110 protein-coding genes, 2 tRNA genes and 1 pseudogene (2 of these 113 only partly in view) are annotated in these 112,010 nt (G+C 59.6%); 73 read left to right on the plus strand and 40 right to left on the minus strand.

Going from position 1 to position 112,010, the window contains the following annotated elements:
- Positions 1-769, minus strand: partial view of an RNA polymerase-associated protein RapA gene (rapA, locus tag AAEZ09_RS05260; protein ID WP_350598461.1) — the 5' end (the start) only. The gene continues 2,078 nt to the left of window position 1, outside the view; 769 of the gene's 2,847 nt are visible here — the first part of the coding sequence; it begins with the start codon at positions 767-769; its stop codon lies beyond the left edge, outside the window.
- Between the two features lie 265 nt (positions 770-1,034).
- Here rapA and AAEZ09_RS05265 point away from each other — a divergent pair, with 265 nt between their 5' ends.
- The 3 genes from AAEZ09_RS05265 to ccoM all read left to right on the plus strand — a co-directional run bounded on the left by AAEZ09_RS05265 (position 1,035) and on the right by ccoM (position 1,897).
- The gene (locus tag AAEZ09_RS05265; RefSeq protein WP_045061051.1) at positions 1,035-1,376 is read left to right on the plus strand and encodes a hypothetical protein; all 342 of its coding nucleotides are present in this window, start codon (positions 1,035-1,037) and stop codon (positions 1,374-1,376) included.
- A 96-nt stretch (positions 1,377-1,472) separates the two neighbouring features.
- The gene (locus AAEZ09_RS05270) at positions 1,473-1,634 is read left to right on the plus strand and encodes a hypothetical protein (RefSeq protein ID WP_007959203.1); all 162 of its coding nucleotides are present in this window, start codon (positions 1,473-1,475) and stop codon (positions 1,632-1,634) included.
- Between the two features lie 146 nt (positions 1,635-1,780).
- The gene (ccoM, locus tag AAEZ09_RS05275; RefSeq protein WP_045061049.1) at positions 1,781-1,897 is read left to right on the plus strand and encodes a cytochrome c oxidase subunit CcoM; all 117 of its coding nucleotides are present in this window, start codon (positions 1,781-1,783) and stop codon (positions 1,895-1,897) included.
- Between the two features lie 161 nt (positions 1,898-2,058).
- Here ccoM and AAEZ09_RS05280 read toward each other — a convergent pair whose 3' ends face one another.
- Positions 2,059-3,534: an inorganic phosphate transporter gene (locus AAEZ09_RS05280; RefSeq protein WP_205893099.1), complete on the minus strand. Its 1,476-nt coding sequence runs from the start codon at positions 3,532-3,534 to the stop codon at positions 2,059-2,061.
- 365 nt (positions 3,535-3,899) lie between these two features.
- Positions 3,900-4,100: a hypothetical protein gene (locus tag AAEZ09_RS05285; protein ID WP_007903846.1), complete on the minus strand. Its 201-nt coding sequence runs from the start codon at positions 4,098-4,100 to the stop codon at positions 3,900-3,902.
- Between the two features lie 654 nt (positions 4,101-4,754).
- Between AAEZ09_RS05285 and pcaR the strand changes: the two genes are divergently transcribed.
- From pcaR to pcaC, 11 genes are all read left to right on the plus strand, one after another.
- Positions 4,755-5,597: a pca regulon transcriptional regulator PcaR gene (gene pcaR / locus AAEZ09_RS05290; RefSeq protein WP_045061047.1), complete on the plus strand. Its 843-nt coding sequence runs from the start codon at positions 4,755-4,757 to the stop codon at positions 5,595-5,597.
- Between the two features lie 141 nt (positions 5,598-5,738).
- A complete protein-coding gene (gene pcaK, locus AAEZ09_RS05295; RefSeq protein ID WP_205893097.1) occupies positions 5,739-7,085 on the plus strand; it encodes a 4-hydroxybenzoate transporter PcaK in 1,347 nt (448 codons plus the stop codon).
- Positions 7,086-7,346: 261 nt separating this feature from the next.
- The gene (locus tag AAEZ09_RS05300) at positions 7,347-8,204 is read left to right on the plus strand and encodes a CoA transferase subunit A (RefSeq protein WP_350598464.1); all 858 of its coding nucleotides are present in this window, start codon (positions 7,347-7,349) and stop codon (positions 8,202-8,204) included.
- Positions 8,204-8,983: a CoA-transferase subunit beta gene (locus AAEZ09_RS05305; protein ID WP_045061044.1), complete on the plus strand. Its 780-nt coding sequence runs from the start codon at positions 8,204-8,206 to the stop codon at positions 8,981-8,983. Before AAEZ09_RS05300 ends, AAEZ09_RS05305 begins: the two co-directional genes overlap by 1 nt.
- Positions 8,980-10,188 carry a 3-oxoadipyl-CoA thiolase gene (gene pcaF, locus AAEZ09_RS05310; RefSeq protein WP_177328580.1) on the plus strand — a complete coding sequence of 403 codons (1,209 nt, stop codon included), beginning with the start codon at positions 8,980-8,982 and terminating at the stop codon, positions 10,186-10,188. The genes AAEZ09_RS05305 and pcaF overlap by 4 nt, the downstream gene beginning before the upstream one ends.
- A gap of 20 nt (positions 10,189-10,208) precedes the next feature.
- Complete coding sequence (gene pcaH, locus AAEZ09_RS05315) at positions 10,209-10,913, plus strand: protocatechuate 3,4-dioxygenase subunit beta (protein ID WP_350598466.1); 705 nt, start codon at positions 10,209-10,211, stop codon at positions 10,911-10,913.
- A 1-nt stretch (position 10,914) separates the two neighbouring features.
- Entirely contained in the window at positions 10,915-11,481 is a 567-nt protein-coding gene (gene pcaG, locus AAEZ09_RS05320; RefSeq protein ID WP_122837760.1) for a protocatechuate 3,4-dioxygenase subunit alpha, read from the plus strand.
- Between the two features lie 124 nt (positions 11,482-11,605).
- Positions 11,606-12,910, plus strand: a complete 1,305-nt coding sequence (locus tag AAEZ09_RS05325; protein ID WP_045061040.1) for an MFS family transporter — start codon at positions 11,606-11,608, stop codon at positions 12,908-12,910.
- Between the two features lie 45 nt (positions 12,911-12,955).
- On the plus strand, positions 12,956-14,320 hold the full coding sequence (locus AAEZ09_RS05330; RefSeq protein ID WP_350598468.1) for a 3-carboxy-cis,cis-muconate cycloisomerase: 1,365 nt from the start codon (positions 12,956-12,958) through the stop codon (positions 14,318-14,320).
- An 11-nt stretch (positions 14,321-14,331) separates the two neighbouring features.
- Positions 14,332-15,123, plus strand: coding sequence for a 3-oxoadipate enol-lactonase (gene pcaD / locus AAEZ09_RS05335; protein WP_205893093.1), 792 nt, complete (start codon positions 14,332-14,334; stop codon positions 15,121-15,123).
- A gap of 11 nt (positions 15,124-15,134) precedes the next feature.
- Positions 15,135-15,527, plus strand: coding sequence for a 4-carboxymuconolactone decarboxylase (pcaC, locus tag AAEZ09_RS05340; protein WP_045061037.1), 393 nt, complete (start codon positions 15,135-15,137; stop codon positions 15,525-15,527).
- 133 nt (positions 15,528-15,660) lie between these two features.
- Here pcaC and AAEZ09_RS05345 read toward each other — a convergent pair whose 3' ends face one another.
- From AAEZ09_RS05345 to AAEZ09_RS05360, 4 genes are all read right to left on the minus strand, one after another.
- Positions 15,661-16,920 (minus strand): OprD family porin, encoded by a 1,260-nt coding sequence (locus tag AAEZ09_RS05345; protein WP_350598470.1) that lies wholly within the window; start codon positions 16,918-16,920, stop codon positions 15,661-15,663.
- A 373-nt stretch (positions 16,921-17,293) separates the two neighbouring features.
- Positions 17,294-18,754 (minus strand): efflux RND transporter outer membrane subunit EmhC, encoded by a 1,461-nt coding sequence (gene emhC / locus AAEZ09_RS05350; RefSeq protein WP_045061035.1) that lies wholly within the window; start codon positions 18,752-18,754, stop codon positions 17,294-17,296.
- On the minus strand, positions 18,751-21,915 hold the full coding sequence (gene emhB / locus AAEZ09_RS05355; protein WP_350598472.1) for an efflux RND transporter permease subunit EmhB: 3,165 nt from the start codon (positions 21,913-21,915) through the stop codon (positions 18,751-18,753). Before emhB ends, emhC begins: the two co-directional genes overlap by 4 nt.
- Before the next feature lie 3 nt (positions 21,916-21,918).
- On the minus strand, positions 21,919-23,076 hold the full coding sequence (locus tag AAEZ09_RS05360) for an efflux RND transporter periplasmic adaptor subunit (RefSeq protein ID WP_045061033.1): 1,158 nt from the start codon (positions 23,074-23,076) through the stop codon (positions 21,919-21,921).
- Between the two features lie 264 nt (positions 23,077-23,340).
- Between AAEZ09_RS05360 and emhR the strand changes: the two genes are divergently transcribed.
- Positions 23,341-23,973 carry an efflux system transcriptional repressor EmhR gene (gene emhR, locus AAEZ09_RS05365; RefSeq protein ID WP_045061103.1) on the plus strand — a complete coding sequence of 211 codons (633 nt, stop codon included), beginning with the start codon at positions 23,341-23,343 and terminating at the stop codon, positions 23,971-23,973.
- A gap of 248 nt (positions 23,974-24,221) precedes the next feature.
- On the opposite strand, the gene AAEZ09_RS05370 is transcribed toward emhR, so the two are convergent.
- Genes AAEZ09_RS05370 through AAEZ09_RS05380 form a run of 3 tightly spaced genes read right to left on the minus strand, consistent with a single transcriptional unit; the run spans position 24,222 to position 26,796 of the window.
- Positions 24,222-25,271, minus strand: a complete 1,050-nt coding sequence (locus tag AAEZ09_RS05370) for an alkene reductase (protein ID WP_205893087.1) — start codon at positions 25,269-25,271, stop codon at positions 24,222-24,224.
- Positions 25,272-25,293: 22 nt separating this feature from the next.
- A complete protein-coding gene (locus AAEZ09_RS05375) occupies positions 25,294-26,460 on the minus strand; it encodes an MFS transporter (RefSeq protein WP_045061032.1) in 1,167 nt (388 codons plus the stop codon).
- A gap of 33 nt (positions 26,461-26,493) precedes the next feature.
- Entirely contained in the window at positions 26,494-26,796 is a 303-nt protein-coding gene (locus AAEZ09_RS05380; RefSeq protein ID WP_350598475.1) for an ArsR/SmtB family transcription factor, read from the minus strand.
- 170 nt (positions 26,797-26,966) lie between these two features.
- On the opposite strand from AAEZ09_RS05380, the gene AAEZ09_RS05385 reads away from it, so the two are divergent.
- Positions 26,967-27,545 carry an acyl carrier protein phosphodiesterase gene (locus AAEZ09_RS05385; protein ID WP_350598477.1) on the plus strand — a complete coding sequence of 193 codons (579 nt, stop codon included), beginning with the start codon at positions 26,967-26,969 and terminating at the stop codon, positions 27,543-27,545.
- A gap of 133 nt (positions 27,546-27,678) precedes the next feature.
- Here the strand turns inward: AAEZ09_RS05385 and AAEZ09_RS05390 are convergent, their stop codons facing one another.
- A complete protein-coding gene (locus tag AAEZ09_RS05390) occupies positions 27,679-28,470 on the minus strand; it encodes a lysophospholipid acyltransferase family protein (RefSeq protein WP_045061029.1) in 792 nt (263 codons plus the stop codon).
- Positions 28,470-29,225, minus strand: a complete 756-nt coding sequence (olsB, locus tag AAEZ09_RS05395) for an L-ornithine N(alpha)-acyltransferase (protein ID WP_045061028.1) — start codon at positions 29,223-29,225, stop codon at positions 28,470-28,472. The genes AAEZ09_RS05390 and olsB overlap by 1 nt, the downstream gene beginning before the upstream one ends.
- Positions 29,226-29,379: 154 nt before the next feature.
- Here olsB and AAEZ09_RS05400 point away from each other — a divergent pair, with 154 nt between their 5' ends.
- The 5 genes from AAEZ09_RS05400 to AAEZ09_RS05420 all read left to right on the plus strand — a co-directional run bounded on the left by AAEZ09_RS05400 (position 29,380) and on the right by AAEZ09_RS05420 (position 33,895).
- Positions 29,380-30,252 (plus strand): acyl-CoA dehydrogenase middle domain-containing protein, encoded by an 873-nt coding sequence (locus tag AAEZ09_RS05400; protein ID WP_350598479.1) that lies wholly within the window; start codon positions 29,380-29,382, stop codon positions 30,250-30,252.
- Between the two features lie 263 nt (positions 30,253-30,515).
- Complete coding sequence (locus tag AAEZ09_RS05405; protein WP_350598481.1) at positions 30,516-31,610, plus strand: serine hydrolase domain-containing protein; 1,095 nt, start codon at positions 30,516-30,518, stop codon at positions 31,608-31,610.
- Positions 31,607-31,936, plus strand: a complete 330-nt coding sequence (locus AAEZ09_RS05410; protein WP_350598483.1) for an amidase — start codon at positions 31,607-31,609, stop codon at positions 31,934-31,936. Before AAEZ09_RS05405 ends, AAEZ09_RS05410 begins: the two co-directional genes overlap by 4 nt.
- Positions 31,937-32,141: 205 nt before the next feature.
- A complete protein-coding gene (locus AAEZ09_RS05415) occupies positions 32,142-32,732 on the plus strand; it encodes a YceI family protein (RefSeq protein WP_350598484.1) in 591 nt (196 codons plus the stop codon).
- A 5-nt stretch (positions 32,733-32,737) separates the two neighbouring features.
- A complete protein-coding gene (locus tag AAEZ09_RS05420; protein ID WP_350598485.1) occupies positions 32,738-33,895 on the plus strand; it encodes a phospholipase D-like domain-containing protein in 1,158 nt (385 codons plus the stop codon).
- Positions 33,896-34,018: 123 nt separating this feature from the next.
- Here the strand turns inward: AAEZ09_RS05420 and bglX are convergent, their stop codons facing one another.
- Positions 34,019-36,310 carry a beta-glucosidase BglX gene (gene bglX / locus AAEZ09_RS05425; protein ID WP_350598487.1) on the minus strand — a complete coding sequence of 764 codons (2,292 nt, stop codon included), beginning with the start codon at positions 36,308-36,310 and terminating at the stop codon, positions 34,019-34,021.
- Between the two features lie 237 nt (positions 36,311-36,547).
- Between bglX and AAEZ09_RS05430 the strand changes: the two genes are divergently transcribed.
- The 4 genes from AAEZ09_RS05430 to AAEZ09_RS05445 all read left to right on the plus strand — a co-directional run bounded on the left by AAEZ09_RS05430 (position 36,548) and on the right by AAEZ09_RS05445 (position 39,895).
- Positions 36,548-37,156: a LemA family protein gene (locus AAEZ09_RS05430; RefSeq protein WP_045061101.1), complete on the plus strand. Its 609-nt coding sequence runs from the start codon at positions 36,548-36,550 to the stop codon at positions 37,154-37,156.
- Between the two features lie 31 nt (positions 37,157-37,187).
- A complete protein-coding gene (locus AAEZ09_RS05435; protein ID WP_122837778.1) occupies positions 37,188-37,937 on the plus strand; it encodes a TPM domain-containing protein in 750 nt (249 codons plus the stop codon).
- 28 nt (positions 37,938-37,965) lie between these two features.
- Entirely contained in the window at positions 37,966-38,583 is a 618-nt protein-coding gene (locus tag AAEZ09_RS05440) for a TPM domain-containing protein (protein WP_350598488.1), read from the plus strand.
- A gap of 97 nt (positions 38,584-38,680) precedes the next feature.
- Complete coding sequence (locus AAEZ09_RS05445; RefSeq protein ID WP_350598489.1) at positions 38,681-39,895, plus strand: class I SAM-dependent methyltransferase; 1,215 nt, start codon at positions 38,681-38,683, stop codon at positions 39,893-39,895.
- A 97-nt stretch (positions 39,896-39,992) separates the two neighbouring features.
- Here AAEZ09_RS05445 and AAEZ09_RS05450 read toward each other — a convergent pair whose 3' ends face one another.
- On the minus strand, positions 39,993-40,883 hold the full coding sequence (locus tag AAEZ09_RS05450) for a DMT family transporter (protein WP_045060260.1): 891 nt from the start codon (positions 40,881-40,883) through the stop codon (positions 39,993-39,995).
- A 352-nt stretch (positions 40,884-41,235) separates the two neighbouring features.
- On the opposite strand from AAEZ09_RS05450, the gene AAEZ09_RS05455 reads away from it, so the two are divergent.
- From AAEZ09_RS05455 to AAEZ09_RS05465, 3 genes are all read left to right on the plus strand, one after another.
- A complete protein-coding gene (locus tag AAEZ09_RS05455; protein ID WP_045060259.1) occupies positions 41,236-41,817 on the plus strand; it encodes a DJ-1/PfpI family protein in 582 nt (193 codons plus the stop codon).
- 14 nt (positions 41,818-41,831) lie between these two features.
- On the plus strand, positions 41,832-42,137 hold the full coding sequence (locus AAEZ09_RS05460) for a ribbon-helix-helix domain-containing protein (RefSeq protein WP_045060258.1): 306 nt from the start codon (positions 41,832-41,834) through the stop codon (positions 42,135-42,137).
- A gap of 98 nt (positions 42,138-42,235) precedes the next feature.
- Positions 42,236-42,580 carry a YegP family protein gene (locus AAEZ09_RS05465; protein WP_045060257.1) on the plus strand — a complete coding sequence of 115 codons (345 nt, stop codon included), beginning with the start codon at positions 42,236-42,238 and terminating at the stop codon, positions 42,578-42,580.
- A gap of 75 nt (positions 42,581-42,655) precedes the next feature.
- Here the strand turns inward: AAEZ09_RS05465 and AAEZ09_RS05470 are convergent, their stop codons facing one another.
- Entirely contained in the window at positions 42,656-43,675 is a 1,020-nt protein-coding gene (locus AAEZ09_RS05470) for a DUF4917 family protein (RefSeq protein ID WP_350598492.1), read from the minus strand.
- A gap of 156 nt (positions 43,676-43,831) precedes the next feature.
- Between AAEZ09_RS05470 and yiaY the strand changes: the two genes are divergently transcribed.
- From yiaY to AAEZ09_RS05490, 4 genes are all read left to right on the plus strand, one after another.
- Positions 43,832-44,980 (plus strand): L-threonine dehydrogenase, encoded by a 1,149-nt coding sequence (gene yiaY / locus AAEZ09_RS05475; RefSeq protein ID WP_045060255.1) that lies wholly within the window; start codon positions 43,832-43,834, stop codon positions 44,978-44,980.
- 227 nt (positions 44,981-45,207) lie between these two features.
- Positions 45,208-45,846 carry a LysE family translocator gene (locus AAEZ09_RS05480; protein ID WP_205891844.1) on the plus strand — a complete coding sequence of 213 codons (639 nt, stop codon included), beginning with the start codon at positions 45,208-45,210 and terminating at the stop codon, positions 45,844-45,846.
- A gap of 19 nt (positions 45,847-45,865) precedes the next feature.
- Entirely contained in the window at positions 45,866-47,215 is a 1,350-nt protein-coding gene (locus tag AAEZ09_RS05485) for a sensor domain-containing protein (protein ID WP_205891845.1), read from the plus strand.
- A gap of 167 nt (positions 47,216-47,382) precedes the next feature.
- Complete coding sequence (locus tag AAEZ09_RS05490) at positions 47,383-47,886, plus strand: DUF4142 domain-containing protein (RefSeq protein WP_122837792.1); 504 nt, start codon at positions 47,383-47,385, stop codon at positions 47,884-47,886.
- Between the two features lie 48 nt (positions 47,887-47,934).
- Here the strand turns inward: AAEZ09_RS05490 and AAEZ09_RS05495 are convergent, their stop codons facing one another.
- Positions 47,935-48,345, minus strand: a complete 411-nt coding sequence (locus AAEZ09_RS05495) for a low affinity iron permease family protein (protein WP_350598495.1) — start codon at positions 48,343-48,345, stop codon at positions 47,935-47,937.
- A 178-nt stretch (positions 48,346-48,523) separates the two neighbouring features.
- Between AAEZ09_RS05495 and AAEZ09_RS05500 the strand changes: the two genes are divergently transcribed.
- A complete protein-coding gene (locus tag AAEZ09_RS05500) occupies positions 48,524-48,670 on the plus strand; it encodes a hypothetical protein (RefSeq protein WP_163019358.1) in 147 nt (48 codons plus the stop codon).
- Between the two features lie 75 nt (positions 48,671-48,745).
- Positions 48,746-49,516 carry a trans-aconitate 2-methyltransferase gene (gene tam, locus AAEZ09_RS05505; protein WP_045060250.1) on the plus strand — a complete coding sequence of 257 codons (771 nt, stop codon included), beginning with the start codon at positions 48,746-48,748 and terminating at the stop codon, positions 49,514-49,516.
- A gap of 199 nt (positions 49,517-49,715) precedes the next feature.
- Here the strand turns inward: tam and AAEZ09_RS05510 are convergent, their stop codons facing one another.
- Positions 49,716-50,444, minus strand: coding sequence for a class I SAM-dependent methyltransferase (locus AAEZ09_RS05510; protein WP_045060249.1), 729 nt, complete (start codon positions 50,442-50,444; stop codon positions 49,716-49,718).
- 283 nt (positions 50,445-50,727) lie between these two features.
- On the opposite strand from AAEZ09_RS05510, the gene AAEZ09_RS05515 reads away from it, so the two are divergent.
- The 3 genes from AAEZ09_RS05515 to AAEZ09_RS05525 are packed head-to-tail and all read left to right on the plus strand — an operon-like array spanning position 50,728 to position 54,881.
- A complete protein-coding gene (locus AAEZ09_RS05515; RefSeq protein ID WP_205891848.1) occupies positions 50,728-51,582 on the plus strand; it encodes an SH3 domain-containing protein in 855 nt (284 codons plus the stop codon).
- 8 nt (positions 51,583-51,590) lie between these two features.
- Positions 51,591-53,654, plus strand: coding sequence for a hypothetical protein (locus AAEZ09_RS05520; RefSeq protein WP_350598497.1), 2,064 nt, complete (start codon positions 51,591-51,593; stop codon positions 53,652-53,654).
- Positions 53,655-53,675: 21 nt separating this feature from the next.
- On the plus strand, positions 53,676-54,881 hold the full coding sequence (locus AAEZ09_RS05525; RefSeq protein WP_236695846.1) for a hypothetical protein: 1,206 nt from the start codon (positions 53,676-53,678) through the stop codon (positions 54,879-54,881).
- A 153-nt stretch (positions 54,882-55,034) separates the two neighbouring features.
- Here the strand turns inward: AAEZ09_RS05525 and AAEZ09_RS05530 are convergent.
- From AAEZ09_RS05530 to AAEZ09_RS05555, 6 genes and pseudogenes are all read right to left on the minus strand, one after another.
- Positions 55,035-55,108: transfer RNA gene (locus tag AAEZ09_RS05530), tRNA-Gly, on the minus strand.
- A 165-nt stretch (positions 55,109-55,273) separates the two neighbouring features.
- A complete protein-coding gene (locus tag AAEZ09_RS05535; protein ID WP_045058799.1) occupies positions 55,274-56,158 on the minus strand; it encodes an alpha/beta fold hydrolase in 885 nt (294 codons plus the stop codon).
- A 314-nt stretch (positions 56,159-56,472) separates the two neighbouring features.
- Complete coding sequence (locus AAEZ09_RS05540) at positions 56,473-57,165, minus strand: pseudouridine synthase (protein WP_350598499.1); 693 nt, start codon at positions 57,163-57,165, stop codon at positions 56,473-56,475.
- A 32-nt stretch (positions 57,166-57,197) separates the two neighbouring features.
- The gene (locus AAEZ09_RS05545) at positions 57,198-57,416 is read right to left on the minus strand and encodes a cysteine-rich CWC family protein (RefSeq protein WP_045058797.1); all 219 of its coding nucleotides are present in this window, start codon (positions 57,414-57,416) and stop codon (positions 57,198-57,200) included.
- The gene (locus tag AAEZ09_RS05550; RefSeq protein WP_350598501.1) at positions 57,409-58,908 is read right to left on the minus strand and encodes a sensor domain-containing diguanylate cyclase; all 1,500 of its coding nucleotides are present in this window, start codon (positions 58,906-58,908) and stop codon (positions 57,409-57,411) included. Before AAEZ09_RS05550 ends, AAEZ09_RS05545 begins: the two co-directional genes overlap by 8 nt.
- A gap of 172 nt (positions 58,909-59,080) precedes the next feature.
- Positions 59,081-59,382 (minus strand): annotated as a pseudogene (locus tag AAEZ09_RS05555) (allophanate hydrolase-related protein); the annotation flags it as partial.
- Positions 59,383-59,533: 151 nt separating this feature from the next.
- Here AAEZ09_RS05555 and AAEZ09_RS05560 point away from each other — a divergent pair.
- The gene (locus tag AAEZ09_RS05560; RefSeq protein ID WP_205891851.1) at positions 59,534-59,977 is read left to right on the plus strand and encodes a hypothetical protein; all 444 of its coding nucleotides are present in this window, start codon (positions 59,534-59,536) and stop codon (positions 59,975-59,977) included.
- Positions 59,978-60,196: 219 nt separating this feature from the next.
- On the opposite strand, the gene dspII is transcribed toward AAEZ09_RS05560, so the two are convergent.
- Positions 60,197-61,309 carry an enoyl-CoA hydratase/isomerase DspII gene (dspII, locus tag AAEZ09_RS05565; RefSeq protein WP_350598503.1) on the minus strand — a complete coding sequence of 371 codons (1,113 nt, stop codon included), beginning with the start codon at positions 61,307-61,309 and terminating at the stop codon, positions 60,197-60,199.
- 132 nt (positions 61,310-61,441) lie between these two features.
- Here dspII and ung point away from each other — a divergent pair, with 132 nt between their 5' ends.
- Positions 61,442-62,134: a uracil-DNA glycosylase gene (ung, locus tag AAEZ09_RS05570; protein WP_045058786.1), complete on the plus strand. Its 693-nt coding sequence runs from the start codon at positions 61,442-61,444 to the stop codon at positions 62,132-62,134.
- Here ung and AAEZ09_RS05575 read toward each other — a convergent pair.
- The 4 genes from AAEZ09_RS05575 to AAEZ09_RS05590 are packed head-to-tail and all read right to left on the minus strand — an operon-like array spanning position 62,131 to position 66,166.
- Entirely contained in the window at positions 62,131-63,165 is a 1,035-nt protein-coding gene (locus tag AAEZ09_RS05575; RefSeq protein WP_350598505.1) for an AbrB family transcriptional regulator, read from the minus strand. The genes ung and AAEZ09_RS05575 overlap by 4 nt on opposite strands.
- Positions 63,158-64,672, minus strand: coding sequence for a tripartite tricarboxylate transporter permease (locus AAEZ09_RS05580; RefSeq protein WP_350598507.1), 1,515 nt, complete (start codon positions 64,670-64,672; stop codon positions 63,158-63,160). Before AAEZ09_RS05580 ends, AAEZ09_RS05575 begins: the two co-directional genes overlap by 8 nt.
- A gap of 1 nt (position 64,673) precedes the next feature.
- On the minus strand, positions 64,674-65,132 hold the full coding sequence (locus tag AAEZ09_RS05585; protein WP_045058783.1) for a tripartite tricarboxylate transporter TctB family protein: 459 nt from the start codon (positions 65,130-65,132) through the stop codon (positions 64,674-64,676).
- Positions 65,133-65,188: 56 nt separating this feature from the next.
- Positions 65,189-66,166, minus strand: coding sequence for a Bug family tripartite tricarboxylate transporter substrate binding protein (locus tag AAEZ09_RS05590; protein ID WP_350598508.1), 978 nt, complete (start codon positions 66,164-66,166; stop codon positions 65,189-65,191).
- Positions 66,167-66,543: 377 nt separating this feature from the next.
- On the opposite strand from AAEZ09_RS05590, the gene tctD reads away from it, so the two are divergent.
- A complete protein-coding gene (gene tctD / locus AAEZ09_RS05595; protein WP_045058781.1) occupies positions 66,544-67,215 on the plus strand; it encodes a two-component system response regulator TctD in 672 nt (223 codons plus the stop codon).
- Positions 67,208-68,593, plus strand: coding sequence for a two-component system sensor histidine kinase TctE (tctE, locus tag AAEZ09_RS05600; protein WP_205891853.1), 1,386 nt, complete (start codon positions 67,208-67,210; stop codon positions 68,591-68,593). Before tctD ends, tctE begins: the two co-directional genes overlap by 8 nt.
- Before the next feature lie 38 nt (positions 68,594-68,631).
- Here the strand turns inward: tctE and AAEZ09_RS05605 are convergent, their stop codons facing one another.
- Both AAEZ09_RS05605 and ygfZ read right to left on the minus strand, forming a co-directional pair.
- Positions 68,632-69,453 carry an HDOD domain-containing protein gene (locus AAEZ09_RS05605; RefSeq protein WP_350598510.1) on the minus strand — a complete coding sequence of 274 codons (822 nt, stop codon included), beginning with the start codon at positions 69,451-69,453 and terminating at the stop codon, positions 68,632-68,634.
- Positions 69,454-69,491: 38 nt separating this feature from the next.
- Positions 69,492-70,433, minus strand: coding sequence for a CAF17-like 4Fe-4S cluster assembly/insertion protein YgfZ (gene ygfZ, locus AAEZ09_RS05610; RefSeq protein ID WP_350598512.1), 942 nt, complete (start codon positions 70,431-70,433; stop codon positions 69,492-69,494).
- Positions 70,434-70,582: 149 nt separating this feature from the next.
- Between ygfZ and AAEZ09_RS05615 the strand changes: the two genes are divergently transcribed.
- Together AAEZ09_RS05615 and AAEZ09_RS05620 are read left to right on the plus strand one after the other, a co-directional pair.
- Entirely contained in the window at positions 70,583-70,837 is a 255-nt protein-coding gene (locus tag AAEZ09_RS05615; RefSeq protein ID WP_045058777.1) for an FAD assembly factor SdhE, read from the plus strand.
- Positions 70,821-71,273 carry a protein YgfX gene (locus AAEZ09_RS05620; RefSeq protein WP_082069149.1) on the plus strand — a complete coding sequence of 151 codons (453 nt, stop codon included), beginning with the start codon at positions 70,821-70,823 and terminating at the stop codon, positions 71,271-71,273. Before AAEZ09_RS05615 ends, AAEZ09_RS05620 begins: the two co-directional genes overlap by 17 nt.
- Here the strand turns inward: AAEZ09_RS05620 and nadB are convergent.
- Positions 71,242-72,858, minus strand: a complete 1,617-nt coding sequence (gene nadB / locus AAEZ09_RS05625; RefSeq protein WP_350598515.1) for an L-aspartate oxidase — start codon at positions 72,856-72,858, stop codon at positions 71,242-71,244. The genes AAEZ09_RS05620 and nadB overlap by 32 nt on opposite strands.
- 559 nt (positions 72,859-73,417) lie before the next feature.
- On the opposite strand from nadB, the gene rpoE reads away from it, so the two are divergent.
- The 4 genes from rpoE to AAEZ09_RS05645 all read left to right on the plus strand — a co-directional run bounded on the left by rpoE (position 73,418) and on the right by AAEZ09_RS05645 (position 77,198).
- Positions 73,418-73,999, plus strand: a complete 582-nt coding sequence (rpoE, locus tag AAEZ09_RS05630) for an RNA polymerase sigma factor RpoE/AlgU (protein ID WP_007944079.1) — start codon at positions 73,418-73,420, stop codon at positions 73,997-73,999.
- Between the two features lie 31 nt (positions 74,000-74,030).
- Positions 74,031-74,618 (plus strand): sigma-E factor negative regulatory protein, encoded by a 588-nt coding sequence (locus tag AAEZ09_RS05635; protein WP_045058775.1) that lies wholly within the window; start codon positions 74,031-74,033, stop codon positions 74,616-74,618.
- 8 nt (positions 74,619-74,626) lie between these two features.
- Positions 74,627-75,583 carry a MucB/RseB C-terminal domain-containing protein gene (locus AAEZ09_RS05640; protein WP_350598518.1) on the plus strand — a complete coding sequence of 319 codons (957 nt, stop codon included), beginning with the start codon at positions 74,627-74,629 and terminating at the stop codon, positions 75,581-75,583.
- Between the two features lie 181 nt (positions 75,584-75,764).
- Positions 75,765-77,198 carry a DegQ family serine endoprotease gene (locus tag AAEZ09_RS05645; RefSeq protein ID WP_045058773.1) on the plus strand — a complete coding sequence of 478 codons (1,434 nt, stop codon included), beginning with the start codon at positions 75,765-75,767 and terminating at the stop codon, positions 77,196-77,198.
- A gap of 77 nt (positions 77,199-77,275) precedes the next feature.
- Here AAEZ09_RS05645 and AAEZ09_RS05650 read toward each other — a convergent pair whose 3' ends face one another.
- Positions 77,276-78,709, minus strand: coding sequence for a M48 family metalloprotease (locus AAEZ09_RS05650; RefSeq protein ID WP_045058772.1), 1,434 nt, complete (start codon positions 78,707-78,709; stop codon positions 77,276-77,278).
- A gap of 98 nt (positions 78,710-78,807) precedes the next feature.
- On the opposite strand from AAEZ09_RS05650, the gene AAEZ09_RS05655 reads away from it, so the two are divergent.
- Together AAEZ09_RS05655 and AAEZ09_RS05660 are read left to right on the plus strand one after the other, a co-directional pair.
- On the plus strand, positions 78,808-79,047 hold the full coding sequence (locus AAEZ09_RS05655; RefSeq protein ID WP_045058771.1) for a sulfurtransferase TusA family protein: 240 nt from the start codon (positions 78,808-78,810) through the stop codon (positions 79,045-79,047).
- A 32-nt stretch (positions 79,048-79,079) separates the two neighbouring features.
- On the plus strand, positions 79,080-80,150 hold the full coding sequence (locus AAEZ09_RS05660; RefSeq protein WP_350598522.1) for an AI-2E family transporter: 1,071 nt from the start codon (positions 79,080-79,082) through the stop codon (positions 80,148-80,150).
- A gap of 89 nt (positions 80,151-80,239) precedes the next feature.
- Here AAEZ09_RS05660 and AAEZ09_RS05665 read toward each other — a convergent pair whose 3' ends face one another.
- Both AAEZ09_RS05665 and AAEZ09_RS05670 read right to left on the minus strand, forming a co-directional pair.
- Positions 80,240-80,713: a peroxiredoxin gene (locus tag AAEZ09_RS05665; RefSeq protein ID WP_045058769.1), complete on the minus strand. Its 474-nt coding sequence runs from the start codon at positions 80,711-80,713 to the stop codon at positions 80,240-80,242.
- 11 nt (positions 80,714-80,724) lie between these two features.
- On the minus strand, positions 80,725-81,285 hold the full coding sequence (locus AAEZ09_RS05670; RefSeq protein WP_045058768.1) for a glycine cleavage system transcriptional repressor: 561 nt from the start codon (positions 81,283-81,285) through the stop codon (positions 80,725-80,727).
- 326 nt (positions 81,286-81,611) lie between these two features.
- On the opposite strand from AAEZ09_RS05670, the gene dapA reads away from it, so the two are divergent.
- From dapA to AAEZ09_RS05695, 5 genes are all read left to right on the plus strand, one after another.
- Positions 81,612-82,490, plus strand: coding sequence for a 4-hydroxy-tetrahydrodipicolinate synthase (gene dapA / locus AAEZ09_RS05675; RefSeq protein WP_045058767.1), 879 nt, complete (start codon positions 81,612-81,614; stop codon positions 82,488-82,490).
- A gap of 17 nt (positions 82,491-82,507) precedes the next feature.
- The gene (gene bamC / locus AAEZ09_RS05680) at positions 82,508-83,623 is read left to right on the plus strand and encodes an NlpB/DapX family lipoprotein (protein ID WP_045058766.1); all 1,116 of its coding nucleotides are present in this window, start codon (positions 82,508-82,510) and stop codon (positions 83,621-83,623) included.
- Between the two features lie 4 nt (positions 83,624-83,627).
- A complete protein-coding gene (locus AAEZ09_RS05685) occupies positions 83,628-84,386 on the plus strand; it encodes an MBL fold metallo-hydrolase (protein WP_045058765.1) in 759 nt (252 codons plus the stop codon).
- A gap of 28 nt (positions 84,387-84,414) precedes the next feature.
- Positions 84,415-85,128, plus strand: coding sequence for a phosphoribosylaminoimidazolesuccinocarboxamide synthase (purC, locus tag AAEZ09_RS05690; protein WP_008034929.1), 714 nt, complete (start codon positions 84,415-84,417; stop codon positions 85,126-85,128).
- 83 nt (positions 85,129-85,211) lie between these two features.
- Positions 85,212-85,301: transfer RNA gene (locus AAEZ09_RS05695), tRNA-Ser, on the plus strand.
- A 57-nt stretch (positions 85,302-85,358) separates the two neighbouring features.
- Here AAEZ09_RS05695 and AAEZ09_RS05700 read toward each other — a convergent pair.
- The gene (locus AAEZ09_RS05700; protein ID WP_350598526.1) at positions 85,359-86,069 is read right to left on the minus strand and encodes a hypothetical protein; all 711 of its coding nucleotides are present in this window, start codon (positions 86,067-86,069) and stop codon (positions 85,359-85,361) included.
- A gap of 396 nt (positions 86,070-86,465) precedes the next feature.
- Between AAEZ09_RS05700 and AAEZ09_RS05705 the strand changes: the two genes are divergently transcribed.
- From AAEZ09_RS05705 to AAEZ09_RS05725, 5 genes are all read left to right on the plus strand, one after another.
- The gene (locus AAEZ09_RS05705; protein ID WP_350598528.1) at positions 86,466-86,888 is read left to right on the plus strand and encodes a hypothetical protein; all 423 of its coding nucleotides are present in this window, start codon (positions 86,466-86,468) and stop codon (positions 86,886-86,888) included.
- 68 nt (positions 86,889-86,956) lie between these two features.
- On the plus strand, positions 86,957-87,691 hold the full coding sequence (locus tag AAEZ09_RS05710; RefSeq protein ID WP_350598530.1) for a hypothetical protein: 735 nt from the start codon (positions 86,957-86,959) through the stop codon (positions 87,689-87,691).
- Positions 87,692-88,038: 347 nt separating this feature from the next.
- Positions 88,039-89,103: a hypothetical protein gene (locus tag AAEZ09_RS05715; RefSeq protein ID WP_350598532.1), complete on the plus strand. Its 1,065-nt coding sequence runs from the start codon at positions 88,039-88,041 to the stop codon at positions 89,101-89,103.
- A gap of 56 nt (positions 89,104-89,159) precedes the next feature.
- The gene (locus AAEZ09_RS05720) at positions 89,160-89,549 is read left to right on the plus strand and encodes a hypothetical protein (protein ID WP_350598534.1); all 390 of its coding nucleotides are present in this window, start codon (positions 89,160-89,162) and stop codon (positions 89,547-89,549) included.
- A gap of 218 nt (positions 89,550-89,767) precedes the next feature.
- Positions 89,768-90,019, plus strand: a complete 252-nt coding sequence (locus AAEZ09_RS05725; protein WP_350598536.1) for a hypothetical protein — start codon at positions 89,768-89,770, stop codon at positions 90,017-90,019.
- 258 nt (positions 90,020-90,277) lie between these two features.
- Here AAEZ09_RS05725 and AAEZ09_RS05730 read toward each other — a convergent pair whose 3' ends face one another.
- Positions 90,278-90,691 (minus strand): hypothetical protein, encoded by a 414-nt coding sequence (locus tag AAEZ09_RS05730; protein ID WP_350598538.1) that lies wholly within the window; start codon positions 90,689-90,691, stop codon positions 90,278-90,280.
- Between the two features lie 241 nt (positions 90,692-90,932).
- Positions 90,933-91,217, minus strand: a complete 285-nt coding sequence (locus AAEZ09_RS05735) for a DUF3077 domain-containing protein (RefSeq protein WP_350598540.1) — start codon at positions 91,215-91,217, stop codon at positions 90,933-90,935.
- Between the two features lie 482 nt (positions 91,218-91,699).
- Between AAEZ09_RS05735 and AAEZ09_RS05740 the strand changes: the two genes are divergently transcribed.
- The 5 genes from AAEZ09_RS05740 (at position 91,700) to gltS (ending at position 95,520) form a co-directional block, all read left to right on the plus strand.
- Positions 91,700-91,924 carry a type II toxin-antitoxin system HicA family toxin gene (locus AAEZ09_RS05740; protein ID WP_350598543.1) on the plus strand — a complete coding sequence of 75 codons (225 nt, stop codon included), beginning with the start codon at positions 91,700-91,702 and terminating at the stop codon, positions 91,922-91,924.
- The gene (locus tag AAEZ09_RS05745; RefSeq protein ID WP_350598544.1) at positions 91,921-92,253 is read left to right on the plus strand and encodes a type II toxin-antitoxin system HicB family antitoxin; all 333 of its coding nucleotides are present in this window, start codon (positions 91,921-91,923) and stop codon (positions 92,251-92,253) included. Before AAEZ09_RS05740 ends, AAEZ09_RS05745 begins: the two co-directional genes overlap by 4 nt.
- Positions 92,254-92,570: 317 nt before the next feature.
- A complete protein-coding gene (locus tag AAEZ09_RS05750; RefSeq protein ID WP_350598546.1) occupies positions 92,571-93,296 on the plus strand; it encodes an IclR family transcriptional regulator in 726 nt (241 codons plus the stop codon).
- Between the two features lie 20 nt (positions 93,297-93,316).
- Positions 93,317-94,255 (plus strand): formimidoylglutamase, encoded by a 939-nt coding sequence (gene hutG, locus AAEZ09_RS05755; RefSeq protein ID WP_350598547.1) that lies wholly within the window; start codon positions 93,317-93,319, stop codon positions 94,253-94,255.
- A 56-nt stretch (positions 94,256-94,311) separates the two neighbouring features.
- Positions 94,312-95,520, plus strand: a complete 1,209-nt coding sequence (gltS, locus tag AAEZ09_RS05760) for a sodium/glutamate symporter (RefSeq protein WP_350598550.1) — start codon at positions 94,312-94,314, stop codon at positions 95,518-95,520.
- Positions 95,521-95,734: 214 nt separating this feature from the next.
- Here the strand turns inward: gltS and leuS are convergent, their stop codons facing one another.
- From leuS to AAEZ09_RS05775, 3 genes are all read right to left on the minus strand, one after another.
- A complete protein-coding gene (gene leuS / locus AAEZ09_RS05765; RefSeq protein ID WP_350598551.1) occupies positions 95,735-98,245 on the minus strand; it encodes a leucine--tRNA ligase in 2,511 nt (836 codons plus the stop codon).
- Positions 98,246-98,629: 384 nt separating this feature from the next.
- On the minus strand, positions 98,630-99,217 hold the full coding sequence (locus tag AAEZ09_RS05770) for a cupin domain-containing protein (RefSeq protein ID WP_350598554.1): 588 nt from the start codon (positions 99,215-99,217) through the stop codon (positions 98,630-98,632).
- A 49-nt stretch (positions 99,218-99,266) separates the two neighbouring features.
- Entirely contained in the window at positions 99,267-101,228 is a 1,962-nt protein-coding gene (locus AAEZ09_RS05775; RefSeq protein ID WP_350598555.1) for an oxidoreductase, read from the minus strand.
- 277 nt (positions 101,229-101,505) lie between these two features.
- Between AAEZ09_RS05775 and AAEZ09_RS05780 the strand changes: the two genes are divergently transcribed.
- The 9 genes from AAEZ09_RS05780 to AAEZ09_RS05820 all read left to right on the plus strand — a co-directional run.
- Complete coding sequence (locus tag AAEZ09_RS05780) at positions 101,506-102,786, plus strand: OprD family outer membrane porin (protein ID WP_350598558.1); 1,281 nt, start codon at positions 101,506-101,508, stop codon at positions 102,784-102,786.
- Positions 102,787-102,826: 40 nt separating this feature from the next.
- The gene (locus AAEZ09_RS05785; RefSeq protein ID WP_350598561.1) at positions 102,827-104,125 is read left to right on the plus strand and encodes a Xaa-Pro dipeptidase; all 1,299 of its coding nucleotides are present in this window, start codon (positions 102,827-102,829) and stop codon (positions 104,123-104,125) included.
- Positions 104,126-104,228: 103 nt separating this feature from the next.
- Positions 104,229-104,876, plus strand: coding sequence for a TetR family transcriptional regulator C-terminal domain-containing protein (locus tag AAEZ09_RS05790; protein WP_205891875.1), 648 nt, complete (start codon positions 104,229-104,231; stop codon positions 104,874-104,876).
- A gap of 92 nt (positions 104,877-104,968) precedes the next feature.
- Positions 104,969-105,685, plus strand: coding sequence for a response regulator (locus AAEZ09_RS05795; protein WP_045058755.1), 717 nt, complete (start codon positions 104,969-104,971; stop codon positions 105,683-105,685).
- Positions 105,686-105,690: 5 nt separating this feature from the next.
- Entirely contained in the window at positions 105,691-106,464 is a 774-nt protein-coding gene (locus AAEZ09_RS05800) for a substrate-binding periplasmic protein (protein ID WP_350598563.1), read from the plus strand.
- Positions 106,461-108,719, plus strand: coding sequence for an ATP-binding protein (locus tag AAEZ09_RS05805; RefSeq protein ID WP_350598564.1), 2,259 nt, complete (start codon positions 106,461-106,463; stop codon positions 108,717-108,719). The genes AAEZ09_RS05800 and AAEZ09_RS05805 overlap by 4 nt, the downstream gene beginning before the upstream one ends.
- Before the next feature lie 208 nt (positions 108,720-108,927).
- Positions 108,928-110,340 (plus strand): amino acid permease, encoded by a 1,413-nt coding sequence (locus tag AAEZ09_RS05810; RefSeq protein ID WP_350598567.1) that lies wholly within the window; start codon positions 108,928-108,930, stop codon positions 110,338-110,340.
- A gap of 289 nt (positions 110,341-110,629) precedes the next feature.
- A complete protein-coding gene (locus AAEZ09_RS05815) occupies positions 110,630-111,421 on the plus strand; it encodes an enoyl-CoA hydratase/isomerase family protein (RefSeq protein ID WP_225569018.1) in 792 nt (263 codons plus the stop codon).
- Positions 111,422-111,466: 45 nt separating this feature from the next.
- Positions 111,467-112,010, plus strand: partial view of an acyl-CoA dehydrogenase family protein gene (locus AAEZ09_RS05820; RefSeq protein WP_350598569.1) — the beginning only. Its footprint extends 617 nt past the window's final position; only the first 544 of its 1,161 coding nucleotides appear in the window; the start codon lies at positions 111,467-111,469; its stop codon lies off the right edge, out of view.

Genomic DNA, 112,010 nt, shown 5'->3' on the forward strand with positions numbered 1-112,010 from the left:
GCCACTCAAGCGCAACCAATGCCAGCTGGGTGTCTTCGAACGGGTTGGTCGCATCGCTTTCGATAAAGCGTTCTTCGTCGAACAGCGCGACCTGCAGGTTGAAACGGCGGCGCATCTCTACCAGCCACTGGTGCTGCAGGTTTTCCGGAACCAGGATCAGCACACGGCTGGCGCGGCCCGAGAGCAATTGGCGATGGATCACCAGGCCGGCTTCGATGGTTTTACCCAGGCCTACTTCGTCCGCCAGCAGAACCCGAGGGGCGATGCGGTCAGCGACTTCGCGGGCAATGTGCAGCTGGTGGGCGATCGGTTGCGCCCGAACGCCGCCCAGGCCCCACAAAGAGGACTGCAGCTGGCGGCTGGTATGTTCCAGCGTGTGGTAGCGCAGGGAGAACCAGGCCAGCGGGTCGATCTGGCCGGCGAACAGACGGTCGCTGGCCAGGCGGAACTGAATGAAGTTCGACAGCTGGGTTTCCGGCAGGGTGACGGTTTCGTTCTGCGCGTTGAGGCCGTGGTAGACCAGCAGGCCGTCGACATCGTCGACTTCCTGTACGGTCAGTTTCCAGCCTTCGAAGTGAGTGATCGAGTCACCCGGAGAAAACCTCACGCGGGTGAGGGGCGCATTCCGTAGCGCGTACTGGCGGGTATCGCCAGTGGCCGGATAGAGCACGGTCAACAAGCGGCCGTCCTGTGCCAGAACGGTGCCCAAACCCAGCTCGGCTTCGCTGTCACTAATCCAGCGTTGCCCCGGTTGATACTGCTGCGCCATGCTGCCTGACTCCCACCTTGAAAAAGCGGGCTATCTTAACGGAATGAGGGCTCCAGGCCAAAGGATAACGCGCGCAGGCGCTGCCGCAAGCGGCGATCTTTTTGATCCTGGTGGAACGTCTGGGTCAGACGTTGTCCGATAAATGACAGTCCAATCCCCCAAGCCCGCCGCCACCGCGCAAGTGCCAACCGGGTCACAGTTTGCGTGAGCTGGCTCAAGTCGCGGTCCCCGCAGCCGACAGCCTGCTGACAGGAGAACAAAAATCATGCTGCCACCGATGCTCCCATTGAGTGCCGTGCCGATCACTTCACAGCAGGACCCGGTTCGCCAGCGCCCGGACATCGCGCCCGTGACCCCGGTACAGCAGACCTCCAGCGACAGCACGATCGACCTGCAGCAGCGCGACCCCGAGGAAGCAGCATTTCAGCTGCGCGAAGAACAGCGCCGTCAGCAGCAGCGAGAAAAGCGTCGGCGAGAAGCCGATGGCCAATCTGATCAGCATTTGCCGATTCCCGGCTATGAGTTGAACGCGGACAACACGGTGCCAGTGGCGCCGTTGATCGAAGACGAGCCGAGGCAGGGTTTGTGGGTCGATATCGAGATCTGATGCCAGCACTGGTCAGCGCCGTCGTCAGGCTCCATTATTGGCGGGAACATGCGTGCAAGCGCAGCACCTTTAAACGATGCGATGTATTAAAAAAACATGAGCCAGGACGACAAACTGATCGATCTCAACACTGAACGCGCCAAGCGGGTTCATGACCTCAACGAGAAGCGCCTCAATGAAGTGCGCCAGGCATTCGAGCAGGCCATGCCTTTGGGAAAACCCAAGAAGAAGCCGAAGAACAAACCGAAAAAGCGTTAAGCCCCCCCCCTGCATTGTTTGATGCAGGTCAGTTTTGCCTCTCCTTTACGCCCAGTCTCGGGCGACATTGATCCCGGTCAATTTTCTCTCCTGCCCGATTGGTTAACTTAGCCCTATCGCAACAGGGCAAGTGCTGGAGGCCAGTCATGTTTTTCGACAACGTGGTGATCGCCGGAGTGCTGACAGTCGGCCTCATGGTTCTGTTTTTTGCAGGGTTTGGATTTTTCATCTGGCAAGACTCGCACAAACGGAAAAAACCGTAGGTCTTTCTGGAAACAATGAGCACGCAAGGCATTTTGGGCAACTTCGGTTGCCCTTTTTTTTTGCCCGCGAAAAGGCCGGGGCTTCCCAAGATTGGCGGTTGTTTGCAGGCATAAAAAAGGCGCGAACCTCACGGGACGCGCCTTTTTTGTGCCGCTGACTATCAGCTACCCAGCGCCTTCGACGCCAGCCAGAACAGGCCGGCCGACAAGCCTACCGTTGCCGGCAGGGTCAACACCCAGGCCAGCAGGATGGTTTTCACGGTGCCGCCTTGCAGGCCACTTTTGTTCGCGACCATGGTACCGGCCACGCCCGAGGACAGTACGTGAGTGGTGGAAACCGGCAGGCTAAAGATGTTTGCCATGCCGATCAGGCTCGCGGTGGTGATCTGCGCCGACATGCCCTGGGAATAGGTCATGCCCTGCTTGCCGATTTTCTCGCCGATGGTCAGTACCACGCGCTTCCAGCCAACCATGGTGCCCAGGCCCAGCGCCAGGGCGACCGCCAGGATGACCCAGAACGGGGCGTATTCGGTGGTGGTGGTCAAGTCCTTGCGCAGCTTGTCCAGGTCGGCCTTTTCACGTGCGGCCAAGCCAGGCAATTTGCTGACTTTCTTCGCCGTGTCATCCAGGCAGAGCAGGTAGCGACGCACTTCGATGCGACTGTCCGACGGCAGCGAGTGGTAGTCGGAAACACCTTTCAAAGTGCCGAGCAGGGCGGTGATGGTCGGTTCGGTCTGTTGCGGGTTGCACCGGAATTTCTCCGGCAGATCGCCTTCCACGCTCTTGCCCAGGGCCAGGAACTCGCCCAGGGTATCGGCATTGCGCTTGTAGAACTGGCTCAAGTGCAGGGTCGCGTCGCGAGTCCGTTCGATCTGGTATGTAGTGCTGCCCAGGTCAAGTACGAACTGCGCCGGGACGATACCGATCAGCACCAGCATGATCAGGCCGATACCTTTCTGGCCGTCGTTGGAACCGTGCACGAAACTCACGGCCATGGCCGAAATAACCAGGACCAGGCGGTTCCAGAAAGGCGGGTGTTTCTTGTCGTCGATCTTGCGGCGCTGTTCCGGCGTCTTGTGCATCTTCGACAGCGGGCGCCACCATTTCAGGCCGATCAGGATCAGCGCGGCGATCAGGAAACCGGCCATTGGCGAAAAGACGAGGGAGGCGGCGATATCGATCGCTTTCTGCCAGTTCACACCGTCTGCCAGCGGAATGTCGTTGATCAGGGCGTTGGCCAGGCCGACACCGAGAATCGAACCGATCAGCGTGTGGGAGCTGGAGGCCGGGATACCGAAGTACCAGGTGCCCAGGTTCCAGGTGATGGCCGCGGCAAGCAGCGAGAACACCATGGCCAGCCCGTGACCGGTGTTCACATTGATCAGCAGTTCTACCGGCAGCAGGTGGACGATGGCATACGCCACGCCGACACCGCCCAGCAGCACGCCGAGAAAGTTGAACACACCGGAAAAGAACACCGCCAGATGGGGCGGCATGGCTTTGGTGTAAATAACGGTGGCCACCGCGTTAGCGGTGTCATGAAAGCCGTTGATGAACTCGAAGGCGAGGACAAAGGCCAGGGCGAGCAAGAGGCTCACGAGCACCCAAGCATCCAGTCCGCTGAATAAATCGATCATGAAGGTTTTCTGACCCGGTCGTAAGGGGGCGCGATTATGCCAGAAAAGGATGGAAATCGATGCACTAGCTGCTCATCGGTAACATTCTTCAACGATTTAGTTTGCGCTTGGCGGTGCCTCGGCGGGTTTTGCAGGTCTTTGAATCTTAAGGTAAAGGCTGCACACACAGGGGTTTCTCCGAGCAACTGGAAAAATATGAACACCCGTAGGAAATTTCTGAAATAAGGGTCAGAAATGAACCTGTCACCTCATCCGGTGGACAAGGTAGCCGCTGCCCGCTCGTAGCGGGCGCGAAGGCATCATCGACTCAAGCCGCTTTTAGCAGGCCCGCGTCCAGACCCCTGGAAAGATCAAAGCCCAGCGATTCATGGCTCTTCGGCTTTGAGTTCCTTTTCCATCTTTTGCAGTTCCTGGCTGAACGCCTGATCCTGAACGGTGGCGCGCTTACGCCAGGGTTTACGTTCCGGTTCGGGCTGTGCGGCGTAGGTGGTGACTTCCCCGCCGTAAACTTCCTTGTAACGTTGTTCCTGGCGCTCAAGTTCCGCGCGCAGTTCGTCTTTCGTCACAGTGCTACCTGTATGAGTTGAGATTGATTCTGGTGAAACGCACTGCACAGCGGTATCGAGTGCAGTCGGCGTCAACCCGGGAGGTTTTCGTTGGCGAGAGCATTCAATACAGGTTACAGGCGGCCACGGCACCAGAGATAAACAGCTGACGTAGCATCAGTCTCCAGTTTGAGCGAGCGCGTTGGCGTTGAATCCAGTGATCAGCGGCAGGCGCTTGCTGCTGGGGGCGACAATGGAACATTGCGCCACCCAATGGTGGACTCGGCAGGTGAGTAGCCGAGTCGCCATTGAATTGTATTATAGCGGCCGTTTCGTAGAACACTATCTCTAAACCGTTAAAACAAGATATTGCGCGAAGTTTGTTTAATGCGACATAAGTTTTACCCTGAACTAGGCCGTTCAGGGTATGTATTTTGTGACGCTGAATTTCTGACGCCATTGTGGCCGGCAAGTTCGCAGCCAATTGCCCACCCTTAGTTGTACGAGAGTTCCGTTCCAGGAAAACTTCCGGCGCTCGTCAGCTGTGTGGCCGACAGTGGGTTTGCGATAATCGGTTGATGGTTCGATAATCGCCCGATGTTGACCGGTGTCTCTTGTGCACCGTACCGGAGCCGCTTGTAATGGCTCCCGAATCGTGTGGGAAAAGGACCTGATATGAACGACCAACTGCGCAACTCCTTCGCTTCAGTGGCGCCGCCGATAGTCGCGTCTCCCGCCAAACGGATCCAGGCGCTGACCGGCGACCCGGATTTCATGACGTCGCTCGCCCGCGGCCTGGCGGTGGTGCAGGCCTTCCAGGAGCGCAAGCGCCACCTGACCATTGCCCAAATCAGCCACCGCACGGAAATACCTCGCGCTGCAGTGCGACGTTGCCTGCACACGCTGATCAAGCTCGGCTACGCCACCACGGACGGGCGCACCTATTCACTGCTGCCCAAAGTCCTGACGCTCGGCCATGCCTACCTGTCATCCACGCCGCTGGCGGTCTCCGCCCAGCCGTACCTGGACCGCATGAGCGAACAACTGCACGAGGCCTGCAACATGGCCACGCTGGAGGGCGATGACATTTTGTACATCGCGCGCTCGGCGACCACCCAACGGCTGATCTCGGTCGACCTCTCGGTGGGCGGGCGGCTTCCCGCCTATTGCACCTCTATGGGCAGAATCCTGTTGGCCGCGCTGGACGACACTTCGCTGCGCGAGTACCTCGATCACGCCGAGTTACAGGCCAAGACCAGCCGTACCCTGCACACTCCCGAAGCCTTGCTCGAATGTTTGCAAGAGGTACGGCAACAGGGCTGGTGCATCGTCGACCAGGAACTCGAACAAGGCCTGCGCTCGATCGCCGTTCCCGTGTATGACGCCTCCGGGCAGGTGGTGGCGGCATTAAACGTCAGCACCCACGCTGGCCGGGTCAGTCGCAACGAACTCGAACAGCGATTCCTGCCTGGGCTGCTCAGTGCCAGCCGCGACCTCAGCAGTCAGCTCTTTGCCTAGCGCACAGCTGCGAAGTGTTCGATAAACGCACAGACTCGCGTTTATCGAATTGACGCTGTTTCCCCAGGATCATTAATGTCGCCGCAGCGCCAGCACTAGGCTGGCACCTGTTCGACTGCGTTCTTGCGTGGAATAAAAATAATGAACCAGCCCCAGTCTGTTGTAGGTAACTGCCTCGACGTGCAGTCCTTCATCAATGCCCAACCCATTTCGCGCTACCAGTGGCGAGTGGTGATCCTGTGTTTCCTGATTGTCTTTCTCGATGGCCTTGACACGGCGGCCATGGGTTTCATCGCGCCGGCACTGTCCCAGGACTGGGGGATCGATCGGGCCAGCCTCGGCCCGGTAATGAGTGCTGCCCTGATCGGCATGGTGTTTGGCGCATTGGGCTCCGGCCCGCTGGCTGACCGCTTCGGACGCAAAGTGGTGCTGGTCGGTGCGGTGGTGCTGTTCGGCGCATTCAGCCTCGCGTCGGCCTACAGCACCAACGTCGACCAACTGCTGGTATTGCGGTTTCTCACGGGCCTGGGCCTGGGGGCCGGGATGCCGAACGCGACCACACTGCTGTCGGAATACACCCCGGAGCGCAAAAAATCTTTGCTGGTGACCAGCATGTTCTGCGGTTTTAACCTGGGCATGGCGGGCGGCGGGTTCATCTCGGCCAAGCTGATCCCCATGTTCGGCTGGCACAGCCTGTTGTTTATTGGCGGGGTCCTTCCGCTGATCCTCGCCGTTGTCCTGTTGTTCTGGTTACCGGAATCGGCGCGTTACCTGGTGGTACGCAATCGCGGCACCGATAAAGTGCGCAAGACCCTCGCGCCCATCGACCCGGTCGTTGTCGCCCAGGCTGCAAGCTTCAGTGTGCCGGAACAGAAAACCGTCAAAGCCCGCAACGTGTTTGCGGTGATCTTCAACGGCACCTACAGCACCGGCACGTTGCTGTTGTGGCTCACCTATTTCATGGGGCTGGTGATTGTCTACCTGCTGACCAGCTGGTTACCGACCTTGATGCGCGATAGCGGCGCCAGCATGGAACAAGCGGCCTTCATCGGCGCGTTGTTTCAGTTCGGCGGGGTATTGAGCGCCGTAGGAGTGGGCTGGGCGATGGATCGCTTCAATCCGCACAAGGTCATCGGCATTTTCTACCTGCTGGCGGGGGTGTTTGCCTACGCGGTAGGGCAGAGCCTGGGCAACATCACGTTATTGGCGACGTTGGTGCTGGTGGCCGGGATGTGCGTTAACGGCGCGCAATCGGCCATGCCGTCGCTGGCGGCGCGGTTTTATCCGACACAGGGGCGGGCGACGGGCGTCTCGTGGATGCTGGGCATTGGCCGCTTCGGCGCGATTCTCGGCGCATGGATGGGCGCGACGTTGCTGGGCCTGGGCTGGAACTTCGAGCAGGTGCTGACGGCGTTGGTGATACCGGCGGCACTGGCGACGGCGGCGGTGGTGATCAAGGGCATGGTCAGTCATGCGGATGCGACCTGAACCCGGTTGCGGCCCGCTAAAGATCGCAGCCTGCGGCAGCTCCTACGTGTGCGCGAAGTCCGGTAGGAGGTGCCGAAGGCTGAGATTTTTCGCGGGTCACGTAGAACGATAGCCCAACAACAATATGTTCGATAAACGAACACTCAGTCGATTATCGGATTGTTTGGCCCATTGCGCAGGCTTACTCTTCAGTTACTCCGGCGCTGCGCATCGCGCCCTTTTCATCCACTGTCGGTTCATTACAAAACGGGAGCCTGCCCCATGGCTGAAATCCTTTCGCTGCACGAAGCAGTGAAGCAATTCGTAAACGACGGCGATACCGTCGCGCTCGAAGGCTTCACTCACCTGATCCCTACGGCGGCGGGTCACGAAATCATTCGCCAGGGCAAGAAAGACCTGACGCTGGTACGGATGACACCTGACCTGATCTACGACCAGTTGATCGGAGCCGGATGCGCGCGCAAGCTGATTTTCTCCTGGGGCGGCAACCCTGGTGTTGGCTCGCTGCACCGTTTGCGTGACGCGGTCGAGAAGCACTGGCCACACCCGCTGGAAATCGAAGAACACAGCCATGCCGACCTGGCCAACGCCTACGTTGCCGGCGCCTCCGGGCTGCCTTTCGCAGTACTGCGCGCCTACGCCGGCTCCGACTTGCCCAAGGTCAATCCGCTGATCAAGACGGTCACTTGCCCCTTCACTGGCGAAGTATTGGCCGCGGTGCCTTCGGTACGCCCGGACATCACCGTGATCCATGCACAGAAAGCCGATCGCAAGGGCAACGTATTGCTCTGGGGTATTCTTGGGGTGCAGAAAGAAGCGGCGCTGGCAGCCAAGCGTTGCATCGTCACCGTTGAAGAAATCGTCGACGACCTGAACGCGCCGATGAACTCCTGCGTGCTGCCCACCTGGGCGCTCAGCGCGGTCTGCCACGTACCGGGCGGTGCGCATCCGTCTTACGCCCATGGGTACAACGAGCGGGACAACCGCTTTTACCAGGCCTGGGATCCGATCGCCCGTGACCGTGAGACTTTCACCGCATGGATCAACGAATACATCCACGGTAGCGCTGACTTCAGCGAGTTCCAGGCCAAGCTGGCCGCTGCTTCGGAGGCCAAGTAATGACTTACACCACCAATGAAATGATGACCGTCGCTGCCGCCCGCCGCTTGAAGAACGGTTCGGTGTGTTTCGTCGGCATCGGCCTGCCTTCCAAAGCCGCCAACCTGGCACGCCTGACATCGTCGCCTGATGTCGTGCTGATCTACGAATCCGGCCCGATCGGTGCCAAGCCTAGTGTGCTGCCGCTGTCGATTGGTGACGGTGAACTGGCGGAAACTGCTGACACTGTCGTGCCCACCGGTGAGATCTTTCGCTACTGGCTGCAGGGCGGGCGCATCGACGTCGGCTTCCTCGGCGCCGCGCAGGTCGATCGCTTCGGCAACATCAATACCACCGTGGTCGGCGACTACCATTCACCCAAGGTCCGTCTGCCGGGTGCCGGCGGTGCTCCGGAAATTGCCGGCTCGGCCAAGAGCGTATTGATTATCCTCAAACAGTCGTCACGCTCGTTCGTCGACAAGCTGGACTTCATCACCTCGGTGGGTCATGGCGAGGGCGGCGATTCGCGTAAACGCCTGGGCCTGCCGGGTGCCGGTCCTGTAGGCATCATTACCGACCTGTGCATCATGGAACCTGAAGAGGGCACTCACGAATTTGTGGTGACCGCATTGCACCCAGGCGTGACCCGCGAGCAAGTGGTGGCGGCCACCGGCTGGGCCATTCGCTTCGCCGAAACCGTCGAGCACACCGCCGAGCCTACTGAAGTCGAACTCAAGGCGCTCAGGGATCTGGAAGCCCGCACCGCAGCCGCCCATGGCCAAGCCCCCGGAGAAGCCTGATGCGTGACGTTTTTATCTGCGACGCGATTCGCACCCCTATCGGCCGCTTCGGTGGCGGACTGTCGGCGGTCCGCGCCGATGACTTGGCCGCCGTGCCGATCAAGGCTTTGATGGAGCGCAATCCATCAGTCGACTGGAACGCAGTGGACGAGGTATTCCTCGGCTGTGCCAACCAGGCCGGCGAAGACAACCGCAACGTCGCACGCATGGCCTTGCTGTTGGCCGGGCTGCCGGAGTCCATTCCGGGCGTTACGCTCAACCGCCTCTGCGCTTCGGGCATGGACGCCATCGGCACCGCGTTTCGGGCGATTGCCAGTGGTGAAATGGAACTGGCCATCGCCGGCGGGGTGGAGTCGATGTCCCGGGCACCGTTCGTCATGGGCAAGGCCGATGCCGCGTTTTCTCGCAGCATGAAGCTGGAAGACACCACTATCGGCTGGCGTTTCATCAACCCGTTGATGAAAGCCCAGTACGGTGTGGATGCAATGCCGCAGACTGCTGACAACGTCGCCGACGATTATGAAGTCTCGCGCGAAGATCAGGACGCGTTCGCACTGCGCAGCCAGCAACGGACCGCCGCTGCCCAGGCAGCCGGCTATTTCGCAGAAGAAATCATCGAAGTGCGCATTGCCCACAAAAAGGGTGAAACAGTGGTCAGCCAGGACGAGCATCCTCGCGGCGACACTACCCTGGAAACCCTGGCCAGGCTCAAACCGGTTAACGGTGCGGACAAAACGGTTACTGCCGGCAACGCTTCAGGCGTAAACGACGGCGCAGCGGCATTGATCCTGGCATCGGCCGACGCTGTAAGGAAACACGGCCTGACGGCTCGTGCGAAAGTGCTGGGGATGTCGAGTGCCGGTGTTGCACCTCGGGTCATGGGCATCGGCCCGGTGCCGGCGGTGCGCAAGTTGACCGAACGCCTGGGGCTGGCCGTCAGCGACTTCGACGTGATCGAACTCAACGAAGCATTTGCCAGCCAGGGCCTCGCCGTCCTGCGCGAGCTGGGGTTGGCGGACGACGCACCTCAGGTCAACCCGAACGGCGGCGCCATTGCCCTGGGCCATCCGTTAGGCATGAGCGGTGCGCGCCTGGTACTCACGGCCTTGCATCAACTGGAAAAAACCGGCGGCAGCAAGGGCCTGGCGACCATGTGTGTCGGCGTCGGCCAAGGCCTGGCCCTGGCGATTGAACGCGTCAGCTAACAAGAACAGAGGAAAGCGTAATGACTGACAAGCCTGGTTACCGCCGCCCGCAGGAGGGCACTCAACCGGCCTACCTGCACCCGGCCTATCAATCCACCAACCTGCGCGCGCCGTCGCAGCCGTTGGTGTTTTTGCCGCACTCGTTGTCGGAGATCACCGGCCCGACCATCGGTGCCGAGCGTATCCAAGCCCAGGACAACGACCTGACCGCGCAACATTCGGGCGAACCCCAGGGTGAGCGCATCATTGTCCATGGTCGCGTGCTGGACGAAGACGGCCTGCCGGTGCCGGGTATCCTGGTGGAAATCTGGCAGGCCAACGCCGCCGGGCGCTACAACCATGTGCGTGACCTGCACGACGCGCCGCTGGACCCGAACTTCACCGGCACCGGTCGCACCGTGACCGATGCTGAAGGCTGGTACCAGTTCCAGACCATCAAGCCGGGTGCTTATCCGTGGGGCAACCACCACAATGCCTGGCGCCCTGCGCATATCCATTTCTCGCTGTTCGGGCCAAGCATCCTGACGCGTCTGGTCACCCAGATGTACTTCCCGGGTGACCCGCTGCTGGCGTATGACCCGATCTACAACTGCGTACCGGATACCAGCGCCAAAGAGCGCTTGATCGCCAGTTTCGATCTGGAGAAAACCATCCCTTCCTATGCCCTCGGTTACCGCTGGGACATCGTTTTGCGCGGCCGCGAAGCCACGCCGATGGAGAAATAAGATGACGCTCAACGCGACCACATCCCACACCGTCGGACCCTATTACCACATCGGCCTGACCTGGCTGAACCGCGAAGACCTGACCGTCGAACAGACCTTGGGCCAGCGCGTCGCGATCAGCGGGCAGGTGGTGGACGGCAACGGAGACTTCGTCAACGACGCCATGCTGGAAATCTGGCAGGCCAATGCCGCTGGCAAATACGATCACCCGGAAGATGACCAGGCCAAGGCGCTGGACCCGAACTTCGAAGGGTTTGGCCGGGTACCGGTGGATGCCCAGGGGCGCTTCCGCTTTACCACGATCAAGCCAGGTACCGTGCAAGGCCTGAAAGGCACGACTCAGGCCCCGCATCTGGTGGTGCTGGTGTTCGCCCGCGGGCTGGTGAAGCATCTGCTGACACGGATTTACTTCGATGGCGAGCCGGCGAACGTCGATGATTCGCTGCTGGAGTGCGTACCTGCGGAGCGCCGCAGCACCTTGCTGGCGAAGCAGGACGCGGCCGGCGTGTACCAGTGGAATGTGATTTTGCAGGGCACTGAGGCGGAGACGGTGTTCTTCGATTATTGAGAACCCCGCAAATGTTAATCCCGTGCGGGTTCCCCACACGGGATTGCTTTGCCTGATGCATCTGCGGAACGGGACTGTTGCAAAGTATGTCTAGACTGTCACTGTCCCCAAAGAGTGAAAAACAATGACAACCCCCACCGCTACTCCAGCGCACTACACCGGCGAAGAGCGTAAAAAACGAATCTTCGCAATTGTTGGCGCCTCCTCGGGCAACCTCGTTGAATGGTTCGACTTCTACGTCTACGCCTTCTGCGCCATCTACTTCGCCCCGGCGTTTTTCCCGTCCGACAACCCGACCGTGCAACTGGTCAACACGGCGGGCGTGTTCGCTGCCGGGTTCCTGATGCGGCCCATCGGCGGCTGGATCTTCGGTCGCGTCGCGGACAAGCACGGGCGCAAGAATTCGATGCTGATATCGATTCTGATGATGTGCTTCGGCTCCTTGCTCATTGCCTGCCTGCCGACCTACAAGGACATTGGCGTCTGGGCGCCGATCATGCTGCTGTTCGCCCGTTTGCTGCAGGGCCTGTCGGTTGGCGGCGAATACGGCACCACCGCTACTTACATGAGTGAAGTCGCTCTCAAGGGCCAGCGCGGATTCTTCGCCTCGTTCCAGTACGTGACGCTGATTGGCGGCCAGTTGCTCGCGGTGTCGCTGGTTGTGGTGCTGCAGCAATTTCTCACCGAGGATGACCTGCGTGCCTACGGCTGGCGGATCCCGTTCGTGGTCGGTGCGGTGGCGGCGCTGATTTCGCTGTTCCTGCGCCGTTCGTTGAAGGAAACCAGCAGCAAGGAAATGCGCGAGAACAAGGACGCCGGCAGTATCCGTGCGCTGTTCCGTGATCATAAAGCTGCGTTTATCACCGTGCTGGGCTACACCGCCGGTGGTTCGCTGATTTTCTACACGTTTACCACGTACATGCAGAAATACCTGGTGAATACCGCCGGCATGCACGCCAAGACGGCCAGCTACATCATGACCGGCGCGCTGTTCCTGTACATGTGCATGCAGCCGCTGTTCGGCATGCTCGCGGACAAGATCGGCCGGCGCAACTCGATGCTCTGGTTCGGCGCCCTCGGGACCCTGTGCACCGTGCCGATCCTGCTCAGCCTGAAAAGTGTCAGCAGTCCTTTCCTGGCGTTTGTGCTGATTACCGTGGCACTGGCGATCGTGAGTTTCTACACCTCCATCAGTGGCTTGGTTAAAGCCGAGATGTTCCCGCCGGAAGTACGCGCATTGGGCGTGGGCCTGGCGTATGCGGTGGCAAATGCAATTTTCGGCGGGTCGGCCGAGTATGTGGCGCTGAGCCTCAAGGCCGTGGGCATGGAAAACTCCTTCTACTGGTACGTGACGGTGATGATGGCGGTGGCGTTCCTGTTCAGCCTGCGCCTGCCGAAACAGGCGAAATACTTGCACCACGACCTTTGATATTTACCCGTGGGCCTGAACGGCCCACGCTTGCAGGGATAGTTTATGAACGAGCGACCGGGCAATCAGTTGTTCGATGCCTATTTCACTGCCCGCGACATGCGCGAAGTGTTCTGCGATCAGGGGCGCGTCCAGGCGATGCTCGACTTCGAGTCGGCGCTGGCTCGGGCCGAGGCAACAGTCGGCCTGATCCCGCAGACTGCTGTGGCGCCGATCCAGGCGGCTTGCCGGGCCGGACTCTACGACTTTGCAGCGCTCGGCGAGGCCATTGCCACAGCGGGCAATTCGGCCATCCCGCTGGTTAAAGCCCTGGGCAAACAGATCGCGGCGACCGATGCCGACGCCGAACGTTATGTGCATCTTGGCGCAACCAGCCAGGACGTGATGGACACCGGCCTGGTGCTGCAACTGCGCCGGGCGCTGGAGCTGATCGAAAGTGACCTGGCACAGCTGGGTGCAATCCTCTCGACTCAGGCCGAACGCTATGCTGCCACGCCGTTGGCTGGCCGGACCTGGCTGCAACACGCCACGCCCGTCACTCTGGGCATGAAGATCTCCGGTTGGCTGGGGGCGGTGACCCGCAGCCGTCAACGCCTGCAAGAACTCAAGCCGCGCCTGCTGGTGCTGCAATTTGGTGGCGCCTCCGGAACCCTGGCTGCTCTCGGCGACCAAGCGCTGCCGATTGCCCAGGCGCTGGCCAAGGAACTGCAACTGGGCTTGCCGGATCAACCCTGGCACACCCAGCGAGATCGCCTGGTGGAGTTCGGTTCCGTACTGGGGTTGATCGCCGGCAGCCTGGGCAAGTTGGGGCGCGATGTCAGTCTGCTGATGCAGACTGAAGCAGGGGAGGTTTTCGAGCCCTCGGCACCAGGTAAAGGCGGCTCCTCGACCATGCCGCACAAGCGCAATCCGGTGGGCGCCGCAGTGCTCATCGGTGCGGCCACGCGGGTGCCCGGCCTGATCTCGACCCTGTTCAGTGCAATGCCGCAAGAGCACGAGCGCAGCCTGGGCTTGTGGCATGCCGAATGGGAAACCCTGCCAGAGATTTGTTGCCTGGTGTCCGGCAGCCTGAAGCAGGCGCTGCTGATGGCGGCCGGCCTGGAAGTAGACGCCGAACGCATGACCCGCAACCTCGACCTGACCCAGGGGCTGGTGCTCGCCGAAGCCGTGAGCATTGTCCTTGCCCAGCGGGTGGGGCGTGATACCGCGCACCATGTGCTGGAGCAATGCTGCAAACGTGCTGTCGCCCAGCAACGGCACCTGCGCGCAGTCCTTGGCGAAGAGCCGCAAGTCACTGCCCAGCTGTCTGGGGCTGAACTGGATCATCTGTTGAACCCTGCCCACTACCTCGGTCAGGCCCGAACCTGGGTCGAGCGAGCGGTGGCTGAACATTCTGGATTAACTGCCTGAAGGAGATTGCTGTGGCTTTTGTACAACTCGCCGAGGGCGAACTGCATTACCAACTCGACGGACCGCAGGATGCGCCGGTGCTGGTGCTCTCCAACTCGCTGGGCACCGACCTGCACATGTGGGACGCGCAGATGGCCGCGTTCACCGAGCACTTCCGGGTACTGCGGTTCGATACCCGAGGTCACGGGAAATCCCTGGTGACGCCGGGCCCGTACAGCATTGAGCAACTGGGGCACGACGTCCTGGCGCTGCTCGATGCCCTGAACATCGAGCGCGCGCATTTTTGTGGCCTGTCGATGGGCGGTTTGATCGGCCAGTGGTTGGGGATCAATGCCGGTGATCGCCTGCTCAAGCTGGTGGTGTGCAACACCGCAGCGAAAATCGGTGATCCGTCGGTGTGGAACCCGCGCATTGAAACCGTCCTGCGTGATGGTGCAGCGGCCATGGTCGCCCTGCGGGATGCGTCGATTGCGCGCTGGTTCACCCCGGACTTCGCCTCGGCCAATCCTGCTGTCGCCAGCCGCATTACCGACATGCTCGCAGCCACTTCGCCTGAAGGTTATGCCGCCAATTGCGCTGCGGTGCGCGATGCCGATTTCCGTGATCAACTGGGCTCGATCAAGGTGCCGCTGCTGGTCATTGCAGGCTCTGGAGATGCGGTCACGCCGCCAGCGGGTAGTCACTTCATTCAGGAGCACGTGGCCGGCGCCGAATACGCCGAGTTCCATGCCGCCCACCTGTCCAACGTCCAGGCCGGCGCAGCATTCAGCGAGCGCGTCGTGGCGTTCCTGTCAGCTCGATAAGGGGGAGTTTCGTGGACGAACAACAACGTTACGATGAGGGGCTGAAAGTTCGCCGTGCGGTTCTCGGCGACGCCCATGTCGATCGCAGCCTGAACGCCCTGACCGAGTTCAACTCGGAGTTCCAGGAAATGATCACACGCCATGCCTGGGGCGACATCTGGACCCGCCCAGGCCTGCCACGTCATACCCGCAGCCTGATCACCATCGCGATGCTGATCGGCATGAATCGCAATGAAGAACTCAAATTGCACCTTCGCGCAGCCGCCAATAACGGGGTGAGCCGTGGCGAGATCAAGGAAGTGATCATGCAGAGCGCGATCTACTGCGGCATCCCGGCTGCCAATGCGACTTTCCACCTGGCCGAGTCAGTGTGGGACGAACTGGGCGTTGAGTCCCGGGAGTGATTTATGATTTTTGTTGCCTGAACTGACGCCATCGCGGGCAAGCCCGCTCCCACAAGGTTTTGTGTAATTCCCCAAACATTCGCAAGACATAAACCTGTGGGAGCGGGCTTGCCCGCGATGACGCTGGTGAGGCTTACAACAGACTGATCGGGTAGCTGATGATCAACCGGTTCTCATCGAACTCGTTATTGCTGTAGTCCCGGCGCATGGTCGAATTGCGCCATCTGACGTTCAAGTCCTTCAGCGCACCGCTCTGCACGGTGTAGCCCAGTTCGCTTTCGCGACCCCATTCCTTGCCATCAGTGATCGTGCCGGTATGGACGTTGCTGCCACTGATGTAGCGGTTCATCAAGGTCAACCCGGGCATACCGACAGCGACGAAGTTGTAGTCGTGGCGCAGTTGCCAGGATTTCTCCCGGGCATTGTCGTAGCTCGAGTTGTAACTGTCGTTGGCCAGCGTACCGCCGCTGGTACCGTTGACCCGCATCCACGCGCTATCGCCGGTGAGTTGCTGCAGGCCCAGGTAGAAAGTATGGCCGCCATACTTCGCCGAGAACAGACCGGACCAGGTCTTGTTGTCCAGCTCGCCAGCGCGAGCGCTACCGTCGTCCTTGCCGTAGAAAAAGCCGAGGTTGGCGCCCAGTGTCCAGTCGCCCAGGGGCTGGCTGTGGATCACATTGACGAACTGCTGGCTGTAGATGTCCTTCAACTCGGCGTTCCACAGCGCAAGCTGGGTGCGTTTATCGTTGAACACATATTCGCCGCCCTGGAAGTTGAATCTGTCCGAGGTGAAAGACGGCTTCCCGGTCATCGACATGTCGCTCATGCTGCTGTCGTCGCGCGGACTATTGGCGCGGAACTGCCCACCGTACAGCGTCAGCCCAGCCCACTCCCTGGAAGTGATCTGGCCGCCCCTGAAGGTTTGCGGCAGGGATCGGCCGTCGTCCGAACGCAGGACCGGCAGCACGGGCATCCATTCGCCGACTTTGACTTCGGTTTGCGACAGCTTCGCCTTGAACGCCACGTTGGTGCGACCGAAGTTATCGGCCGGACGGCCGTCCTGATCCAGAGGTAAAAGCTGAGTCCCGCCGGTGCCCTTGCCGCCATCGAGCTTCACCGAGTACAGCCCCAGCACATCCATGCCTAGCCCGACGGTGCCTTGGGTGAACCCGGATTTCGCATCCAGGATAAAACTCTGCGTCCACTCTTCAGCCTTGCCCTGGGTCTTGGTCGGGTTGGTAAAGTTACGGTTGATGTAGAAATTGCGCAGGTTCAGATTGACCTTGGCGCCCTCGACGAAACCCGACTCCTCGGCGGCCGCGGTGCCAGCTGCGGCGGCCAGGGCAAAGGCGATCAGGCTGGGATATAAGTAGTGCGCAGTGGGAGGCGTCATGGGTAGGGGTCTCTCTATTTATTGGGGATGCAACGGGTGATGCCGCAACCTGAGGCTGCAGTTGAAGATGCGTATCGTGGAAGTAGAGAAACGGATTCAGCCGGACAGGGCAGGGCGCTGAGACATGGTCGAACCTGGAGGTTATTGGTTTTGTGGAGCGAATGGTGCGCGGAATGTACTAGATAGTTCAATCTGTAGCTGAGGGTTTTGGGCGATTATCGAACTATAAAAGATCAACAGATCGCAGCCTTCGGCAGCTCCTACAGGTGTGCGCGAATGCCTGTAGGAGCTGCCGAAGGCTGCGATCTGTTGGTCCTGAAGCCCAACAAAAAGCCCACCGGTAAGGTGGGCTTCGATATTGCGAAAAGCGCTATCAGAACAACTTCAGTTTCGGCGCTTCTTCTTTCACCGGCTCGTTTTGCGCGGTTTGCGCATTCCAGCCACCACCCAGTGCCTTGTACAGATTGACTGCGCTGACCAGTTGGGCCAGACGATCGGTGATCAGTACCTGCTGGGCGCTGAACAACTGGCGCTGGGCATCGAGGAAGGTCAGGTTGCTGTCGACACCAATGCGATAACGTCGCTCGGCCAGACGGTAGTAGTCCTGGTTCGCGGTGACGAAATCACGCTGCGCCTGCAGCTGCTGGGTGTAGGTCTGGCGCGCTGCCAGGCCGTCGGCGACTTCCTGGAAGGCCGTTTGAATGGACTTCTCGTAGTTCGCCACGCCAATGTCTTTCTGGATTTTCGAGTAATCCAGGCTGGCACGCAGGCTGCCGGCGTTGAAGATCGGCAGGTTGATCTGCGGCTGGAACAACCAGGTGCCCGAGCCGCCCTTGAACAGGCCGGACAGGTCCGGACTCAGGGAACCGGCATTGGCTGTCAGGCTGATGCTCGGGAAGAACGCAGCCCGCGCGGCGCCGATGTTGGCGTTGGCGGCCTTGAGGTTGCGCTCGGCCTGGAGGATGTCCGGGCGCCGTTGCAGCAAGTCCGAAGGCAGGCCTGGCGGTACATCGCTCAGCAAGTCGTCAGCCAGGGGCCGGGTGGGCTGCAGGTTCGCCGGCAGGCCGGTACCGAGCAGCAGCACCAGGCTGTTTTCATCCTGCGCGACTTGGCGGGTGTACTTGGCCAGTTGCGCCCGGGCGTTTTCCACCGAGGTGCGCGACTGCGCCAGGTCCAGTGCCGAGGCGACGCCCACTTCGTTGCTGCGCGAAGTGAGCTTGTAGCTCTCCTCGAACGCACCAAGGGTGTCCTGGGTCACCTTGAGCAGTTCCTTGTCGGCTTGCCAGGTCAGGTAGGCGTTGGCCACGTTGGCCACCAGGCTGATTTGCGTGCTGCGACGGCCTTCTTCAGTGGCGAAGTACTGTTGCAGGGCTTCTTCACTCAGGCTGCGAACACGACCGAACAGGTCGAGTTCGTAAGCGCTGATGCCGACCGTAGCCGAGTAGGAACTGGTGATCCCTGCCTCGCCGGTTTGCGAAGCGTTGGCCGGAACGCGCTGGCGGCTGCCAGTGCCATTGGCCGACACCGCCGGGAACAGGTCCGCACGCTGGATGCGGTACTGCGCGGCAAAGGCGTCGATGTTCAATGCGGCGACTCGCAGGTCACGGTTGTTTTCCAGGGCCACCTGGATCAGCTGTTGCAGGACCGGGTCATGGAAAAACTGCTTCCAGCCCTGTTCAGCAGCGGCCTGACCTGGCGCCTGGGCCGGCGAATAAGCCGGCCCTTGCGGGTACTGGCTCGCCACCGGTGCTTCAGGCTGCTGATAATCGGGTATCAGCGAGCAGCCACCAAGTACGAACGCGGCGACTGCCAGGGAGAGTAGCGACTTGCTCATTGGCCAGCCTCTTTAGGAGTTTCAGTAGTGTCATCCGGGTCGGTTTTTTTGCGCTGACCAATGGACGACACGGTAACGAAGAACAGTGGTACCCAGAAAATCGCCAGGACCGTGGCCGTGATCATACCGCCAATAACGCCTGTACCGATGGCATGTTGGCTACCTGAGCCGGCACCAGTGGAAATCGCCAGGGGCACTACGCCCAGGACAAAGGCCAGCGAGGTCATGATGATCGGGCGCAAACGCATGCGGCAGGCTTCGATCGCAGCCTCTCGCAGGCTCTTGCCCTGCTCGTGCAGTTCCTTGGCGAATTCAACGATCAGGATGGCGTTTTTCGCCGCCAGGCCGATAGTCGTCAACAGGCCCACCTGGAAGTAAACGTCGTTGGACAGCCCGCGCAGACTGGTCGCCAGCAGTGCCCCGATGATCCCCAAAGGTACTACCAGCATCACCGCAATCGGAATCGACCAGCTTTCGTACAGAGCCGCCAGGCACAGGAACACCATCAGCAGCGATAACGCGTACAGCGCCGGAGCCTGCGAGCCGGACAGACGTTCCTCGTACGACAGGCCGGTCCAGGAAATCCCTACACCCGCCGGGAGTTTCTTCGCCAGCGCTTCGACTTCGGCCATGGCCTCACCGGTGGAATAACCCGGCGCCGGGGCTCCGAGAATTTCCATCGCCTCTACACCGTTATAACGCGACAGCTTAGGTGCGCCGTAGATCCACTTGCCCTTGGCGAAGGCCGAGAACGGCACCATGGTTCCTTCGGAGTTACGCACGTACCATTTCTTGATGTCTTCGGGGCTCATCCGCGAATCAGGCTGGCCTTGCACGTACACCTTCTTCACCCGACCGCGGTCGATGAAGTCGTTGACGTAGCTACTGCCCAAGGCAATCGACAGGGTGGTGTTGATGTCGCTGAGCGTGAGGCCCAGGGCACTGGCCTTCTCGTCATCGATTTCCAGCTGGTATTGCGGTTCGTCGTTCAGGCCGTTGGGACGTACCTGCGACAGCACCTTGCTCTGCGCGGCCATGCCGAGGAACTGGTTGCGCGCTTCCATCAGTTTTTCGTGGCCGATGCCGGCACGGTCCTGGAGGAATACGTCAAAGCCCGTGGCGTTGCCCAGCTCCAGTACCGCAGGTGGCGCGAAGGCGAACACCATGGCGTCACGGAACGAGAAGAAATGCTTTTGGGCCCGGGCGGCCAGGTTGAATACGCTGTTATCGGCGTTTCGCTCGCCCCAGGGTTTGAGCATGATAAAGGCCAAGCCCGAACTCTGGCCGCGACCGGCGAAGTTGAAGCCGTTCACGGTAAACACCGAGGCCACCGCATCGCCTTCGCCGCCGTCCTTGGACGGCCGCAGCAGGAATTCGCGCATTTCGTCGATCACCACCTGGGTCCGCTGGGCGCTGGAGCCGGCCGGGGTCTGCACCTGGGCGAAGAGTACGCCCTGGTCTTCTTCCGGAAGGAACGCCGTTGGAATGCGGGTGAACAACCAGATCATGCCGACCACGATGATCACGTAGGCCAGCAGGTAAGGGGCCTTGTGCGTGAGCATGTTGCCAACGCCGCGCTCGTAGCTTTTGACGCCGCGGTCGAAACTGCGGTTGAACCAGCCAAAGAAGCCGCGTTTCGGGGTGCCATGTTCGCCTTTCGGAATCGCCCTGAGCATGGTTGCGCAAAGCGCCGGCGTGAAGATCAGGGCAACCAGTACCGACAGGGCCATGGCCGAGACGATCGTGATCGAGAATTGCTTGTAGATCACCCCGGTAGAACCGCTGAAGAACGCCATTGGCAGCAGTACCGCCGAGAGCACCAGGGCGATACCCACCAGTGCACCCTGGATCTGCCCCATGGATTTCTTGGTGGCCTCCTTGGGTGACAGGCCTTCTTCACTCATGACCCGTTCGACGTTTTCCACCACAACGATGGCATCGTCCACCAGCAAGCCGATGGCCAGCACCATGCCGAACATGGTCAGGGTGTTGATGCTGAAACCGAATGCCGCGAGAATCCCGAAGGTACCCAGCAGTACCACCGGCACCGTCATCGTGGTGATGACCGTGGCGCGGAAATTCTGCAGGAACAGGAACATCACCAGGAACACCAGCACGATCGCTTCGACCAGGGTTTCAACCACACCCTTGATCGATTCGGTCACCACTGGCGTGGTGTCGTACGGGAACACCACTTCCATTCCTTGCGGGAAGAAGGGCTTGAGGGTTTCGATGGTGTTGCGCAGTGCCTTGGCAGTGTCGAGGGCGTTGGCACCGTTGGCCAGTTTCACCGCCAGGCCGGAAGCCGGTGCGCCGTTGAACTGAGCGTTGATGCTGTAGTTCTCACCGCCCAGACCCACATCCGCGACATCGGACAGACGCACTTGCGAGCCGTCCTTGTTGACCTTGAGCAGGATCTTGTTGAACTGCTCGGCGGTCTGCAGGCGGGTTTTGCCGATGATGGTAGCGTTCAGCTGCTGGTCAGGTGCAGCAGGCAAGCCGCCCAGTTGGCCGGAGGACACCTGGATGTTCTGCGCCGCGATGGCCGCCTTGACGTCTACCGGGGTCAGGTTGAAGTTGTTCAATTTGGCCGGATCGAGCCAGACGCGCATGGCGTACTGGGAACCGAAGACCTGGAAGTCACCGACACCGGCGGTCCGCGAGATCGGATCCTGCATGTTGGACACGATGTAGTTGGACAGGTCGTCCTTGTTCATGCTGCCGTCACGCGACACCACACCGATGACCAACAGGAAGTTTTTCACCGCCTTGGTTACGCGGATCCCCTGTTGCTGCACTTCTTGCGGCAGCAGCGGGGTGGCCAGGTTCAGCTTGTTCTGCACCTGGACCTGGGCGGTATCGGAGTTGGTACCCTGCTCGAAGGTCGCGGTAATGGTCATGCTGCCGTCGGAGTTACTTTCCGAGGAGACATAACGCAGGTTATCGATACCGTTGAGCTGTTGCTCGATCACCTGGACCACGGTGTCCTGCACGGTTTGTGCGGACGCGCCTGGGTAGGTTACCTGGATCGCAATGGCCGGTGGCGCAATGCTCGGGTATTGGTTGATCGGGAGTTTGAGGATCGATAGTGCCCCGACCAGCATGATCACCAGGGCAATTACCCAGGCGAAAATCGGACGGTCGATAAAAAATCTGGACATGGGTTACTCCCCTTTGCCGCTGGAAGCCTTGTCAGCTGCCTGTGCGGGGACCGGGTTCTTGGTGCCTACGTTAGTCGCTTCAGTGGCTTTGACTTCGACACCAGGTTTGACGTACTGCAGCCCTTCGGTGATCAGTCGATCGCCCGCCTTCAGGCCATCTTCGATCAGCCACTGGCTGCCCACGGTGCGACTGGCCTTGAGCTGGCGCAGCTCGACCTTGTTGTCCGGGCCCACGACCAGTGCCGTTGGCGCGCCCTTGAGGTCACGAGTCACGCCTTGCTGGGGTGCCAGGATCGCTGCGCTGTTCACACCGGCCTGCAGCTGAGCGTGAACGAACATGCCGGGCAGGAGGGTGTGGTCAGGGTTAGGGAACACGGCGCGCAACGTCACGGAACCGGTGGTCTGGTCTACCGAGACTTCGGAGAACTCAAGTTTACCGTCCAGCTTGTACTGGCTGCCGTCTTCAAGGGTCAGCTTGACCGCCGCGGCGGTGTCACCGGCCTTTTGCAGGCGCCCGCTTTCCAGTTCACGGCGCAGTTCCAGCAGCTCCACGGACGACTGGGTCACGTCGACATAGATCGGATCGAGTTGCTGGATCACCGCCAAGGCCTCGGCCTGGCCATTGGTGACCAGGGCACCTTCGGTCACGTTGGAGCGACCGATTCGACCGCTGATAGGCGCGTAGACTTTGGTGTAGCGCACATTGATCTGGGCAGTCTGCACCGAAGCTTCCGCCTGCATGCGGTTGGCCAGCGCCGTGTCGTATTCCTGACGGCTCACGGCCTGCTCTTTCACCAGCAGCTTGTAGCGGTCGGAAATCGACTTGGTCTGCTGCAGGTTGGCTTCGGCGCTTTTCAGCGTGGCTTCATAGACGGCCGGATCGATCTGGTACAGCTGCTGGCCGGCCTTGACGTCGCCGCCTTCCTTGAACAGGCGCTTGAGAATGATGCCGTTGACCTGCGGGCGGACTTCGGCAATGCGGAACGCACTGGTACGACCCGGAAGCTCGGAAGTCAGGGTGAACGATTGTGCCTGCAGCGTCACGACGCCGACCTGAGGGGGTGGTGCGGCGGGGGCCGCCTCTTCCTTTTTACATCCGCTGAGCAGCGATGCAAGGGCGACGGCAGTGACCAGAGCGGTAACAGCTGGCTTGAATTGCATGAAAATCCTCGGGTCAGGCGCGCTAGGTGCGCACTAGAAAGTGTGAAAGGTAAAAAATGTGCGCTGAGTGGATAAGTAGCTTGCTAAGGAATATACTTACGTTCATGGTTGTTTGTAAATACCTTTGGCGTTGTACTTATCCCGTTACAAATGCTCCGCGAAGGTTTGAATTGTAGGCCGCAGACGAGTCCCAAGAGCGCTCGCTGCAATTTTATTCAGTGGATGTTCAGACTGCTGAAGCATCCTGATCGAGGTTGTACTGCCATGGTCCGTCGTACCAAAGAGGAAGCCCAGGAAACCCGTAACCAGATACTCGAAGCGGCAGAAAAAGCCTTCTACGAGCGGGGTGTGGCGCGCACGACACTGGCCGATATCGCGACCCTGGCCGGCGTCACTCGCGGGGCCATCTATTGGCATTTCAGCAACAAAGCCGATGTGGTGCAGGCGATGCTCGATAGCTTGCACGAACCACTGGATGACATGGCCAAGGCCAGCGAGAGCGAGGACGAACCCGACCCCCTGGGCTGCATGCGCAAGCTGCTGATTCATTTGTTTCATCAGATTGCCCTGGACCCGAAAACCCGGCGTCTCAATGAGATCCTGTTTCACAAGTGCGAATTCACCGATGAAATGTGCGACCTGCGTCAGCAGCGTCAGGCCGCCAGCCTGGACTGCAACGTGCGGATCGGCCTCGCCTTGCGTAACGCAGTCAACCGTGGGCAATTGCCGGCAGACCTCGACACCGTCCGTGCCGCCATAAGCCTGCATGCCTACATTGACGGCATTCTGTATCAGTGGCTGCTGGCACCGGACAGCTTTGAGCTGCACGCCGAGGCCGAGCGCTGGGCCGATACAGGGTTGGATATGCTGCGCTTCAGTCCCAGCCTGCGCAAATGAAACAAAATGCGTAAGTAGCAGCAGCGATGTCAAGGGACCAGCGCCCGCAGACTGCTTTATATACGTAGAGCCGCCAGGTGGACAGGTAGCGGGGTGCGTATTTTGTAGGAGATTTGTGTCAATTGATCTAACGGGTCTAGCCGTCAGCGCGCCAATACCCTCACTGCCTGAAGGTCAAGACACCAGTAATACAAAGCCCCGGCTCTTTCGAGACGAGGCTTTGTTGTAGTGCGTATTGCTGTTCGGTTTTACAGCACCGGATAGTCGATGTAGCCCACTGGACCTTTAGCGTAAAACAGTTCCGGACGCGGCTCGTTCAACGGCGCATCAGCCTTCAAGCGGGCCGGCAAGTCCGGGTTGGCAATGAACGGCACGCCGAAGGCTACTGCGTCAGCCTTGCCAGCCGCCAGCCAGGCGTTGGCGCTGTCTTTGGTGAAACGTTCGTTGGCGATGTACGGGCCGCCGAATGCTTCTTTCAGTTGTGGGCCGAGGCTGTCGGCGCCTTCTTTTTCCCGGGAGCAGATGAACGCGATGCCACGTTTGCCCAGCTCTCGAGCGACGTAGGTAAAAGTCTCCGCCAGGTTGTCATCGCCCATGTCGTGGGAGTCGGCGCGAGGCGCCAGGTGCACGCCCACGCGGCCGGCGCCCCAGACTTCGATGGCGGCGTCGGTCACTTCCAGCAACAGGCGGGCGCGGTTTTCCAGGGAGCCACCGTAGTGGTCGGTGCGCTGGTTGGTGCTGCTTTGGAGGAACTGGTCAAGCAGGTAGCCGTTGGCGCCGTGGATTTCCACGCCGTCGAAACCGGCGGCCTTGGCGTTTTCGGCACCCGTGCGGTAGGCGTCGACGATGTCGGCGATTTCAGCGGTTTCCAGGGCGCGTGGGGTCGGGTAGTCGGCCAGAGGGCGCACCAGGCTGACGTGGCCTTTTGGCTGAATGGCGCTTGGTGCGACAGGCAGCTCACCGTTCAGGTACGACTCGTGAGAGACCCGGCCGACGTGCCACAGTTGCAGGAAGATCTTGCCGCCCGCGCCGTGGATGGCCTTGGTTACGTTGCTCCAGCCGCGTACCTGGTCGTTGGACCAGATACCCGGGGTATCCGGGTAGCCGACACCCATCGGCGTGACCGAGGTGGCCTCGCTGAGGATCAGGCCAGCCGAGGCCCGTTGTACGTAGTACTCGGCCATGAGCGCATTAGGCACCCGGCCTTCGTCGGCGCGGCAGCGGGTCAATGGCGCCATGATGATGCGGTTGGCGAGTTCGACGTCGCCCAGTTTGATCGGATCGAAAATAGTCGTCATGAAATACAAACCTCGTGGCAGATCAATGGGTAGCAGGGGCCAGTTCGGCATTGCCGCTCTGGCGGAAAGTAATCAGCGTCACCAGCAGGGCGAGGACTGCCAGGGCAGCGGCCGCCAATGGCACGCGGGTCAGGCCGAAGCCGTGGGCGATAACGCTGCCGCCGACCCAGGCGCCCAGTGCGTTGCCGACGTTGAATGCGCCGATGTTCAGGGTCGACACCAGGTTCGGTGCCGCCTTGCCGAAGGTCACCACGTTGATCTGCAACGCCGGGACGGCGGCGAACGATGCGGTGGCCCAGAGGAACAGGGTGATTTCGGTCGGGATCAGCGCCACGCTGGTCCAGGTCAATACGGTGGAGACCACGGCCATCGAGATGAAAACGCCAATCAGGGTCGCTGCCAGTCGCTTGTCCGCCAGCTTGCCGCCGATGATGTTGCCCACGGTCAGGCCCAGGCCAATCAACAGCAGGGTCCAGGTAACGCCTTTGGGCGAGACCCCGGTAACGTCGCCGAGCAGCGGCGCGACATAGGTGAACAAGGTGAACATCGAGGCGGCGAACAGCGCGGTCATGCTCAGGGACAACCAGATGCCGGCGCCCTTGAGTGCCCGCAATTCGGCGCGCATGTCGAGTTTCTCTTCATCCCGCTTGGCGGGCAGGAACCGAATCAGGCCGATCAGCGCAATCACGCCAATGACGGTTACTGCCCAGAAGGTCGAGCGCCAGCCGGCTTCCTGGCCGAGGGCGGTGCCCAGTGGCACGCCGAGGACGTTGGCCAAGGTCAGGCCGGTGAACATCAGGGCCACGGCGGATGCGCGCTTGTTAGCCGGAACCAGGCCTGCCGCCACCACCGAGCCGATGCCGAAGAAGGCGCCGTGGCAAAGCGCCGTCACGACACGGGCGAACATCAGCACGTTGTAGTCACTGGCCAGCGCGCAAAGCAGATTGCCGATGATGAAAATGCCCATCAACGCTACCAGGGCGGCCTTGCGCGGCAGTTTGGCGGTGGCCAGTGCCATGAACGGCGCACCGATGGCCACGCCCAGTGCGTAACCGGTCACCAACCAGCCCGCGCCAGGAATCGACACGCCGAGGTCGGCCGCCACATCGGGCAACAGGCCCATGATGACGAACTCGGTGGTACCGATGGCGAAGGCGCTCAAGGCCAGGATGAGGAGCGAGAGGGGCATGTTGGTTCCTTGTGGGCTGGCTGACTGAAAGGGTCAGAGCTCTTTACTGAAGGTGCTGAGGAATTCCTGGATGGTTTCCTCGTTGCGTTTGAAAAAGTGCCATTGACCAACTTTGCGGCTGCTGATCAGGCCGGCGCGTTGCAGGGTGGCCAGGTGCGCGGAGACTGTGGATTGCGACAGGCCACAGCGTTGATCGATTTGTCCGGCGCAGACTCCGTGCTCGTTGCTGTGGGTCTGGTCGGGGAATTCGATGGTCGGGTCTTTCAACCAGTGCAGGATTTCTCGCCGGACTGGGTGTGCCAGGGCTTTTATTATTTCGTCGAGATTAATAGGCATGGTATGGGCTCGTGATGAGTAAAACGCTATATCGCGATGAGGCGAACTTTAAATCGCTATTTCGCGATACACAAATATGATTTTGGTCTCACGACCACATAATTCGCTATATCGAGTTATAACGATACGTTGGCTGTAACGATTCGGGTGCGCAGTGCTAAGCTGGCGACATGAATTATCTCGCACATCTGCACCTTGGTGGGCAGCGCCCCGGTCAATTGCTCGGCAGCCTGTATGGTGATTTCGTCAAAGGGCGGCTGCAGGGGCAATTTGATCCGGAGGTCGAGGCGGCCATCCAGCTGCATCGCAGCATTGACGTATTTACCGACCGGCATCCGTTGGTCGATGTATCGTTGTCGCGTTTTTCCCTGACTCGCCGGCGTTACGCCGGGATCGTGCTCGATGTGTTTTTCGATCACTGCCTGGCGCGGGACTGGGGCCTGTATGCCGAGCAGCCGCTGGAACGGTTCACTTCGGATGTGTACCGGGTGCTGGCCAGTGAGCGGCAACTGCCGGAACGCCTGGCGAGGATTGCGCCGCACATGATGGCCAATGACTGGTTGGGGTCTTATCGCCAGTTCGATGTGCTGGAGCAGGTGCTGCGCGGGATTTCGCGGCGGCTGACCCGGCCGGAGGAACTGGCCGGGGCGATGCAGGAGTTGCGGGTGCTGTATGAGCCGCTGAGCGAGGATTTCCGGTTGTTCTACCCTCAGCTTCAGCTCTTTGTGCAGAACCATCCAGCAAAATAGACCTGGGGGAGACCCTGCGGGAGCGAGCCTGCTCGCGATTGCGGTCTGTCAGCCAACAGAGTTGTCGACTGATACACCGCTATCGCGAGCAGGCTCGCTCCCACAGGATATTTGTTGTTTTCGGGGAATGGTGTCAGGCAGCTATAGCAGGGCGCATCGGCCTTTGCTGCTGTTCCGGAATCGCCCCAAACAATGCCTTCTGCACCGCCTGCTGCGCATCGAACGCCAGCGCCGCGCGTTCCCGGCCTTCACAAGCGATTGGCTTGAGCAGATGAATTTCCACATCACCGCGCTCATCGCCGAACAGGCGCATCAGGTGCGACAGCAAGTCATCGTCGCCAATAAAAGGCGCCAGCGAATCCAGCTCACCCCCGCGCAGATAACGAATCGCCACCGGTTGCAGCTTCACCTGGGAATCAATCGCCGCGGATAGCAGGCGACCATGGAAGGTGCGCAGCGAGCGGCCATCGGTGGTGGTGCCTTCCGGGAACATCAACAGGGGATGGGCCTGCTGCAGATGACGGGCCATTTGCTTGCGGATCAACTGGCTGTCGCCCGAACCACGACGAATGAACAGGCTGCCGGCCTTGGCCGCCAGCCAGCCCGCCACCGGCCAGGTGCGCACCTCGGCCTTGGAAAGGAACGACAGCGGGGTGAGCATGCCCAGCAGCGGAATGTCTGTCCAGGACACGTGATTGCTGACCCAGAGCATCGGCTGCTGCGGCAGTTCGCCGTGGACGGTCACACGAAAGGGCAGGGCATTGGCCAGGCGCGCCATGAAGAAACGCGACCAGCGCTGGCGGCGCGCCATGGAGTGCGCGATGCCCAGGCGCTCGAACAACCCGAACACGCCAGCCATGCTCAACCCCAGCGTTACCACCACCAGCACTCGTGCGATTCGTGCGTACACCCTCAACCGGCTCATCACATGGCCGCCTTGAAGTGCTTGGCGTAACGCGGGCAGAGTTCATCGCGCTTGAGCAGGATAAATACGTCGGCCACCTGGAAATCTTCATCCCAGCAGGGCTCGCCGCAAATCTTCGCGCCCAGGCGCATGTACGCCTTGAGCAGCGGTGGCATTTCGGCGATGACGTTGGAGGGAATGGCCAGTGCCGGCAGCGGCTTTTTCGGCTCGGCACGCAGGTGTTCGGTGCACAGGTAGCGCTCGCGCAGGCGCTGCATGATCGCATGGGCCTGGATTCCGCCATCCTGCATCGGGATGCTGGCACAGCCCATCAGGTAGCTATAGCCGCCCTGGTTCAACACTTCGGCCAGCTCACCCCAGAGCACGGCGATGGTGCCGCCGTTGCGATAGGCGGGATCGACGCAGGTGCGCCCGATTTCCAGAATCGGGCCCTGCAAGTGGACCAGGCCATGCAGGCTGAACTCCTCTTCGCTGTAGAACCTGCCCAGGCTGCTCGCGGCCTGGTGGTCAAGCAAGCGGGTAGTCGCCACCAGGCGGCCGGTGTTCAGGTCGCGCACCCCGATGTGGGCGCAGTGAACGTCGTAGTCATCCATGTCCAGACCCCACTCCGCACCCTTCAGCTTGGCGTTGAATTCGCCGCTGAACACGTTGAAGCGCAGAGCCTGGGCTTCCTGCAGCGCGTCGGCACCTACCAGGCGTTCGGCTTGCAGGCGACGTTCATTGCCGGTGTCGCGGATGTGGGCGATCTGGGTCATGGCGAATCTCCGTGCGGGCTGGTCACCCGTCTTGGGTGGCAGTCGATCGACTTTCTTTATGCAGCCGTGTTGTGCAAAGTCAGGCTATGTAGCCCCGGTGTCATCGCCATGAAGCTTTGGTGATGCTTGTATGACAGCCCTTGAGGAGCCTTCAATGCCTTGGCAGAACCTGTTGAAACGTTGTGATCGAGTGCCGGCCAGTGCGGACCTGGCGGAAGGCTTTGCCAATCTTTTGCAGCAACTGGGGAGTGTCACGCCCTTCGAGCTGGCAGTGGCGGGCGGGCGATTGATGGCGACGCCGGGGCTGGCATTTCTGGTGGGGTATCAGGCTGCGTTACGCATGCTCTGGCCAAGCGCGCCGCTGAGCCTGGGCGCCATGTGTGCGACCGAGCAGCGCAGCCTGCGGGTGGCGGACATGCAGACTCGCCTGGGCGATTTACGCCTGAGCGGCCGCAAGGATTTCGTCACCGCGGGCAATGCTGCCGACTGGCTGCTGGTCGCCGCTCGCAGCGAGCAGCCCGGCGAAGCGCCTCGCCTGAGCCTGGCGGTGGTGTATCCGGGCGAGCCCGGGGTAAGCCTGGAGCACCTGCCGTCGATCCCGTTGATGCCGGATATCAGCCACTGTCGGCTGGTTCTGGAGAACGCCCAGTGCGAATTGCTGGCCGGGGACGGTTGGGACGCCTACGTCAAACCGTTCCGCACCCTGGAAGATATCTATGTGCTGAGCGCAATGACCGCCTGGCTTTACGGTATAGGGCAGGACAGTGACTGGCCACGGTCCCTGCAACTGCGCTTGCTGGCGTTGCTCGCCGGATGTGCGGAAGTCAGCCGTCAGGCACCGAACAATCCGGCAGGGCATGTGTTGCTGGGCGGTTTGTTCGCCCAGTTCGACGGGCTCAAGGTCGAGATCGGCCTGGCGCTGGCGGATGGGCCGCCGCACTGGGCGGCGATGTGGCAGCGCGATCAAGCGGTGATGGATCTGGCAGCGGTGGCGCGGGGCAAGCGGTTGGCCAAGGCATTGGCGTGATCTGCGCTGGATTGAATGGCCCCATCGCGGGCAAGCCTTGCTCCCACAGGGATTTGCAGTGCACACGCGATTCCTGCGCGATGGTCTGCACCCCAAAAGTGATGATTGATGTCTAACATTTTGGGGCAGACCAGTCAGCGGTGTGGCCGCTGACCTGTGGGAGCAAGGCTTGCCCGCGATGGCGTCTCCAAGGTCCACACCAAAGTTAAAACTGTCATCAACCTCAACTAGGCTCACCAGGTTCAACCTCCCGAGCCACCTCCATGTCCAAAGGTTTGTCCCTGTGTTTCCTGGTGATGCTCAGTGTCTGCGCCCGTGCCGAAACCTGGCCCGGGGAGCAGTGGTCCAGCGGCCCGAGCCTGAGCGGGCCAACGCTGCAAGCCCTGGAGGCCTATGCATTCGCGCCCCGTAATGACAGCACCCGGGCAGGTATACGTACCGATGCCTTTCTGGTGATCCGCGACGGCCAATTGCTTTACGAACGCTACTGCGCACCGACCACTGCCGACACGCCGCACCTGACCTGGTCGATCAGCAAGAGCCTCATGGCCGCGGTCCTCGGCGTGGCCTATGGCGAAGGCCTGTTCAAGCTTTCGGACCCGGTGCTGAAGTTCTATCCGGCGCTGGGAAAGCATCCGGCCATCAGCATGGCTGACCTGTTGCACTGGGCCTCCGGCCTGGACTGGCAGGAAGACTACGAGTACGCCCCGCTGAAGTCCTCAGTGGTGGCGATGCTGTATACCCGCGGTCATTCAAACATGGCTGCGTTCACTGCCTCCCATGACGCTTACGCCGAGCCCGGCCAGGTGTTTCGCTATTCCAGTGGCGACAGCAACCTGCTGTCCGCCGCGTTGAAAGCCATTGTTGGGCCGACGCGTTATGCGGATTACCCATGGAACGCCTTGTTCGAGCCGCTGGGCATCCGCGACGCGACCTGGGAGGCCGACGCCAGTGGCACTTTCGTCGCGTCCTCCTATGCCTACCTCACCGCCCGCGATCTGGCACGCATCGGTTTGCTGATGGCGCGCGACGGACGCTGGGGCGAACGGCAATTGCTGCCCAAGGACTGGGTCGCCTTCAATCGCGAGCCCTTCACGGGGTACAAGGCCCACCAGGATGCTACGGTGCCGGGCGGACATTGGTGGCTTAACCGCGTCGTCGAGGGGGCAGCGCGACCCTGGCCCGATGCTCCTGCCGATACCTTCGCGGCGCTCGGGCATTGGGGCCAGGCGCTGTACGTGATCCCCAGCGAAAACCTGGTGATCGTGCGCTACGGTGATGATCGCGATGGCAGCTATAGCCACAACACATTGCTCAGGCTCGTGCGCCAGGCAGTCGCCGGGCAGGTGCAGCGGTGACTCGCCGCAGCTTTGTACGCCGCCGTCCTCTCATCACGCTGTGGCTGATTCTGCTGCTCGCCCTGCTTGGCTGGGTCTGGCAGGAGCGGATGGCGCTGTGGGCGTTTCCTGACATCATCAGCGCCTACACCGCGAAGGAGTATTGCTCGTGCCGTTACGTGATGAACAACCCCGCCGAGTACTGCCACCGCTATGTGAAGCAGTGGCTGGCGACCAGCGGTTTCGCGGATGACTCCGCCAGCAAGACCGTCTCCGTCAGTAGCTTGGGTCGTAGCAGCAGCGCGCAGTGGCTCGGCGCGCGTCAGGGCTGTCGCCTGATGCCCTGAAACCGGTAGCAACTGGCGAAACCCTGTAGGAGTGAGCCTGCTCGCGATTGCAATCTGGCATCCACTGCCAATGCTGGATGCGAAACCGCCATCGCGGGCAGGCTCGCTCCCACAGGAATTCAACTGCGATGATTCGACGCCACAGTTTGCAATGCGCTCAGGGGCGGTTAAGGTTCGCTCAGGTTTATCTGCCCCACGAGTCTTTATGTTCAAGCGGCCCCTTTGTAAAACGCTCGCCTTTGTGCTGCTGGCCGGCGCTACTGCGTCGGCGCAGGCCAACTGGTACCTCGATGGCGAGTCTTCGCGGCTGTCGTTCGTCAGCACTAAAAACGCCAACATTTCCGAAGTGCAGCGCTTCCTCGTGCTGCACGGCAAGGTCAGCCCCAAAGGCCTGGCCGAGGTCGAAGTCGAGCTGGACTCGGTGAACAGTGGTATTCCATTGCGCGACGAACGCATGCGCAAGGAGCTGTTCGACACCAAGACCTTCGCCGAAGCCCTGATCACTACGCAAATTGACCTGGGCCCGATCAATGATCTCGCCTCCGGTGCGCAGCTCGAGTTGCGTCTGCCGGTGACCGTTAACCTGCATGGCAAGACCCACGAATACAACGCCGAGCTGTTGGCGACTCGTCTTGATGACCGGCGATTTCAGGTAGTGACGCTGGAGCCGCTGGTGATCAACGCGGCGGACTTCGACCTTGCGCCGGGGCTGGAAAGCTTGCGCAAGGTCGCCGGTCTATCGGCGATCAGCCTGTCGGTACCGGTGGGTGCGGTACTGATCTTCACGGCGCGCTGACTGCCATGGCCGGTGCGATCTTCCCCTGGCGCGAAGGCAACAGCTTTGAGCTGTTGATCGATGGTCCGCAGTTCTTCCCGCGAATGTTGGTGGCGATCGCACGCGCCGAAGAACAGGTCGAACTGGAGCTGTATCTGGTGGAGGCGGGCGCCTGCGCCGAAGCCATGGTGCAGGCGTTGACCCAGGCCGCCGAGCGCGGAGTGCGTGTGCGCTGCCTGTTCGATGACTATGGCAGCCTCGCATTTACCCAGGCCCTGCGTCAGCGCCTGATAGCCGCTGGCGTGGAGTTGCGCTTCTACAATCGCTTGAGCTGGCGGCGCTGGGTGGGCAACTTCTATCGTGACCACCGCAAACTGCTGTTGGTCGATCAGAGCCTGGCGGTGGTCGGCGGCACTGGCGTCACCGATGAGTTCTGGAACCCGGGGGAGGACGTCAGCGAGTGGCACGAGGTCATGGTGGAAATTTCCGGTCCTCTGGTGATCGACTGGCAGTTACTGTTTGACCGCCAATGGATCGCCAACCGCCATCGCCGCGCCTGGAGGCCTGCGGCGCATTTCGGTTTGCCGCGCCTGCCCAAGGTGCCTTCCGCGGGCGAGGGCATGGGGCGGGTGGCGTACGCTGATGCGCGCCAGCACCGCGATATTCTGCAGTCGCTGATCCGTGCGCTGAACAGTGGGCAGAAACGCATCTGGCTCGCCACGCCCTATTTCCTGCCGACCTGGAAGGTCCGTCGCTCGCTGCGCCGCGCTGCCTCGCGGGGGATCGATGTGCGGCTGCTGCTGACTGGGCCGCGCACCGATCATCCGTCGGTCCGCTACGCCGGGCATCGTTATTACCCCAGGTTGCTGAAGTCTGGCGTGAAAATCTTCGAGTACCAGCCCTGTTTCCTGCACTTGAAAATGGTCCTGGTCGATGACTGGGTCAGCATCGGCTCGTGCAATTTCGATCACTGGAATTTGCGTTTCAACCTGGAAGCCAACCTTGAAGCCCTGGACCCAGGGTTGACCCGAGCAGTGGTGGCCAGTTTCGAGAAGGATTTTACCCAGAGTCAGGAAGTCAGCCTGGAGGCCTGGCAGCGCAGGCCGCTGTGGCGGCGGGTGAAGCAGCGGGTGTGGGGATGGGTGGATCGGCTCGTGGTGAATTTGCTGGATCGGCGGGGGTAGTCGTAAATTATTGTGGGAGCGGGCTTGCCCGCGATGACGGCCTGACAGTCAACGTAGATGTTGAATGTTATGGCCTCATCGCGGGCAAGCCCGCTCCCACAGTGATTCGCAGTGTCCGAGGGGTTACAGCAACTCGAAACTCTGCTGAGTCACGTCCTGCGAGTCCAGGCCGATCTGCACGTTGAACTTGCCAGGCTCTGCCGCGTACTTGAGCCGGGTGTTGAAGAACTTCAGGTCATCCTCGGTAATGGTGAAGTGCACGACTTTCTGTTCGCCGGCCTTGAGCATGATTTTCTGGAAGTTCTTCAGCTCCTTCACTGGCCGGATCATCGAACCGGTGACGTCCTGGATATACAACTGCACCACGGTCTCGCCATCACGCTTGCCAGTGTTCTTCAGCATGACGCTGGCATCGAGCTTGCCGGTCTTGTTCAGTGTGGTCGATGACAACGCCATGTCGCTCAGGCTGAAATCGGTGTAGCTCAGGCCAAAACCGAATGGAAACAGCGGGCCGGTTGTGTCATCGAAGTACTGCGAGGTGTAGTTGCCCGGCTTGCCCGGCGTGAACGGCCGGCCAATGCTCAGGTGGTTGTAGTAGGTCGGAATCTGGCCTACCGAACGCGGGAAGGTCAGGGGCAGCTTGCCCGAGGGGTTATAGTCGCCGAAGAGCACGTCAGCGATGGCATTGCCCCCTTCGGTGCCGCTGAACCAGGTTTCCAGAATCGCATCTGCCTGGTCCTTTTCTTCAAGGATCGACAGTGGACGCCCGTTCATCAACACCAGGACCAATGGCTTGCCGGTGGCCTTGAGGGCCTTGATCAGTTCGCGCTGGCTGGCGGGTATGTTCAGGTCGGTGCGGCTTGAGGACTCGTGGGACATGCCACGGGATTCGCCCACCGCTGCCACCACCACATCGGCGTCCTTGGCCGCTTTCACGGCTTCGTCGATCAGCACCTGGGCCGAGCGCGGATCATCAACCACTTCCGGTGCGTCAAAGTTCAGGAAGTTAAGGTAATCCAGGACCTTCTTGTCGCTGGTGATGTTGGCGCCGCGGGCGTAGATCAAAGTTGCCTTGTCGGCCATGGCCGCGTTCATGCCGTCGAACAGGGTCACTGATTGCGCGGGTCTGCCGGCAGCGGCCCAACTGCCCATCATATCGATTGGCGCCTTGGCCAACGGACCGACCAGGGCGATCTTCGCGGTATTCTTCAACGGCAGGGTCTCGCCCTGGTTCTTCAGCAGCACCAGGCTGCGACGTGCTACGTCACGGGCCTCGGCACGGTGCAGGCGGCTTTCGGCGTAGGTGTCGGCCGGGTCATCCTCGGCCTTGCCGATGCGCAGGTACGGGTCCTTGAACAGCCCCATGTCGTACTTGGCGCCGAGCACAGCCCGCACGGCATTGTCGATGTCGCTCTGCTCGATCTCGCCAGCCTTCAGCAACCCTGGCAGTTCCTTGCCATAAAGCGTGTCGTTCATGCTCATGTGGATGCCGGCCTTGATCGCCAGCTTCGCCGCTTCACGGCCATCGCGAGCAACGCCGTGCTTGATCAGCTCGAAAATCGCCCCGTGGTCGCTGACAGCCAGGCCCTTGAAGCCCCAGTCCTTGCGCAACAGGTCATTCATCAGCCAGGTGTCGGCGGTCGCCGGTACGCCGTTGATTGAGTTCAGTGCCACCATGACTCCGCCGGCGCCAGCATCAATCGCGGCGCGGTACGGCGGCAGGTAGTCCTGGTACATCTTGACCGGGCTCATGTCGACCACGTTGTAGTCGCGACCGCCCTCTACCGCGCCATACAAGGCAAAGTGCTTGACGCTGGCCATGATGCTGTCGGCCGCATTCGCGCAGGCACCCTGGAACGCCTTGACCATGACCCCGGCGATGCGCGACACCAGGTAGGTGTCCTCGCCGAAGCCTTCGGAAGTGCGGCCCCAGCGCGGGTCGCGGGAGATGTCGACCATCGGTGCGAAGGTGATGTCGAGACTGTCGGCCGCGGCCTCTTTGGCAGCAATGCGCCCGGACAGGCCGATGGCGTCCATGTCCCAGCTCGACGCCAGCGCCAGCGGAATCGGGAAAATCGTCCGGTGGCCGTGGATCACGTCATAGGCGAAGAACATCGGGATCTTCAGCCGGCTGCGCATCGCTGCGTCCTGCATCGGACGGTTTTCCGGGCGGGTGATCGAGTTGAACGTGCCACCGATGTTGCCGGCGGCAATTTCCTTGCGGATCATCTCGCGCGGCATTTCCGGGCCTATGCTGATCAGGCGCAGCTGGCCGATTTTTTCATCGAGGGTCATCTGCTTCATCAGGTTACTGACGAAGGCATCCTTGTTTTCCAGAGGTGCGGGCGTCGCGGCGGCCAGTACGTTATGACTGGCCAGGCTGACGAACAGGCCCAGCAAACACAGCTTCTTCATGAATTGTCTTCTCGAAAGCCTAAGCGGCGATGACTTCGCGCCGGTCAGCCAAAATTGAGGGAGCGACTATTGTTGTTCAGGTAAATGCAGCAAACTTCTGAACTGTTTTAATCCTGGAGCATCTTTTAGCCCATCGGCAGGATGCAATCCAGTGGCGGCGCCGATTATGCCCCAAGAGCCGCGTTCAAAGTTCGCAGGTTGTTTTTTCAACGGAATGTGCAAGGGAGCGTCAACCAGATGAATGTACGACACCACTATCGGTCGAGCCTGCAGGTGGCCGCCCTGATGTTGCTGACCACGCTGTTGGCCGGCTGTGGCATCAACAATATTCCAACCCTGGACGAACAGGCGAAGGCCGCCTGGGGTCAGGTGCAGAACCAGTACCAACGCCGTGCCGACCTGATCCCCAACCTGGTGGAAACGGTCAAGGGCTACGCCAAACATGAAGAAGAAACCCTGACGGCGGTCATTGAAGCCCGGGCCAAGGCGACTTCGATCCAGGTGGATGCCAGCACCCTCGACAACCCGGAAAAGCTCAAGCAGTTCCAGCAGGCCCAGGATCAGCTGACCGGTGCCCTGAGTCGCCTGATGGTGGTGTCCGAGCGTTATCCGGACCTCAAGGCCAACCAGAACTTCCTGGCGCTGCAGTCGCAACTCGAAGGTACCGAGAACCGTATCGCGGTCGCACGACGGGATTTCATCCTGGCAGTGCAAAAATACAATACCGAGATCCGCACTTTCCCTGGGCGCCTCTGGCACAGTGTGATGTACAGCGATCTGCCTGTGCGTGAAACCTTCGAGGCGACCAGCCCCGATGCCGATAAAGCACCTCAAGTGAAGTTCTGATCGGGCTGCATTACCACGGATGAGGTTGCCAATGCGCGTGTTGAAAGTTGGCCTGGTGCTGCTGCTCTGGGTGTTTGCCCTGGCGGCCCAGGCCGAGTTGAAGTTTCCCCAGCTGACCGGGCGGGTGGTTGATAACGCCCAGATGATCGAGCCCGCGGTTCGCGAGCAACTGGCCCAGCAACTCCAGGCTCACGAAAAAGCCACCGGTGAACAGTTGGTGGTGGTCACTGTGGCGGATTTGCAGGGCACAGACATTGCCGACTTCGGCTATCAACTGGGGCGGTACTGGGGCATTGGCCAGAAGGACAAGAACAACGGCGCACTGCTGATTGTGGCCCGGGATGATCGACGGTTGCGTATCGAGGTCGGTTACGGGCTGGAAGATCGCCTGACCGATGCGCAGAGTTCGGTGATCATCAATCAGGTGATCACTCCATCGTTCAAGACCGGTAATTTCAGCAAGGGCATCAGCGACGGCGTTGCGGCCATGCTGGTCGTGCTGGGCGGCAATCCGCTGGACGAACCTTCCACGGTCTACGAACCCCGCGGGGATCAGGATAGCGATTTCCTGTCACGGCATCCCGGGGTATTGGTGTTCCTCGTCATGCTGTTCATCCTCACCGTATTTGTCTGCCAGATGCTCGGCATCCTGCCCAGTGGTGGCGGTGGGCGGGGCGGTTCGGGCGGTTTTGGCGGTGGTGGATTCGGTGGCGGCGGTGGCGGTGGCTTCAGTGGTGGCGGGGGCAGTTTCGGGGGCGGTGGTTCGTCGGGCGGCTGGTGATGACAATAAGTGAGCGAGCGTTTCTGATATGGCATTACTGAATGAACACGAACAGCGCAAGGTCGCGGAAGCGATCGCGCGGGTGGAGCGCGAGACCGACGCCGAACTGGTCACCGTGCTCGCCGCTCGTGCGGACGACTATGCCTACATTCCACTGCTGTGGGCCAGCCTGCTGGCCCTGGTGGTGCCGGGTGTCGTGCATTACCTGACCGGCTGGCTGACCCTGCACAGCCTGCTGCTGGTGCAATGGGGGAGCTTTATCGTGTTGTGCCTGCTGTTCCGCATCCCGCGCATCACTACCCACCTCATCCCTCGGTCGGTGCGGCATTGGCGTGCATCGAACCTGGCGCGCCGACAGTTCCTGGAACAGAACCTGCACCATACGGTGGGCAGCACCGGGATGCTGATTTTTGTCTGCGAAGCCGAGCGTTATGTGGAAATCGTGGTGGATGAAGGGATCTCCAGTCGCCTGGATAACAAGACCTGGGACGCGATTGTCTCGACCTTTACCCACCAGGTGAAACAGGGTCAGACCTTGCAGGGGTTCGTGACCTGCGTCGAGGCCTGTGGAGAGTTGCTGAAGGTGCATGTGCCGGTTACCCATGCCAGGAACGAGTTGCCCAACCGTCTGGTGGTATTGGGTTAGGTTTCAGGACCTGTGGCAAATAACCCCGTGCCCAAAGCGGCCATCCCCCTTAAAATAGCGGCATTCCCTGTTTGCTCCGCCTGAGGCTGTTTCTGCCATGTCCATTGTTGCCACCCCCGCCAGCCTCGCGCCGGATCACCACGCGCAGTTCATCGACTTGCTGCGTTCAAGCCTGGAGCAGCATGCGTTTATCAAGTTGGTACTGGCCAAGTACGTCGGTGACGAGCCGGATTTGCAGCGCGTGATCATCAAGCAGCTGACGGTAAAGGATCAGCCGTGCCTGTCTTTTGTCTACCGTTACAAGACCCGCGATATCACCAGGAACCTGGCGCTGGGCGAGGGCGTGGCCAGCATTGGCGCTTTGCTGCCAGCCTCATTCAAGAATGCCCACTTGCTGTCGGTGACTGACGAAGCCCAGCTCGAATACAGTAAAAAGGGCAAGAGTTCGCTGTTCAAAAGTAAACCCCAGCAACTGCGCGAAGTGCCGTCCGCCGAGCACAACCGCGAGAAGAATCGTTTTCTGGACCTCAGCCGGCCGTTCCTTGCCGACCTCGGCGTGACCAACGGGAAACACGAACTCATCCCGGCGATGTCGCGTAAGTGGAAGCAGATCAACAAGTTCATCGAGGTGTTCAGCCACGCCCTCACCACCTCGCCACTTGCGCTGGACAAGCCGGTTCGGGTCGCCGATTTTGGCTCAGGCAAGGGCTACCTGACGTTCGCGATTCACGATTACCTGCGCAACACGCTGCACGCCGAGGGCGAAGTGACTGGAGTCGAGCTGCGCGAAGACATGGTGACCCTGTGCAATGCCGCTGCTGCCAAGCTCGAGCATCCGGGGCTGGTGTTCAAATGCGGTGACGTGCGCAGCGTGGCGCCGAGCGAACTGGAGGTGATGATCGCCTTGCATGCGTGTGACATTGCCACTGACTACGCGATCCATACCGGCATTCGGTCGGGCGCCTCGATCATCATGTGTTCGCCGTGCTGCCACAAACAGATCCGCCTGCAGATTCAGAGCCCGGCTTTACTCAAGCCGATGTTGCAATACGGCCTGCATCTGGGGCAGCAGGCGGAAATGGTCACCGACAGCCTGCGTGCGCTGTTCCTGGAAGCCTGCGGTTATGAAACCAAGGTGTTCGAGTTCATCTCGCTGGACCACACCAACAAAAACAAGATGATCCTGGCAGTCAAGCGCGCCGAGCCCGTGGACCCGGCGCAGTTGCTGGTAAAGATCCAGGAGCTGAAGGACTTCTACCGTATCAGCGAGCACTGCCTGGAAACCTTGCTGCGGGCTGATGGTTACCTCTGAAGGGTGACCATGCCTGTAGGAGCAAAGCTTGCTCGCGATAGCGATGGCGATCTCGATATCGTGAGCAAGCGTTGCGCCTGCTCCGGGCGGCGAGGCCTCATGAGGTCGCGATGCGGGCAGGTTTGACCGCAGTCTTGCGTCCCAGCATGACCGTCACAATCACCCCGCCAGCAAACACCCAGGTGATCGGCTCAACGTGTTCGCCGAAGAACAACGCAGAAAAGGCAATGGTGAAAAAGATCTGCAGCAACTGGATCTGACTGACCCGGGCGATTCCGCCCATGGCCAGCCCGGCGTACCAGGCGAAAAAACCGATGAACTGCGAAAAAAGTGAAACGTAGCCGAAAGCCCACCAGGTCCTGGCGGAGATCTCGCCCTGATGTTGCAGCGCCAGGTAAAGTACTGGTCCGATCAACAGCGGCGTCGACAGCACCAGCGCCCAGCAGATCACTTGCCAGCCGCCCATTTCCTTGGCCAGCCGGCCTCCCTCCGCATACCCCAGGCCGCCCACGGCAATCGCACCCAACATCAGCAAGTCACCGGCCTGGATGCTACCCGCGCCGCTGATCAATGCATAACCGAGCACCAGCGCGCTGCCCAGCGCCGCGCAGGCCCAGAAGGCTTTTGACGGCCGCTCGTGGGACAACCAGGCGGCGTACAGCGCCACGCACAAGGGTTGCAGCCCGTTCACCAGCGCCCCGTGGGATGCCGGCAACGTTTGCATCGCCCAGGCCGAAAGCACCGGAAATCCCAGAATCACCCCGGCGATTACCAGCGTCAGGCCTTTGATCTGTTTCCAGGTGGGCCATTTCTCTCGCTGCCACAGCAGAAGCAGCGCCGCCGGTACTGCCGCAAACAGGGCTCGCCCCAGGCCGTTGAGCAAGGGATGGATTTCCTGCACGACGATCCGTGTGAAGGGCAGGGTGAGGCTGAAGATCACTACGCCTAGCAGGCCGAGGGCCATGCCGGTGTTTTCGCGCGAGGACATGATGGGGACCAGGATCAGGGATGATGGAGCGTGGCTTCATCTAGCCACAATCCACCGCGCCTGGACGGTTACAGATAGGCACAGAGTTGGGTGTACAGTTCGGGTAATCCCCAAACGTAGGAGTTGCCGAAGGCTGCGATCTCTTGATCTCGATCTTGATCTTGCGTCCCCTCCGACACCGCCAAAAGATCGCAGGCTACGCCAGCTCCTACGCCGTCCGCATACAACCGCAGCCGCAGCTACAGCCCGAACCAACCCATCCCAACGCCATGCCGTAGTAGCAGGTTATTACCCACCCCTACAGATAAAGACTACCTTCAATACTCCCCTGTACCCCCAAGGAGTGCCCCTCATGGCTGCCAAGAAAATTCTGCTGCTGGTCGGCGATTACGTCGAAGACTACGAAGTGATGGTGCCGTTCCAGGCATTACTCATGGTCGGTCACACGGTGCATGCGGTGTGCCCGGACAAGAGCGCCGGCCAGACCGTGCGCACTGCGATTCATGACTTCGAAGGCGACCAGACCTACAGTGAAAAACCCGGCCACCTGTTCGCCCTGAACTTCGACTTCGCCCAGGTCAAGGCACAGGACTACGACGCGCTGGTCATTCCCGGCGGCCGCGCTCCGGAATACCTGCGCCTCAATGAACAGGTCCTGGATCTGGTGAGAGCGTTTGACCAGGCCGGCAAGCCGATCGCTGCCGTGTGCCACGGTGCGCAACTGCTGGCCGCCGCCGGGGTGCTTGAAGGCCGCGAGTGCAGCGCCTACCCGGCCTGTGCTCCGGAGGTGCGCCTTGCCGGAGGTACGTTCATCGATATCCCGGTGACGCAGGGCCACGTTCAAGGCAATCTGGCCACTGCGCCCGCCTGGCCGGCGCACCCGAGCTGGCTCGCGGGTTTTCTCGGATTGCTGGGCACCCAAATCACGCTGTAACGAGGGACATTGCGATGTGCGAGCTCTACGTCAAAGCCGATCCGATCCTCTACGAATCGCGCTCCCGCTCGCTACGCATTTGCGGGGTGGTGACCACGCTGCGCCTGGAAAACCAGTTTTGGGACATCCTGGGCGAAATCGCCGAAGTCGACGGCATGACCACCAACCAGTTGATCGCCAAGCTGTATGAAGAGGTGATGGACTACCGCGGCGAGGTGGTGAATTTTGCTTCGTTTCTAAGGGTGAGTTGCACGCGGTATCTGAGTCAGCGGCGGGGGCAGGCGCCGGAGTTATCGGTGGTGCGTGCGGCGGTAAAGTAGCGTTAACCGCGTCGCCGCCATCGCGGACAGGCGACAAAAAACCTCGGCTGGTCTTTACTCTGAAGCGCGAAACCTCTCAATTGCCCAGGAGCACCAGCATGTCCGGATGGTACGAAGTGAGCAAAAGCAGCAGTGGCCAGTACAGATTTGTCCTGAAGGCCGCGAATGCCGAAACCATTCTGACCAGCGAGTTGTACACCACCCGCGCCGCTGCCGACAAAGGCATTGCGGCAGTGCAGAGCAACAGCCCGCTGGAAGAACGCTACGAAAGGAAGACCACCAAAGACGGCCATCCTTACTTCAATCTAAAGGCCGGCAATCACGAGGTCATCGGCAGCAGCGAATCCTACGCCAACGCTTCGGCACTGGAAAAAGGCATCACCAGCGTCAAGGCCAATGGCCCGAGCACGGTGATCAAGGACAAGACTCTGCCGGTGCTCTGATCACCCTCCCTCAAGCCTGACACACATCCCCCGGTGGGAGTGAGCCTACTCGCGATGGCGTCGGCCGCCCCAGCGCTATACCTCCACCGGTACGGTGAGCTTGGGGCTGCCCAACGCATGCGTCTTGGCATCAAAAAACCGCAACGCTGACCCCGTCCCCTCGAACACCTTCGCGTAATGCCGCTTCTGGTGCTGGATAAACGCCTTGCTGCGCGGATAAATCGAAATCGCCACCACCTTGGGTTGCGCCTGGCGCAGCGCCTGGATGATGTGGTTGTCCTGCTCGCCCAACGCATGCCCGAAAATGCACAAACCCTCGCCATGCCCCAGTAGCTGGTCATAGCAGAACGACAGGTAGTCCGAGCTGCGGATGGTCCTGAGCTTGTCCTGGGACTGTCCCTCATTCACGAACAGTGGCACGTCGTCCAGGGTCTTGATCGTGTTGTTGATGGCAAAGCTGCCCAGCAACGTGGCCTCTGTCGTCATCAGTTTGCGCGCCGTGCCGTCCTGGTTGCGCACCAGGTGCAGGCCGCCGTGCAGGTACAGCAAGCGGGTTTTGCCCGTGGCCGCGGCACTCAGGTCAAAGCGTGGCTCGGTGCCCTGGAACAGGTCGCTGATCGCATCTGGCTGGTGCTGGATCGCCCAGTGGTTGAGCAGATCATAGTTGGTGGTGAACACCGTCCGGTATCGGCCCAGCTCCTGACTGATGGCAGCCAGTGTGGCAGGCACGATCAGGCGCCAGGGAATATGCACCGCATGCACAGTGTTGATCAGCGCTTCCTTGATCGCATAGTAGCGATTGCGCGGGGCGGCGGAGCTCACCGCCAGGGCCTTGTTTACCCGGCTGGTGGTTTTCAGCGCGCTGAGGACCTGTTCGAAACTGCGTGTCTGCAACGCGTCAAATACGCTCAGCTCGGATTGGCTCAAGGGTTTTTCTTCAACCGTGCGGGCGTTTTCAAACAGCGAGTCATAGCCAAAATCATCCCACACGGCGCGACTGGCGCCATTGCCCACCAGCAGGCCATCAAGCGAGGCGGTGGCGCGCAAGGCATTCCAGTCTTCAAGTTGGGCATCAACATCCTGGAAATCGGTCATTGCGGTGAGAGTCTCGAAGCAAAAGGTCTGATGGGCGGTGACTTTATCACGACCCGACGTTGAGCCAGATCAAGTTAGCGCATCGCCGATGGGTCGATCCTGTGGGTACCCGCTGGGTCGGTATCACCGGTTCGGCTCCTGTCAGGAGATTCGCTCATGAGCAGCACATTTTTTATCCCCGCCGTGAACATCATGGGCATCGGCTGCCTTGACGAAGCCATGGTTGCCATTGGCAAGTACGGGTTTCGCAAGGCCCTGATCGTCACCGATACCGGGCTGGCCAAGGCCGGCGTCGCCGGCATGATCGCCGGGAAGCTGGCGCTGCTGGACATCGAATCGGTGATCTTTGACGGCGCCAGGCCGAACCCGAGCATCGCCAACGTCGAACTGGGCCTTGGTCTGCTCAAGGAAAGCCGGTGTGATTTCGTGGTGTCGCTGGGCGGCGGTTCGCCCCATGACTGCGCCAAGGGCATCGCCCTGTGCGCCACCAACGGCGGGCAGATCCGCGACTATGAAGGCGTTGATCAATCCAGCCAGCCGCAACTGCCGCTGATCGCCATCAACACCACTGCCGGCACCGCCAGCGAGATGACCCGCTTCTGCATCATCACCGACGAATCCCGTCACGTGAAAATGGCCATCGTCGACCGCAACGTTACACCGCTGCTGTCGGTCAACGACCCGGCGCTGATGGTCGCGATGCCCAAGAGCCTCACGGCAGCCACCGGCATGGACGCATTGACCCACGCCATCGAAGCCTACGTGTCGACCGCTGCCAACCCGATCACCGATGCCTGCGCGCTCAAAGCCGTCACCCTGATCAGCAACAACCTGCGTCTGGCCGTACGCGACGGCAGCGACCTGGCGGCCCGGGAAAACATGGCGTACGCGCAGTTCCTCGCGGGCATGGCGTTCAACAATGCGTCCTTGGGATTCGTCCACGCCATGGCCCACCAGTTGGGCGGTTTTTACGACCTGCCCCATGGCGTCTGCAATGCCGTACTGCTGCCTCACGTGCAGAGCTTCAACGCGCTGGTCTGCGCCGACCGCCTGACCGATGTGGCCCACGCCATGGGCGCCGATATCCGCGGCTTCAGTCCGGAGGAGGGCGCCCAGGCCGCCATCGCCGCGATCCGCACCCTGGCGCGTGACGTCGAGATCCCCGCCGGCCTGCGCGACCTGGGTGCCAAACTCAGCGACATCCCGATCCTGGCTACCAACGCCCTCAAAGACGCCTGCGGCCTGACCAACCCGCGCCCAGCGGATCAGCGCCAGATCGAGGAGATTTTCCGCAGCGCGTTTTAAGTTGTTTTTCGGGCGGGTGCAGGGGCTCGCAGAGCCCCTGCACGTTTTGGGGGGCAGAGCTTGCTCGCGATGACGGGCTGGTGCTCAAAACTTTGATCGGCTGATTGACCACTATCGCGAGCAAGCTTGACTCCCACAGGAGAGCGTATCGACGAAGAATACATTGGCTGCCCCAAGACCTGAGATAGACTGGCGTGCAGTCACCCCGTCGTTCAAAGGATTTACCGATGACCCCATCGTTGCTCATGGCCGTTCTCGCCTCGGGTTTTATCTACGGCATTACACCGGGGCCCGGTGTGTTGGCGGTGTTTGGCATCGGTGCAGCGCGAGGGCGGCGGGCCGGGGCAGGTTTTTTGTGTGGGCATTTGCTCGGGGATGTGGTCTGGTGCAGTACAGCACTGATCGCCATAGTGGGTGCGCGGGAGATCGGCAGCACCGCGTTCGACGTGCTGGGCGTGCTCAGCGGGCTGTATCTGTTCTGGCTCGGATGGCGCGCAGTGCGGGCCAGGCGTGGCAGTGGCGAGGCGCCGCAGGGCGCGGCGCGGCAGCCGTTCTGGCACGGCATCATGTTCGGGCTGACCAATCCCAAGGCGTATCCGGTGGCGGTTGCAACATTCACCGCGCTGTTGTCCAGCCGGGCAGAGTTGCTCAACTGGTCGATGCTGCCCTGGTTGATCGTGCTGAGTTTTCTCGGCGGCCTGGTAGCCTACGCTATCCTCATTGGCATCGTCGGTACCCGTCAGGTGCGGACCTTGTACCAACGCCATGAGTTATTGATCACCCGGTTGTGTGGCGTGATGTTTATCGGTTTCGCCATCAATGCCCTGGCGCATGCATTGCCCGGGCTGGTGACTGACAGGACTTGAGGCGAATCGCCGGAGCATCATGGCAAGCAGAAATTCCGCGCCCCTGGCGAGTTACATCGATTTGCTGCTGGACGCGGTTTGCGCCGTCGACAAGCAAGGCACCTTCGTGTTCATCAGTGCGGCCTGCGAACAGGTATTTGGCTATACCGCCGACGAGCTGATCGGTCAGCGGATGATCGACCTGGTACATCCCGCCGATCGGCAGCGCACGCTCGACGCCGCCCGGGAAATCATGGGCGGCGAGCCCAAACTCAACTTCGAAAATCGCTACGTGCGCAAGGATGGCCGCGTCGTGCACCTTCTCTGGTCGGCGCGCTGGTCTGAAGTCGATCAGCTGCGCATCGCCGTGGCCCGAGACATCACCGGGCGCAAGCAGGCCGAGTCCCGACAAGCCGCGCTGTACGCGATTTCCGAGGCCGCCCACGCGGCTGAAGATTTGCTGGCATTGTTCAAGCGCATCCACTCGATCATTGGTGAATGGCTGCCGGCGCTGAATTTCACCGTGGCCCTGTGCGACGAGCATGGCGCACCGTTGCAGTTTCCTTATCACGTCGACGAAGCAGGGTGTTCGCCCGATCTGCCGGGAGCGGTGACCGAGCGTCTGTGCACTGAGGTCATTCGAAGCGGCCAGCCGCTGTTGCTGACACCCGGGCAACACACTGCGGCGGCAGGCTTTGAAGCGCTGGTGTCGAGCCAGGATTCGCCGTGCTGGCTGGGTGTGCCGCTGAGCTCGCAGAACGGCACCATCGGCGCCGTACTGGTCAAAAGCGGCCCGGACGGCCTGCGTTATACCGAACAGGACCAGGAACTGCTGCATTTCGTCTGCGCCCAGGTCGCAACAGCAATTGAACGCAAGCAACTGCACGCGCGTTTGCATCACATGGCTCGGCATGACGCCCTGACCCAGTTGCCCAACCGCACCCTGTTACGCGAGCGCCTGAAAACCGCGCTGACAGCGGCGCATCTCAATGACGGCCGAATGGCCTTGCTGTATGTCGATCTGGATCGCTTCAAGGAAGTCAACGATACCCACGGTCACGCCATTGGTGATCTGCTGTTACAGGCGGTCGCCCATCGACTCAAGAGTTGCGTAACCGGTTCGGACACAGTGGCCCGTATGGGCGGAGACGAGTTTGTCGTGCTGCTGCACCGTATCGATGCCGGGCAAGACCCCGAGCGGGTGGCGGCTAATATACGCCAGGTGCTCGCTCAGCCCCTTCGCCTTGACGGACATGGTATGAGCATCCAGACCAGCATCGGCATCGCGCGTTACCCCGAGCATGGCAGCGAAGAGTCGCAGCTGCTGCGCCATGCTGACGAAGCGATGTACGGCGCCAAGCGTAGAGATCGCCGTCGCCTGGATGTCTGAGCCTGATCGCTCTGTATTGGCCACCGTTCGTCGCACTGGCGTCAGCTTTACTAAACCTTTCAAGCTCTTGAACTTCCTATGTGATGCGGGCTGCTGTCTGCCGCAGTCATCACCCAGAGGCGGGAGCGAAAGCTCGCGCTTGAATTCTTCAAGAGGAGGGCGCGACCATGAGCCGGATGGCCACCCGTTTACGCACTATCAGTTTTGCCACGTTACTGGGGTTGTTTGCCACCCATGCCTTCGCCCAGTCACCCGCCGAATTCATCAACGATGCGTCGGCCAAAGGCATGGCCGACATCGAAGCCAGCCGCCTGGCGCACCAGAAAACCGAATCCAAGGAGGTCAAGGACTACACCATCGTGGTGATCAACGACCGCACCACCGCTAACCAGCATCTGGCCAAGATAGCCAAGCAGCTGGACTTGCCGGTGGCGCCACGGGAAGTCGTGGTGGATAAAGCCAAGGCCCTGATGCCCGAGGTGCAGGACGGCGCTTCGTTCGACCAGGCCTATGCGGCCAGTCAGGTGAAAACCACTGAAGAAGCCATCCAGCAACTGCAGCAACAGGCGCAGTCCACGCAGGTGCCGGAAATCAAGGCGTTTGCCGAAGAGACTCTGCCCAAGTTGCAGAATCACTTACAGATGGCCAGGGCCCTGCAAGCCAGTCGATAACTTCCAGTAACGCAAAACGGCGCCCCTCACAGGCGCCGTTTTTTTTGCTCAGCATTCGTTCAGGTCTTGTTTGCGCTTGCTCGCCGCAGCCAGCCCTTCGAGGGCATGGACGTCTTTTTCGCCCATGGCCCGATAGTGTTTGCGCAAGGCTTCCAGTTGTTTCAGGTCGAGTAATTCGAGGCCCAACATGGCGTTTTGCGCTTCCTTGTTGACCCGCAGCAACTCGTCGATTTTCAGGTGGAGAATGTCGGTGTCGCGGTTTTGCGTGTTCTGGATCAGGAACACCATGAGGAAGGTGATAATCGTGGTGGACGTATTGATGACCAGCTGCCAGGTATCGTTGTAGCCAAATATCGGACCGCTCAAGCCCCAGAGGAATATCAGGATCAAGGCCGCCATGAACGTCTTGGGGCTGCCGGCCCACAGAGCGAGCTTCTGCGAGATCTTTGCGAATTTCATTGCCGGATTCCTTATTGGGGTGCACTTGGATTTGTGACAGCACCGGCACGTGGAAAATTCTGCTTACATTTTACTCGAGTCGAAAAAAGCCACGCTCGACGTTGATCGCGGTGACAGTCGCAACCTTTGCCCGCTCTGGAGAGTCACTAGTTAAACCCCATTAGAGTTGGAGCCCCCCATGAACATCCTGCGCACTCTTTGCCTTTCCTGCTGCCTGTTCGCCCTGCAAGGCTGCTTCGATAATTCCGATAACGAAACCCGGGACAATACTGATGGCACCAAGTCTTCGGTGCAGATGCAGGACAAGGAGGCAGCGGACAAATAGGTCCGTGCTATTTTTGTGGGTGCGAATTTGCCGTGAAGCTTGTGCCTGGCCCTTTCGCACCTACAGGAGAACGCAATGAGTTGGTCTGCCAGACAATACGTCGCTTTTGAAAATGAGCGCACGCGTCCCGCCCGCGACCTGCTGGCCGCGCTACCGCCAGGGGATGTGCATTCGGCCATCGATATCGGCTGCGGTCCGGGCAACTCCACGGAGCTGTTGGTGGAGCGCTATCCCCACGCCACATTGCGCGGGCTGGACAGTTCCAGCGACATGATCGAAGCCGCACGCAAGCGCTTGCCTCAAGTGCGGTTCGATGTTTCCGACATCGATCAGTGGAGCGAGACGGGTCCGTTCGATGTGATTTTCGCCAATGCAGTGTTGCAGTGGTTGCCTGATCACGCCTCATTGTTGCCCGCGTTGGTGGACAAACTGGCGCCGGGCGGCAGCCTGGCGGTGCAGATGCCCGACACGCTCAACCAGCCATCGCACCGCTTGATGCGAGAGGTGGCTGCGACGGGGCCGTGGGCAAAAAAACTGGCCGGGGCTGCCGCGCAACGCACCGAGGTCGCCAGCGCCAGCGATTATTACGCCGTGCTGCGCCCGCACTGTTCACGGGTCGACGTCTGGCTCACCACCTATCATCACCCATTGGCTGCGGGGCCTTCGGGGGTCGTCGAATGGTTCAAGGGCAGTGGTTTGCGTCCGTTTCTCGAGCCTCTGAATGAGAAAGAGCGCGATGCTTTTCTCCAGGAGTATCTGGCGGGCGTTGAGCAGGCTTATCCGGCGCTGGAAGATGGATCAGTACTGCTGCCGTTTCCGCGGTTGTTTATTGTCGCGACCCGGTAGTGCGCCAGGTTCTCCGGACCTGAATCCACTGGGACCAAATCTGGATCTGAATCTTGTTGCAGCAAATCTGGAGCTGAATCTTGTGGGAGCAAAGCTTGCTCGCGATTGCGTAGTGTCAGTCGACATCAATGGTGGCTGTCAGTGCGCAATCGCGAGCAAGCTTTGCTCCTACAGGGGGAGTCGTGATTCGGCGCGCTCGTCAGCGCTCCACCGCCACCAGCATCATCATCGGTCTCTCTCGTTCTTCCGCGAGCGCCGGCAGCGCCACCACATCGGCGTCGCTCGGGCCCCATTCATTGACGTGGCTGATGCTGAATCCCGCTGCGATCAGCGTGTTCAGCAACGTGCCGACGGTTCGATGCTGCTTGATCACGCCATCGGCCAGCCAGTTAGTGACCCGTTCGCCTTCGCGTTGATAACTGTCCACCGGCCAGCGCTTGTGGCCCTCGCTGTCCGTCAGCCAGCCGGGGTTGCGCGGCGCCATGAAGATCGGGTGTTCAATCGAGAAGACGAAACGCGAGCCGGGTTTCAGCGCTGCGTGAATCGTGGCGAATAGCGCTGGCAGATCCTTGATGTAGTGCAGCGCCAGCGAGCTGTAGGCCAGGTCGAATTGCGCGGCTGGCAGGTCGAGGTGTTCCAGGTCGGCGCGGGCGTATTGCACGGTGGCGCCGCTGGTGGTCTGACGGGCCCGTTCGAGCATTTTTTCCGAGACGTCGAGCCCCAGCACACGGGCTGCGCCTTGTTCACTGGCCCAGCGGCAGAACCAACCATAACCGCACCCCAGGTCCACCACCTTCAGGTCTTTTAGGGGGGGCAGCAGTGCTTTGAGGGCAGGCCACTCCGGCGCGGCATCCAGGCCACCGACCGAGCGGCCCAACTGGCTGTAGGCCTGGAAAAATTCGAGATCGTCGTAAATGTTTTGAGTCATGTTCGAGCTGCTCTGTCGCGTTAGTGAGCACGGGCGGCTGGTGCATCCGTCGGCGAGATGGCAATATGCTACATCTGCTGGCGCAGACCCTTTCAATCAGGGTTTTACGCCTGTATTTCTGACAAGGATCAGTTGGATGTCTGCCGTGCCCGTGGTTTGCAATGCCTTCCGTTTACTCCGCCACCCTACGTTAAACGCTCTGTTTCCGAACAGCGCGGCGCAGTCATTTCGCCTGAAAAAAATTCCGTCCCCCCAGTGAACCTGAAAGAAAGGGAGCTTCACCGTGCGTAAAAAGTTTGTCGTCGCCGTCCTCGCAGTGTCCATCGCCGCCGCCTCCGGTTGTGCGCAATTGGGCATTAACAAGCAGCAGGCTGGTACTGCAGTTGGCATGGTAGCCGGCGCAGTCGTTGGCTCCTTTATCGGCAACGGCAATGGCAAGGTTGTCGCTGTCCTGCTGACCAGCGCCATCGGCGGTTTCATCGGCAACAAGATCGGTTCGATGCTCGACGACCAGGACAAGCAGGCCCTGGCATTGCGTACCCAGGAAGCCTTGAGCCTGCCGGCCAATGATTCGGCTAAAGCGGTGTCCTGGACTTCCGGCCATTCCGGCGCGACCGCGCAGATCGTGCAGGGCAAGGAGTACACCGAGACCAAGACGGTTGAAGTAAAGCGCGCGCCAAAGATCGCCGCAGTTCCGTCGATGAAACTCATCAACGAGCAATACCTGACCAAGAGCAGTTCCAACGTGCGGGCCGCGCCCAACAAGACGGCAGAGAAGGTCGGCGGGCTCAAGGCGGGTACCGAGTTCACTGCAGTGGGTTCTACCGGTGACTGGATTCTGGTCGGGCGCAAGGGCGTGACCGTGGGCTACATCAGCAAAGATCTGGTCTCGCCCAAATCTGCAGCCGTGGTACGCAGCGTGAAACCGGCGGCCAATCTCGACGAGATGGACGTGGCCGCCGACACCGAGACCAAGGCCTTCGATCTTGACGCTATTGCTGCCCTGCCGACCCAGCAGGTCGCCGCAGAAACTGCCTGCCGGCCGGTCACCGTCAGCCTCAAGGCGGCAGACGGCAAGAGCGAGCAGGAACAGAACACGTTCTGCAAACAAGCCAACGGCACCTGGGAACTCATTTAAGGATCTCCATGAAAAACCGCGCACTCGCACTCGCTGTGATGAGTGCTTGCGGCCTCGCGCCGCAGGCATTTGCACACGAGATTGCCTTCTCGAAAACCGAGCAGATCCACGTTGTCGTCAACGGCGAAGCCACCACCTGGTGCCAGCCGGAAATCGCCATCACCATGCAGCGTCCCACTTGGGATGATCAGAAGCCATTGAATGGGCTATTGAGCAAGTTGCCTTTCATTCTCGGCCAGGAGTGTCCCCAGGCTAAAGTCAGCTGGAAAGCGGTCGATGCCAAGGGCGTGGTTTACGCCTCTGGCGCGGGCAATGCGAGCAATCTGGGCATAGCGACGCTGGCGGTTGCGCCTGCTCCGGTGGTTGCGGCTGTTGCTGCACCGGCGGCTCCTGCTGCTGCCGCTCCCGCTGCCGTTCCCGCTCCTGCCGCAGTGCCTGCACCAGCGCCGGTCACACCCGCGCCTGCTGTGGTTTCACCGGTCGTTGAAGCGCCAGTGGTGGCTGCACCACCAGCGCCAGCCGTAGCACCAGTGGCGGCTACACCACCAGCGCCAGCCGTAGCGCCAGTGGCGGCTACACCACCAGCGCCAGCCGCAGCACCGGTTGCGCCAGCACCTGTTGCCCCGGCTGCAGTGGTTGTTGCACCAGCCCCTGTTCCTGTTGCTACTCCTATTGCTGCTCCAGCCCCAGCCCCGGCTGAACCTGTCGCTGTTGCACCGGTTCCCGCACCGGCCCCAGCCTCACAAGCAGCCCCGCCAACACCCGCAGCCCCCGTCGCACCGCCTGCAGCAGTCGCTGCCGTGCAGTCCGCAGACCTTGGCCGTGCGCTGGTCCTGGCCAACAAGAATCTCGTCGGCATCACAGATGCCAGCGGCTGCAAATGGTTGATCAGCAAAAGCGCTATCGACGAAAACGACTCCAGCTTTGCCTTCGCCTCCACTCCAGCGATGCCCTGTGGCATCTCCGGTTATGCCGAAGGTGCTTTCGACAAGTTGCGCTGGTCGATCCCCAACACCTATCGCGGGGACACCTGGTCGCGCACCTACGTGCACCCGAGCGGGTTGATGTTCAATCAGTCCATCAGTGCCGCCGTCAAAGGCAATTCGCTGTCATTCCTCAGCAACAACGCCGACCAGGCGCTGTTCCAGCTCGGCGAAATCCCGGCGCGTGGCATGAAGGTGTACCTGGCTTACCAGCGCTCCACCTATCGCATCCTGTCGCCGTTCAGCAGCGACCCGTACTACGTGGCGATCACGGCGGACGAAAGCTTCGCCCTCGATCCGGCGGAGTACAAGCGTGCGGTGCTGGAGGTGTATCAACTGGTGAAAGCAACCTCGCCCACCACGGTCGACCTGTCGAACCTGTTCATCGCCAAGAACCTGGAAACCCTCTACCCGGCGTCCGGCTACTCCAACGACGACAAGGACAAGATCGTGCGCAATCGCATGGGTGAGAACCGTGGCGAGTTCTACTTCGATGCGCGTGAAGGCACCAACTACGCCCAGCGTCGTGAGGAGACTCGTCTGCGTGAAGCCCGTCGCCAGCAGCAGCAGATGGCTGAACTGCACAACCGCGTACTCGCCCGTTACGAGCAGCTCAAGGACGGCATGACCGCGTTCAAGGGCCGCGAGACCGAAGCGCTGGCGCAGATGGCCGGGATCAAGGTGACGTTCGCCGCACCCATGACCCTGCTCGATCCGTCGTCCTCGACCTCGGCGGTGCCGATGATGATTCACGTCACCGGCAAACGCGGCGACTTCTATGAAATCGACTTCCCGCGCAAGGGCCGGGTCCAGGCCGATGTAGAGCTGGAGGATCAGTGGTACGTGATCCATGCCGCGAACATGACGCCTTACCTGCCCCTGGAAGACGGCCGTGCGATTCCAACGTTCCGCGTATACGCCGTTGGCGATCCAGAGGCTTGCAAGCAGGATCACTGCGCCGACCGCGTGTCGTTTGGTGCCGTGCTGGCCAAGGAATTTCCAAACGCCGGCATCGACTTCAGCTGGACGCCTGAAGTCTCCGAGCGCTACGTGACAGCTTGGCAGCAAGCTTCCGCCCAAATTCAGTAAGGCACCGCCAATATGAAATCGATGAACAAGAAACAAATCATCATCGCCGCCGCGGTCGCCGGCGTGGTGATCCTCGGCATTGTCGGCTCGATGCTGTCCAGTGCCGGAAAAAAGGAAACCCTGGGTTATTACGACGAACTCAAGGAACAGTTTTTCCTTGAGAACGTGCTGAACGAAGGGGACGTATCCTATTCGTTCTGGTCCGGCAACCTCACTGTGGAGGCCCCGGAGATCCGCCTGGTCGCCGCCAATACCAATGGCGCTGACAAATTTCTCAAGAGCATGATGGGCATGCTCGCCGGTCTCAACGCCAATACGGCGGAAAGCGGCCTGGCCGCCTGGTCCCGCTACCTGATCACCTCCACCACCGGTGGCGGCAAAGCGGGTGGCGTGTACCTCAAGGCCGATGCCCTGAAGGTCAGTCGCTCCGGCGACAGCAAGGACGGCGAGATCCACGTCCAGTTGCTGGGCCTGGACCTGAGCAATCCTTACCTCTCGCAGAAAGGTGGTGACGTAGTACTGGTGTCGGAGGTGGCAGACGAAATCCAGCCGCGGGCCGAGGTCGATCAGTACGGTCGCGTCGTCAGCTCAAACTTCTCGTGGGGCAGCAACATGGTCGCCCGCCTGCCGTTTACCGGTGCGTTCATCAGCGCTGCTACCGGCGATATCGGCACCAAGGTCGACCTGGATTTCACCCTCAAGCGCTCCGATGACGGTGAAGGCTCGATGAAATTCGTGGTAGTACACCGCAACGACGGCAGTGAAGTCGGGCGCATCGTACGCGAGGCTTCATTCGCCTCGATACCGCCGCTGGACGACGTCCAGGAACAGCTCAAGGCGGCGTTCAGCGGCTTCATCGTCGGCGCCTACAGCACCTCCACCGGGCAAACCGTCATCGCCGAAGCCGTGGGCAACTTCGCGCGCAAAGCCAAGGTGGCCAGCTACTCGCTGACCTACAAGGGCTTTGATGAACTCAAGGATGGCTTCGACGAATACCAGGCCGCGACCAAGCAGAAGGAGTTCGCCGGTTACTGCGCAGCGGCCGGCCTGTCAACGTTCCAGAACGACTTCGGCGCCAAGGCCAAGCAGCACAGCGACTCGGAATGCGCGATTGCGCAAAAGCTGGTTGCCGATGGCAAGTTCAAGGAGGCGTACAGCTTCAAGGAAGACAAGTCGTTGTTCGCGGGGTTGTTTGTGAGCAAGAGCTATACGCTTGAGACGGACTGATTGAGCTGGGTGCTGCGCTTGGGCGCCTGGTTATCCAGGTGTCCGGGTGTGGTGCCGGGGAATCTGTGGAAATAAAAAAACCGGCCATCAAGGCCGGTTTTTTTCTTTACGTGCATCTCCCGTCAAAACAACAACGCGAGTGCGAAATCCGAGTGGAGCGGGTGAAGGGAATCGAACCCTCGTTATCAGCTTGGGAAGCTGGAGTAATGCCATTATACGACACCCGCTCAGAGCGGCTGACTTTGTACCAGATGTGCGCGCGGAAATGAAGTTTTTCTTTAAGTGCAAGGCTTTAGTACAGGTGAAGCCGTTCAAAAAAACCATACGGCGGTCAATCGCGGGCAAGCCTTGCTCCTGCACAGCGGGAGGGGCTTGCTCGCGATGACTCTGTTTCAGATTGCCAGTGCATGGTGATCCTGGACGTAGTGGTAACGGGTTCGGCTTTCATGTTGCGCGGGTTTGAGGAAGCCGAGCAGGGCGTTGCGGCTGTCGCGGCAGGCAGCCTTGTGTTCCATGTCGAGGAAGTGGCCGGTCGCCTCCAGCGTGGTAAAGGTGCTGTGCTGCACGTGGTTGGCGAACAGTTGCGCGCCGTCGGCGGCGGTGTATTCGTCCCATTCGCCATTCATGAACAGCACCGGCACCTTGATCTTCTCTGACGCCTTGAGGAAGCACTGGCGGTCGCTGTTGAGCAGGTCGCTGATGTGGAAGTGCATTTGCCCGTACTCGTGCTCGGCCAGGCTGCTGACGTGGCGGTAGTTGAAGCGCTTGAACAGCGTTGGCAGGTGCTTGCCGATGGTGCTGTTGACCAGGTTGCCGACACGGTCGCCGTCGCGGCTGCCGAGGTAGTCGATGCCGCGCTCGAGGTAGTCGAGCATGTGCGCATTGATCTCCGGGGAGAACGAGCTGATCACGGCTTTTTCGATGCGCCGTGGCTGCTGCGCGAGCGCCACCAGGGTGGCGGCGCCGCCCCAGGAGAACGACAGCACGTGTTCGGCGGCGAAGTGATCGATCAGCTCCAGCAGGATCTGCCCTTCGACTTCCTTGGTCAGCAATTTCTCGTGCAGGTTGTGGGCCTTCGACTTGCCCGCGTAGGGCTGGTCGTAGCAGACCACGTTGAACTGCGGATGCAGGTTTTTCACGGTTTGTGCAAACGACGCAGTCGTGGCCATCGAGCCGTTGACCAAGATGATGGTCTTCTCTGCGGCGTCTGCGCGATAGAACTCCGTGTAAACCCGATACTGACCTTGTATATCCAGCACAGCGATTTCTGGCCTCATGTCATAAGACTCCTGGCAAGCGGGTATGCGCGCAAATGAGATTGCACGAGCTTTGTGACAGGTAGGCATATGCCTGGAATTTTGCGAGGCCCATGTCGATCCGGTAAGGCAGGTCGACGGGTATTATTATTGGCGGGCAGTTTGCTGGTCTGAGGCGGAACCTGAGGGTTCACTAACCGGCAAAAAGTTTCTTAGAAGTATGTTGTGACTCATCAGTCACATTTCGGCTGACGACCTGATTCAAGCAGGGGCGAAGGCATCGCGCAAGTACCTATGGCAAATTGTTCGACAACTTCTGCTCAGCGGTAGCCTGCTTAGATCATTTCGATCTCTTGGGCATTCAGCGGGCGGTATTCCCCCGGGTTCAACGCGCTGTCGAGCACCAGCGGCCCCATGCGCTCGCGGTGCAGGCGCAGCACTTTGTTGTCGAAGTGGCCGAACATGCGCTTCACCTGGTGATATCGACCTTCGACAATGCTCAGGCGTGCCGACCTGGGGCCAAGCACCTCCAGGTTGGCGGGCAGGGTGGTCAGGTCTTCGAACGCGAAGTACAGGCCCTCGGTAAACTTGCGCGCATATTCGGGGCCGATCAGTTGCTCGGTCTCGACGTAATAGACCTTGGGCAGTTTGGTCTGGGGCTGGGTCAGGCGCCGCGACCAGCTGCCGTCGTTGGTGATGAGCATCAGGCCGGTGGTGTTGAAGTCCAGGCGACCGGCGATGTGCAAGTCCTCCTTGTCCGGCTCGTGGATCAGGTCGAGGACGGTCGGGTGCTCCGGGTCGCGGGTAGCGCTGACGCAGCCAGGGGGTTTGTGCAGCATGTAGTGACGCACGGGCTTGCCAGGCTGTAACACCGCGCCATCGACTTCGACCCGGCTGAACTCGCGGACTTCGGCGTGCGGGTCGCTGACGATACTGCCATCGATGCGCACGCGTTTTTCCACCAGCAACAGGCGCACCTGCTTGCGGTTGAAGCACGGCAGATTGCTGAGAAAACGGTCTACACGCATGACGGGGCGTCGGCAGGAAAAGGCCGCGTATCTTACGTGATCGGCCGGGCGCCTGCTTGCAGTTGCGCCTCGACGCCGGCGCAGCGGGGGCACAGGCAGGTGGCGTTGCGCAGTTCGGCGGGCAAGGCTTCAAGCACTGCCGGGTCGATGCTGACGCCGTAGCACCAGCAGGCCCGTGCGGCGGTGCGCGGGTCGGCCAGGGTGCAATCGTTGGGCGCACCGCAGGCCGGGCAGGTATCTGGTTTATTCATGAACGGTGTGTGGACTGCTTGAGTGGGACAGCATGCAGGTGCGGTTGCGGCCGGTTTGCTTGGCCCGATACATCGCATGATCCGCCCGGGACAGCAATGTGTGCAAGGTGTCGTCAGGTTGCAGGGTGGTGAGGCCGATGCTCACGGTCAGCTTCAGCGAATGACCGTTATAGGCATAGTCCTGCTGCTCGACGTGCCGGCGGATTTTCTCGGCGATCATCTGGCCAGTCTCGCCATCGGTGTCTTTGAGCAACACAATGAACTCTTCGCCGCCCCAGCGGCAGACGATGTCGGAATGGCGCAGGCAGCTTTCCAGGTCCCGGGCAAAGCCGATCAGTACCTGGTCGCCGGCGAGGTGGCCATAGGTGTCGTTCAACGCCTTGAAGTGGTCCAGGTCGAGCAGCAACGCGGTCAGCGGTTTCGGCTCGCGCTGCGCTTCATGCATGGCTTGCGCGGCCAGCAGATCGAAGCCGCGGCGGTTGGGCAGGTCGGTCAGGCTGTCGAGGGTGGCCTGGGCGTGGATGCGGCGCTGGTAGCGCTTGATCACACGGTTCAGCAGGGCCAGCACGATCAGGGTGACGAGCAGGCAGATCAGCAAATTGAGGTACAGCGAATGACGAATTTCGCTCAGTGCGCCGTCTTCGCGCTTTTCGACGAACAGGTACCAGTTGAGCTCCGGAATAAACCGCACGTTGAGGAAATGGCCCTCGCCCTGGACCGAGTACTCGTAGCTGCCGCTGTTGGGTTTGGGCAGTTGGCTGACGAGGCTCTTCATGCTGTCGAGTTCGCTCAGGGTCTGCCCGATGTGCGCGCCTTGAGGCCCGCCTTCTGCGCCGGTCAGCACCAGGCGGCCGAAGGTGTCGACGAAGTACACGCTGCGTTGATAGCGCTGCTGGTAGCGGTCGATCAGCTTGATCACTGCATCGACGGTCAGGCCGACGCCTGCTGCGCCGATGAATCGGTTGTTGTAGTCATAGACCTTGTAGTTGATGAAGAAGGTCAGGTTGTCCTTGTTGGCCAGGTCCGGATCGACGTTGATCTCGTAGGGCTCGGCCATGTCGCGCACGCGAAAGTACCAGGCATCGCGGGGCTCGGTGACCTTGATCTGCTTGAGCACGCCTTTGGCGTGGTAGTAGGTGAGGCTGGCGTTGGAGACGAAAAACGCGGTGTAGGCACCGTAGTGCGTCATCACTTCATTGAGGTAGCGGGTCATCTGCTCGGGGTTCTGCTCGCCGTCCACCACCCAGTCTCGCATGAAGGTGTCGCGGGACATCATCGAGGAAATCAGGATCGGCCGGACCAGGTCTTTCTGGATTTCCGAATAGACGGTGTCCGATGTCAGCGGCAGCTCGGTGTTGACGATGCTGTCGCGGATCGACGCGCGCGAGGCGTAATAGCTGAGCAAGGACGTGGCCAGGAAGCCGGCGCCGAGCAAGGCAATCAGGGTGAAAACCAATGAACGTTGCGAATACAGCGGCGAGCGAAGCGGCATGGCAATTCCGTTGGCAATGATCCGGTGCAAAACATTCTAAAGGCACTGCGGGGAAATAACTTTGGGATTTGCAGGGTGAATTGCTAAGGATCAGGACGGGTGGTGGCAGGGAGGGTGTCATCGCGGGCAAGCCTTGCTCCTGCAAGAGCGGGCTTGCTCGCGAAGCGTGAGGTCACTGCCGATCGGTCAGATACGCACGCCATCCGCCACAATGGCTGATGTCGAATGCGCCTTCCAGGCCATAACTTTCACAGATAAATCCGCTCTCCCAACGGCCATCTGCCAACTGCACTTTACCCAGGCCCAAAGGCGCCGGGATGCCGGTGAGGAACTAGCCCAGTTCGCTGCTCGGCAACTCCCAGACCTCTACCGCAATGGCTGAGCGCCGCCCACCACCAGCCTGGCGCGATCATTGCGGGCGACCGGGGTTGGTGCAGGTGCATCGTCGAAATGCTGGAAGGCCTGGGCCATAGATGACGAACCTTTCATCGGCGAGATGTTTCAACGTATTGCAAGGCCGCACCAGATTCCGGAATCGATGTCTGATCTATCGACAGTCACCGAATAATTGACTGTCGCCTGCCAGCGTCGCTGGTGTGGCTCACTCGCGGTCCAGGAGGCCGCCATGCTCTCTCGAATAAAACTGCGAATTCTTCTGATTGCTGCGTTGGGATTGTCAGTGGGCGCCTGCGTGCCCTATTCCGATGGAGGAGGCAGCTACTACAGTTCCGAGGTCTACACCTCGCCCGCGCCTGCCTACTATTCCGGCGGCACTTACTACTCGGGAGGCGGCGGTTATTACACCCAGCCGCGCCGCTACTACGCACCGCCTGCGCGGTATTACCAGCCGACTCCGCGGCATTATTACCAGCCACGGGTCTACCAGCCGGCACCGCGTTATTACCACTCGTCACCACGGGCCGATTATCGGGCTCAACAGCGGCACGGCTGGGATGGACCTAATCGTGGCGGCGGCAACAATGACTATCGCGGCGGCGGACGCCACGGTGGGCGTGGCGACCATAATGGTCGCGGTGATCACGATGGCCGCGGTGGCCGCAACCGCTGAAACCCCGAAGGAGCGGATTGCCGGCAACGGATTGCCGGCAATCTACGATGTATCTGATACACCGCCCCCGAATTACATGCGTCTGATATACCGCCATCTTAATTGCTGCGCATCGGATCCAACACACTCCTACGGGTTAAACGGGCATACCAGCGTTCGGGTTAAACGGGCATACCAGCGTTGCTGGCACCGCCAGAAAATCGGCTCCTGCAATTGTTTTCAGTATTCCGAGAGATCCGCCAGCGGATGGCGCCCTTCCCAAACCTTCTTGAAATGCGCATCGACTACCGCCTCCGGCACATTATTGATATCAGGCCAGTGCCAATGCGGCTTCTGGTCCTTTTCGATCAATCGCGCCCGCACCCCCTCACTGAATTCCGGATGACGGCAGCAGTTCAGGCTCAGGGTGTATTCCATCTGGAATACCTGCGCCAGCGACATGTGCCGCGCGCGGGCAATCTGTTCCCACACCAGGTGCGCAGTCAGCGGCGAGCCTTCGCTCATGGTCTTGGCAGCCCGGCTGAGCAGCGGGTCGCTGTGGTCGCTCTGCTGGCTGATGGCTTTCCAGGCACAGCGCACGTCACTGACATCCAGCAGCTCATCGATCTGCTGACGGCGAGGTAACCATTGCGCCTCGGGCATCTGCGCCAGGGCTTGCTGTTGCAAGGCCTTGAGCAGGCTGTTGAGCTGCATGGCGGTCTGTTCCTGCCAGTTGATCTGCAACAGCCCTTCCAGTAACGCTTCCTGTTGCTCATCGAGCAGGAAGCGGTCAGCGAGGTCGAGGTCGATCGCATCGCGAGCATTCATGTGCGCGCCTGTCAGCCCTAGAAACAGGCCGAGCTTGCCCGGCAGGCGCGACAGGAACCAGCTGGCGCCAACGTCCGGATACAGGCCGATGCTGATTTCCGGCATTGCCAGGCGGCTGCTCGGCGTAACAATGCGCAGGCTTGCGCCTTGCAACAGGCCCATGCCACCACCGAGTACGTAACCATGGCCCCAGCAGATCAGTGGCTTGGGATAAGTATGCAGGTTGAAATCGAGGCGATATTCCGCCGCGAAAAAATGCGCGGCCAGGGGCGGTACTTCGCCCGGTTGCGCGCGGCAGGCTTCCACCAGGCTGCGCACCTCGCCACCGGCACAGAACGCCTTCGCACCGTTTCCGCGCAACAGGACGCAGACGATTTGCGGCTCCTTGGCCCAGGCGTCCAGTTGCTGACTCAATGCGTTGATCATCGGCAGGGACAGGGCATTCAGGGATTTTTCGGCATCCAGGGTGGCCACGCCGATGCGTGCGCCGTCGGTACCGGTGAGTTCTTCGAAGTGCAGATTCATCGTGACCTCGATCAGGAATTTGAGCGTTCAGTATGATCGCTGTGCAGGAAAGTGCCGGATCTGCGTCAGATCAATTGACAAGTGTGAGCGGCCTTCTTAGGGTTCCCCCCATTGTTTTTGCCGGGTGTAACCATGACTGCTGACGACCGTATCAAACTCGAACCGAGCTGGAAGGAGGCACTGCGTGCTGAGTTCGACCAGCCTTACATGGCAGAGTTGCGCAATTTCCTGCAGCAGGAGCGGGCGGCGGGCAAGGAGATCTATCCGCCTGGCCCGATGATTTTCAATGCGCTCAATTCGACGCCCCTGGATAAAGTCAAAGTCGTGATTCTCGGGCAGGATCCGTACCACGGCCCGGGTCAGGCCCACGGCCTGTGCTTCTCGGTGCAACCGGGCGTGCCGGCGCCACCATCGCTGGTCAACATCTACAAAGAGCTCAAGCGCGACCTGAACATTGATATCCCCAACCACGGCTATTTGCAGAGCTGGGCCGATCAAGGCGTGCTGATGCTCAACACCACCATGACGGTTGAGCGCGCCAATGCCAATGCGCACAAGGACAAGGGCTGGCAGTTTTTCACCGACCGGATCATTGAACTGGTCAGCCTCCATCAGCCGCATCTGGTGTTCATGCTCTGGGGCGCCCATGCCCAGAGCAAGCAGAAGCTGATCGATGCGACCAAGCACCTGGTGCTGACATCGGTGCATCCGTCGCCTTTGTCGGCCTATCGCGGGTTTCTCGGTTGCGGGCACTTCAGCCGTACCAACAAGTTTCTGGAACAGAACGGCGAAGCGCCCATCGAGTGGCGGTTGCCGCCGGTCTAATCAGGATTGCGATTCCAGTACTTGAACAACGGCTCCGCCAGAAACAGCACAAACAACAACCGCATCACCTGCATCGCCGTCACCAGTGGCACCGACAGCTGCAGGGTCTCGGCAGTCAGGCTCATCTCGGCAATCCCGCCGGGCATCATCCCCAGGGTCAGCGAACGCAAGTCCAGATGGGTCAAGGCACTGAGCCCCAGTGCCGCCAGTGTCGCGATCAGCATGGTCAGCACGGTGGCTATCAAGGTGCGGCCCATGAACGAGGGTGCCCGGCGGAAAAATTGCCGGTTGAAGTGGCAGCCCAGTCCGCTGCCGATCAGCCATTGGCCGATCTGACTGCCACCATCGGGTAAACCGATGTGCAGGTCCCAGCCAATGCTCACTGCCGAAGTGACCAGCAACGGGCCGAAAAGCCAAGGGTTGGGTTGCCGCAGAAAATCCCAGACCCAGGCGGCCATGGCGCCTGCCGGAAAGAGCAGGGCCAGCCACCACCAGCTGACAGCCGCCGGATGGAAAACCGGTGCGCCGTCACCCAGCAGATACTTGAATGCCGCTGGTACGCACAGCACCACTACCAGCACTCGCAGACTCTGCCCTGCAGCGACACGGCTCAACACTGCGCCATTGCGCGCACCGAGGTTGACCATTTCGCCGGAGCCGCCGGGCATGCTGGAGAAGAACGCGGTGGCGCGATCTTCGCCCGTCCGGCGCATCAGCCAGACGCCGACCACGGCGGACAGACTGGTGACCAGTGCGCCAAAAAATATCAGGCCGAAGTGGCTCAGCACCTGCTCCATCACCAGCGGGGTGAAGTGCAGGCCGATACCAATGCCGATGATCCACTGGCCGCATTTACGCCCGCCAGGGATCTCTGCCAACTGCCACGGCGTCAGGCAGCGCACCAGGATGATCGCCAGCAGCGAGCCGACCATCCACGGCAGCGGCCAGCCCACTAGACTGGCGAGGTAACCGCCCAGCGCGCCAACCAGCGGCGTACCCCACCAGGCGTTGAGGGGTGCTCGATCAGGCATCGGCGACTGCGCGACGAGCGACCGAACGTTTGCGCCAGATCCGCAGCAACGGCATCAACAGCATCAGCGCCGTCAGTATCCACACCCCGAAGGTGATCGGGCTGGACCAGAGGATTTCCAGCGCTCCGTTGGAGATCGACAGGGCGCGACGCAGGTTCTGCTCCATCAAACCGCCGAGGATGAACCCCAGCAGTACCGGCGACAGCGGGAAGTCCAGCTTGCGCAGGATGTAGCCGAAGATGCCGATGGCGATCATCAGGAACAGGTCGAAGGTGGTGGCGTGCACCGCGTAGACGCCGATCCCGGTAATGATGGCGATCACCGGCACCAGTGCCCAGTTCGGCACGGCAAGGATGCGGGTGAATATGCGGATCATCGGGATGTTGAGGATCACCAGCATGATGTTGGCGACGAACAGTGACGCGATCAGCCCCCAGACGATGTCTGGCTGTTGCTGGAACAGCAGCGGGCCTGGGGTGATGTTGTACAGCGACAGGGCGCCGATCATCACGGCCGTGGTGCCTGAGCCGGGAACACCCAGGGTCAGCATCGGCACCAGCGCGCCGCAGGCCGAAGCACCGATGGCCGTTTCCGGTGCCGCCAGGCCGCGCATGTCGCCCTGGCCGAACGTACCCTTGGCCCCGGCAATGCGTTTTTCGGTCATGTAGGCCACGGCGCTGGCGAGGGTGGCCCCGGCACCTGGCAGCACGCCCATGATGAAGCCAAGCAGGCCGCACCGGATGTTCACCGCGAACACCGCCGACGCTTCCTTGAAGTTGAACATCATGCGCCCGGTGGCTTTTACCGCTTCCTGGCCGCGGTGGGTTTTTTCCAGCAGCAGCAGGATTTCGCTGATGGAGAACAGGCCCAGCACCAGCACCACGAACTGAATGCCATCGGTCAGGTGGATGTTATCCCCGGTGAACCGGTACACACCGCTGTTGGCGTCGATGCCGACGGTCGACAGGAACAGGCCGATCAGTGCCGCAATAAACGTCTTCAACGGTCGGTCGCCAGCCATGCCGCCGAGGCAGACAATCGCGAACACCATCAGGACGAAGTATTCCGCCGGGCCGAAGGCAATTGCCCATTTCGCCAGCAGCGGCGCGAACAACACCATGCCGCAGGTGGCGATGAACGCGCCGATGAAAGAACTCCACGCCGAGAGCGACAGTGCAACGCCGGCCAGGCCCTTGCGCGCCATCGGGTAACCGTCGAGGGTGGTCATCACGGTGGAGGCCTCACCCGGGATGTTCAGCAGGATCGAGCTGATCCGGCCGCCGTATTCGCAACCCAGGTACACCGCCGCGAGCAGGATCAGCGCCGACTCCGGCGGCAGGCCGAGGGCGAACGCGATCGGGATCAGCAAGGCCACGCCGTTGATCGGGCCCAGGCCCGGCAACAGGCCGACGACGGTGCCTATCAGGGTGCCACACAGTGCAGTCACCAGGTTATACGGGCTCAGCGCGACGCCGAACCCCTGGCCCAAATAGCCAAAAGTATCCATATCAGTTCTCCAGAACGTCGAGCAGGCCCAGTGGCAACGGCACGTCCATCAACTTGTCGAACAGCAGGTAGAGACCAACGCTCATCAGCGTCGTCACCACGATGCTCGGCCACCAGCGACCGCCGTACAGGCGAGCCATCGGAATACCGATCAGGATGCTGCTAAGGATGAAGCCCAGCGGTTCGAACAGGCCGGCGAAGATCAGCAGCAGCACGATGCAGATGCCGATCTTGTTCAGGGTTTCGCGATCGAGCTTAGGGTCATCGTCGCTGTGTACGATCGGCGTCGGACGGAACAGCATGTACAGCAGGCCCAAGCCCATCAGCCCGAGCATCAGCAGGGGAAAGGCCCGTGGGCCGACCGGCTCGTAGGAAAAAGCGGCCTGATATGGCCATGCCATCAGTGCCAGGCCGACGCAGGCCAGCAACAGCACCGCAGCAAAAATGCGTTGTAAGAGCATGGGAAACTCCTTGGCTGCGACCCCGGGGCGGGGTCGCAACCGCTAGACAAGGACGATCACTGGATCAGGCCGAACTCTTTGGCCAGCACTTTGTAGTCCGCGACCTGCTTCTTCACGTAGGTGTCCAGCTCGGGGCCGGTCATGGCGAAGGGGAAGAGTTCACGCTGATCGCGCAGCTTGGCGAACTCATCGGACGCCAGCAGTTTGTCGAAGGCGTCTTTCCACCAGGCGTAATCCTCGTCACTGACCTTCGGCCCGAGGTAGAAGCCGCGAACCACTGGCCAGACGATGTCGTAGCCTTGCTCCTTGGCGGTCGGAATGTCTTTCATTTCCGGCTCGTCCAGGCGCTTCTCGGAGAACACCGCCAACAGGCGCATGTCGCCGCTCTGGATGTGCGGCATGGAGTCGGAGATGTCGGTGCTGCCGACCTGGATATGCCCGCCCAGCAACGCCGTGGCGATTTCACCGCCACCTTCGAGGGCCACGTAACGCAGGTCGCGCGGGTTGATCCCGGCGGCCTTGGCGATCAGCGCGGTCTGCATCCAGTCCTGGCTGCCCACGGTGCCGCCGGAGCCGATCACTACCTTGCTCGGGTCTTTTTTCAGCGCCTGGACCAGATCGTCGAGGGTCTTGTAGGGCGAATCGCTTTTCACTGCGATCGCGCCATAGCTGGTACCGACCGCCGCCAGCCAGCGCACCGCGCTCTCGTCGAAACGACCAAACTTGCCCTGGGCCAGGTTCAGCAGGGAACCACTTGACCACGCCACCAGCGTGCCGGCATCGGCCGGGCGCTGGGCAACCACCGCGTTGTACGCCACTGCGCCGACTCCGCCGGGCATGTAGGTCACGCGCATCGGCTTGCTCAGCAGTTTCTGGTTCACCAGGGCGCTCTGTACCAGCTTGCACGTCAGGTCAAAACCGCCGCCGGGCGAGGCGGGGGCGATGCATTCCGGGCGCTTGGGCTCGGCCATGATTTGTCCAGCAAAGAGCATGCAGCTGGCGGCGAGGGCGAAACGGCGCAGTGATCGATTCATGGTGTCTCCAGGGGAGTTATTGTTTTTGGAATGATTCAGGCGAAGCAATTTCGCACCATGCAAATGGCGTCGATAAGCGTTGGGGAGCGAAGGATGGGACGAGACAGGTCAGCCTGGCGGCGTGTAGACGGCATGGTGCAGTACCTCGTTTATTGTTCTTATTGGCGAAAACGCTTCAAGGCGTTTTTCGGGAGCTACATTTCAAAGCAAGGGGGATGGTTTGCAGTCGAAACCATCCGTCGGCCGACTGTAACGGGCCAACCTTTCGCCAACCTTTCAGCGTGCTTTCACGGTTTTGCTGCTTCACAGCGCCGGATCGGGCTGTAAACTTCGCGCCAAAGAATGGCGTCGACCATCCCTGAATGAGGTAAAGATCCATGCGTGTTCTGCTCGTCGAAGACCACTTGCAGCTTGCCGAAAGTGTCGCCCAGGCGCTGAAAAGCACGGGGCTGACCGTGGACGTACTACACGATGGCGTGGCCGCAGACCTGGCACTGAGCAGCGAGGACTACGCCATGGCGATCCTTGACGTCGGGTTGCCACGCATGGATGGCTTCGAGGTGTTGGCGCGCCTGCGCTCCCGGGGCAAGAACCTGCCGGTGCTGATGTTGACGGCCCGTAGTGACGTCAAGGATCGGGTGCATGGCCTCAACCTGGGCGCCGACGATTATCTGGCCAAGCCCTTTGAGCTGACCGAGCTTGAGGCACGGGTCAAGGCCCTGCTGCGCCGCAGCGTGCTGGGTGGCGAGCGCCAGCAGACTTGCGGTGTGCTCTCCTATGACCTGGACACTCGACGCTTCACCCTCGCCGAGGAATTACTCACCCTGACCTCCCGTGAACAGGCGGTGCTCGAGGCGCTGATTGCCCGGCCGGGGCGGGTGATGAGCAAGGAGCAACTGGCCTCCCAGGTATTCGGCCTGGACGAGGAAGCCAGCCCCGACGCGATCGAAATCTACGTGCACCGCCTGCGCAAGAAACTCGACGGCCAGTCGGTCGCCATCGTGACCTTCCGCGGCCTCGGGTACTTGCTGGAAAGCCGCGATGCATAAGCCCAGCAGCCTGCGCTGGCGGTTGTTGTGGAACCTGGCGCTGTTGCTGGTGGTGTTGATGCTGGCCAGTGGATTGAGCGCTTACTGGAATGGTCGCGAGGCCGCCGATACGGCCTATGACCGCACCTTGCTGGCCTCGGCGCGAACCATCGCTGCGGGGGTCTCCCAGGTCGACGGCACCCTCAGCGCCGACGTGCCCTATGTGGCGCTCGATACCTTCGCCTACGACAGCGCCGGGCGAATTTTCTACCTGGTCAACGACATCAACCAGAAACTGATCTCCGGCTATGAAAACCTTCCTCCACCGCCCCCGGGTACCCCGCGCACCGACGATTACCCGGCGCTTGCGCGGTTCTACAACGCCAAGTATCAGGGCCAGAATGTTCGCGTAGTCAGCCTGCTCAAGCCGGTCAGCGAGCCGAACATGAACGGCATGGCGGAGATTCGGGTCGCGGAAACCGATGAAGCCAGGGTCGACATGGCCCGCAGCCTCGCGGCGGACACCCTGCTGCGCCTGGGCATGCTGGCAATCGGAGCGCTGTTGATGGTGTGGTTTGCCGTCAGCGCTGCGCTGCGGCCCCTGGAACGCTTGCGCACTGCCGTGGAAGAGCGTCAGCCGGACGATTTGCGGCCACTGCCACTGGTGGAGGTGCAGCACGAATTATGGCCGCTGGTGCGCGCGCTCAACCATTTCACCGAACGCCTGCGCGGGCAGTTCGAGCGCCAGGCGCAATTTATCGCCGATGCCGCGCACGAATTGCGCACTCCGCTGGCGGCGCTCAAGGCACGTCTGGAACTGGGCTTGCGGGCAACCGAACCGCAAACCTGGCGCAGCACCCTGGAAACCGCAGCCCAGGGCACCGACCGCCTGACCCATCTGGCGAACCAGCTGCTGTCACTGGCCAGGGTGGAGAACGGCGCCCGGGCGATCGCCGAGGGCGGTGCGCAGTTGCTCGATCTCAGCCAGCTGGCCCGGGAGCTGGGCATGGCCATGGCGCCTCTGGCCCATGCTCGCGGGGTGGCGCTGGCCCTGGAAGCAGACGAACCGGTGTGGTTGCGCGGCGAACCCACGCTGTTGAACGAGCTGCTGAGTAATCTGGTAGACAACGCGCTGGCCCACACGCCATCGGGCGGCAATGTGATTCTGCGGGTCACTGCGCCGGCGGTGCTGGAGGTCGAGGACGATGGACCGGGAATTCCCCTTGAAGAGCGTGAGCGGGTATTCGAACGATTTTACCGACGCAATCAGCAAGTCGCCGGGTCGGGACTGGGCCTGGCGATTGTCGGTGAGATCTGCCGTGCGCACCTGGCACAAATCAGTCTGCACGATGGCGAGCACGCGGGCTTGAAGGTTCGGGTGAGTTTCGTCGCGGGATAAAGGTTGCGCAGTGGCCCCAGGGTTACTGAGCACAAGGCTCAGTAAAACATCGACCGCGACTCTTCCAGATCCCTGCACAGCGTCTCGTTCTGCGGGTCAATCCCCATTTTCCGGAACGCCGGCACTTCAAGGGCATCGACTCGCGAGAGCGGGTGATTGCTGTTCTTGTGGCAGTACAAGCTGGCGACCTGCACCAGGTCGACATAGTCCAGGCGTTCGGAGTCGCGCTGCAGATCCAAGTATAGCCGGGGAATCTGCACCAGCTTCTCGGGAAAATCCCAGACCTTGAGCAACTTTTCGCCGATCAGCGGATGGATCTGGTCGATGACGTGATTGAGGCTCACCGCGTCGGCCAGCAACTCATTGTGATCTTCGGCATACGTCAGGATCGGCAGCACGCCGATCTGGTGCACCAGCCCGCCAAGAGCGGCCTGGTCTGGCTTGAGTTGGGTATAGCGACGGCACAGTGCATAGCTGACGCCGGCGATTTCCAGGCTCTTGTGCCAGACTTCGCGCATTTTCTGCTCGACCACCTCGGAACGGGCGTTGAAGATCTGCTCCATGACCAGGCCAATCGCGAGGTTGCTGCTGTAGTTGACGCCCAGGCGGGTGATCGCCGTGTGCAGGTCAGTGACTTCCTGAGTGGCGCGCAGCAACGGGCTGTTGACCACCTTGATCAGGCGCGCCGACAACGCCGTATCGCGGCCAATCACCTTGCCGAGGGCACTGACACTGATTTCCGGGTCTTCGGCAGCCTTGCGAATCTGAAAGGCCACTTCGGGCAACGTAGGCAGAACCAGGTCATCGTTGTCGATGGCCGCAACCAAATCCTGTTGGACCTTTTCCGCCAGCTTGCTCATTTCGTCTATCCAGGAGGGTATTGCGAGAGGTGCTGCCTTTAGCGCTGGATTTCGCGGTCGCGATCCAGCTCGTAAGGCAGGTCAAGCAAGGTCAGGGCAGGCCCTTCGAGGCTGCCCAGGTGAACATCACCACCTTCCGCTGCTTCGGCCTGCAATACGGCCAGTAGTTCAATGTCTTGGCCTGCCTGTGCCGCGATCACCACTTCGCCTATGGCGCTGGCGTGGCTGGGGGAAAACAGCGGCGCGCCGGGCTCCGGCAATGCATCGCCACTCAGTTGCAGGCGATACAGGCGGCGCTTTAGCTTGCCCAGGTACTGCATGCGCGCGACGATTTCCTGGCCGGTGTAGCAACCTTTCTTGAAACTCACCCCACCGATGGCTTGCAGGTTCAGCATCTGCGGGATAAACAGCTCGCGGGTGCCCGCCATGACCTGGCCAATCCCGGCGCGAATCTGGCCCAGCAGCCATTGATTGAGTTCGCCTTCAGCCAGTACGGCAGCCAGCTGTTGCTTCACGGCAGCGGCCTGATTGGCAGCCACCCAGAGTTCGGCGCGGTCAGGCGAAACCCTGATGGCGACGAGACCGCCGTGGCGCGCGACACTGTCGGTGACTGCCGGCAGGTCTAGACCCAGCGCGTTCAGTGCAGCGTCGCCATGCTCCAGGCCAAAGCGGACCCAGGCGGCGCTTTCGTCGGTCAATTTGGATTTGGAAAACACGGCGTATTTTTTAAGGTCCGCCAACTGCGGCTCCAGCAGTTCGCTCGCCATGGCCATGAGCACGCCGTCACCTTCCAGCAGGATGCGGAAACTCGATTGCATCCGGCCTTTTTGCGTGCAGCGCGCGCCCAGGCTGGCCTGGGTATCACTCAGGTAGTTGAGGTTGCAGGTCAACTGGCCTTGCAGGAATTTACTGGCGTCCGCGCCTCGGACCGCGAGTACGCCTTCGTGAGACAGGGTGCAGAAAAAAGCAGAATCGGCCATGAGTCATCGCAGGGTAAAGAGTCTGGAGGACATCATAAGGGTGTGCCCTCGAAATGGGTAGTTTACAAAAGCCTGATCGCGCCCGACCAAAGCCGAGTGTCCCGCCGGGCATGGGGCTGTATACTTGCGGCCTATTTGAGGAGCGCTCCATGGTCGAAAATGTTGAACTCAATCGCCTCTACTGGCACAGCCGCCGCGGCATGCTTGAACTTGACGTGTTGCTGGTGCCCTTCGTCAAAGAGGTTTATCCGCATCTGAACCAAGTCGACCGCGACTGCTACGTCCGGTTGCTCGAGTGTGAAGACCAGGACATGTTCGGCTGGTTCATGGAACGCGCTGAATCGGAAGACCCGGAGCTGCAGCGCATGGTCCGGATGATCCTGGATCGTGTCCAGCCCAAGTAACCTGTTTGAATGCCGCTGGCACGCCTCACGGCAGCTGCTGGCGGCCTATCTGCTGGCGCAGCTGCTCGCGCTGGTTTCGTTGTTCCTGCTCTCCATTCCACTCTGGGCCACTGCGCTTGGGGTGCTGCTGTGCGTGGCCCACGGTGCGTGGGTCTTGCCTAGGCAGATTCTGTTGAGTCATCCCCAGGCGTTTCGCGGGCTGCGTCGAGATGCCGATGGCTGGCAGTTGTGGAATGAGGCCAGGGGCTGGCAGCCGGTGCAGTTGCGCCCGGACAGCCTGGCGCTGCCACTGATCGTGGTGTTGCGCTTTCGCCTGCGAGGCGAGAGAAGGGTCCGATCAGTGTGCGTACCCCGGGATTCGCAGGCGGTAGATGTGCACCGCCGCCTGCGGGTGCGGTTGAGGTTCAGTCGACGTAGGTGGGCGGCACCAGAATAGTGTCCAGCGCCACCGGCAACAGGTTCGGGTAATCGAGCGTGTAGTGCAGGCCGCGGCTTTCCTTGCGTTCCATGGCCGAGCGGATCATCAGCTCGGCCACCTGGGCCAGGTTGCGCAACTCGATCAGGTCCCGGCTGACTTTATAGTTGCTGTAGAACTCGTCGATTTCATCAAGCAGCAAACGTACCCGGTGCTGGGCGCGCTGCAGACGCTTGTTGGTGCGCACGATGCCGACGTAGTCCCACATGAAACGGCGCAGTTCATCCCAGTTGTGCGCAATGATCACGTCCTCGTCCGAATCGGTGACCTGGCTGGCATCCCAGACCGGCAGGTCGATCGGGATCGATACTGCAGGCAACTGTTCGATAATGTCCGCCGCCGCTGACCGTGCGTACACAAAGCATTCCAGCAGCGAGTTGCTGGCCATGCGGTTAGCGCCGTGCAGCCCGGTGAAGCTGGTTTCGCCGATGGCATACAGGCCCGGGACATCGGTGCGACCGTGCTGGTCGACCATCACCCCGCCGCACGTGTAGTGCGCAGCCGGTACCACGGGGATCGGCTGTTTGGTGATGTCGATGGAGAATTCGAGGCAGCGTTCGTAGACTGTCGGGAAGTGGCTCTTGATGAACGCTTCCGGCTTGTGGCTGATGTCCAGGTAGACGCAGTCCACCCCCAGGCGCTTCATTTCATGATCGATGGCCCGTGCCACGATGTCCCGGGGCGCGAGTTCGGCACGCGGGTCGAAACGCTGCATGAAACGTTCGCCGTTGGGCAGTTTCAGGTGCGCACCTTCGCCGCGCAGGGCTTCGGTCACCAGAAAGCTCTTGGCTTGCGGGTGATACAGGCAAGTCGGATGGAACTGGTTGAACTCCAGGTTGGCCACCCTGCAGCCCGAGCGCCACGCCATTGCAATCCCGTCACCGCAGGCGCCATCGGGATTGCTGGTGTAGAGATAGACCTTGGCGGCACCGCCAGACGCGAGGATCACAAACCGCGCACCGTAGGTGTCGACTTCCCCGGTGCCGCGGTTGAGCACGTAGGCACCCAGGCAGCGATCGCCGGCCAGGCCCAGGCGTTTTTCGGTGATCAGGTCGACCGCCACCCGCTGTTCCAGCAGTTCAATGTTCGGTCTTTGCCGGGCCTGGGCGAGCAGGGTGCGGAAAATTGCAGCGCCGGTTGCATCGGCGGCGTGGATGATGCGCCGATGGCTGTGACCGCCTTCGCGGGTCAAATGGAATTCAAATCCGCCATCTTCAGTGCCCGACTGCTCGTCACGGGTAAAGGGCACGCCCTGGTCGATCAGCCATTGAATGGCTTCCTTGCTGTGCTCGACGGTAAAACGCACGGCATCTTCATGGCACAACCCGCCGCCGGCGTTGAGGGTGTCATCAACGTGGGATTCGACAGTATCGGTATCGTCCAGCACTGCAGCGACCCCGCCCTGGGCCCAGAATGTCGAGCCGTTGGCGAGGTCGCCCTTGCTCAAAACGGCGATGCGCAAATCACCAGGCAAGGTCAGCGCCAGGCTCAAGCCTGCAGCGCCGCTGCCTATTACCAGAACATCGTGTTGAAACTGTTGGCTCATTTCAGAATTCCGCACAAAGCGACCCGAGTCGGGGTTGGCGCAAGACTCCGCAACGGCAAGTCAAGGCAGCCACACAGCCCACTAGTATATAGAGGGGGGGAGCGGCACAATAGCCGAGGCGGCATGGCATTGTGAAACTACGATGACAGGAAAAGTCGGACGCTTCGTCGGATGGTTTTTTCACCGGTTCGGCGACAGCATGACTGTATCGTGGATTTAACAGTCGTTTTCTGCTCGAATTCGCCCATTGCTGTTGGTGCAAGGCTATAAATAATTGGAACTTTTGCCAAAGTGCCAAGATCAATAGACCGTTGCCCGATTCAAGGGACAGTGTCGGCTTCAGTGCAGGATCTGTGTTCAGAGGCCTGCCACGTGAATCCGGCGACAAGATTATTCGCGCAGCCGGGTTGACCCGCGCTGCGCTTTTCGTGCGTGCCAAATCAGAGCCCGCAGGAAACTTGCTTGGAGGGGGAGAACTTTTGCGAAAAGCCCGAGTCTATGTTTGCAAGTCTGGTCGTTTAGTTATGCAAGCCTCCTTCGAGCTTATCGAGGAGTGTTCATGCTAACCCAGGAAGAGGATCAGCAGCTGGTCGAGCGCGTTCAGCGTGGCGACAAGCGAGCTTTCGATCTGCTGGTGCTGAAGTATCAGCACAAAATTCTCGGGTTGATCGTGCGTTTCGTGCACGACACCCATGAAGCCCAGGATGTGGCACAGGAAGCCTTTATCAAGGCGTACCGTGCACTTGGTAATTTTCGCGGAGACAGCGCGTTTTACACGTGGCTTTACCGCATCGCCATTAACACGGCGAAGAACTATCTGGTTTCACGCGGCCGCCGGCCGCCGGATAGCGATGTCAGTTCCGAAGATGCAGAGTTCTACGATGGCGATCATGGCCTGAAGGATCTCGAGTCCCCAGAACGCGCATTGCTGCGGGATGAGATCGAAGGCACCGTCCATCGGACCATCCAGCAACTGCCAGAAGATTTGCGTACGGCCTTAACTTTACGTGAATTCGATGGTCTGAGTTACGAGGACATTGCAGCAGTCATGCAATGTCCGGTGGGTACCGTGCGCTCCCGGATTTTTCGCGCTCGGGAAGCCATCGATAAAGCCCTGCAGCCGTTGTTGCAGGAAAACTAAAGACAGCGGCGACAGCCAAGAGAGGAACGCCATGAGTCGTGAAGCCCTGCAGGAATCGCTGTCCGCAGTGATGGATAACGAAGCGGACGAACTGGAATTGCGTCGGGTGTTGAATGCCTTCGACGATGTTGAAACCCGTGAAACCTGGGCTCGTTATCAAATCGCTCGGGCAGTCATGCACAAGGATCTGCTGCTTCCACGCCTGGATATTGCGGCGGCCGTCTCGGCAGCCTTGGCTGACGAAACCGTACCGGCAAAAGCCACCCGTGGTCCATGGCGTAGCCTGGGTCGCCTGGCAGTAGCTGCCTCCGTGACCGTGGCCGTTCTGGCCGGTGTTCGCCTGTACAACCAGGACGAGATCGCCGGTGTGGAATTGGCACAGCAGTCCAACCAGCCTGGCTTGGCCGTTCCTCAGGTCAAAGGCCCAGCGGTATTGGCAGGCTATAGTGAAAGTTCTGAAGCGAATGGCCCTATGGCCAATGGCGTGCTGCAAGGTCAGCCAGGCTGGCACGACCAGCGTCTGCCGACCTACCTGCGCCAACACGCTCAGGAAGCTGCGTTAAAAGGTACTGAAAGCGCACTGCCATACGCTCGTGCAGCAAGCCTGGAAAACCGTTAAGGAGGATCATGCGCGCCATACCTCTACTTTCGCTTCTGCTCAGTGGCTGGTTCATTGTTCCAGCCCACGCGGATGAAGCCCAGGACTGGTTGACCCGGCTGGGCCATGCCGAGCAGATGCAAAGCTTTAACGGTACTTTTGTCTACGAGCGTAACGGTAGTTTTTCTACCCACAACATCTGGCATCGTGTCCAGGATGGCAAGGTCCGCGAGCGTCTACTCCAGCTCGACGGCTCGGCTCAGGAAGTCGTACGTGTTGATGGGCGTACTCAATGCGTCAGCGGCACCCTGATTGCAGGGCTTGGGGAATCCTCCAAGTCTGCTGCTCGTGCACTTGATCCACAAAAGCTCAAGAACTGGTATGAAATTGCCGTGATCGGCAAATCGCGTGTGGCCGGGCGTCCAGCAGTGATTGTTGCGCTGACGCCGCGGGATCAGCATCGCTACGGTTTCGAGCTGCATCTTGATAAGGAAACCGGCCTGCCACTCAAATCATTGTTGTTGAATGATAAGGGGCAGTTGCTGGAACGCTTCCAGTTCACCCAGCTCAATACTTCCGACGTACCTTCCGACAGTGATTTGCAAGCGGGCGCCGACTGCAAGATGATTGTCGCCGATGGCGACAAGACTTCTGCAGCGAACGTTGCGCAAGCCTGGCGTTCGGATTGGTTGCCGCCTGGGTTTGAACTGGTCAGCAGCTCTGCACACAAGGATCTCCAGACGAAGACTCAGGTCAGCAGCCTGATGTATGACGACGGCCTGTCTCGATTTTCGGTATTCCTGGAACCTCTGAACGGTGCAACCGTGACTGACACACGCACGCAGTTGGGGCCTACTGTGGCGGTTTCGCGGCGCTTGACCACGCCTGAGGGCGAAATCATGGTAACGGTCGTCGGTGAGATTCCGATTGGCACCGCTGAGCGAATCGCGCTGTCCATGCGCACTGATGCCACTGCAGCCAAGTAGTGAGTCGATAGCGAAATGTTTCGTGAGCATTTCAGTTTGCAAAACACTCCAGAATTTTTTATAGGTCACAGCCTCTCGGCTCTGGCCTTGTTTGTTGTTCCCGGAACAAAAATACCGGCGTATCTTTCCCGGTGTTCCTTGCTCCATATCGCTTAATCATGCTCGTTGTAACGGGAGCCGTATGTCGATACCACGCTTGAAGTCTTACCTTTCCATTGTCGCCACTGTGCTGGTGCTCGGGCAGGCCGTCGCCGTACAGGCGGTCGAGTTGCCTGACTTTACCCAACTGGTCGAGCAAGCCTCGCCCGCTGTGGTCAACATCAGTACCACGCAAAAATTGCCGGACCGCAAAGTATCTGCCGAGGACATGCCCGACCTCGAAGGCCTGCCGCCCATGCTGCGCGAGTTTTTTGAACGCGGCATGCCGCAGCCACGCTCGCCGCGCTCGCCAAGGGGCGATCGCCAGCAGGCGCAATCCCTGGGCTCGGGGTTCATCATCTCGTCTGACGGCTACATCCTCACCAATAACCACGTGATCGCCGATGCCGACGAGATTCTCGTGCGTCTTGCCGATCGTAGCGAATTGAAAGCCAAGCTGGTCGGCACCGATCCACGTTCCGACGTGGCCCTGCTGAAGATCGAAGGCAAGGACCTGCCGGTTCTGAAACTGGGCAAGTCGCAGGACCTGAAGGCTGGCCAGTGGGTGGTTGCCATCGGTTCGCCGTTCGGCTTTGACCACACCGTGACCCAAGGCATCGTCAGCGCCATTGGTCGCAGCCTGCCGAACGAAAACTATGTGCCATTCATCCAGACCGACGTGCCGATCAACCCGGGTAACTCCGGTGGTCCGCTGTTCAACCTTAACGGTGAAGTGGTGGGGATCAACTCGCAGATCTACACCCGCTCCGGTGGCTTCATGGGCGTTTCGTTCGCCATCCCGATCGATGTGGCCATGGATGTGTCCAACCAGCTGAAAAGCGGTGGCAAGGTCAGCCGCGGCTGGCTGGGCGTTGTCATTCAGGAAGTGAACAAGGATCTTGCCGAGTCGTTTGGCCTGGATAAGCCGGCCGGAGCACTGGTTGCGCAGATCCAGGATGACGGCCCTGCTGCCAAGGGTGACCTGCGGGTCGGCGACGTGATCCTCACCATGAACGGTCAACCGATCGTCATGTCTGCGGACCTGCCGCACCTGGTGGGCGCGCTGAAGGCCGGTTCCAAGGCCAACCTCGAAGTGATCCGTGACGGCAAACGCCAGAATGTGGAACTGATCGTTGGCGCGATCCCGGAAGAAGGCAAAGAGCTGGAGACCCTGGCTAAATCCGGCGTCGAGCGCAGCAGCAATCGCCTGGGTGTCTCGGTAGCCGAGCTGACTGCCGAGCAGAAGAAAACCTACGACCTCAAGGGTGGCGTGATCATCAAGGAAGTCCAGGACGGTCCTGCTTCGCTGATCGGCTTGCAGCCCAATGATGTGATCACTCACTTGAACAACCAGGCGATCGGTTCCACCAAGGAGTTCACCGAGATCGCCAAGGCGCTGCCGAAGAACCGTTCGGTGTCGATGCGAGTCCTGCGTCAGGGTCGTGCCAGCTTCATCACCTTCAAGCTGGCGGAATAACACCGGTTGTTGGCTGAATGAAAAACCGCCTCGAGAGAGGCGGTTTTTTTATGTGCGCAGATTGATGCTCGGGCCGCTTAGCCCATCATGTCCTTGACCATTCGTTCCTGTTCCATCAGCTCACGCTGACGCGCATCAATGCGCGACGACAGCGGGAAGTTGCTGCCTGCCTTGCGCTTGGCGAAATCCAGTTGCTGGATGGCCTGGCGATAGTCGCCCACCAGTGCAAAGTACTCGGCACGCGCCTGATGCAGGCCGATGATGTTGCCCGACAGGCCGCGGGTTTCTGCCACCTGGTACCACACGTCCGGATCATCAGGGCGGGACTTGAGCAGGCCTTCCAGCGCCTTCTCGGCGTCGGCTGCGCGGTTCTGTTTGAGCAGCAGGTCAACGCGCACCTGGTTCAGCGGGTAGTTGCCGGGGTACTGGGTAAGCATCCGGTCCACCCGCGCCTGGGCATCTGCCAGGCGATTGTTGGTGATGTCCAGGTCCACTTGCGCCAGGTTGTAGATGATCTCGTTGGGCGACTTGGCCAGCAGCAGCTTGAGATTCTCCCGCGCTTCGTTCAGCTGGCCGCCCTTGATCTGGGCGATTGCCAGGCCATAACGGGCAACGTCGCTTTTCGGATTCTCTTCCAGCTGAGCACGAAAACGCTTGGCACCCAGGCCCGGGGTTTCTTCGTAAACCAGTTGCACGCGGGCACGAATCAGCTGGTAGCGCAGCGTATCTTCGATGCCGCCGGCTTTAGCCTGCTCGGCCCGGTTACGGGTATCGGCGATGCGCGATTCGGTGACCGGGTGAGTCAGGAGGAATTCCGGGGGCTTGGCGTCGAAGCGGTACTGGCGCCCCAGGCGCTCGAACATGCTGGGCATCGAGCGCGGGTCGTAACCGGCTTTTTCCAGATTGAGAATGCCGATGCGGTCGGCTTCCTGTTCGTTCTGGCGGGAAAAGCGGCGCTGTTCCTGGATCGCCGCCGCCTGGCTGCCAGCAATTGCGGCGATCCCGGCATCGCCGGCACCGGCTGCAGCGATCACGATCCCGGCCAGCAGCGCGGCCATCATGGGCACCTGCATGCGCTGTTGCGCTTCAACGCCACGGGCGAAATGGCGCTGCGACAAGTGAGCCAATTCGTGCGCGAGGACCGAGGCGTATTCGCCTTCGGTCTGGGCATTGAGGAACAGGCCACCGTTGACCCCGATAATCCCGCCGGGCGCCGCAAAGGCGTTGAGCTGCGGACTGTTGATCAGGATGAACTCCAGGCGCCGGTCATTCACCTGGCTGGTTTCCACCAGGCGATAAACGCTGGATTCGACGTAATCCTTGAGCTGCGGGTCGTTGAGTTGCGAGACCTGGCTGCGCAATAGGGCGAGCCAGGCGCGGCCCAGCTGGTATTCCTGTTGCGGCGAGACGATGGCAGAACTGGCGTCGCCGAGTGACGGCAGGTCGTCGGCGAAGCCCGGTGAGGCGAGCAGGCAAGCGAGCGTCAGCAGGGTAGGGCGCAGAAAGGTCATGCACAAAGCCTTAGTCGACAAAGACCTTACTGTAGCCGGACACTTGCCTTCGGACCAGATATTCTAAGCCGTTCAACCGCCAGACCCGGAGTGATGCAATGACTGAAGCTGTAGCCCATGATGCCGAGCTGGACGCCAGCGGCCTGAGTTGCCCGTTGCCGCTGCTCAAGGCCAAGCTCGAACTTAATCGCCTGGCCAGCGGCGCAGTACTCAAGGTCATCGCCACGGATGCGGGGTCGCAGCGCGACTTTCGCACCTTTGCCCGATTGGCCGGTCATACGCTGCTTCGCGAAGAAGATGAAGCAGGCGTGTACCGCTACTGGTTGAAAAAAGCCTGAATTGCGTTGGGTTCGTTTCTTAAGGATTTTTGATGTTCAAAGTGTTACGCGACTGGATTCAGCGCTATTTCTCCGACGAAGAAGCCGTGGTGCTGGCGGTGCTGCTGTTCCTGGCATTTACCGCAGTCCTGACCCTGGGCGGGATGCTCGCGCCTGTGCTTGCAGGCATGGTGCTGGCTTATTTGATGCAGGGCCTGGTGGTAACGCTTGAACGCCTGCGCGTACCCGGCGCCGCTGCGGTGGGCCTGGTGTTCGCGCTGTTCATGGGTGTGTTACTGGTGTTTATCGTCGTCGTGGTGCCGTTGCTCTGGCACCAGCTGATCACCCTGTTCAACGAGCTGCCCGGCATGCTCGCCAAATGGCAGTCGTTGCTGTTGCTGCTGCCGGAACGCTACCCGCATCTGGTATCGGACGAGCAGGTGTTACGGGCGATTGAAGTGGCACGGGGCGAGATCGGCAATTTCGGCCAGTGGGCGCTGACGTTCTCGCTGTCGAGCCTGCCGCTGCTGGTGAACATCATGATCTACCTGGTCCTGGTGCCGATCCTGGTGTTCTTTTTCCTCAAGGACCGGGAAATGATCGGCGAATGGGTCCGCGGCTATCTCCCTCGGGAGCGGGCGCTGATCACCCGCGTGGCCCATGAAATGAACCGGCAGATTGCCAATTACATCCGCGGCAAGGTCATCGAGATTTTCATTTGCGGCGGTGCGACCTACATCGGCTTCGTGGTGCTGGGCCTCAACTACGCAGCGCTACTGGCGTTGCTGGTCGGCGTCTCGGTGGTTGTGCCCTACGTCGGCGCCGTGGTGGTGACGGTGCCGGTCTTGCTGATTGCGCTGTTCCAGTGGGGCTGGAGCGATCAGTTCATCTACCTGATGGCAGTCTACGGCATCATCCAGGTGCTGGACGGCAACGTGCTGGTGCCGCTGCTGTTCTCGGAAGCGGTGAACCTGCATCCGGTAGCGATCATCTGCGCAGTGTTGTTGTTTGGCGGGTTGTGGGGCTTCTGGGGGGTGTTCTTTGCGATCCCCCTGGCGACGCTGTTCAAGGCCGTGTTGGATGCGTGGCCGCGCAAGGAGCCGGTGGTGGCGCCGCTGCTTTAAACTGTAAAAGATCGCAGCCTTCGGCAGCTCCTACAGGAGCTCGCAAATTTCTCTGTAGGAGCTGCCGAAGGCTGCGATCTTTTCAAGGGTCACGCTTTATTCAAGGCCTGAGCCGCCGCCAACACCGCATCCACATGCCCCGGCACCTTCACACCACGCCACTCCTGGCGCAGCACACCGTCCTTATCAATCAGGAAAGTGCTGCGATCCACCCCCATGTACTCCTTGCCATACAGCTTCTTCAGCTTGATCACATCAAACAGCTGGCACAGCGCTTCTTCCTTGTCGCTGATCAGCTCGAAGTTGAAAGCCTGCTTGGCCTTGAAGTTCTCATGGGACTTGAGGCTGTCGCGAGACACACCGAACACTTCGGTATTGGCCGCCTTGAACGCCTCGAGCTGATCACGGAAGCCCTGGCCCTGGGTCGTGCAGCCAGGCGTGCTGTCCTTGGGGTAGAAGTAGATCACCACCTGCTTGCCCTTGAGACTGGCGAGGTTGACGGTTTGCCCGCTGGTGGCGGGTGCTTCGAAGTCGGCAACCGGTTGGTCGATGGCAACGGCCATGAAAAGCTTCCTTACATTGGGTTCTGTGGGCGCCACGGTTCGATCAGTGCGTCCAGGTTCAGCGCATCGGCGAAATCCAGGAACTGATCGCGCAACCAGCTGATCTGCACGCCGGCAGGCAGGGTCACGGTAAATGTGGCGTTGAGCATGGTGCCGCCGGTCTGAGGCGCCTGATAAGTGTCGCAGGTCAGGTTTTCCAGCTCGACGTTATGGTCCATGAAGAACTGGCACAGCTCGTTGATGATGTCCGAGCGATAGGCGGAGCTGACGTAGGCGACGTACGGCAGTGCCTGAGGACGATTCTCCAGGGCTGCGCTGCGCACTACGTTGACGGTGAAGGCGTGCTTCTTGGCCAGGCCCGACAGGCTGCCTTCGAGGCGAGCCAGGGCGTCCCAGCTGCCGGAGATCTCGAGGACCAACGCACTGCACTCGCCATGACGGGTCAGGCGGGAGGTGACCACGGCGCAGCGATTTTCATGGCTGGCGCGGCACAGGACGTTAGTCAGCTCCATAGGGTTGGCGCCGAGGGCACTGATGACAAGGAATTGTTCGCGAACTGTGGGGGTGGACATGCAGCATTCCTAAAGCGATGAGCGGTCGATACCTCAACGGGCTTTTTTACCGTGCACGAGCCTGCGGATGCGAATTCAGAAAACCCGATGGCAGGTTGCAACGTGCTCTATTGAGGCAAGAGCGAAGGGTGGCAACGCTGGATCGGGGCTTATGATGCCGAAAACGGAGGCTGGAACCCGGCGTACGAGCTTATCAGTACCGATCAAAGTCTGAAGGGTAGCGAAAAGCGGCGCCAAGGGGAATGGCAGCAGCGCAGTACTTCGCTTGTACAAGCATCTTGGCGCCAGTACCATTACCGCTCTCTTTTTCCGGCAGGAGCGGTTGCATGATTGCGGGCAGTATGGTGGCACTGGTCACACCCATGGATGCGCAGGGTCGTCTCGACTGGGACAGCCTGAGCAAACTGGTGGACTTTCACCTGCAAAACGGCACCCACGCCATCGTGGCGGTCGGCACTACAGGTGAATCGGCCACCCTTGACGTGAACGAGCACATCGAAGTGATTCGTTTCGTGGTGAAGCAGGTTGCGGGGCGCATTCCGGTGATCGCCGGTACGGGCGCCAACTCGACGCGCGAAGCCATCGAGCTGACCACCAACGCGAAGACCGCGGGTGCCGACGCCTGCCTGCTGGTGACGCCGTATTACAACAAGCCGACCCAGGAAGGCCTTTACCAGCACTTCAAGGCCATCGCCGAAGCTGTCGACATTCCGCAGATCCTCTACAACGTGCCTGGCCGCACCGCGTGCGACATGCAGGCCGACACGGTGATTCGTCTGTCGACCGTGAAGAACATCATTGGCATCAAGGAAGCCACCGGCGACCTGTCTCGTGCCAAGGCCATCCTCGATGGCGTGAGCGAAGACTTCCTGGTGATCTCGGGTGATGATCCGACCGCCGTCGAACTGATCCTGATGGGCGGCAAGGGCAACATTTCGGTGACCGCCAACGTGGCCCCGCGCGCCATGGCCGACCTGTGCAATGCCGCTCTGAAAGGCGACGCCGTCACGGCCCGCGCCATTCACGAAAAGCTGATGCCACTCAATAAAACCCTGTTCATCGAATCCAACCCTATTCCCGTGAAATGGGCGCTGCATGAAATGGGCTTGATGCCGGACGGTATCCGTCTGCCGCTCACCTGGCTCAGCACTGCCTGTCACGAACCGCTGCGGCAGGCCATGCGCCAGTCCGGCGTCCTGGTTTAATTGAGGAAGTACTACGCATGAAGCGATTGGCCGGACTTTCCGCACTAGCCGTGATCATCTCCAGCACCAGTGGCTGTGGATGGGTCTGGGGCCCGGAAGGTTATTTCCGTGACCGTGGTAGCGATTACCTGGAAGCGCAACAGACTGCACCGATGCAACTGCCACCGGATGTCACCACCGCCAAGCGCCTGGACCCGTTGCTGCCGATCCCGCGCAACGTGGCCGATGACTCCGTCAAGGGCGAGTACGTCGTGCCTCGTCCGCAACCGCTGACCGCAGCGGCTGACGCCAGTGCCTACTCGTTGCAGAAGAGTGGTGATACCCGCTGGATCGTCGCGCAGAACCCACCGGCAGAAGCCTGGCCAGTGGCCGTGCAGTTCTTCCAGGACAACGGCTTCCGCCTGGACGAACAGCGCCCGCAAACCGGCGAATTCACCACCACCTGGCAGCATTCCGACGAACTGTCCGCCGCCATGGCCAAGCGCCTGAGCGCTGCCGGTGTCGGTAGCGACAGCGAAACCCGCGTGCGGGTGCGCATCGAGCCGGGCGTGCAGCGCAATACCAGTGAAATCTACGTGGTCAGCGCCGAACGTCCTGCGGGCAGCACTGCCGATGTCGAGTTCACCAACCGTTCGGTCAACACCGGCCTGGACGCGGCACTGGTCGACGACATGCTCGCGAGCATGAGCCGTATCTCCGAGAAGGGCGGTTCGGTCTCCATGCTGGCTTCGCGTGATTTCGATACGCCAAGCCGCGTCAGCCTGAGCGAAGACGGCAGCGGCAACCCGGTCCTGAACATCGGCAACGACCTGGACCGCGCCTGGTCGAGTGTCGGTCGTGCGCTGGAACAGGGCGAATGGCGAGTGGAAGACATCAACCGCAGCCTGGGCCTGTACTACATCAACCTGGCTGAAAAGGCCGAGAAGAAAGACGACAAGCCTGGTTTCTTCAGCAGCCTGTTCGGCAGCGCGCCGAACAAGGAAGAAGTTGAAGCCCGCGCCGAGCGTTATCAGGTTCGCCTGAGCAAGGTGGGTGAAAACGTCCAGGTCACCGTCGAGAAGAACATCAACACCGTGGCGCCAGCAGATGTGGCGCGCAAAGTGTTGAGCGTGATTCAGGACAACCTGGGCTGATCTCATGCGTTTTGCCGTTCTCGGCAGCGGTAGCCAAGGGAACGGCACGCTGATAGCCAGCGCTGATACGTATGTGCTGGTGGATTGTGGTTTCTCCCTGCGGGAAACCGAAAAACGCCTGTTGCGCCTGGGTGTGAACCCGGCGCAGCTGAGCGCGATACTCGTGACCCACGAACATGCCGACCACGTGCATGGCGTGGGTTTGCTGTCTCGGCGCTACAATCTGCCGGTCTACCTCAGTCGCGGTACCCTGCGCGGGATGCGCAAACCCATTGAACCTGCTGGCCTGCTGGCCGGCGGCGAGCAACTGCAGATCGGCGCACTGAGCATCGGCGTCATTGCCGTGGCCCATGATGCACAGGAACCGACGCAGTACGTGTTCAGCGATGGTGAGCGGCGCTTCGGCCTGCTGACCGACCTGGGGTCGTACTGCAACAGGGTGCTGGATGGCTACAAGGACCTCGATGCATTGATGATCGAGTCCAACCATTGCCGTGACATGCTGGCTCGCGGTCACTACCCGTACTTTCTCAAGCAGCGGGTGGGCGGCGAACTGGGACATTTGAATAACCACCAGGCGGCATTCCTGGTGTCCGAGTTGGGCTGGCAAGGCCTGCAACACCTGGTCCTGGCCCATCTGAGCAGCAAGAACAACCTGCCGCAGCTGGCCCGGCAATGTTTTGTCGACACCCTCGGGTGCGACCCGGACTGGCTGCAACTGGCCGATCAAGATTCAGGGCTCGACTGGCGACACATCGCCTAGCCCACCTACTTAGCAAGCGGAGCCCATCATGGAAAAACGTGAAGAACTCTACCGCGGCAAAGCCAAATCGGTTTTCAAGACCGACGACGCTGACCGCTTGATCCTGCTGTTTCGTAACGACACTTCGGCGTTCGACGGCAAGCGCATCGAACAGCTCGACCGCAAGGGCATGGTGAACAACAAGTTCAACGCCTTCATCATGCAAAAACTCGAAGCCGCCGGCGTGCCGACCCAGTTCGACAAGCTGCTGGGCGACAACGAGTGCCTGGTGAAAAAACTCGACATGATCCCGGTCGAGTGCGTCGTGCGTAACTACGCCGCCGGCAGCCTGGTCAAGCGCCTGGGCGTTGAAGAGGGCATGAAGCTCAACCCTTACACCTTCGAACTGTTCCTGAAGGACGACGCCAAGGGCGACCCGTTCATCAACGAATCCCACGTGGTGGCTTTCGGTTGGGGCACCGCCGAGCAACTGGTTCGCATGAAAGAACTGTCGCTCAAGGTCAACGAAGTGCTGAGCAAACTGTTCGACGACGCCGGCCTGCTGCTGGTCGACTTCAAACTGGAATTCGGCGTGTTCAGCGACGGCTCCATCGTCCTGGGCGACGAGTTCAGCCCGGACGGCTGCCGCCTGTGGGACAAGGCCACCGGCAAGAAAATGGACAAGGACCGCTTCCGCCAGGGCCTCGGTGACGTCATCGAAGCCTACGAAGAAGTCGCCAACCGTCTGGGCGTACCGCTTTAATCGACGCAAGCATCTGATACCACAGAAATATTTCGCTTAGGGGCTTCGCATCCGGCGAAAGTGTTGTTATGATGCGCGCCGTTGGAGAGATGCCAGAGTGGCCGAATGGGACGGATTCGAAATCCGTTGTACCTTCACCGGTACCTAGGGTTCGAATCCCTATCTCTCCGCCATATCCAGAAAACCCCTGAAATTCAATGAGTTACGGGGGTTTTTCTTTTTCAGTTGTGTTACTCAGTTGTACTACTAAGCGCAGCAGTTTTTGCCGGATTTCCCCCAAGGTACAGGCGATTGAGCAGTACACCGCATGCCCGTAGCGAATTCTGAAGCTCCACGGTTCCCTCCAGCGCCTCCCGAACCCAGCACGCCGGGTAGTCCTTCTCCTTGTGCCTAAAGCCTTCGACCTTACCTCCCCTGTTGTCATCGATGAATGAAATGGACGCATTGTGAACGATCAGTTGATGATGTTTGACCCTGTTCATGAAGGCGTGTGTGTACCCAAACCACTCTGATGTGAGAGCGTCACTCAGGCGATTTTTAAGCTCTCCAGCCGGAAGGGCGGCTTCTACATCTTGGATGTAGAAATTGCGTTTCAGCGGCACGGGCACCACAAGGCCATTCAGTAATTGCCCAAAGCTGTCGTACGAATTGCGAGTGATTGCAATGCAGGCGATCAGGTTAGCTTCACTGATTAAGCCAGCTTCATGAACGACGCCGTCGTCGTCACCACCTCCAAGAATTCGATGGGCAAAACTCATTCCATGGGGGTCGTTTTCGGCGTTGAATGCGGTGAAGGCATCGCGGGCGAGGCACTTGTGGTACTCGAAGATATCCCGTGATCGACCAAGCGAATTGATGATCTGAACAAGCCTTTTGCTTGTGTCAGGCTGGAGAATCTTGACCTGTGCCCTCAGCGCCTCCAGGTTCCATGCGTCACTCATGTTCACTTCCTTTTGCGTGGTAGTGATCCAGTTTAGCCTGAAGGGACTCGGCACGGTTGACGGGGCACATCTCGCACACGCCAATGCGGCAATGAACGAAGATAATGTGGTGGCATCTACTCGGATATGAGGGGGCGAAGGAATCGGGTAACGTCATGACCGCAAACGAAGATTTAATCACTTGGAGCACGCGCTGGCGACTTGCTGGTGGTGTTGTGTCCTGCAAGACATGCCAGTCCCAGCAGACTGAGACTGACCGGATAAAGGCTTTTGAGCACCTTCCGGGTTTTGGGCATGCTGGGCAGCACTGCACGCCGTGGGATGACTTAGACGTGATCTGCCAGAGTTTCAAGCACGACAAATGACCGGCACACCGGCTAGCGATGGAGATGCGGAATGAGTGCAAGGTCTATCACACAATTCTTCTCTGCCCTGAAGGCTCCACTGCGCATGATGAGGCAGTCTTGGGGAGCTGTGAGGGATGATGGGGCTGTGTTTCTACGAGTGTGGCAGGATCGGTGCGAGACGCACGATGGTGTTCGGTATGTCCAGTTAACGCATCTGGAGAAGTATGGCGGCGACAGCAGCAACTTCGGATACACCGAGCGAAAAACCCACGTTGAAATGATCCGCATGGGCGCTCCCTGCTATCTGGTGATGTGTGTGGCAAAGGACACAGAAGCCAAGCCGCGTGACATCAAGTCGTTCAACAAGGACACAATCTTCGTGGGTGGGATGTTGAAGCAATTCGAGCAGGATTGGTGGATTGAGTTGGCGGGCAAAGTTGAATCTCATAAACTGATGTCAGGGTCACTGTGACAACCTCTCAACATCCCGCACAAACGTGTATCTAAATCAAGCGTCGGTCAAAGCAGAGAACACAGCTAATGGACAAGAAGTTTATTATAGGGATTTTTGCAGCAGTCGCTGTAAGTGTGGCAATTGTCATAGTACCGTGGGCATACACTTTCTATAACTCCACATTCAGCAAAGACCCGGCTTCTTGGGGGGGCTTTGGAGATTACTTTGGAGGTGTGTTATCTACGATTGTTTCAATCTTTGGCTTTGTAGCAGTGATTGTAACTATCAAAAAACAGGGCGACGGCATCAAAGCTCAGCTTGCAAGTATCGAACTGGACAAAGAGACGCGAGATGACGAGGTCTACAATAGACAGGCTCTACAGTGCCTAGAAGAAGCACTAGTAATATTGAACGATTCTGAAACTGGTCGGATTCGGAGCGATAGAGTGGCATGGCTTGAATCGGCCAGACTTATACTCACTGCAAAACAACTCTCGGCCCGTATTACAAGTGAAAGTATGCGCACCGTACATGCTGCCTCGGAGAAAGTGATTCGGTCAAAGTTTATGGCAAAGCTCGACCAGAAGAACTGTCCCGAAACCATTCAGCCCGGCTTTTTCACTGGCCCCAGTGGTGCCGAGCACCATAGAAAGGTCAGCAATAAACTCGAAAAGCGTTCTGTTTATGTCGTCTACAAATTTGCAAGCTGGCCCCGTACAGAAAATGATCTTATTGATGACGTGGAAAATGACTTCAGCGTAGACCCAGTTAACCAAGGCTACTTCGGAGCCAGCGAATACCTGAAGGATAAAAGGCAATGAAAACCCTATCCCGCGCCAAAATTTTCAGCCTCATGTTTATGAAGCTTGGTTTCTCAGCCTGAAAAGTAATACAGAGCGATTGACATTCAGAAAGCGGGTTTTGTAAGTGAGGTGCTTAACGATGTGCGACCTGCCTAACCAGAAAGCTGACTAAATTTAGAATAACCCTGTGCCTCCTGTGAGCCTCTAGAGGCTTAGAAGGTCACGTTGAGAGCGATCATTTCACGGTGTACTGCTGTTGGTGTGAACTCACCAGTGAGTGCTGTACGCACAGTGAATGAAGGGTAAAACTGATGCAGCAGATAAGATTCGAACCAAAATTGCTAAGATGGTAGAAAAGGCTACAGTTGAACAATAATAAAGGCTGGGGGCGAGTAATGGCACATTTAGGGAAAAGCTGGGCAGGCAGGGCATTTGGTACGAACACTGGAAACCTTGCTATCTCCTTTTCTAAGGATGAGGAAGAGCTTGAGGGGGTAGTTCGATTTCAAGATGAGCAGTATGGCATCGTCGTGTACAACGTGACAGGCACGTTCAAAGACGGCATTCATATAACAGGGGAGACGGCGACTGTAATTGAGGGCGTGGTTTTTGGTGATTTAACGGTTGACGCAATACTTACTCCAGAGGGCAGTCTAAAAGGCGAATGGACCACTACAGTAGGTTCAGGTGGGCCATTTATTGCACATCCTCATGGTGGGTCTAAAACCCTCAATGCTTCGACCTCAGACGTAGAAATCGAACAGTTTTACACACGCACCCATACTCTAGGTGCTTTGAATTTAGATAGAGAGGCTGTGCTGTCACTGATCGAAATAGTGAAGAAAGATTTCAATTCAGGTGGACGGCTGATTATCACATACCGCAACGGTGGATCAGAGGTCACTAAGTATGGTGCTGATTTCGAAGCTGCAATTGATGGCCTTGATGAACTGAATTATCTGAAATTGTTCATACAGGAGCCGGATGAGTTTGGTGTGAACAAGATGGTCATCATTGAACTGGTTGAGCATGGTGTAAGTAAGATTGTTGTTCAAGGTGTGCGTGAGATTTGGGTTGAGGGAAAAGCTAGGGTTTTGCTGGATGAACTTAATAAGAGAAGGAGGAATCTGGTAACAAATTTCAAAAAGCATGGCGTTAGCCTGACTCAGCTAGCATTCTTCGCCATGCTGGTTGTGATTGTAGATATCCAGTCATTCTGGAAAAGGGCAGGCTTCGTGGTGGTATTTGTAATTACTATAAGGATTATAGAATGGTTGCACATGTCGTACATCCCGAACGCCACTATCAGAATGAGCAAAGGCAAACAGTCTCTCCATTCTAAGTACGGTGTGTCAGTAGTATCATGGCTGGCAACTATTATAGGTGCTTTGGTAAATAGCTATCTTGCCTATCTACTGATTCCTAAATGATAAAGGGTTGGACGTTTTTCTAATGCTTCCACATCCGCTGCATAAAGGCGTAGATTATGAGCAAGCCAGCAAAGATCTTCTTCCTTGGTTTGGTTTTTAGCTTGATCGTACTGGCGGTGGGTTACGCTCTAGATGAACAGGAGCAATCCGCACTGGATGCTCTAGTTGTGAAGTGCGAAACAGAAATGATTGAAGCGTCGCCTAAAGGGCCATGGCTCAAGTATCAAGATGATCCTTTAGTGTGTGAACCTACTGAGCTAATAGGCTCTACGAAGTTGTTAGGCATACAGCAGGAAATTGTGCAGAGCTATTGGAAGCATGGAGATTACTTCTTCTGGAGTCAGCTACTTGCTGTACTGCTTCTGGGAGTGTTCACACTTCCGTATGCTTGGTGCTTTTTATTGCGACGAGTTAGAGAATTAGTCAAGGCGATAACCGGAAAATGAGAAGACTTTTTCTGCACGAAAACCCATCCCGTCGAGCAGTTGCAAGTGCTCTGAGATTCAATCGTAGGAAATAATAAAAGGGGTGCTGTGTTATGGAAGCTGGATGGGCTTTGTAAAGCCCGTATGTGATTAGATATAAGTAGGAGAGTTCATGTGATTGATAGTGAAGTCAAGGCCGGATACACTGTGTCGATCACGAATAAGCACTAGAGATCACTATGAAAACCTACAGTTTTAAACTACACCAATTTCACTACGACGACCTGTCGCAAGATGAGCTAGACATGAAAATAAAAGCATGTGCTGAGGACGCTAGAAATGTGTTTGAAACAGCTGACGTAAATCTGATTGACGACATTCTGAGTATCTCGGTGAGCGACCCAGACGAGCTATCAGCTACAGTTTGCCGGGAAAGGTTTAAAACGATACTCCAGCAAGAGAGTATATCTTTGGGCGCTGAAATTCTCTAAGGTAGTTTCTACACCAAAACCCATCCCCCGCGCCGCGAGGAGCACGCACCTTGGGCTTGTTCCTGATTTCAGGCTGGGAAAAGTAATACAGGCGGGGGCGTTTGGAGACTGCGGTTTAAGCGTGAGGTGTTAAGCGGTGTGCGAGCGTCCCAGTGGGAAATGTCTGATTTTCAGAAATAACCCTGAGCCCCTCCAAGACTCTACAGCCTCAGTAGGACACGTTGAGAGCCGATCATCAGGCGACGTCTGCTGTTGATGTTAGTGTGCCTCTCTTGCCTTCTGAGACTGGCTTGCAAGCGGTAGTTGCAGGCGTTCCATCAGGCGCTTCACTGTCATGGGCTGGGATGCACTTCCCCGTTCGGTGGTGATGCCTTTAGCGTTTAAGCATTTGGCAATAGCGGCGAATGTTGGTTGACCATCGTACAAACAGGCTTTCAGTTCTGCTTCCAATGACTTTGCACGGTTGTTGGCGTTAACTGCCTTAGCGTGTACAGCAGCACCATTACCAACAGCCCAAGCAGCCTCACGGCCAGCATCCCGGCGTGCAATCTTGGCTTGAGCTACAGCGTCACCATTGGCAGCGTCCTTCTTCAGTTCTGCTAATCCATCTTTTGTACGTTGGCGAATCTTAATCAACTCTTCTTCAGCCAACAGAGATTTGATGTTCCGCACCAGACCACTACATTGGAATGCCGTAAGGAGGGGAGTGGTACAGCGAATTGTTCTACTCATTTCTACTACTTATCGAGATAAGTTCCCCGCAATACGGCGTTTGTTGGTCGAAAATATTCTTTATGGTGAGTCCCTATCTCTCCGCCTTTACATAGAAAAAGCCCCGTAGCTGAGAAGTTACGGGGCTTTTTCGTTTCTCCAGGTTTTCCTCGGACGTTAGTAGGCCGTCTACTAGCGAGGGTTAACCATCGGTATTCACCGGTGGCCACCTCCGCAACACCTTATGTACATCATCCACTACTGCTTTGCTCATGGTGGTCAGGTGGTGAGCTGCCCAAGCGTTTCTATCTGTCTCCTTGTCATTAGCAGCGTTGGCAGTCAACAGCTTGGCCAGGTACAACAGATCAGAAGCTTGGGCCAGAGCATTACCAATAGGAACGCCGGGGTTTACGCGAAACAGCGGCTGGTTGTCGCAATAGTGGAACGGAGTGAGGCCAATGGTCGTCAGTTCGGGTTTGTCGCTCATCTGCCACCCCCTTCAGTAAGAGAGGCGGGATCGAGCCGAGAGGTCTGATAGGATTTGGAACTACGTTGAGGGGGAAGACTTCGTTTGTGCGGATTTATAGTTTCCATGTCTAGCTCCGTGACTTGGGGAGCTGCCATTTTCGTTACCAAGCGAATGGGTGGCAGCTGTGCGCAGGTTGGTAAACCGGGAGTCACGGAGACCGGCACGCTCGAAAGCGTCCCGCGCACAACCGCCATAACACAGATATTCAGGCGTCAAGACGCCAGGAAAATGTGAAGGGGGCGCTGTTGCGCAACTCGTCGGGTTACCAAGCCCGATCGCTGGATTTCCAGCGATCTCATGAGGGTATACCGACGCAACCCACGCCATCAAGGCGCTAGCCTGCTGAAACACGCAGCAAAGCAGATTCGTACGCAACTCTCGGATTTTGCCTACAACTACGCCGAGAGTCACCCCGATATTCTTAGCTCAGTACGCTCAGAGTGGTCTTCTCAAGACCTACGCCCAACACTCTGGAGTGGGCCCGGGTCGAATCCTTGCTGGTCGCAGCTGGCGCCAGGATCGTTGAGGGAAGCGGGTCGCGGGTACGCTTTGAACTCAGCGGTGTGGTCGCGACTTTTCATCGGCCGCATCCGGGCAACGAAGCAAAGCCCTACCAGGTGCGGGGTGTTCGGGCTTTTCTTGAACAAGCAGGAGTTAACCCGTGAACGTTATGAATTATCAGGGCTACGCTGCCCGGATCGAATACAGCGATGAAGACGGCCTTTTTGTAGGTCACATTGCTGGCATCAGGGATGTCGTTGGGTTTCACGGCGAATCGGTCAGCGAACTTCGCTCAGCATTTGAAGAGGCAATCACAGACTATCTGGAAACGTGCGCGAAGCTCGGCCGCGCACCGCAGAAATCCTATTCGGGAAACCTGAGTTTGCGTCTCGCTCCAGCGCTGCACGCGACAGTCGCTGTAAAAGCACAGCTTGCTAACAAGAGTATCAATCAGTGGGTAGCTGATGTTCTTGATCGTGAAGCACGTGTCTGACGAGTCTTCTTCCCTCTGGTGAGCCGCAACGCTCGCTCAAATTTATCATCGGCCAATACAGAATCTCGTTGATCCAGAATGATCTCCTCGGCTTGTTTGAAAGCCCCACGGCCTCCATTCGATAAAAAGGTTTCTGTTGTTTTTTTCTCCTGTCCGTCCCCCCGCTATGTTTTTCGCTCCCGCATTTTTATGCCTGCAAGAATGCGAATGAGCGACCGCTGATCGTTATATGGCTGATTGTTCCCACTGAGTGGGAAACCTGTTTCAGTTAATGAGAAACATCGTGCCACCATGCAGGCAATAGCATGGGGCCAACAATGAACTACAACACGCCAACCGATCGCTTGCTGCAAATCCTCGTAACCCTGGGGCAATCCGGCGAGGCGATCTCCGCCAAAGAGCTGTCCGAGCAGCTGGCCCAGCCGCTCAGCAGCATCTATCGCCATCTAAAAACCCTCCTGCGCTGGGGCTTGGCCGAAGAAAACGGCCACGGCCGCTACTTGCCGGGGCCTGCCTGTTTGCAACTGGCCAAAAAGTTCGACCGCGAAGCGGTGTTGGTGACGTTGGCCAAGCCCGAGCTCAAGCGCCTGGCCGAGCAAACCCAGGAAAGCGTTGCGTTAATGGTGCCCAGTAACGGTCAGGCCATTTGCATTGAGCTGATCGACAGCCCGCAACCGCTGCGCTGCTGCTACCAAAAGGGGTTGGCGCAACCATTGCTGGTGGGCGCTTCGGCGCGGGTGTTGCTGGCGCACATGGATGAGGCGCAAAGCCTGTCGGCGCTGCTGGCCCAAGGCGTCGACAGCGGCGAAGTTGCGACCTATCAGCGCAGTTTTGCCGAGATCCGGGCTGCCGGTTACGCCGTGAGTCAAAGTGAAATCGACGACGGCATTTGGGGGGGCAGTGCGCCTTTGATCGACAGCCGCGACCGCCTGCAAGGCGCTATCAGCCTCATGGCCCCTGCCTTCCGGGCTCAACAGCGCACTGAACGCCTGATCCGCTGGACCCGGGATGTGGCGCTGCGTCTGAGCGCCCGGCTCGACTGAATTTGACTGGAGTTTCAAACATGACCGTTGTTCCTGACATGCCATTGTGGACGGGTCGCATTGACGACGCCGAAGGGCAAGGCGCGCTGCGCTGGCACCAATGGGTCAAACCCTTTGCGCAAAACCAGCCTGCGGGTGTCGCACTGGTTGGTTTGGCCTGTGATGAAGGGGTCAAACGCAACCAGGGCCGCACCGGTGCACGCCAAGGCCCGACAGAACTGCGCAAGGCTTTAGCCAACCTGGCGTGGCACGGCCACGCGCCGCTGTATGACGCCGGCGATGTGAGTTGTACCGACAGCAACCTCGAAGGCGCACAGCAGAGCTACGCCCACCACGTCAGCGAGTTGCTCGACCAGGGACATTTACCGCTGGGGCTGGGTGGTGGCCATGAAATCGCTTTTGCAAGTTTTAGCGGTCTGGCCGATCACTTGCGCAAACGCACGGCGAAGGCCCGTATCGGTGTACTTAATTTCGACGCGCATTTTGACTTGCGCCTTGCCGAACAAAGCAGTTCAGGCACTCCTTTTCGCCAGATCGCCGAGTATTGCCAGCGCGCTGAAATGCCCTTCACTTACGGCTGCCTGGGTGTTAGTCAGCTCAACAATACTCAGGCACTGTTCGAGCAGGCGCAGCGGCTGAATGTGCGTTTTCGCCTCGACCGTGAGATGAACAGCTGGGACGTTACCGCCTGCGAAAGATTCATCGATGATTTTTTGCAAGACGTCGATTACCTCTACATGACCATCTGCCTCGATGTTCTGCCCGCTAGCCAGGCGCCCGGCGTCAGTGCGCCGTCTGCCCATGGCGTGGACATGCAAATCGTCGAGCATCTGGCGCGCTATGCCAAAGCCAGCGGTAAATTGCGCATGGCCGACATCGCCGAACTCAACCCCAGACTTGATATCGAAAACCGAACCGCCCGCATTGGCGCGCGTCTGCTCGCAAGCCTGATTGATTAAGTTTTCGAAAATCCTTGAAACCACTTGTTAAATCATAAGAAAAAGAGAAATTCGCCATGCTGACATTCGAACTGGATGCGCTGAGTACCCTTGCTCTCGCGTTGCTTCTCCTGGGCTTGGGTGCACAACTGAAAAAACGCAGTTACTGGCTGCGCCAACTGTGTGTTCCCGCACCGGTGATTGGCGGCTTTGGTTTTGCCTTGCTGATTTGGCTGCTACGCAGCCAACAGTGGCTGAACCTGACCCTCGACACCAGCTTGCAAACCCCCTTGATGGTGGCTTTCTTTACCACTGTCGGCCTGGGCGGCAGCCTGGGCTTGCTGCGTAAAGGCGGCAAGTTACTGTTTATCTACCTGGGGGCGTGCTGGGGCTTGGCGCTGGTGCAGAACGTAGTCGGCGTAAGCGTTGCCAAACTGTTGGGTATTGATCCGTTACTGGGGATCATGGCCGGTGCGGTGTCCCTCGAAGGCGGTTTTGGTGCGGCGGCGGCTTTCGGCCCGATTGCTGAAAACCTCGGTGCCGTCGGTGCGACTACTGCGGCGCTGGCGGCCGCGACCTTTGGTATGGTGGCGGGCGGTTTGTTGGGTAGCCCGCTGGCGCGCTGGTTGATTGAGCGCAACAAACTCACGGTTAAAGCGGAAGCGGTGGGCAGCCTCAAGGCGTTCGAAGACGTGGTCCATAACCCGCCTGCCGCGCTGGATGCACCGACCCTGTTGCGCTTGTTGACCTGCATCGTGGTGATCATGGTTCTGGGTTTCTGGCTGGGCGCCAGCTTGCAGCAGCACTTGGGCATTGTGTTGTCCAGCTATGTGGGCGCGATGTTTGTGGCGATTATTTTGCGCAACCTCAATGACCGCAGCCAGGCGATCGACATGCCGGACCATGCTGTCAGCACCATTGGCGACGTGTGTTTGGGCATGTTTCTGACCATGGCCATGATGAGCCTTAAGTTCTGGGAACTGGAAAAGCTGGGATTGCCGCTGCTGGTGATCCTGGTGGTACAAGTGGTGATCATGATTTTGCTGTGCGTATTCGTTTTGTTCCGCCTGTTTGGCCGTAACTACGACGCTGCCGTCCTTTGCGCAGGCTTCATGGGGCACGGGCTGGGCGCTACACCCAACGCCGTGGCCAACATGGGGGCCATCTGTGACCACTACAAAGTGTTCTCGTATAAAGCCTTCATCATCGTGCCGTTGTGCGGCGCCGTGCTGATCGACATTGTGGCCATCCCGATGATCACCTGGTTTATCAACGCCTTCAGCTAGAGGGCGGTCTCATTTGGACTGAGCGGGTGAAGTGCGTAACCTCCAGTCGATTTGGAGCAGCGGATGAGCCTCCATCGGCTGTTTAATGATGATTAATGGGAGCGGATGATCGAGGTGTTACTGCCGGTGATAACCGTCAGTTTGTCGCGACGCGGTAAATCCGATACCGCGTACGTCACCTCAGCCTGAATATCAACTCCATCTCGGCTCAAACCTAATGAGCGCAGAGAAAATTCACGACCTGATTCGGCACATAGATCACCTTGGTTACTGCACGCCTTTCAAGGGCCTCGATGACTTTGCTCCGAGCCATATCGACGTCGACCAACTCCTCACCGGTCCCCTCCGGAAGATCATCCACATACTTGCCGTTAATGTAGATTCGTGTCGCCTTGACCGGGCGCACTCGAGCTTGGGGCCATGGTGCAGAGTCAATAGTATCGTAGCCCAACTGCTCCCAGATCTCAGAGCAGACGTGCGGAGCAAAGGGGAACAGGGCCTTCACAAAGTCAGCGCCAATTCGTTCGAAAAAATAGTCCTTATGCTTCTCAGCCTGATTCATGAATTCCATAAACGCGGCAATCGCCGTATTGAAATTCAAGGTCACAAAGGATGCATCGACCTTGGCCAGGGTTTTTCCCCACAGCGTCTCCAGCGGATGCTGATCCGAAGCCGTAGATTCGTTACGCGGAGCGCCGCACTGAAGGCCATCGGCAAAAACACTCAGCACCCTGTTGATGAAACGCTCACAGCCCTTGATCCCTTTGAGGTCCCATTTCTTGTTCTGTCCGAGCGGCCCGATAAACATCATGTAAATCCGGAAAGTGTCGACGCCGTACTCACGAATGATGTCGTCTGGAACAACCACGTTCAAAAGGGATTTCGACATTTTGGTATTGAAGACTTGCAACTCGTGGTCGCTATTCTTTAACCAATACTTGCCTGCCCGATACTCTGCTTCATCCACGGCCACGATTCGACCGGTTCCATCCTTGAAGGCATCAGCCGTCACCAATCCCTGGTTATAGAGCGTCTTGAAGGGCTCATCAAAATTCACTAGCCCCACATCGAACAGCACCTTGTGCCAGAATCTGGCGTAGAGCAGATGCATGGTCGCATGGGCCGCACCGCCCACATAAAGATCGACCTGTTGCCAATACTCCATACTTTGCGCTGAGAACGGTTCAGCTTCGTTATGCGGGTCCATGAACCGCAGGAAGTACCAACACGACCCGGCCCAACCAGGCATGGTGTCCGTGACCCGATAGAGCGGATTTCCTGTCGAATCATTGCAGTTCACCCAATCTTGAGCCCGTTGCAGTGGGCTCGCTCCGTCAGCACCTGGACAGAAGTTCTCAACTACCGGCAACTCGACTGGCAGTTCGCTAGCGCTGGCTGCGATTACGTTACCGCTGTCGTCCCGAAACAGCGGAAAGGGTTCGCCCCAGTACCTTTGCCGAGAGAACAGCCAATCACGCATCCGGTAACGAACCCTGCGCACAGCCCAATGATTGTTTGTGAGCTCAGCTTCAATCCGCCCACGCGCCTCGCTTCTGGACAGGCCGCTAAAGCTCTCGGAGTTTTTGAGGGAGGGCTGTGTATCGGTCTCATCGAGCACGGACAAGTGAGGTAAGCCGAAACGCTGGCACAAAGCTGCTGCTTTGGGATCAGTTTCGGGAACAGAGAATACCGCTTGCTCTCTTCCATCGAACGCCAGGTAGTTGACGACATAAAGAGGAAGCGATGCGCCCGTCAGTGGATGACATACGTGGCGACGTAGATACAAGGCGTCCACTGCAATCTTCGGGTCCTGCAAGGTGGCAATTCTGGCGCAGAGGTCGCTGTCATGGCACAGTTCTTTTACATAAGGGTGTTCAGTACACAGCAAGACGGCGTTACTGCCATACAGAGTTTCGGCTTCAGAGGTAAACACAGTTAAGGGGATGGCCGCGTCTTCTCGTATCAGGAGATCAATATCGATACCCTCTGCGCGTCCGATCCATTCACGCTGCATTTTTTTGACCGATTCGGGCCAATCGAGTCGATCCAAGTCGGCCAACAAGCGTTCAGCATAGTCGGTGATCTTTACAACCCACTGCGTTAGCGGCTTTTTAGCGCAGGGGTAATCACCGCGTTCAGAGCGGCCGTCGATGACTTCTTCATTCGCGAGAACGGTTTGAAGTGACTCGCACCACCAGACATTTTCCTCTTTCTCATACACCAATCCGCGTTCGTACAATTTCAGGAAAAGAAATTGTGTCCATTTATAGTATTTAGTGTCAGAGGTGTCGATTTCCCGGCCCCAGTCGTAACTTAAGCCCATCAGCATCAGTTGTCGCTTGAAGTTCTGGCAGTTGATCTTGGTAACGTCGGCGGGGTGAACGCCTGTTTTTATGGCGAATTGTTCTGCCGGTAGCCCGAACGCATCCCAGCCCATGGGATGCAATACGTTGAATCCATCCATTCTTTTTTTGCGGGCAATTATGTCAGTTCCGATATAGCCAACGGCGTGTCCAACATGTAAACCGTTACCCGAGGGGTACGGGAACATGTCCAGCACATAATAAGGAGGTTTTTTGCTCATATTGTCAGCGGCAAATAAATTCTCTTCTGCCCATCGCTGCTGCCACTTATTTCTAAACTGATCGTTATCCATGATCGACTCACGCTCATCCAAAAGCTCTATGGATTCATCCTGTACATAAAATAACAATAACAAGTGCAATCGCTATCTCGTACAGATAGACGTCTCTGTGTTATGTGGAGGAGCTTCTACGAACTCCACATACCCACTAAGCATTTAGCTCATCTCGCCTCTATCTGGTAGATGCGGCTTTTAGCTGCTACAACGACAGCTACATTAATAACCTGCTCGCTGGATCGGCGCATGCCTAAATATGTAACGCAGTGTAATCTTTCGGCAGACTCGACTTTCTGACGCCTCATTAAGATCTCGTAGGGCTCTCGCAGATCTTAGGCGTTAAATTTCCGTCCGCCAGTAGCTCGAAAAAATCAGGAATTGACTGTAGGAAAAACTCCCCGGCCTCCATTCAAAAAAAGAGCCCCAAAGCTAATCAAACTTCGAGGCCTCTTTATCTCAAACATCCCATCAAAACGTTGGCGGCGTAATCACCCAAATCACCACCGCATCCACCTCTCCAGGATTGCCATACCGATGCGGCTCCTGACTCGAGAAGCTGAAACTGTCTCCCTCGCTCAGCAGAAAATGCCGTTGCCCAACCCACAACTCAAAACGCCCCGACAGCAGGTACCCGGCTTCTTCCCCCTCGTGGCTGTAACTCTGCTGGCTATAAGTGCCAGGCGGAAACCGTGAGTGCAGCATCTCCAGTTGCCGATTCGGCTGCGGGGTCAGCAGTTGGTCGACGATTCCATCCTCGTAATGCACGCTCATCCGCGTGTTCTTGCGCACCACCACGCCGTGGTCTTCGGGGGCGGTGGCGGCTTCGCTGGCGAAGAACCACTGGATGGTCACGCCCAGGCTGCGGGCGATGTTGAAGAGGGCGGGGATGGAGGGGTAGGCGAGGTTGCGTTCGAGTTGGCTGATGTAGCCCGCGGTCAGCTCGCTCATGTTCGCCAGCTCGGCCAGGGTCATGCCCCGGCGTTTGCGCAGGCCGCGGATGCGGGTGCCGAGAAAACTGGGCTCTGGTGCGGCGCTGTCTTTACTGACGTTGCTCATGCGTACTCCAGGCCGGGGTTTGGGGGAAAACCCCGGAGTATAAACAGGCTCAAAGCGCCCAGGCGACTTTCAAACCTTCGTAGATGGCCTCTTCGGCAGTGCGCGGCGCCAGGCAGTCACCGATCCGGCGAAACTCCACCAGGCCTTGCAGTTCTGCGCCCAGGGTGTCGACCGGTTGATGACCCTGGCAGAGCACCAGGGTGTCGATATTTTCCAGCAACATCGGCTCGCTGCTCGCGGTGTGTTGCAGGTAGACGGTGCTGTCATCGCAGCCGTAGAGGCGGGCGTAGGGGGTGATGGGGATACCCAGTTTGTGCAGTTCGCCGGCCAGTTGGTCGCGCACGTACAGCGGCAGGTTTTCCCCGCAATGGGTGCCGTTGACTGCCAGGTGCACCTGATGCCCGGCGCGCACCAGGCGCTCGGCGATGCCGGGGCCGATCCAGTCGCAGCGCCAGTCCACCACGACCACCGAACGACCTATCTGTACTTCATCACGCAGCACTTGCCAGGCGTCCACCACCTGCAGTTCGCCGCCACGCTCGAAGGTTGGCCAATAGGGCTCGGCGCCGGTGGCGATGATCACCAGGTCGGGGCGCTCGCGCTCCACCAGGGCGCGGTCGACCCGGGTGTTGCGCACCACCCGTACACCCGCCAGTTCCATCTCCCGCTGCAGGTTGGTGCTGGCCCCACCGAACTCGCTGCGTCGCGGTAACAGCTGCGCCAGCAGCACCTGGCCGCCGAGTTGCGCGGCCGCTTCATAGAGGGTGACCTCGTGCCCGCGCTGGGCCGCTTCCGCAGCGGCTTTCATGCCGGCCGGCCCTCCGCCGGCAATCATGATGCGCTTGCGTTGGCCGGTAGGTTGCCGGTTGCCGAAGATCAACTCGCGCCCGGTCTCCGGGTGCTGGATGCAGGAGATCGGCAAGCCTTTGTGGAAGTGGCCGATGCACGCCTGGTTGCAAGCGATGCAGGCGCGCACGTCTTCTACACGGCCGCTGTCGGTTTTGTTGGGCATTTGCGGGTCGCAGATCAGCGCGCGGGTCATGCCGCAGACGTCGGCCTGACCCCGGGCCAGGATCAGCTCCGCTTCCTGGGGCTGGTTGATGCGCCCGGTGACGAACAGCGGGATGGACAGACCGGCCTTGAAGGTTCCGGCTTCCCTGGCCAGATAGGCCGCTTCGATCGCCATGGGCGGCACGATGTGCACCGCACCGCCCAGTGATGCAGAAGTACCGGCGACGATGTGCACGTAATCCAGGCTGGTTTGCAATGCCTGCACGGCGAGCAGCGATTCGTCCTCGGTGAGTCCCTCCGGGTCGCGCTCGTCTGCGGAAATGCGCAGGCCGATGATGAAGTTTTCATCGGTACTGGCCCGCACAGCAGCGATGATTTCCCGCAGCAAGCGCAGGCGCTGTTCCAGCTCGCCGTTGTAGCCATCGGTGCGGCGATTGACTCGCGGGTTGATGAACTGCGCGGGCAGATAACCGTGACTGGCGACCACCTCCACGCCGTCGATCCCGGCTTGAAACAGGCGCCGCGCCGCTGCCGCGTACCCGGCGACAATCTCGTCGATCATGGCTTGATCCAGTGCCCGTGGCATCACCCGAAACCGCTCGTTGGGCACCGCCGAAGCTGAATAGGCCACCGCCAGCAGGCCGTCGCTGGACTCCATGATTTCCCGCCCAGGGTGGAAGATCTGCGACAGCACCACCGTCCCGTGCGCATGGCAGGTTTGCGCCAGTTTGCGGTAGCCCTCAATGCAGGCGTCATCGGTGGCCATCAACACGTGCGAGGTGTAACGCGCGCTGTCGTGCACACCCGCCACCTGCAGCACGATCAGCCCGGCACCCCCTGCCGCGCGCGCCTGGTGGTAAGCGATCAGTTGATCATTGACCAGGTTGTCGGTGGGCATCGACGTGTCATGTCCGCTGGACATGATGCGGTTTTTCAGGCGTTTGCCGCGTAGCAGCAGGGGTTCGAACAGGTGCGCGAAAGCGGGGGACGAGGTGCTCATGGTGGGGCTACTCCAGGCGGCCTGAAGCCGAAAGGGCCGGTTTTCGGCGTTATTATTTTTCTATAAGAATTTACCTTCAGTAAAAAATCAATAGTTTTGTTTACTGGGTGTCGACTGGAAGCAGATGTAATGCCGACGTTACAAATGCGTTACTTCGATTGCGCAAGGCGAGCAATTCTCAACATATAAATTCTATTAATGGCAATGACAGGGTGCCTACCATTGGCAGGTACAGGCATTTGCACAAAACAATAATAATCAAGCTCTGAGGCCTACAATGAAGCTGCGTTCACTATTGGGTGTGGTTGTTCTATCGGCATCTGGAAGTTATTTGAAAGTGCAGGCAGAAGACGTGGGCGAAGGATTGGTCGAGGGTGGCTCGGCAACTATTACCGCTCGCAATATGTATTTTAATCGGAACTCGCTCTCGCATTATCCCGATGCCCGTGGTTGGGGGCAGGGTTTTCAGATGGATTACCAGTCCGGATTTACTCAAGGTGAAGTCGGCCTTGGGCTGGATGCAAGTGCCTATACTGCCTACAAGCTGGATGGCGGTCTCGGTACGGTTGGCACGGGAATGTTTCCCGCTGATGGAGATCGCGAAAGAACCGAGTCTTCGACACTCAACGCTTCGGTAAAGATGAAGTGGTCAAACACTGTCATAAAGTATGGCGATCTGCGCCCATACAATCCGGTATTGGCGACTCCCGATTTACGCCTGATGCCGATGACCACCCGTGGCATACAACTGTTGAGTGATGATATCGACAAAGTCAGCATCGATATCGGGCATTTCCATTCCACCAGAGGTTATACCAGTACAGGTCACGACGGTGGCTTCATGGCAGGTTACGCCGGGGTGGACAGCGGCGATGTCGATTATGCAGGCTTCACCTACACGCCAGTAGAGCAGGGCGGCGTCGGCTTCTACGTGTCCCAGGCGCAGGACTTGTGGCGCCAGTACTATGTCAATGGCAACTACAGCTTTGTCCTGACTGCGGAACAGACTCTCGGCGTTGACTTCAACCTCTATCGATCACTGGATCAGGGCCAGGCCAATGCCGGCGATATCAATGTCAGCGCCTGGTCGTTGGCGACGGCCTATGCCAATGGCCCGCATACGCTGACGCTGTCTTATCAAAAGATCCATGGAGGTCAGCCATTTGATTATCTGATGGCTTCCGATGGGACTTACATGGACTCGATCTATCTGGCCAACTCTTCGCAATACGGGGACTTCAATGGCCCTGGCGAACAGTCGGTCGGCCTGGCCTATGAATATGATTTTGGTTCTACGGGTGTTGTACATAGCACGCTGGGCTTCAAGTATATCTATGGATTTGATGTCGATAATGAGCAAGTTGATCCGGACGGGTTGTACGCTTACTTCGCTCATGCGGATAAGCAGATAGAGCGAGACGTCGATATTAAAACCGTTGTTGAAGCGGGCCCGTTGAAAGATTTGTCGGTTCGGGTGCGTTACGCCGAACATGCCTTTACCGGTGACAGTGTTAAACAACTGCGGATCATCACTCAATACCCGATCAATATTTTTTGATGTGCGTTCATCCGTCCAATAACAATAAAAGAGGTATCCCATGAAGCTCTCGAGTATCGCGTTGGCCGTAACCCTCTCGTCGCTGTCGTTGTCCGCACTGGCCGACACGGTCTACATCCATGCCGGTCGCCTGGTGGACGTGGAGCGCGGCAAGGTGCTGACGGACCAGCGCATCAAGGTCGATGGCGAGCGCATCGTGGCCGTTGAGCCCTGGAGTGCACCGCCGGCTGACAGCACCGTTATCGACTGGTCGGGCAAGACTGTGCTGCCGGGCCTGATCGACATGCACACGCATATCGCCGACTGGGACATGACCAACAACGTTGCCGAACCCCTCCTGCATTCTGCCCAGGACTACGCGCTGCTGGGCGCCAAGCATGCCTATCAGACCTTGCGCGCAGGGTTCACCACGGTCCACGACGTGGGGACCTACCGCGCGTTTACCGACGTCTCGCTACGTGATGCGATCAACGCCAATCAGGTGCTGGGGCCGCGGATGAATGTAGTCGGTGCATATCTCTCGGTAGCGGGTGGCGGCGGTGAGGTGACGGGCCTGGCCCCGGGCATCACGGTGCCGGACGATATGCGGGTGGGCGTCTATCGCGATACCAATGACGCAAAACTCAAGACCCGGTACCTGTTCCAGCACGGCGTCGACACCATCAAGATGGTCGGCACGGGCGCCGTATTGGCCGAAGGCACCGAGCCTGGCCAGATGGAAATGACCGAGGACGAAATGCGCGCGGTAGTGCAGGAGGCCAAGGTGCACAAGAGCTATGCGACCGTGCACGCCCATGGCGCCGACGGCATCAAGGCGGCTATCCGCGCCGGCGCAAAATCCGTGGAGCATGCCTCGCTGCTGGACGATGAAGGCATCAAGCTGGCCAAGGACAACGGCACTTATCTGGTCATGGATATCTACAACGGAGACTTCATCGACAAGATCGGGCGCGAGGAAAAGTGGCCGGAAAGTTACCTGCGCAAAAATACCGAAACCACCGAAGTACAGCGTGAAGGTTTCCGCAAGGCGGTCAAGGCCGGTGTAAAAATCGCCTATGGCACCGATGCCGGGATTTACCCGCACGGCAAAAACGCCCGGCAGTTCGCCTACATGGTCAAGTACGGAATGACCCCAATGCAGGCGATTCAGTCCGCCACCGTGGTCGCCGCAGACCTGCTCAATTGGCAGCAGGACGTAGGCGCTGTCAGTGTCGGTCGCTTTGCCGACATGATCGCGGTCGAGGGTGATCCGCTGGCTGACATTGCGATCCTGGAGAAAACCCCGGTGGTCATGAAGGGCGGCGCGATTGTTCCGCCTGACGTGCTGCCGGGTCTGTAAAGCAGCGCGACGTCTGGAGTCGGCGAGGGCAGTTGCTGTACAGTCGTTCAGCTCTTGAATGGCTCGTACAGGGCTCAACCCTCGCCTCCAGGAAGGTCGTGCAATGACTCAGGAAGTCCGATTCTCCAGAATGGCGCCGGAACTGCGCAAAACCAATCTCATCGAGGCCACGCTCGTGTGCCTGCAGCGCCATGGCTTCCAGGGCGCGTCGATCCGCAAGATTTCCGCCGAGGCCGGTGTATCGGTCGGGCTGATCAGTCATCACTATTCCGGCAAGGACGAGCTGGTCGCCGAAGCCTATCTGGCGGTGACCGGCCGCGTCATGGCACTGCTTCGCGCGGCCATGGAACAGGCCGCGCCCAATGCCCGTGAACGTTTATCGGCGTTTTTTCGCGGCTCGTTTTCCGCCGAACTGCTCGACCCGCAACTGCTTGATGCCTGGCTGGCGTTCTGGGGCGCGGTCAAGACGGCAGAAGCGATCAACCTCGCCCACGAACAGTCCTATGGCGAGTACCGGGCCATCCTGCGCAAGGTGCTCAACGAACTGGCGGAGGAGGAGGGCTGGCAACGATTCGATTCCGACCTGGCTGCCATCAGCCTCAGCGCCTTGCTCGACGGCTTGTGGCTGGAATCGGGTCTCAACCCCGGCACCTTCACGCCGGAGCAGGGCATGCAGATCTGCGAAGCCTGGGTCGACGGTTTGCAGGCCGGTGGTCGGCAGCGATTCACTTTGCAGACGACGGGCTGTTGATCGATCGTTCAGTAGTGGCTACTCTCTGCCTCCAGTGGTAACCAAAACTCTAATAAGAAACACGCCTTCGGGCATACGCGGGACACCTAGCGATGACTCCTCGGGTATTGATCGTCGACGACGATCCGTTGATTCGCGAACTGCTGCAGGCCTACCTGTCCCAGGAAGGTTATGAAGTGCATTGCGCCGCCACTGCAGAGTTGGCCGAGACCTTCCTGGCGAGCCAGAGCGTCGACCTGGTGATGCTCGATATCCGCCTGCCGGGCAAGGATGGCCTGACCCTGACCCGGGAGCTGCGGGTGCGTTCGGAGGTCGGGATCATCCTGATCACCGGGCGCAACGATGAAATCGATCGCATCGTCGGCCTCGAGTGCGGCGCCGATGACTATGTGATCAAGCCGCTTAATCCGCGGGAACTGGTGTCCCGGGCGAAGAACCTGATTCGCCGGGTGCGCCACGCCCACACGCCACATCCTGTTGCTGCGGTTGCCCGCCCGGTCAAGCAATTCGCCGCCTGGGCGCTGGACACTGATCGCCGGCGGTTGATCGACCACAGCGGCAGTGAAACCCTGCTGACCCATGGCGAGTACCAGTTGCTCAGCGTGTTCCTGCGCAACAGCGGGCACACCTTGAGCCGGGATCAGTTGATGGACCAGATCCGCAACCGCGAATGGGTGCCCAACGATCGCTCCATCGATGTGCTGGTGGGACGCTTGCGGCGCAAGTTGCATGACGACCCGGCCGAGCCTGAACTGATCATCACCATCCACGGTGCCGGCTATCTGTTTACCGCCAGCGTCGCGGCCTGAGCGGCATGTGGCGCGGGATCTGGTTGTTGTTGATGCTGGCATCCACCGGGGTGACGGCTGCGCAAAAAATTCGCTATTGCGATTACCCGGTCTACCCGCCGATCTCCTGGAGCGACGGCAAACAGATACGCGGGCTCGCTCCCGGCGTGGTTAAAAAACTGTTCGGGCAATTGGGCTACGAGGTCGAGCTCGTCGAGCTGGATAACTGGAATCGCTGCGTGCTGGATGCCGTTGAAGGTCGGGTGGATGTGGTGCTGGCCTATCGCACTGCAGAGCGTGAGCAGGCCCTGGCTTTTTCGACGGTGCCGGTACTGCGCGAGGAAGTCGCGGTGTTCATCAATCGCCGGCACCCGGTAACAATAGATCGGCTGGAGGACCTGGCGCACTACCGTGGTGGTTTCCTGTTCGGAGAAAGTTATGGCGAGACGTTCGACCGCTTTGTCGACCAGCACCAGAACATCGAACGGGTCTCTGATAGCCAGCAGAACTTTGGCAAGTTGATCCGCGGCCGCATCGACTTCGTCGTCTCCGAGCGGCGCACCGGGCAGATGCGCGTCGATACCCTGCCGGGCACCCAGGACATCGTGGCCCTGGCCGATTCCTTTGGTGTGGATTACCTGCGAGTGGCCGTGTCGCGGCGTTCGCCCCTGGCCAGTCGCATGGTCGATATCGATGCGCAGTTGCAGCACATGGTCGATTCGGGCGAGATCGACCGCTTGCTTCACGAGAGTGAGGTCATCTACCGCGACACGCTCCAGCAACCGGCGGATCGACCATGATTCGGGCCCGGCCCGGCGGCCTGTTGCGGCGCCTGCTGCTGTTTATCCTGTTCTTCAGCCTATGTTTTACGGTGCTGGCGAGCAGCGTGCAGCTGTACTTTGAGTATCGACGCGAGATGCGCGAAATCGACTCGCGCATGGAGCTGATTCGTGCCGGCTACCTGGCCAGCCTGGAGCGCAGTCTGTGGGACCTGAACCAGGATCAGCTCAACGTGCAGTTGCGCGGCCTGGTGGACTTTTCCGACGTGGCGCGCGTGCGCCTGATCAGCCCTGATTTCGATCTGCTGCAAGGCACTGCCGAGCCGGTCGGGCCGCTGCGAATAGAACGTTTTGCCCTCGACTACCAGCCGCCATCGGGGGCGGTGCGTCATTTGGGGCAACTGGAGGTCACCACCGACCTGAGGGCGGTGCATGAGCGCCTGTACACCACCGGGCTGACCAGCCTGCTGTGGATGAGTGTGTTTCTGTGCGGCCTGGCGGTGGTGCTGTCGGGGTTGTTTTATCGCCTGGTCACTCGCCACCTGCAAGTCATGGCCGAGTTTGCCCGGCGCATCGCTGCGGGCGATTCCCACGAGCCGTTACGCCTGGACAAGCGTCGCCGTGCGGACGAAGACGAAGACGAAATCGACACCGTGGCCCATGCTCTGGACGACATGCGCCGGGCCATTCTCAGTGACATCGACCGCCGCGAAAGCGATCGGCTGGCGTTGCAGGATAACCGTGACGAACTGCTGCGAATGGTCGAGCGGCGCACCGCCAGCCTGATGCGCGCCAAGGATGAAGCGGAAGCGGCCAACCTCGCCAAGTCGCGTTTCCTTGCCACCATGAGCCATGAGTTGCGCACCCCGCTCAACGGCATCCTCGGCATGGCCGAACTGCTGCGCGATGCGCCGCTGGACGCACTCGGCGGCAAGCGGCTGGATGCGCTGTACAAAGCGGGCGAAGGGTTGCTGTCGATCCTCAATGAAGTGCTGTATTTCGCCCGGCTGGAGGAGGGCGCCAGCCATCCGGAGGCAGTGGAATTCTCGCTGCGGCAATTGCTTGATGAAGTAATGACACTGCTCGAACCCCGCGCGCTGGGCAACGACACGATCCTGCAATGCTACATCGACCCACGGGTAGCGCAGCGGCATCACGGCGCCGAACAATTCCTGCGCCAGGTGCTGAGCAACCTGCTGGCCAACGCCATCAAATTTACCGAGGGCGGGCAGGTCAAGGTGGAGGTAGCGCTGTTGCCTGGCGCCCCTGGACAACGGCTGCGCGTCAGCGTTACCGACGACGGCATCGGCATCGCGCCGGCGATGCAGCAGAAGATTTTTGAGCGCTTCACCCAGGCCAGTGAAGAGGTGGCGCAGCGCTTCGGCGGCACCGGCTTGGGGCTGGCGATCAGCAAGCATCTGGTGGAGCAATTGGGCGGGCGTATCGGCGTGGACAGCGAGGTCGGGCGCGGCAGTTGTTTCTGGTTCGAACTGGCGCTGCAAGCGGCCAACGGCGTGGCACCCGTTGCGGCAGACAGTGTTGCAGGGCAGGCTTTGCGCATTCTGGTGGTCGAGGACGTGGCGCTCAACCGCGAGGTGGTCGAGGGCCTTTTGCTGCGCGACGGGCATCAGGTCTGGTTAGCCGAGGACGCCGAGCAGGCATTGGTTCAATGTGCCGCGCGGTCTTTCGATCTGGTCTTGCTCGACGTGCACCTGCCCGGCATCAGCGGCGTCGAGCTGTGTAAACGGCTGCGCGACACTCCGGGGCCGAATCGCCACAGCCGCCTGTTTGCCCTGACGGCCAGTGTGCAGCCGGCCCTGGTTCGCGGTTACCTGGATGCCGGCATGGACGGCATCCTCGCCAAGCCCCTGAAACTCGACACTCTGCGCCAGGCGCTGGCTGACCAGGCCCCCGTAGCCACTTCGCCACTCGATGACGCGGCCATGGATTGGCCGCTGCTGGAAACCCACCGTACTTTGCTCGGTGAACAGAAACTGCTGGGATTGTTGAAGGTGTTGCGCGACTCGATTCAACAGCATAGCCATGCACTCGCCGAAGCGATCACGGCAGACGACTGCACCGAGGTCGCGCACCTGGCCCACCGCCTGGCTGGCAGCAGCGACTCCCTGGGATTTCGCGCGTTGGCCAACGTCCTGCGCGCATTGGAGCAAGCCGCAATAATCAACGATGAGGCGGCGTTACGCGGGTTGGCGCCTCAGGTGCACGAGCAGCTGCGGTGCTCGCGACAGACCCTGGCAGACCTGTTGCAGGCCTGACGTACAAGTTTGTTACGACTTTTTACATCTTTGATCCTCAGGTTCAACTCGAACTTACATGCCTTTCCAATAATCGACGCAACCGCCACAGCGCGGTCTTCGAAGCTTATTGGAGATAATAATAATGAACTGCCGTAAAGCTCATCCTTCCTCGCGCCATGACGTCCTGTCAGCCGCCGCGCACCGCGCCGACTGCTGAGGTGCCGACATGAGCGAATCAATCGACCGCCAAGGTATTCACCTGACCCGCGCCCTGAAAAGCCGGCACATTTTCATGTTGTCCCTGGGAGGTGTGATCGGCACCGGGCTGTTCATGGGCTCCGGCGTGACCATCAACCAGGGCGGGCCGGTCGGGGCGATCCTGTGCTACCTGGTCGCCGGCTTCCTGATGTACCTGGTGATGGTCTGCCTCGGTGAACTGTCTGTGCAAATGCCGGTGTCCGGCTCGTTCCAGACTCACGCCACCAAATTCATCGGGCCCGGCACCGGCTTCATGATCGGCTGGGTCTACTGGATGAGCTGGGCCACCACCGTGGGGCTGGAATTCACCGCAGCGGGCATGTTGATGGAACGCTGGTTCCCGACCGTGCCGATCTGGTACTGGTCAGCCTTGTTCGTCGCGGTACTGTTCGGCCTTAACGCCCTGGCGACCCGTGCGTTCGGCGAAGCGGAATACTGGTTTTCCGGGATCAAGGTTGCTGCGATTCTGGGGTTCATCGTGGTCGGCGTGCTGGTGATCTTCGGCGCCATCCCGCTGACCAGTGGCGAGCCGGCGCCGATGATGACCAACCTGATCGGCGATTCACTGTTCCCCAACGGCCTGTCAGCCGTGTTCGCAGTGATGATGACCGTGGTGTACGCGTTCCAGGGTTGCGAAATCATGGGCGTGGCGGCTGGCGAAACCGATCAGCCGGAGAAAAGCATTCCCCGTGCGGTTCGCAACGTGGTGTTTCGCGTATTGATCTTCTACGTGCTGGCGATCGTGGTGCTCTCGGCCATCGTGCCTTGGCAGCAGGCCGGACTGATGGAGAGTCCGTTCGTGCAGGTGTTCGACATGGTCGGTATTCCCTACGCTGCCGACCTGATGAACTTCGTGATCCTGACGGCGATTTTGTCGGTGGGCAACTCCGGGCTGTATGCCTCGACGCGCATCTTGTGGGCAATGTCCAAGACCGGCATGGCCCCGAAAAGCCTCTCGCCATTGAGCAAGCGCGGCGTGCCGTTGCGGGCGTTGAGCATCACCCTGTGCTTTGCGCTGGTGTCGCTGATGACCAGTTTTGTCGCCGCCGATACTTTGTTCATGGTGTTGATGGCGGTGAGCGGCATGTCGGGCACGGTGACCTGGATTGTCATTGCCCTGGCGCAGTACAAGTTCCGCAAGGCCTACCTGCGTGATGGCGGCAAACTGAGCGATCTTAAATACCGTGCGCCCTGGTTTCCGCTGATTCCGCTGACGTGCATTGTGTTGTGCTGTTCGTTGTTTGTATTCCTGGCACTGGACGAGACGCAACGGCCTTCACTGTATTGGGGCGGTGGCTTTATCGCGCTGTGTTACAGCGCTTACTTCCTGATTTATCGCAAGCGTCAGGGGGTGTTGGCGCCGAGCTTGCCGTCTGTTTGATGGCTTGAGGCGGACAAAGAACGCGACGGGTGACCGTCGCGTTTTTTTGTTTCAAGGCTGCGCACGCCGTCATTCCCGCCGTAATGGGCAGGGGCATGTGCCTAGTTGTTCAAAGTTGTAACAAGCGCAGCCTATCAGCCCGTTAAATCTTCAATAAATCTATATATATCAATTAGATATGAAGAAATTAGTTTGCACTAACGACCGATTGCCGCCTTACTGAACACTCGTTTAGTATGGCCTCAGTCGCATCACCTCATTCCAATCAAAAATAATCCGAGGCCCCGCAATGACTACTCAACCTTCACTGCTCAGCCAGGTCGAAGCAGGCGTTGCCTGGATCACCCTCAACCGCACGGCTCAGCGCAACGCCCTCGACATCCCGACCCTGAAAAACCTGCACGCCCTGCTGGACGAATTCAACGCCGACCCGGCCGTTCGCGTTGTCGTGCTCACCGGCAGCGGCCGCAGCTTCTGCGCCGGGGCAGACCTCGCGGAGTGGGCCGAAGCCGAAGCCCGTGGCGACCTGGAAACCTATGGCTGGACCGAAACCGCCCACGCCCTGATGAGCCGTCTGTACAGCCTGGAAAAACCCACCATCGCCGCCATCAACGGCACTGCTGTCGGCGCCGGCATGGACCTGACCTTGTGCTGCGACCTGCGCCTGGCCGCGCAATCGGCGCGGTTCAAGGCTGGCTACACCAGCATGGCGTACTCCCCGGACGCCGGTGCCAGCTGGCACTTGCCCAGGTTGATCGGCACCGAACAAGCCAAGCGCCTGCTGTTCCTCGATGAACTGTGGGGCGCAGACCGGGCCCTGGCCACCGGGCTGGTAGGCGAAGTGTGCGCCGATGAACAACTGCTCGACGTCGCCGGCGAACTGGCAACGCGCCTGGCCAACGGCCCGACCTTCGCTTTCGCCCAGACCAAGAAACTGATGCGCGAAGGCGCCCAGCGCGACCTGCCACAGCAACTGCAAGCCGAACTGGCGGCCGGCCTGCTGTGTGGTCGCAGTGAAGACGGGGCAGAAGCCTTGCGGGCTTCCGTGGAAAAACGCCCGGCACGTTTCGTCGGCAAATAAGCCTGCACCACCCTCATACCCCGTGAACGAACAACAGGTAGCACCATGAATTTCCAACTGACCCAAGAACAAGAAATGTTGGTGGAAGCGGTACGCAGCTTTGTCGCCAAGGAACTGCTGCCCCACGAGGAAGCGGTGGACCGCGCAGACGAAGTCTCCCCTGAGTTGGCGGCAGAGATTCGCGGCAAAGCCATCGCCGCCGGTTTCTATGCTTTCAACATGCCGGAGGAGGTCGGTGGCGGCGGGCTCGACTACCTGTCCCAGGCGCTGATAGAGCGTGAGCTGTCAAAGGTTTCGTGGGCGCTGCACGTGTTCGTCGCACGGCCTTCGAAGATCCTCATGGCCTGTACGGGCAGCCAGATCGGCGACTACCTGCTGCCTTGCATCCAGGGCGAGAAAATCGACTGCTTCGCCCTGACCGAACCCGGTGCCGGTTCCGACGCCAATGCGATCAAGACCCGCGCCGTGCGCGACGGTGAAGACTTCGTCCTGAACGGCAGCAAGCACTTCATCAGCCACGCCGGGCACGCCGATTTCGCCATAGTCTTTGCGGTTACCGACACCTATGAACACAACGGCCGCAAGCGCA

It is taken from the genome of Pseudomonas sp. 65/3-MNA-CIBAN-0223 (assembly GCF_040310425.1).
Classification (GTDB): domain Bacteria; phylum Pseudomonadota; class Gammaproteobacteria; order Pseudomonadales; family Pseudomonadaceae; genus Aquipseudomonas; species Aquipseudomonas gregormendelii.

Excerpts from the sequence above, each read along its gene's own strand:
- AAEZ09_RS05575 (WP_350598505.1), bottom strand. The coding sequence starts at position 63,165 with ATGCCTGATCGAGCACCCCTCAACGCCTGGTGGGGTACGCCGCTGGTT.
- AAEZ09_RS05405 (WP_350598481.1), top strand. The coding sequence starts at position 30,516 with ATGTCCAAAGGTTTGTCCCTGTGTTTCCTGGTGATGCTCAGTGTCTGC.
- hutG (WP_350598547.1), top strand. The coding sequence starts at position 93,317 with ATGACCGTTGTTCCTGACATGCCATTGTGGACGGGTCGCATTGACGAC.
- emhB (WP_350598472.1), bottom strand. The coding sequence starts at position 21,915 with ATGTCCAGATTTTTTATCGACCGTCCGATTTTCGCCTGGGTAATTGCC.
- AAEZ09_RS05480 (WP_205891844.1), top strand. The coding sequence starts at position 45,208 with ATGACCCCATCGTTGCTCATGGCCGTTCTCGCCTCGGGTTTTATCTAC.
- nadB (WP_350598515.1), bottom strand. The coding sequence starts at position 72,858 with ATGAGCCAACAGTTTCAACACGATGTTCTGGTAATAGGCAGCGGCGCT.
- AAEZ09_RS05725 (WP_350598536.1), top strand. The coding sequence starts at position 89,768 with ATGAAAACCTACAGTTTTAAACTACACCAATTTCACTACGACGACCTG.
- AAEZ09_RS05605 (WP_350598510.1), bottom strand. The coding sequence starts at position 69,453 with ATGAGCAAGCTGGCGGAAAAGGTCCAACAGGATTTGGTTGCGGCCATC.
- AAEZ09_RS05775 (WP_350598555.1), bottom strand. The coding sequence starts at position 101,228 with ATGAGCACCTCGTCCCCCGCTTTCGCGCACCTGTTCGAACCCCTGCTG.
- AAEZ09_RS05445 (WP_350598489.1), top strand. The coding sequence starts at position 38,681 with ATGTCCATTGTTGCCACCCCCGCCAGCCTCGCGCCGGATCACCACGCG.
- AAEZ09_RS05640 (WP_350598518.1), top strand. The coding sequence starts at position 74,627 with ATGCGCGCCATACCTCTACTTTCGCTTCTGCTCAGTGGCTGGTTCATT.
- yiaY (WP_045060255.1), top strand. The coding sequence starts at position 43,832 with ATGAGCAGCACATTTTTTATCCCCGCCGTGAACATCATGGGCATCGGC.
- AAEZ09_RS05450 (WP_045060260.1), bottom strand. The coding sequence starts at position 40,883 with ATGTCCTCGCGCGAAAACACCGGCATGGCCCTCGGCCTGCTAGGCGTA.
- AAEZ09_RS05650 (WP_045058772.1), bottom strand. The coding sequence starts at position 78,709 with ATGACCTTTCTGCGCCCTACCCTGCTGACGCTCGCTTGCCTGCTCGCC.
- AAEZ09_RS05485 (WP_205891845.1), top strand. The coding sequence starts at position 45,866 with ATGGCAAGCAGAAATTCCGCGCCCCTGGCGAGTTACATCGATTTGCTG.
- AAEZ09_RS05270 (WP_007959203.1), top strand. The coding sequence starts at position 1,473 with ATGAGCCAGGACGACAAACTGATCGATCTCAACACTGAACGCGCCAAG.
- AAEZ09_RS05700 (WP_350598526.1), bottom strand. The coding sequence starts at position 86,069 with ATGAGTGACGCATGGAACCTGGAGGCGCTGAGGGCACAGGTCAAGATT.
- AAEZ09_RS05770 (WP_350598554.1), bottom strand. The coding sequence starts at position 99,217 with ATGAGCAACGTCAGTAAAGACAGCGCCGCACCAGAGCCCAGTTTTCTC.
- ung (WP_045058786.1), top strand. The coding sequence starts at position 61,442 with ATGACTGCTGACGACCGTATCAAACTCGAACCGAGCTGGAAGGAGGCA.
- dspII (WP_350598503.1), bottom strand. The coding sequence starts at position 61,309 with ATGAATCTGCACTTCGAAGAACTCACCGGTACCGACGGCGCACGCATC.
- pcaR (WP_045061047.1), top strand. The coding sequence starts at position 4,755 with ATGAACGACCAACTGCGCAACTCCTTCGCTTCAGTGGCGCCGCCGATA.
- rpoE (WP_007944079.1), top strand. The coding sequence starts at position 73,418 with ATGCTAACCCAGGAAGAGGATCAGCAGCTGGTCGAGCGCGTTCAGCGT.
- AAEZ09_RS05535 (WP_045058799.1), bottom strand. The coding sequence starts at position 56,158 with ATGAGGCCAGAAATCGCTGTGCTGGATATACAAGGTCAGTATCGGGTT.
- AAEZ09_RS05585 (WP_045058783.1), bottom strand. The coding sequence starts at position 65,132 with ATGCTCTTACAACGCATTTTTGCTGCGGTGCTGTTGCTGGCCTGCGTC.
- AAEZ09_RS05300 (WP_350598464.1), top strand. The coding sequence starts at position 7,347 with ATGGCTGAAATCCTTTCGCTGCACGAAGCAGTGAAGCAATTCGTAAAC.
- AAEZ09_RS05550 (WP_350598501.1), bottom strand. The coding sequence starts at position 58,908 with ATGCCGCTTCGCTCGCCGCTGTATTCGCAACGTTCATTGGTTTTCACC.
- AAEZ09_RS05430 (WP_045061101.1), top strand. The coding sequence starts at position 36,548 with ATGAATGTACGACACCACTATCGGTCGAGCCTGCAGGTGGCCGCCCTG.
- AAEZ09_RS05495 (WP_350598495.1), bottom strand. The coding sequence starts at position 48,345 with ATGAAATTCGCAAAGATCTCGCAGAAGCTCGCTCTGTGGGCCGGCAGC.
- bglX (WP_350598487.1), bottom strand. The coding sequence starts at position 36,310 with ATGAAGAAGCTGTGTTTGCTGGGCCTGTTCGTCAGCCTGGCCAGTCAT.
- AAEZ09_RS05415 (WP_350598484.1), top strand. The coding sequence starts at position 32,142 with ATGTTCAAGCGGCCCCTTTGTAAAACGCTCGCCTTTGTGCTGCTGGCC.
- AAEZ09_RS05540 (WP_350598499.1), bottom strand. The coding sequence starts at position 57,165 with ATGCGTGTAGACCGTTTTCTCAGCAATCTGCCGTGCTTCAACCGCAAG.
- AAEZ09_RS05385 (WP_350598477.1), top strand. The coding sequence starts at position 26,967 with ATGAATTATCTCGCACATCTGCACCTTGGTGGGCAGCGCCCCGGTCAA.
- AAEZ09_RS05660 (WP_350598522.1), top strand. The coding sequence starts at position 79,080 with ATGTTCAAAGTGTTACGCGACTGGATTCAGCGCTATTTCTCCGACGAA.
- AAEZ09_RS05710 (WP_350598530.1), top strand. The coding sequence starts at position 86,957 with ATGGACAAGAAGTTTATTATAGGGATTTTTGCAGCAGTCGCTGTAAGT.
- ccoM (WP_045061049.1), top strand. The coding sequence starts at position 1,781 with ATGTTTTTCGACAACGTGGTGATCGCCGGAGTGCTGACAGTCGGCCTC.
- ygfZ (WP_350598512.1), bottom strand. The coding sequence starts at position 70,433 with ATGGCCGATTCTGCTTTTTTCTGCACCCTGTCTCACGAAGGCGTACTC.
- AAEZ09_RS05810 (WP_350598567.1), top strand. The coding sequence starts at position 108,928 with ATGAGCGAATCAATCGACCGCCAAGGTATTCACCTGACCCGCGCCCTG.
- AAEZ09_RS05580 (WP_350598507.1), bottom strand. The coding sequence starts at position 64,672 with ATGGATACTTTTGGCTATTTGGGCCAGGGGTTCGGCGTCGCGCTGAGC.
- AAEZ09_RS05750 (WP_350598546.1), top strand. The coding sequence starts at position 92,571 with ATGAACTACAACACGCCAACCGATCGCTTGCTGCAAATCCTCGTAACC.
- AAEZ09_RS05360 (WP_045061033.1), bottom strand. The coding sequence starts at position 23,076 with ATGCAATTCAAGCCAGCTGTTACCGCTCTGGTCACTGCCGTCGCCCTT.
- pcaH (WP_350598466.1), top strand. The coding sequence starts at position 10,209 with ATGACTGACAAGCCTGGTTACCGCCGCCCGCAGGAGGGCACTCAACCG.
- AAEZ09_RS05490 (WP_122837792.1), top strand. The coding sequence starts at position 47,383 with ATGAGCCGGATGGCCACCCGTTTACGCACTATCAGTTTTGCCACGTTA.
- AAEZ09_RS05635 (WP_045058775.1), top strand. The coding sequence starts at position 74,031 with ATGAGTCGTGAAGCCCTGCAGGAATCGCTGTCCGCAGTGATGGATAAC.
- AAEZ09_RS05420 (WP_350598485.1), top strand. The coding sequence starts at position 32,738 with ATGGCCGGTGCGATCTTCCCCTGGCGCGAAGGCAACAGCTTTGAGCTG.
- AAEZ09_RS05720 (WP_350598534.1), top strand. The coding sequence starts at position 89,160 with ATGAGCAAGCCAGCAAAGATCTTCTTCCTTGGTTTGGTTTTTAGCTTG.
- AAEZ09_RS05400 (WP_350598479.1), top strand. The coding sequence starts at position 29,380 with ATGCCTTGGCAGAACCTGTTGAAACGTTGTGATCGAGTGCCGGCCAGT.
- AAEZ09_RS05330 (WP_350598468.1), top strand. The coding sequence starts at position 12,956 with ATGAACGAGCGACCGGGCAATCAGTTGTTCGATGCCTATTTCACTGCC.
- AAEZ09_RS05460 (WP_045060258.1), top strand. The coding sequence starts at position 41,832 with ATGTGCGAGCTCTACGTCAAAGCCGATCCGATCCTCTACGAATCGCGC.
- AAEZ09_RS05705 (WP_350598528.1), top strand. The coding sequence starts at position 86,466 with ATGAGTGCAAGGTCTATCACACAATTCTTCTCTGCCCTGAAGGCTCCA.
- emhC (WP_045061035.1), bottom strand. The coding sequence starts at position 18,754 with ATGAGCAAGTCGCTACTCTCCCTGGCAGTCGCCGCGTTCGTACTTGGT.
- pcaG (WP_122837760.1), top strand. The coding sequence starts at position 10,915 with ATGACGCTCAACGCGACCACATCCCACACCGTCGGACCCTATTACCAC.
- AAEZ09_RS05685 (WP_045058765.1), top strand. The coding sequence starts at position 83,628 with ATGCGTTTTGCCGTTCTCGGCAGCGGTAGCCAAGGGAACGGCACGCTG.
- bamC (WP_045058766.1), top strand. The coding sequence starts at position 82,508 with ATGAAGCGATTGGCCGGACTTTCCGCACTAGCCGTGATCATCTCCAGC.
- AAEZ09_RS05510 (WP_045060249.1), bottom strand. The coding sequence starts at position 50,444 with ATGACTCAAAACATTTACGACGATCTCGAATTTTTCCAGGCCTACAGC.
- AAEZ09_RS05780 (WP_350598558.1), top strand. The coding sequence starts at position 101,506 with ATGAAGCTGCGTTCACTATTGGGTGTGGTTGTTCTATCGGCATCTGGA.
- gltS (WP_350598550.1), top strand. The coding sequence starts at position 94,312 with ATGCTGACATTCGAACTGGATGCGCTGAGTACCCTTGCTCTCGCGTTG.
- AAEZ09_RS05785 (WP_350598561.1), top strand. The coding sequence starts at position 102,827 with ATGAAGCTCTCGAGTATCGCGTTGGCCGTAACCCTCTCGTCGCTGTCG.
- AAEZ09_RS05440 (WP_350598488.1), top strand. The coding sequence starts at position 37,966 with ATGGCATTACTGAATGAACACGAACAGCGCAAGGTCGCGGAAGCGATC.
- AAEZ09_RS05305 (WP_045061044.1), top strand. The coding sequence starts at position 8,204 with ATGACTTACACCACCAATGAAATGATGACCGTCGCTGCCGCCCGCCGC.
- AAEZ09_RS05815 (WP_225569018.1), top strand. The coding sequence starts at position 110,630 with ATGACTACTCAACCTTCACTGCTCAGCCAGGTCGAAGCAGGCGTTGCC.
- AAEZ09_RS05545 (WP_045058797.1), bottom strand. The coding sequence starts at position 57,416 with ATGAATAAACCAGATACCTGCCCGGCCTGCGGTGCGCCCAACGATTGC.
- AAEZ09_RS05665 (WP_045058769.1), bottom strand. The coding sequence starts at position 80,713 with ATGGCCGTTGCCATCGACCAACCGGTTGCCGACTTCGAAGCACCCGCC.
- tctD (WP_045058781.1), top strand. The coding sequence starts at position 66,544 with ATGCGTGTTCTGCTCGTCGAAGACCACTTGCAGCTTGCCGAAAGTGTC.
- AAEZ09_RS05325 (WP_045061040.1), top strand. The coding sequence starts at position 11,606 with ATGACAACCCCCACCGCTACTCCAGCGCACTACACCGGCGAAGAGCGT.
- AAEZ09_RS05465 (WP_045060257.1), top strand. The coding sequence starts at position 42,236 with ATGTCCGGATGGTACGAAGTGAGCAAAAGCAGCAGTGGCCAGTACAGA.
- olsB (WP_045061028.1), bottom strand. The coding sequence starts at position 29,225 with ATGACCCAGATCGCCCACATCCGCGACACCGGCAATGAACGTCGCCTG.
- AAEZ09_RS05645 (WP_045058773.1), top strand. The coding sequence starts at position 75,765 with ATGTCGATACCACGCTTGAAGTCTTACCTTTCCATTGTCGCCACTGTG.
- AAEZ09_RS05735 (WP_350598540.1), bottom strand. The coding sequence starts at position 91,217 with ATGAGCGACAAACCCGAACTGACGACCATTGGCCTCACTCCGTTCCAC.
- AAEZ09_RS05805 (WP_350598564.1), top strand. The coding sequence starts at position 106,461 with ATGATTCGGGCCCGGCCCGGCGGCCTGTTGCGGCGCCTGCTGCTGTTT.
- AAEZ09_RS05790 (WP_205891875.1), top strand. The coding sequence starts at position 104,229 with ATGACTCAGGAAGTCCGATTCTCCAGAATGGCGCCGGAACTGCGCAAA.
- tctE (WP_205891853.1), top strand. The coding sequence starts at position 67,208 with ATGCATAAGCCCAGCAGCCTGCGCTGGCGGTTGTTGTGGAACCTGGCG.
- AAEZ09_RS05390 (WP_045061029.1), bottom strand. The coding sequence starts at position 28,470 with ATGAGCCGGTTGAGGGTGTACGCACGAATCGCACGAGTGCTGGTGGTG.
- AAEZ09_RS05655 (WP_045058771.1), top strand. The coding sequence starts at position 78,808 with ATGACTGAAGCTGTAGCCCATGATGCCGAGCTGGACGCCAGCGGCCTG.
- AAEZ09_RS05525 (WP_236695846.1), top strand. The coding sequence starts at position 53,676 with ATGAACAAGAAACAAATCATCATCGCCGCCGCGGTCGCCGGCGTGGTG.
- AAEZ09_RS05615 (WP_045058777.1), top strand. The coding sequence starts at position 70,583 with ATGGTCGAAAATGTTGAACTCAATCGCCTCTACTGGCACAGCCGCCGC.
- AAEZ09_RS05520 (WP_350598497.1), top strand. The coding sequence starts at position 51,591 with ATGAAAAACCGCGCACTCGCACTCGCTGTGATGAGTGCTTGCGGCCTC.
- AAEZ09_RS05590 (WP_350598508.1), bottom strand. The coding sequence starts at position 66,166 with ATGAATCGATCACTGCGCCGTTTCGCCCTCGCCGCCAGCTGCATGCTC.
- AAEZ09_RS05375 (WP_045061032.1), bottom strand. The coding sequence starts at position 26,460 with ATGCCCCTCTCGCTCCTCATCCTGGCCTTGAGCGCCTTCGCCATCGGT.
- AAEZ09_RS05455 (WP_045060259.1), top strand. The coding sequence starts at position 41,236 with ATGGCTGCCAAGAAAATTCTGCTGCTGGTCGGCGATTACGTCGAAGAC.
- AAEZ09_RS05345 (WP_350598470.1), bottom strand. The coding sequence starts at position 16,920 with ATGACGCCTCCCACTGCGCACTACTTATATCCCAGCCTGATCGCCTTT.
- tam (WP_045060250.1), top strand. The coding sequence starts at position 48,746 with ATGAGTTGGTCTGCCAGACAATACGTCGCTTTTGAAAATGAGCGCACG.
- emhR (WP_045061103.1), top strand. The coding sequence starts at position 23,341 with ATGGTCCGTCGTACCAAAGAGGAAGCCCAGGAAACCCGTAACCAGATA.
- AAEZ09_RS05800 (WP_350598563.1), top strand. The coding sequence starts at position 105,691 with ATGTGGCGCGGGATCTGGTTGTTGTTGATGCTGGCATCCACCGGGGTG.
- AAEZ09_RS05380 (WP_350598475.1), bottom strand. The coding sequence starts at position 26,796 with ATGCCTATTAATCTCGACGAAATAATAAAAGCCCTGGCACACCCAGTC.
- AAEZ09_RS05280 (WP_205893099.1), bottom strand. The coding sequence starts at position 3,534 with ATGATCGATTTATTCAGCGGACTGGATGCTTGGGTGCTCGTGAGCCTC.
- AAEZ09_RS05370 (WP_205893087.1), bottom strand. The coding sequence starts at position 25,271 with ATGACGACTATTTTCGATCCGATCAAACTGGGCGACGTCGAACTCGCC.
- dapA (WP_045058767.1), top strand. The coding sequence starts at position 81,612 with ATGATTGCGGGCAGTATGGTGGCACTGGTCACACCCATGGATGCGCAG.
- AAEZ09_RS05435 (WP_122837778.1), top strand. The coding sequence starts at position 37,188 with ATGCGCGTGTTGAAAGTTGGCCTGGTGCTGCTGCTCTGGGTGTTTGCC.
- AAEZ09_RS05560 (WP_205891851.1), top strand. The coding sequence starts at position 59,534 with ATGCTCTCTCGAATAAAACTGCGAATTCTTCTGATTGCTGCGTTGGGA.
- AAEZ09_RS05795 (WP_045058755.1), top strand. The coding sequence starts at position 104,969 with ATGACTCCTCGGGTATTGATCGTCGACGACGATCCGTTGATTCGCGAA.
- purC (WP_008034929.1), top strand. The coding sequence starts at position 84,415 with ATGGAAAAACGTGAAGAACTCTACCGCGGCAAAGCCAAATCGGTTTTC.
- AAEZ09_RS05500 (WP_163019358.1), top strand. The coding sequence starts at position 48,524 with ATGAACATCCTGCGCACTCTTTGCCTTTCCTGCTGCCTGTTCGCCCTG.
- AAEZ09_RS05670 (WP_045058768.1), bottom strand. The coding sequence starts at position 81,285 with ATGTCCACCCCCACAGTTCGCGAACAATTCCTTGTCATCAGTGCCCTC.
- AAEZ09_RS05470 (WP_350598492.1), bottom strand. The coding sequence starts at position 43,675 with ATGACCGATTTCCAGGATGTTGATGCCCAACTTGAAGACTGGAATGCC.
- pcaK (WP_205893097.1), top strand. The coding sequence starts at position 5,739 with ATGAACCAGCCCCAGTCTGTTGTAGGTAACTGCCTCGACGTGCAGTCC.
- AAEZ09_RS05265 (WP_045061051.1), top strand. The coding sequence starts at position 1,035 with ATGCTGCCACCGATGCTCCCATTGAGTGCCGTGCCGATCACTTCACAG.